We start from the raw sequence: 111219 nt of genomic DNA on the forward strand, positions 1-111219 counted from the left end.
CGCGTCGTGATCGACGCGAGCCACGGCAACAGCAGCAAGAACCACGAGAAGCAGGTCGACGTCGTCACCGACATCGCCGAGCGGCTCGTCGCGGGCGAGAAGGGCATCGTCGGTGTGATGCTGGAGAGCTTCCTCGCGGCGGGCCGTCAGGACCTGACCCTGGGCCGGTCCGACGAGCTCGAGTACGGCAAGTCGATCACCGACGCGTGCCTCGACTGGGCCACCACGGCCGACCAGCTCGACCGGCTGGCCGACGCGGTGCGCCGCCGGCGCGCCTGAGGCCCGCGGCGCCCCTGACGCCGGTGCCGGGAACCGTTTCGGGGGATGTCCCGGAACGGTTCCCGCCCGCGGCGCCCCGCGGCGCGCGGCCGGTCGCGGTAGCGTCGGAGGCATGCATCAGCACACGCTGTCGGTGGTCGTGCCGGCGTACAACGAGGAACGCTACATCGGTCCGTGTCTGGCGGCGCTGTTGGAGCAGGAAGCGGACATCCGCGAAATCGTGGTAGTGGACAACAATTCGACGGACAGGACGGGCGAGATCGTCGACGCGATCGCCGAGCGGTCTCCGATCGTCCGCCGGATCGTCGAGCCCCGCCCCGGCGTCGCATTCGCCCGCAATGCCGGATTCGACTCGGCGACAGGAGATCTCCTCGGCCGGATCGACGCCGACACGCGGGTGCGGCCCGGATGGGCCCGCGCGATCCTCGACTTCTTCGCGCGTGCAGACACCGAGAGCGTCGGTGCCGTCAGCGGACTCAGCAACTCCTACGACTCGCCGTACCGGGAGCTCAAGCGCCGGTATATCGAGCAGCGCGTGCGCAAGGGCTTCTTCGGCGGTGAGCGCCGCATCGACAACCTGCACGGTGCCAACATGGCCGTGCGCCGGTCGGCCTGGCAGCGCGTCCGCGACGCGGTCAGCACGGATGCCGGGATCCACGAAGACCTCGACCTGGCCCTGTGCCTGCGCGAGGCCGACATCGAGATCGCCCAGCTCTCCGAGCTGTTCGTCGACATCTCCCCACGGCGTGCGCTGACGCCGCCGCGGGAGTACACCAAGTACATCCGCTCCGGAACCGCCACGTTCGAACTGCATGGCCGGATGAATCCGGTGCTTCGCCGAATCCTGCGGGCGCACTGGGCGTTCCACGTGCTCGTGTATCTGGCCTACCGGCCCTACGATCCGGAGCTGGGCCGGTTCACGCTCACCCGGCTGCTGCGCACACCGCGTGCCCGCACGCTGCCGATCGACGTGGCGGACACCGCCCGCGTGTGAGCGCCGCGATGCGGGGTGCGCCCGGCCCGCGCCGGTCGCACCCCGCGTCCGTTCGTGTCAGCACGTCCGTTCGGGTCAGTGCAGGGGAGTGAAGTCCCGGCTGCCGAGGTAGTCCGGCCGCCGGCGCGGCGCCGAGAACGGCTCGACGAGCGCGTTCTCGACACTGTTGAACACCACGAACAGATTCGACCGGGGGAACGGGGTGATATTGCCGTTCGAGCCGTGCATGCAGTTCGCGTCGAACACCGTGGCCGAACCGGCCGAGCCGGTGAACGTGGCGATGCCGTGCTCGGCGGCCATCGAGGTCAGCGTGTCCTCGTCGGGCGAACCGGTGGGGGGCACGTGCGTGACGAGGGACTGCCGGTAGTAGTCGTCGGGGGTGGTACCGGCGCACGAGACGAAGGTCCGGTGCGAACCGGGCATGATCATCAAACCGCCGTTGTAACCGTAGTTCTCGGTCAGCGCGACGGAGATGCTCAGCGCCCGCGGACGCGGCATCCCGTCCTCGGCGTGCCAGGTCTCGAAATCGGAGTGCCAGTAGAACGGTCCGCCGCGGAATCCCGGCTTGACGTTCAGCCTCGATTGGTGGATGTAGACCGCCGAGCCGAGGAGTTGGCGGGCGATTCCGGCGATCTCCGGTCGCCGGACGATCTCGGCGACCGTGCCGGAGAGGCGGTGCACGTCGAACACGGAGCGCACGTCCCCGCTTCCCGCCTCCCGCACGACCCGCTCGTCGTCGGCCAGATCCCGGCCCAGACGTGCCGTCTCGTCGAGCAGATTTCCGACGTCGTGCGCCGGCAGGAGCGCGTCGACGGTGTGGAACCCGCGCCGGTCGTACTCGGCGACGGCCGGGGCGTCCAGCGGCCCCGTTGCCGATCCCCACACCACCGGATCCGGCCGGGACACGCTCACGCAGTTCGTGCGGTTCCGGGTCGGGTAGTCGTCGATGACGGCCGTCTGCATTGTTGCGAATCACCCTCTCGAAGTCGATGACGGTTCCTTCCGACGCTCTCACCCACCGTGGGCGGATGCAACCCGTCGCGGAGATCCGCGGCACAAACATGCGCAACGCCGCATGCGCCGGGAGTAGGGTCGCCCCTGGCTGCCGCCGCACAACAGGATGAGGGGATCATGACCGAGACGATGCGCGCCGCGCGTTTTCATGCGGACACCAGAACCAATGTGCTGGAAGATGTTCCGATTCCGTCGCCGGGCCCCGGCGAGGTGCTCGTCAAGGTCGCCTTCTGCGGCATCTGCCACTCGGACCTGAGCCTGCTCGACGGCACCTTCCCGGCCCTGCTGCCGGTGGTCACCCAGGGCCACGAAGCCGCCGGGATCATCGCGGCCGTCGGGGACGGCGTGACCGGGTGGGAGGTCGGGGACCGCGTCGTGCCCTCGGCCGGACGACCGTGCATGCAGTGCCGCAAGTGCCGGCGCGGCGACCTGACCAACTGCCTGAACATCCAGTTGATGGCCTTCGCGTACGACGGCGCCTGGGCCGAGTACACCGTCGCACAGGCGGGCGGTCTCACCCTCGTGCCCGACAACGTCCCGCTCGAGCAGGCGGCGATCCTCGCCGACGCGGTGTCCACGCCGTTCGGCGCCGTCGTGCGCACCGGGCAGGTGCAGGTGGGCGAGGCCGTCGGCGTGTGGGGGGTCGGCGGAGTGGGCACCCACATCGTGCAGCTCGCCCGGCTGATCGGTGCCGTGCCGGTCCTCGCGTTCGACATCAACCCCGCGGTGCGGGAGCGGGCCCTCGAACTCGGCGCCGACTATGCGTTCGACTCCCGCGACCCGGACCTGGTGCAGAGGGTCGCCGAGGCGACCGGCGGGAAGATGCTCGACGTGGCCTTCGACTCGGCGGGCGTGAAGGCCACCTTCGACCAGGCCCTGCAGTGCGTGATGACGGGTGGCCGCGTCGTGGTCGTCGGGCTGAGCGGGCAGGAGGCCTCCCTGGGCCCCACCGCCACGTTCGGACTGTCGCGCAAGCACGTGATGGGCCACCTCGGCTACAAGAATGTCGACATCGAAACGCTCGCCGCGCTCGTCTCCCGCGGCCGCCTGGACATCTCCCGCTCGATCAGCGAGATCGTGCCGCTGGAGAACATCGCCGAGGGCATCGAGAAGCTGCACAACCACATCGGGGATCCGATCCGGATCCTCGTTCAGCCCTGACCTGTCGGAGTCTCGTCGTACCGTCGCCGCATGGGTTACGAATTCCAGGTGACGGTCGATTCCAACAGCCCGCACACGCTGGCGAAATGGTGGGCGGCCGCGCTGGGCTGGCGGGTGGAGCCGAGCAACGAGGACTTCATCCGCGGCCTGGTCGCGGCCGGCCACGCCCGCGAGGACGACACCGAGATCTTCGAGGGCGTCCTGGTCTGGAAGGCGGGCGCCGCGATCTCCGATCCCGAGGTGCCCGCGCGTCCGCGCGTGCTCTTCCAGCGGGTGCCCGAGGGCAAGACGGTGAAGAACCGGCTGCACTTCGACATCCGGGCCGGGGAGGAACGTGAGGCGCTCGCCGGGCGGCTCGTCGAGGCGGGCGCGACCGTCCTGCACCGGGGCCGGCAGGGGCCGAGCGAGTGGATCACCATGACCGACCCGGAGGGCAACGAGTTCTGCGTCGGGTGAACCGGCGGACCTACCGATACGCGCGCGGGGTCTTGCCCGTCCATCGCTTGAAGGCACGCCGGAACGCGCTCGGCTCGGAGAAGCCGAGGCGGGCCGACAGCGCGTCCACCGGTTCGCCGCGGCGCAGACCGGCGATCGCCGTGTCGCGCAGCACCTCCTCGCGCAACTGCCCGAGCGAGGTGCCCTCCTGCCGGAGCAGGCGCCGCAGATGCGGTGCGCTCACCGACAGCATCTCCGCGACTTCCTCGGCGGTCGCCGTGCGTCCCTCGATGCCCGACTCGAAGATCCGCCGCACCTGCGACGCGGCGGTGGAGTCGTAGTCGCGTTCCGACATCATCAGATTCGGCGATTCGCGCAGATAGTCCTCGAGCGTCTCCTCGGTCTGGACGATGGGCGACCGCAGTGCCGCGTTGTCGATTTCGAGCGCTGCCCCGTCGGCGTCGAAGGTGACCGGCACCCCGAAGATCGCGTCGTAGTTCTTCGCGAGCACCGGATCGGGCTCGCCGTAGGGAACCGTGACCGACGCCAGCCGTACTCGTCCGCCGACGAGCCAGGCCGCGAAGCGGTGCAGCAGGATGAGCAGGAAATCGATGATGACGCGGGTCTTGTCGTCGCACGGCTCCGGCAGCACCACCTCGAGCCGGGTCGTCTGCGGGCCCGGCGTCAGCCGCAGTCTCGGCAGCGTCGGCAGCACGCGGTTGACCTCGATCATCCGTTCGAGGGCCTGGGCGAGGTCCCGGCAGTGGATCAGCGTCAGGCACATCACGCGGAAGGTGCCGCGGGGCACCGGCCCCGGCCCGAGGCCGAACAACTCGTCACCGGTGAGCTCCCAGGTCTTCTGCGTGAACCGGGTGACCTGTTCGGGGGTGAGGCGCGCGTGCGGGTGCGCGAGCACCGCGCGACTGATCCGGGCCGCGTCCAGGGCCGGGGCCAGATCCACGCCGTTCGCCGCGGCGAGAACCACCGAGCGGCGCACGAAGTCGGAGGGAATGGTGGCGGGGGCGGTCATGTTCAGCCGTGCTCCCGCAGGCTGCGCAGCCGCCGGACGCCCTCGAGGAGGACGTCGTCGCGCTTGCAGAACGCGAAGCGCACCAGATGGTTCCACTGCTGGGGGTCGTCGACGAAGGCGCTGACCGGGACCGCGGCCACCCCGATGCGTTCGGGCAGGGTCCGGCAGAAGGCGACACCGTCCGTCGCGCCGAACGGGGTGATGTCCGCGCACACGAAATACGTGCCGGCCGAGTCCAACACACCGAATCCGGCGTCGGCGAGGGCGCCGGAGAGCAGGTCGCGCCTGCGCTGCAGATCGTCGCGCTGGGCGGCGATCCACGGCTGCTCGTGGGTCAGCGCGTACGCGACGGCGGGCTGGAACGGCGCCCCGGCGACGAACGACATGAACTGTTTCGCCGCGCGCACCCCGTCGATCAGTTCGCGGGGGCCGAGCGCCCATCCGATCTTCCAGCCGGTGACGTTGAACGTCTTCGCGGCGCTGGACACGGTGACGGTGCGTTCGGCCATGCCGGGCAGCGACGCGAGCGGGCGGTGCCGGCGGCCGTCGAACACCAGGTGCTCGTACACCTCGTCGGACAGCACCAGCAGGTCCCGCTCGCAGGCCAGTGCCGCGACCGCGGCGAGCGCCGCGTCGTCGTAGACCGTGCCCGTCGGGTTGTGCGGGGTGTTGACCACGAGCATGCGGGTGCGCTCGGTGACCGCGGCGCGCAGCGCGTCCACGTCCAGGACGAACCCGGACCCCGCGCGGGCGAGCGGCACCGTGCGGCGGCTCGCCCCCGCCAGCGCCACGGACGCGGCGTAGGAGTCGTAGTAGGGCTCGGTGAGCAGCACCTCGTCGCCGGGTTCGACGAGACCGAGGATGGCGGCGCTGATCGCCTCGGTGGCGCCGACGGTGACGAGGACCTCGGTGTCGGGGTCGTGCTCGAGCCCGTACCGGGCGGCGCGGTCCGCCGCGATCGCCCGGCGCAACTCGGGTGTGCCCGGCCCGGGCGGGTACTGGTTGACGCCGTCGGCGATGGCCTGGCGCGCGACGTCCAGCATCGCGCGGGGGCCGTCCGTGTCGGGAAAACCCTGGCCGAGGTTCACGGCGTCGTGCGTAACGGCCAGGGCGGTCATCTCGGCGAAGATCGTGGACGCGAACGGGCGCAGCCTGCGGACGGTGCGGACCCGATGTGAGGACGCGATTTCTGCCATTTCTGCAGCTTAGCCGCGCCCTTCCCGGCCTCCGGCAGCGGTCGTGTCACATCCGGCGGGGCTGTCTCGTCCAAAGGATGAACGGTCCCGCTCGGGACCCGAGGAACGGAGAAGGTCATGGCGCGCATTCCCGCGGTGACACCGGCCGAGGCCGGCGTCACGACGAAGATCGCCTACCGGGTGGCCCGGCGCCGCTTCGGGGAGGTGCCCGAGCCGTTCGCCGTCTACGCCCACCATCCGGCGTTGATGCGGGCGAGCGCCGTGCACGAGATGCTCGTCGAGCGCGCCTCGACGGTGCTGCCGGCGCACGTCCGCGAGCTCGCGGTGTACCGGGTGGCCTGGAGCGTCGGGTGCTCCTGGTGCGTCGACTTCGGCGCGATGCTGCAGCGGCTCGACGGACTCGACGTGGACCGCCTCGAGCACATCGCCGACTACGCGACCTCCGACGCCTACAGCGACGACGAGCGTGCGGCGATCGCGTACGCCGACGCGATGACGGGAGCCGGCGGTGCGGCCGTCGCGGTGACGGACGAGCAGGTCGCCGACCTCGAGCGTCGCTTCGGGCGGGCCGGGGTGGTGGAACTGACGTACCAGATCGCGCTCGAGAACATGCGGGCCCGGATGAACTCGGCCCTGGGCATCCACGAGCAGGGATTCAGCACCGACGCGTGCCGGGTGCCGTGGCTGCAGGACGACGCGGCTCAGGGCAGCACGAGCTGACCGATGGGACCCGGATTCCAGGCGATCTCCCACCGGAATCCGTCGGGGTCCGCGAAATACCCTGTGTAGCCGCCCCACTCACGTTCGACCGCGTCGGAGACCGGATCGGCTCCGGCGCGGCGGGCGGTGTCCAGCACCCGGTCGACGTCCGCTCGGTCGGCGACGTTGTGGGCGAGCGTCACGGGCGGGACGCCGCCCCGCTGCACGGGGCCGACCTCGGCCGCGAACTGCCGTTCGTCCCACAGGGACAGGACGAGGTGCGGGCCGACCTGGATCATCACCACCTCGCCGGGGACGTCGACGACCGGGGTCCAGCCGAGTCCGTCGACGTAGAAGCGCCGGGTGCGCTCGAGGTCGGCGACGGCGAGAGTGACGAAGCTCAGTCGTTGCTCCATGGCCGAAGCCTAGGCGTGTCCGTCCCGGACACGCGAGTGCGGATGGGCGACACTGTTCGTGGTGTCTCGTTCGCGGACCCGACCGCGGCCGGACCCGGATACTGGGAGGCGCCATGGCCGGTGGTTTCGTGCCTGTTCCGGACTGGTTCAGCTGGGAGAATCACGACTGCGGCGTCGCCGTCGCCGACATCGACGGTGACGGCGCACCGGACGTCGTCGCTCTCATGATCGACAACCCGCGAGAGCAGAACACCGGCTGGTACCGGGTCGGACACGGGCTGGCCGCCGACGGAACGGTGCGCAACTGGGAGTCCTGGATCCCCGTTCCCGATTTGTGGGGCTGGGAGAACCAGGGCGCCGGTATCGCCGTCGCGGACCTCGGCGGTACCGGCACGCTCGACCTCGTCGTCTTCGTCGTCGACAACCCGCCCGGTCAGAACTCCGGATACTTCCGCATCGGCCGCGACCTGGCCGCCGACGGAACGGTCACGGGAGGGTGGACGCCGTGGATCGCGGTCCCGGACTGGTACGGGTGGGAGAACCAGGGCGCCGACATCGCGATCGCCGACCTCGACGGCCTGCCCACCCTCGTGGTCTTCGTCGTCGACAACCCGCCCGGCCAGAACAGCGGACAGTTCCGGCTGGGCCGGGGGTTGACTCCCGAGGGAACGCTGACCGCCGGCTGGACGCCCTGGGTGCCCGTACCGGACTGGTACGGCTGGGAGAACCAGGGTGCGGGCATCGCCGTCACCGACCTCGACGGCGACGGCCGGCCCGAACTGATCGTGCTCGCCGTCGACAATCCGCCGGGGGAGAACGGTGGTCACTACACGATCGGCTGGGGTCTGGACGGATCCGGTCACGCCCTCGACGGCTGGAGCGTGTGGTCCACCATCCCGGCGTGGGGCTTCTGGGAGAACCAGGGTGCGGCAGCCGCAGTGCTGGATCGCGGCGACGGTTCCCGGCCCGAACTGGTCGTGCTCGCGACGGACAACCCACCGCAGCGCAACACCGGATACCTCCGCGTGGTCGAACTCGTCACGGACGTCGACGAGGCGCCCGACATGGGTCTCTGGCGGCTGCTCGACTTCGGCACCGAGATCAATCCCGTGCACGCGGCGCTGCTGCACACCGGGGACGTGCTCTTCTTCGCAGGCTCCGGGAACGATCCCGACCACCATGCAGCCCATCGATTCCGCACCAGAGTCTGGCACTATCCCGCTCCCGAACTCGACGCTCCGGCCACACCGATCGACCTGTTCTGCGTCGGGCAGGCGTTTCTTCCCGACGGGCGCCTTCTCGCGGCCGGGGGCACCGAACGGTACGACCCGTTCTACGGTCTGAAGGACGCGCTCGTCTTCGATCCGGTCACGGGGGAGTGGTCGGCCACCGCCGACATGACGTACGGGCGGTGGTACCCGACGCTGCTCACCCTCGGCGACGGGAACGTGGTCGCGGTGTCCGGACTCGGCGCCGACAACCATCTTTCGGTCGTCCCCGAGCGGTACACCGCGGCGACCGCGACGTGGTCGGAACTGCCGTCGCCGGGCCCGATCCCGATGTATGCGCACCTGTTCCTGCTCGCGGACGGCCGGATCTTCTATTCCGGAGGTCAATACGGCGGGAACAACGGCATGCGGCCGTCCGTGTGGGATCCCGATACGGGTCACGTCACCGCCGTGGCCGGCCTGGCCGTGCCCGGTTCCCGCAATCAGGCGGCGAGCGTGCTGCTGCCGCCGGCCCAGCAGCAGAGGGTCATGATCCTCGGCGGCGGAGGATTCGACCTGCACAGTCCCGCACCTGCACTCGCCGACACGCGGATCGTCGACCTCACCGACCCGGAGCCCGCCTATCGGCCCGGTCCCCCGATGGCCCATGCCCGCATGCATCTGAGCGCGGTGCTGCTCCCGGACCGCACGGTGCTCGCCACGGGCGGTTCGGCGGTGGAGGAGACGGCGCACGGCGCACCGCCCCATGCGGAGATCTACCGGCCCGCCACCGGCGTGTGGACGCACACCGCGCCCTCTCGGGTGCCCCGGCTCTACCACTCGGTCGCCTTGCTGACCCCCGACGGGAAAGTGGTCACCGCCGGCTCGAATCCGGCCCGCAAGACGGAGGACCTGCGCATCGAGATCTACTGGCCCCCGTATCTGTTCCACGGCGACCGGCCGACCCTCGAGCTGGCCGCCGCCGAGGGCGGATACGGGGGAGCCGTTGCCGCGACCGTGCACCCGCGCGGCGCCGTACAGACCGTCGGCCTCGTCCGTCCGGGCGCCTGCACCCACTCGTGCGACAGCGAGCAACGCCTGGTCGACGTCGCGTTCACCGCCGGGGCGGGTGGATCGGTCACGCTGCATCTGCCCACCGACCCCGACCTCGCGCCGCCGGGGTGGTACCTCGTGTTCGCGGTCGACGAGCACGAGGTGCCGTCGATCGGCCGATGGCTGCACCTGGGGTGAAACCGATCGCACCGTATGGTCGGCGGATTCGGCCCGGTTCGCTACGCTCGGTGGTCGTCCCCGCGGGCGAGCAGGACGCCGCGGAGCTTGTCGGGATTGGCCATGTCGTAGGCCGCCCAGACCCGCCCGTTGCGGACCGTGCAGCCGACGACCCGGCCGGCGAAGGCCCGGTGGGTCTCGTCGCCGGGGCCGCCCCCGCTGACGAACCCGAGTTCGCCGTTGACGAGCGCCGGTGTGCCGGCCAGGAACGCCTCGGCGCCGTAGCGCTGCATCAGGCCCAGGAAGAACCGGGCGAACCGCTCCGCGCCGACGACGACGTTGACGGCCGTGCGGGTCACCCCGTTGGCGTCTCCGATCACCCGGGCATCGGGATCGAGCGCCGCGACCACCGCCGCGAGGTCCCCGGAGGCGAGGGCGGTCATCAGCCGCTGCACCGCCTCGACGTGCTCGGCGGCCGGCACGGGGGGCGGCGCGGCCGCGACGGCCCGCCTACCGCGGGAGGCGAGCTGGCGCGCGGACGCCGGCGTGACGTCGAGAATGCCGGCGATCTCGTCGAACGGCACGGCGAACCCGTCGTGCAGGACGAAGGCGACGCGCTGGGCGGGGGTGAGCGTGTCCAGCACGACCATCGCCGCCATCCTGCTGTCCTCCTGCCGCACCACGGCTTCCAGTGGATCCGGGGCCGGCGATCCGCCGAGCGGGGTGACGATCGGCTCGGGCAGCCACTGGCCGACATAGTTCTCCCGGCGCGCCGTCGCCGACCGCAGCCGGTCGAGGCACAGGCGTCCGACGACGGTGGTCAGCCACGCCCGCAGATCGTCGATCCGGTCGGTGTCGGCGCCGTCGAGGCGCAGCCACGCGTCCTGGACCGCGTCCTCGGCGTCGGCGACGCTGCCCGTCAGCCGGTAGGCGACGGAGAGCAGGTGCGGCCGATGCTGCTCGAAGGCGTCGGCGAGCACGGCGGTGCGCATGGGGCGATCGTACCGACCGACGGCGCGATCGCGACCGGTACGGCACCGGACCGAACATGTCAAGGGATCCGCACACGGATGCGCCGAAGCGTTGACCCGTCGCGGCGGCCCGGGACAGACTTCCGGAGTCCGATCGCCGCAGAAGGAGTCCACCGTGTACGAGTGTCCGGACTGTTGTCGCTGACCCTCCCGGTGTAGCCCGGCGTGCCGGCCCGTCCGGCCGGCCGCCGTCGCGCGATCTTCCGTTGCCGCACCGCGAATCCCGGTGTCGCGTACGCCTTCACTGTCGCCGCGCGCCGCATTTCTCCGTGCCCGCCGTGCCGGGCCTCTTCGTCGAACGTAAGGGACAACTCTCGCGATGTCGTATTCCACGCTGCGCAGCCGACTGGTCCGGTCGGCTGCGGTCGCAGCCACCCTCGTCACCCTCGCCGCGGGGGTCGCGGCCTGCTCCTCGGGGTCGGAGACCACCACCACCGAGGACGGTCGCACCGTCCTGCGCTACCAGGGCTCGGCCGGCCAGGTCACCTATCCCGAACTCGCGGAGAACCTCGGTTACTACGAGAACGTCGCGCTGGACTGGGTGGGCGGCACCACCAGCGGTCCGCAGGACATCCAGTCCGCGGCCACCGGCCAGACCGAGTTCGGCGGCGCATTCAACGGCGCCGTCATCAAGCTCGCCGCCGCCAACTCGCCGATCACGTCGGTCATCAGCTACTACGGCTCCGACGAGGAGTCGTTCAACGGCTACTTCGTGCTCGAGGACAGCCCGATCCGCACCGCCCGGGATCTGATCGGCAAGAAGGTGGGGATGAACACGCTCGGTGCCCACCACGAGTTCCTCGTCCGCGAATGGCTCGCCCAGCAGGGACTGACCCCGGACGAGATCAAGCAGGTCGAACTGATCGTGGTGCCCCCGGTGAACACCGAGCAGGCGCTGCGGGAAGGGCAGATCGACGTCGGCACCCTCGGCAGCGTGTTCCGCGAGACCGCGGTCTCGCGCGGCGGGATCCGTCCGCTGTTCACCGACGAGTCCCTGTTCGGGGCGTTCAGCTACGGCACGTACGTCTTCCGAGACGACTTCATCGCCGAGAACCGGGACGCGGTGGCGGATTTCGTGCAGGGCACGGCGCGGGCCATTCGCTGGGCGCAGACCACCCCACGCGACGAGGTCATCGCCGAGTACAAGGAGATCATCAACGGCCGCGGCCGCAACGAGAACACCAACCTCGTCGAGTTCTACAAGAGCCCCGGCGTCGCCGGCCCGGGCGGGACGATCACCGAACAGGAGATCCAGACCTGGCTCGACTGGCTCGCCCGGAACGGCGAACTGCCCGAGGGCACGTTCACCCCGGCCGACATCTACACCAACGAATTCAACCCCTACGCCAACGGCACCTACGAACCGTCGAGCGGTCCGAACGGTGAACCCGTCGAGGAGGCGAAATGACCACCACCCCGAAGCTCCGTCTCGAGCACGTGACCAAGCAGTTCCCGGTCCGCGGTACGGACACCGCGTTCACTGCCCTCGACGATGTCAGCCTCGACCTGGCCGACGGTGAGTTCCTCGTCCTCGTCGGCCCCAGCGGCTGCGGCAAGTCCACGCTGCTCGACCTTCTCGGCGGGCTGAGCAGCCCGACGTCGGGACGGATCCTGCTCGACGGACAGCCGATCTCCGGGCCGGGCCTGGATCGGGGCATCGTCTTTCAGCAGTACGCGCTCCTGCCGTGGCGCACCGCGCGGCACAACATCGAATTCGGCCTCGAGGCGAAGGGCCTGCCCCGGCGTCAGCGCCGCGCGCTGGCCGAGCACTACCTCGAGCTGGTGGGGCTGCGCGGGTTCGGCGATCGCTATCCGCACGAGCTGTCCGGCGGCATGAAACAGCGCGTCGCGATCGCCCGGAGCCTGGCGTTCGACCCCGAGGTGCTCCTCATGGACGAGCCGTTCGCCGCCCTCGACGCGCAGACCCGGGAGTCGTTGCAGGACGAGCTGTTGCGGATCCGACACGAGACCGGCAAGACCATCCTGTTCATCACCCACGGCATCGACGAGGCGATCTACCTCGGACAGCGCGTCGCCGTGCTCACGTCCCGGCCCGGGCGGATCAAGACCGTCGTGGACATCGACATCGATCGCACCGTCGACGACGTCCGGTCCGGCGAGGCGTTCCGACACTATCGACACCGGATCTGGTCATTGCTGCACTCGGAGGTCGAGCGCGCGCAGCACCACGAGTTCGGTGCCGCAACCCAGGAGGTGCAGCATGTCTAGTCCGAGCGCCACGCTGATCGACCCCGTCGAGCTCGACGGGGCCCTCGCGGAGCAGCGACCCGCGCCGGCCGTGCCCGCCCCGGGCGCCGGGACCGGACGCCGGGTCGGTGCCGTCGTATGGCGCGGTGTGAAGCCGGCCCTCGCGATCCTCGCCTTCCTCGCGGTCTGGGAGACCGCGCCCCGGCTCGGGCTCGTCGACGAGGTGTTCCTGCCGCCCTTCACCGTGGTCGCGGAGGCCTTCACCCAGCTGATCGGTAGTGGCCAGCTCGCCGAACACCTCGGCGCCAGCCTGTCCCGGGCCGTCACCGGATTCGTGATCGCAGTGCTCGTCGCGATCCCGCTCGGGGTGGCGATCGGCTGGTACCGGCCGGTGGCCGAGTTCCTCAATCCGATCCTCGAGCTGTTCCGCAACACCGCCGCGCTCGCACTGCTGCCCGTGTTCATCCTGATCCTGGGCATCGGCGAGACCTCGAAGGTGGCGCTGGTGATCTACGCGAGCACCTTCCCGATCCTGCTCAACACCATCTCCGGCGTGCGCACCGTGGATCCGCTGCTGGTCAAATCGGCCCGTTCCCTCGGTCTGCCTTCCTACCGCCTGTTCCAGAAGGTCATCCTGCCGGCTGCCGTGCCGACGATCTTCACCGGCATCCGGATGGCTGCGGCTTCGTCGATCCTCGTGCTCATTGCGGCCGAGATGGTCGGCGCCAAAGCAGGTCTCGGCTATCTCATCACCGCCTCGCAGCTCAACTTCCAGATCCCGAACATGTATGCCGGCATCGTCGCCATCTCCCTCGTCGGTCTGACCTTCAACGGGATCCTCGTCGCAGTCGAGCGCCGACTGTCCCGCTGGCGCGCAGACCAGTAGTCCCTCCGTTCCCACGTACTCGGATAGGTTGTCATGTCCCAGTCTCCGAAGCAGTTCCACCTCAACGCCTTCCTGATGGGGGTCGGCCACCACGAGGCCGCCTGGCGGCACCCGCGCACCGACGAGCGCCGCGTCCTCGACGTCGCACACTTCCAGGAGCTCGCGCAGATCGCCGAACGCGGCAAGCTCGACTCGGTGTTCTTCGCCGACGGCCTCGCGACCGGTCCCCGCGTGGAACACAACATCCAGGCGGTCTTCGAGCCGATCACCCTGCTGTCCGCGATGGCCGTCGTCACCGAGCGGGTGGGCCTGATCGCCACCGCGTCGACCGGCTACAACGAGCCGTTCAACCTCGCCCGCAAGCTCGCCTCGCTCGACCACATCAGCCACGGCCGCGCCGGCTGGAACATCGTGACCTCGGGTGGCGCCGACGAAGCGGCCAACTTCGGCTACGACGAGACACCGGACCACGCCGGCCGTTACGACCGCGCCGCCGAGTTCGTCGACGTCGCCGTCGCCCTGTGGGACAGCTGGGACGACGATGCCGTCGAGCTGGACGTCGACAGCGGCCGCTTCGCCGACCCGGCCAAGGTACACACCATCGACCACGCCGGCGCGCGGTTCACGGTGCGCGGCCCACTGAACTCCCCGCGCTCACCTCAGGGCCGTCCCGTGCTGGTACAGGCCGGATCCTCGGAGAGCGGAAAGGATTTCGCCGCCCTGTACGCCGAGGCGGTCTTCACCGCGCAGCGCACCCTGGCCGAGGGGCAGGCGTTCTACCGCGACCTGAAGGCCCGCGTGGCCGAGGCGGGGCGGGATCCGCACTCCCTGAAGGTGCTCCCCGGGATCGTGCCGTTCATCGGCGACACCGAGGCCGAGGCCAAGGCGCTCGAGCAGGAGTTCACCGACCTGATCTCACCGGCGTACTCGTTGCGCCAGCTCTCCGGGATGGTGGGAGTTGATCTCACCGAGCATGCCCTGGACGCGCCCCTGCCTCCGCTGCCGCCGATCGACCGGATCCAGGGCAACAAGAGCCGCTACGAACTGGTGAAGAACCTCGCCGAGAGCGAGGGCCTGACCGTGCGCCAGCTCATCGGGAAGCTCGGCGGCGGCCGCGGGCACCGCACCTTCGCCGGCACCCCCGAACAGATCGCCGACGAACTGCAGCTGTGGTTCGACAGCGAGGCCGCCGACGGCTTCAACGTCATGCCGCCGTATCTGCCCGGCGGACTCGAGGACTTCACCACCCGCGTGGTGCCGATCCTGCAGGAGCGCGGGCTGTTCCGCACCGAGTACACGGCGACGACGTTGCGCGGCCACTACGGGCTCGACCGCCCGGCCGGTCGCCTCGCGGCCACCGCATACGCGGGTGCCGCGACGGCGTGAGTCCGCCCCTCGAACCGACGTCGCTCGTCCGGTCGGTGTTCGTCCCGTCCGCGATCTTCGGGATCGGGCAGGGTGCCGGGGCCCCGGTGGTTGCGCTTCTCGCGCGCGACCTCGGGGCCCCGGTGTCCGTGGCCGGGTTGATCGTGGCGTCGACCTGCTCTGTTCGTATCCGGTGGGACAGATGATGGACCGCTTCGGCCGCCGCGTCGTGGCGGTGCCGTCGCTGCTCGTGATCGGTGTGGCGTTTCTGGCGCTCCCGATCGCGGACGATCTCGTCTCCCTCGTGGCGGTGGCCGTGCTCCTCGGAATCGGCAACGGCCTGGGCAACGGCGTCAGCATGACGCTCGGGGCCGACACCGCCCCGCCGCGGACGCGTGCGGAGTTTCTCGCGGCCTGGCGACTGATGCACGACAGCGGTATGTTCGCCGGCCCGTTCGCGGTCGGGGCCGTCGCCGCGCTGTCGCTGGCGGCCGGCGCACTGACCGTCGGAGGACTCGCGATGCTCGGTGCCGCCGTCATGTACCGGTACATTCCGCGATACTCGGCTTGGCCGCGTCGCACGCTGCAACCGGCGTCGGCGTCCGAGAAGGCAGCACACACCACGACACCGAGTTAGGACCCACATGCGTTTCGGATTCTTCGTCCCCCAGGGCTGGCGGCTCGACCTCGTCGGCATCGATCCCGCCGAGCAGTGGCGGGTGATGCGCGACCTGGCGCAGCGCGCCGACGCCGGCCCGTGGGAATCGATCTGGGTGTACGACCACTTCCACACCGTGCCTCTGCCCACCGAGGAGGCCACCCACGAGGCCTGGTCGCTGGTGTCGGCATTCGCCGCGGTCACCGAGAACGTGCGCATCGGACAGATGTGCACCGCCATGAGCTACCGCAACCCCGCCTACCTGGCGAAGGTCGCCGCGACCGCGGACATCATCTCCGGCGGCCGCATCGAGATGGGCATCGGCGGCGGATGGTACGAGCACGAGTGGCGCGCGTACGGATACGGCTTCCCGCCCGCCGCCGAGCGGCTGCGCCGGCTCGACGAGGGCGTGCAGATCTTCCGGCAGGCCTGGACCACCGGCACCGCGACCCTGCACGGCAGGCACTACCAGGTGGACGGCGCCGTCGTGCGCCCCCTGCCGCTGCAGGACGGCGGCATCCCGCTGTGGATCGCCGGCGGCGGGGAGAAGGTGACCCTGAAGATCGCGGCCAAGTACGCGCAGTACACCAACTTCGACGGCACCCCGGAGGGCTTCGCCCACAAGTCGGAGATCCTGCGCGGGCACTGCGCCGACGTGGGCACCGACTTCGACGCCATCGTCCGCTCGGCGAACTACAACGTCGCGATCGGCCGGACCGAGGCCGAGGTGCAGGAGCGCCTCGATGCGCTGCGCGCGCGGCTCGAACCGTACGTCGGGCCGGAGAAGGCCGACAGCGCGCTCGACGCGTTCCGGGGGCTGCCCGCCGTCGGCACTCCCGAGCAGATCGTGGAGAACTTCACCGCGCTGAAGAAGCAGGGCATGACCTACGCGATCCTCTATTTCCCCGAGGCCGCGTACGACACCTCGGGCATCGAGTTGTTCGAGAGGGAAGTCCTGCCCGAACTGCGCTGACCGGGGTCGCCGGCGGCCGTGCCGATCACATCGGCCACCCGTCGGCCGGCACGCGTGGGTCGTCGGGCAGCAGGCCCGCGACCCACGCGTCGTGCCGCACCCCGCGCTGCAGCACGCCGCGCCGTTGCACCCCCTCGAAGCGGAAGCCGACGCGCCGCGCCACCGCCGCCGACGCGAGATTGGCGGCCAGCGCCCGCCATTCGATACGGCCCAGTTTCAGACCGTCCGCGCGGAAGGCGAAGTCGCACAACACGTTCACGGCGGCCGTCGCGAGCCCGCGGGTGCGTGCGGCCGGAGCGATCCAGTACCCGATCTCCGCGGCCGACGGGTCGCGCGCGATCAGCCCGATCGTGCCCAGCAGCGGGCCGTCGGCGGTGGTCCGCACCGCCCACACCGGACTGTGTCCCTCCCAGCCGGCGGGCACCACGTCGCCGACGAACCGTTGCGCGTCGGCGCGGGTGTAGGGGTCGGGGACCGTCGTCCACCGGACGATCGACCGGTCCCGGCAGGCGGCCGTGATCGCGTCGACGTCGTCCGGGCCCGGCACCGTGAGAACGACGGTGCTTCCGGCGAGGACGACGGGTCGCATGGTCAGCGGAGGTCGGGGGGCAGGTCCTTCGGGTCCAGCACGAGCCGGCGCTCGTCGCTGGCCGCGACCTCGTCCGAGAGGGACAGCTTGCCTTCGACCACCTTCCACTCGGTCTCGTCGATGGCGGCCGCGGCCTCCCGCAGCACCGAGGCGTCGCGGGTGCCCCACGCGATCGGCATCGGGCTGACCATCTGCCACGCGCCGCTCGTGTTGCGGGTGGTGCGGTCCGACAGCACCGCGACGCACGGCACGCGCTCGCCGACCTGCACCCGGTGCCCCGGTACGGCCGTGACGTCCCGGGCGACCAGCGCATAGCGGTGGACGCCGGTCTCCGGCTTGGCGATGTCGACGAGCGCGAGCAGCGTCATCCCGCGCGGCCGGAGCTCGGAGACCACGGCCGGCACCAGGGGACTGTCCCGGTACAGGTGCTGGATCGTGCCCACCTTGCGCGGCGCCCATACCGCAACCCACGCAGCGGTGAGTGCGGCGACGATCACCACCGCCGCGACGACGAAGGACCACGCCTGGCCGATCAGGAGCAGCCACACCGCGGCCGCCGCGAACAGCACCGCCAGCACGATCCCCGAGACCCGCAGCCGCCGCACCTCGGCGACGGTCTGATTGACGGCCTTGGCGTGGGGCAGGTCCACGGGGAAGTCGAAACGGCGCACGCCGTCAGCTTATGCGACCGGCTGGTCGGCGGTGGAGCCCTGTAGGGGTGGCCGCAGCGGTGGTGAGGGGGGCGTTGCTGTGGAGCCCTCTCGCGCGATGGCGCAGGATCCACCCCTTCGACACGAGGACCCTCGGATCACTGCGTAGCGGCCCGTACCGCCGCGATCACCCCGGCGACGAGCAGGGCCAGCAGGGCGACCACGAGCAGGACCGGAGCCAGCAGCGCCACCAGGACGACGGCGAGAGCAAGGAGGATCTTGGCCTTGATGCTCAGTCCGGACAGCAGGCCCTTGAACGCTGCCCACACGACGTTCTTGCCGGTCACGAAGGCCCGGATCCCCTCCAGGACGGCACTTTTGATCGGGTGGCCCTCGGTGACGGAGTCGGTGAGCTGATCCGTCCACCCGGGGATCTTGCGCATCACCGCGGCTCCTTGCCTCCGCGCCGCGCGCGCAAGTCGGCGAACGCGGATCTTCAGCCACTCGACGAGGGCCGCGAAGGGTCCGGGCTTGCGGCTCGGAAGAGGCTCGCCGCGACCGGTGGGTCCGGGGCGTTGCGAGGTCGAGGCCGGCCGGCGGGGCGTGCGCTCCGGCGACGAGGGCCGGGATGCCGACGAGGGCCGGGATGTCGTGGAGGTGCGGGACTGCTCGCGGGGCCGCTGCCGTGCCTCCCCCGCGGCGGCGGTCCGCGTCCGCGGACGGGCCGGGCGCGTGGCGGCTTCCTGCCCCGGGCGGCGGGGGGTCTCCGACGTCGATCGGCGGGGGGCCGTTGCCCGGTCGGTGCGCGGCTTCGACGCCGTCCGCCGCGGTGCCGCCGTGGTGGTCGATTTCGTGGCGGCCTCCTGCCCCGGGCGGCGCCGGGGGGCATCCGATGTCGATCGGCGGGGTGTCTCCGGCGCCGATCGGCGGGGGGCCGTTGCCCGTTCGGTGCGCGGCTTCGACGCCGTCCGCCGCGGTGCCGCCGTGGTCGATTCCGTGGCGGCCGACTTCGTGGCGGCCGACTTCGCGGCGGTCGGTTTCGTGGCGGACGAGCGTCTGCGGGGCGCTCGTTCCCGGCCGGCGGTGGCCGACGCCGTCGGCCTTTTCGCCGTCTCGGACGACGGGGCCGCACGACGCGGCCGCTCGGTCGTCCTGGTCGAGCTGCCCCGGTCCGCGGCCTTGGTAGCCGTTCGGCCGGGGCTGCCGGATGCGGTCCGGCCACCCTTGTCGCCCCGTGCGCCCATGCAGAAGGCGTACCCCTCATGCGGTCCCGGTAAACCCGCCGACCGGGGCGAATGCGCTCGAGCAGAATGCGCACAACGGCGCTATCGCACGCAACGGTGACCACCCGCAGTGGCCTGCCCCACACTTCCGTGTAGCAGAGATCACACCGGGCGACGACCCGGATTCTCGAACCTCCTCCGCACCGTCCACCGACGAAAGCGAGCAGATCGTGCTTGTCTTCCTCGGCTTCCTCATGGTTGCCGTCTTCATGTATCTGATCCTGTCCAAGAGGGCCACTCCCGTCGTCGGGCTGATCCTCGTTCCGGTCGCCTTCGGCCTGTTCGCCGGTGCGGGCGCCGATCTCGGCGACATGATCGTCGACGGGGTCACCGACCTCGCCCCGACGGCCGCGCTGCTGTTCTTCGCGATCATCTTCTTCGGGATCATGATCGACGTGGGGCTGTTCGACCCCCTGGTGCGGCTCGTCCTGCGGCTCGTCCGGGACGACCCGGCGCGGCTCGTCGTGGGGACGGCAGTGCTGGCGATGGTCGTCTCCCTCGACGGCGACGGCTCGACCACCTTCATCATCACCACGTCCGCGATGCTGCCGCTGTACCTGAAGCTGCGGGTGAGCCCGGTGGTGCTGACGGTTGTCGCGGGCCTGTCGAACGCGACGATGAACATCATCCCGTGGGGCGGCCCGACGGTCCGCGCCGCCAGCGCGCTCGGCCTGTCCCCGTCGGATGTGTTCGTCCCGATGATCCCGTCGCTGCTCGTCGGCCTGGTCGTCGTGCTCGGGTTCGCGCTGCACCTCGGTGTCATGGAGCGCCGGCGCCTCGGCAAGCTGGTGTGGACCGCTGAGCCAGTCCTGGCCGGCGCCGGCCGCGGCGGCTCCACAGGAGCGGGTCGTTCGGGTTCGCGTGGCACCGGCAGCGGATCCGGCCCGGACGCGACCGGCGACGACGAGACCGGCGGTTTCGTCGCAGGTCTCGACCCGACCCGCGCGACCCTGCGACCGAGGCTGCTGCCGTTCAACGCGCTGCTCACCGTCGCCCTGCTCGTCGTCCTCGGGCTCGACATCCTGCCCATCCCCGTCCTGTTCATGATCGCCGCAGGCCTGGCGCTGGCCGTGAACTTCCCGCGCGTGTCGGAGCAGTCCGAGGCGATCGTCCGGCACTCGTCGAGCATCGTGTCGGTCGTGGCCATGGTGTTCGCGGCCGCCGTCCTGACCGGTGTGTTCCAGGGCACCGGCATGGTCGAGGAGATGGCGCAGTGGCTGACCGGCGCGATCCCGGACGCGCTCGGCCCCTACCTGGCCGTGATCACGGGCGTGCTCAGCATCCCGTTCACCTTCTTCATGACCAACGACGCGTTCTACTTCGGCGTGCTGCCGGTCCTGGCCGAGACGGCCGCCCAGTACGGGATCGAACCGGTCGAGATGGCCCGCGCCTCGATCACCGGCCAGCCCGTGCACATGCAGAGCCCGCTGGTGCCCGCGATCCTGCTGCTCGTCACCCTCGCCGGCGTCCAGCTCGCCGACCACCACCGCAAGGTGCTGTGGCGTGCGACGCTCGTGTCGCTCACCATGCTGGCCGTCGGCATCCTCCTGGGCCAGATCCCGCTCGGCTGAGCTCCGCACCGACGTACCGTCGCGAGAAACGGATCAACGTGTCGGACCCCGAACTGCCGGAGGCGTCGTGAGGCTGCGCACCCAGGTGCTGCTGTTGCAGTCCGCCGTGGTGGCGGTGGCGCTCGGCCTCGGGTTCGCGGCGTTCGTCACCACCACCGAGGACCGCGTCACCGACGAATACGGACAACGCGCCCTCGCCGTCGCCCGGACCGTCGCAGCCGATGCCACGGTCCGGGCCGAGGTGGCCCGGCTCGCGGCCGCCGACGACGGAGTCGTCGCACCCGGCAACCCGGAGCTCGCGACCGGCACGGTCCAGCAGGCCGCCGAGGCGGTGCGCGCGGCCACCGGCGCGTTGTTCGTGGTGGTCACCGACGAGCAGGGACTGCGGCTGGCTCACCCCGACGCGCGGCTGCTCGGTCTGCGGGTCAGCACCGACCCGGACGAGGCCCTGGCCGGACGGGAGGTGGTGCGCAGCGAGCGCGGCACCCTCGGCGACTCCGTCCGGGCCAAGGTGCCCGTCGTCGCCCCCGGCTCGGAGCGGGTCGTCGGCGAGGTCAGCGTCGGCATCGCCACCGACCGCGTCCGGTCGGAGCTGCGCGAGGACGTCGCGCAGGCGGCGCTCGTCGCGGCCGGCGCCCTGGCGTGCGGCGCCGCGGGATCGGCGCTGCTGGCCCGCCGGTGGAAGCGGCTGACCCTCGGCCTCGAGCCCGAGCAGCTCGCCGAGCTGGTCCGGGAGCAGGAGGTCGTGCTGCACGGCATCGGGGAAGGGGTGATCGGCGCCGACACCGACGGGGTGGTCACCGTCGTCAACGCCGAGGCCCGGCGGCTGCTCGACCTGCGCGGCGGAGTGGGGGACCGGCTCGAGGACGTCGGGCTCACCCCGCGCCTGCTCGACGTCGCGCGCCGCCCCCGCGACGAGCCGGTGGCCGCCGCCGCGGGCGACCGGATCGTGCTGGCCGTCGCGCGACGGGTCCTGCGCGACGGCCGCGACCTGGGCACCGTGATGTCGGTGCGCGACCGCACCGACGTCGAGAAGCTCACCCGCGAACTCGACGCCGTGCAGTCGCTGACCACCGCCCTGCGGGCCCAGCGGCACGAGACCGCGAACCGCCTGCACCTGCTCTACGGCCTGCTGCAGCAAGGCCGCAGCGCTCAGGCCACCGAGTACCTCGAGCAGCTCCTCGGATCCGGGCCCACCGGCCGGCCCCTCGACGGGCTCGACGCCGTCGCCGACCCGTACCTGCACGCCTTCCTCACCGCCAAGGCCGCCCACGCGCGGGAGAGCGGGGTGACGCTGGTCCTCGGCGAGAACACCTGGGTGCGCGGCACCGTCCGCTGCCCCGTGGACGTCACGACCGTGCTGGGCAACCTGCTCGACAACGCGATCGAGGCGGCCCGCGAGCACGGGCACGACCCCGCCGAGGTGGAGGTCGAACTCGTCGAGGCCGGCCGCGACCTGCACCTGGCCGTCGCGGACACCGGTGCCGGCATCGCCGCCGGCCGCGCCGGGGAGGTCTTCGGGGAGGGTGTCACCACCCACGCCGACGGTGCCGTCCCGGGCGGTCGCGGAATGGGCCTGGCGCTGGCGCGGCAGGTGGCCCGGCAGCACGGCGGCGACGTGATCCTCGCCGATCCCGGCGGGCGGCGCACCCCGGACAATCCCACCGGGGGCGCGGTGTTCGTCGCCACGCTGATCGACGTACTCGACCAAGGAGACACCGCGTGGGCGGATCCGATCTGACGGTGCTCGTCGTCGACGACGACTTCCGCGTCGCGGAACTGCACGCGAGCGTGGTCGCCGCGGTGGCCGGGTTCCGCGTGGCGGCGGTCGCCGGTACCGTCGCGGCCGCGCGCGACGCGGTCCGCGAGGCCCCGGTCGACCTCGCGCTCGTGGACGTGTACCTGCCCGACGGCTCCGGCATCGACCTGATCCGTGAACTCGACTGCGACGCATTCGTACTCGGCGCAGCCGCCGAGGGCACGACGGTGCGGGCCGCGCTGGCCGCCGGCGCCTCGGGGTATCTGGTCAAGCCGTTTCCCAACACCGAACTCGCGCGGCGGTTGTCGGCGTACGCGCAGTACCGGCGTCTCGTCGCCGGCGCCGAACTCACCCAGGCCGAGATCGACTCGGCGCTCGCCGCGCTGCGCCCGGCGCCGTCGGGCGCCGGCGACAGGGCGCCCCGATCGGTGACCAAAGAACTTGTCCTGCAAGCTCTCTCGTCTTCGAACACGCCCATGTCGGCGGGGGAGGTGGCGGCCACGATCGGGGTGTCCCGCGCGACCGCTCAGCGTTATCTCGCCGCGCTCGTCACCAAGGGGCAGCTGCGGATGCAGCTCCGGTACGGCAGCACGGGACGACCGGAACAGGAGTACCGCCTCCCGCCCGGCTGAACCGGCCGGCGGTCAGCCGATGGTGGGGCCGAGCAGATCGTCCGCGTCGGTGATCCGGTACGCGTAACCCTGTTCGGCGAGGAACCGCTGCCGGTGCGCGGCGTACTCGGCGTCGAGGGTGTCGCGCGCGACGACCGAGTAGAAGTGCGCCTGCCCGCCGTCGTGCTTGGGGCGCAGCAACCGGCCGAGGCGTTGCGCCTCCTCCTGGCGCGAGCCGAACGTGCCCGACACCTGCACCGCCACCGACGCCTCGGGCAGGTCGATCGAGAAGTTCGCGACCTTCGACACGACGAGCACCTTCAGCTCACCGGCGCGGAAGCGGTCGAACAGCTCCTCGCGCTCCTTGTTCCGGGTCGAGCCCTTGATCACCGGGGCGTCCAGCGCCTCGCCGAGCTCGTCGAGCTGATCGAGGTACGCCCCGATGATCAGGGTGGGGGAGTCGCGGTGCCGGTCCAGGATCGACTTCACCACCGCGATCTTCGTGTGCGCGGTCGAGCACAGCTTGTACCGCTCCTCGGGCTCGGCCACCGCGTACGTCATCCGTTCCGCGTCGGTCAGGGTCACCCGCACCTCGACGCACTCCGCGGGCGCGATCCAGCCCTGCGCCTCGATGTCCTTCCACGGTGCGTCGTAGCGCTTGGGGCCGATGAGCGAGAATACGTCGCCCTCGCGGCCGTCCTCGCGCACGAGGGTCGCGGTGAGGCCGAGCCGGCGCCGGGACTGCAGGTCGGCTGTCATCCGGAACACCGGGGCGGGCAGCAGATGCACCTCGTCGTAGATCATCAGCCCCCAGTCGCGGGAGTCGAACAGCTCGAGGTTGCGGTACTCGCCCTTCGACTTGCGGGTGATGACCTGGTAGGTGGCGATGGTGACCGGGCGGATCTCCTTCTTCTCCCCGGAGTACTCGCCGATCTCGTCCTCGGTGAGCGACGTGCGGGCGATCAGCTCGCGCTTCCACTGCCGGCCCGCGACAGTGTTGGTCACCAGGATCAGGGTGGTGGCGCCCGCCTTGGCCATCGCGGCCGCACCCACCATCGTCTTCCCCGCCCCGCACGGCAGCACCACCACGCCGGAGCCGCCGGCCCAGAACGAGTCGGCGGCCATCTCCTGGTAGTCCCGCAGGTGCCAGGGGTTGGTCTCGAAGTCCAGGTTGATCGCGTGTGCCTCACCGTCGACGTAGCCGGCGAGGTCCTCGGCCGGCCAGCCGACCTTGAGCAACATCTGCTTGAGCCGGCCGCGCTCGCTCGGATGCACGATCACGGTGTCGTCGTCGAGCCGGGCGCCGAGCATCGGCGCGATCTTCTTGTTGCGCATCACCTCCTCGAGCACCGCCCGGTCGAGGCTGACCAGGGTCAGGCCGTGCGCGGGGTTCTTCACCAGCTGCAGCCGGCCGTAGCGGGCCATGGTGTCGACGATGTCGACGAGCAGCGGCTGCGGGACCGCGAACCGGGAGTGGGTGACCAGGGCGTCGACGACCTGCTCGGCGTCGTGTCCCGCGGCGCGGGCGTTCCACAACGCCAGCGGGGTGACCCGGTAGGTGTGCACGTGCTCGGGGGCGCGTTCGAGCTCGGCGAACGGCGCGATGGCCTGCCGGGCCTCGTTCGCGAGGGCGTGGTCGACCTCGAGGAGCAGGGTCTTGTCGGACTGGACGATCAACGGTCCGTCGGCCACGGACGCCTCCTAGCACGGGAACAGGCAGAACCTCCCCATTCTCCAGGTGCGGCGGCAGGCCCGCCACCGGCCGCCGTCACTCCACGAGCGCGACCGTGGTGATGCGGTGCAGCACGAAGCTGCGGACCGTGCCCGCGGCGGGGTCGAACGCCTCGAGCTGCCCCCCGCCGACGGCGATGGGATCGACGATGCGGTGGGTGGCGACGCCCTGCGCGTCGACGTAGCCGATCCGGACGCTGCGCTTGCCGTGCGCGGCGAGCTGCAGCAGCGCCATCGTCGCGGCACCGCCCGTGCGGGTGCCGTCGCCGCGGACGGTGGTGCCGCGCGGGGCGGCCGCGGCCCGGTCCCCGGCGCGCAGCGTGCGGATCAGGGTGTCGAGTTGCTCCCCGGTGGGCGGCGTCGGTCCGATGTAGCGGGGCCGTGCCCGCGGCACCGACACCCGGGCGCCTCGTGGCCGCAGGTCCAGCACCGCGCCGGTGGCGTCCTCGCCCGCGGGCGCGAAGCCCGCACCGCGCAGCTCGGCGAGCACCTCCGCCAGCGGCGCCTGCGACACCGCGACCGTCGGCGCGACGGCCCGCAGGGCGAGGTGGCCGGCGACGGGGTGACCGAGCACCTCGGCCAGCAGCGCCGGGTCGTCGGAGCGGACGAACGAGGCGGCGAGCCCGGCGCGGAGCCGGCCGTGGCGGCGGGCGACGTCGTCGATCAGGTAGGTCAGCGCCTGGGGAACGGGAGTGCGCGAATGCGTGGCGAACAGGGCGTGCAGCTCGGCGGCGCCGGTGCCCGCGTCCAGAGCGCGGCGCACGCCGGTCTCGCTCACCCGGTACACCGTGGCCGCGCCCGCCGACTCGACGTCGGCGACGAGGGCGATGCGGTCCGCGAGTTCGGGCACCAGGGGGCCGGGCGCCACCACCGTCAGGTCGGCCTGGACCAGCACGTAGTCGACCGGTTCCGGCAGAACCGCGGCCATCTCCGCCTCGGGGTCGCCGCCGTGCAGCAGCGCCTTGCCGGGCGAGGCGAGAGCCCCGTGCGCGACGACGGCCAGCGCCGTCGCCTCCCGCAGCGTCTCGGCCACCGTGTCGCCGCCGAGCCGGGCCGCCCACCGCGGCCGCCGCCAGGCCAGCACGGCTCGCGCCGCATCCGCGCCGGGCGCCGACCCGGGCACCTCGGCGAGCAGCTCGAGCAGCAGGCGCCGCTCGCGCGGTGCGGCGGTGGACTGGCACTCGTCGGACAGTGCGGCGATCGGCTTGTCCGTCGCGTCGCGGCGCCCGACGAGCCACGGACGTCGCGGCGCGTCGAGCCACGCGCCCGCGAGCACGGCCCAGCGCTGCGCGGGCGGCGCGTTCGACCAGCCGTCGGCGGCGGTGGTCGGCGCCCAGTAGTCGTCGATGTCCGTCGGGGGCGGCGGCTGGGGCACACCCCGCGAGATCAGGCCGGCCGCGGCGAGCACCTCGACGAGCAGCGCGGCGAGTTGCTCGTCGACGTCGACGGTCTTGGCGAGGCGGCGCAGTTCGCGCACTCCGAGTCCCCCGGACTTGAGCGCGGGGGCGGGCAGCGCGGCGAGCGCGTCGATCAGGTTCTCGCAGTGCCGCAGCAGTTCGAGGGCGGCGCCCGCAGCGGTGGCGTTGACCTCGGCGACGACGTGCGTCGCGGGCAGCGGCCGGGGCGGGGTGAGGGCGGCGGGGTCGAAGGGGGCCTCGCCGCGCAGCGCCTGACCGACCCGGTGCGGCAGCTCGACGGTCTCGTCGTCGAGCCGGATCAGCAGCCCGGCGGTGAGCAGGCGCTGCACGGGCCGGTCGGCGGGTGTGCCCGCCGCGGCGTCGCGGGTACGCCCGACGGGCGAGGTGCGCGCGAGGGTGTCGAGCAGGCTGCGCTGCGCCGGATCGAGGTCGGCGAGCAGGGCGCCGACCTCGGCCGGGGCCGGCAGCTGCTCGGGGTCGGGACTGCGGCCGATTCGCCACGGCACCGCCTCGGCCGCGGCCTTGACCAGCCGCAGCCCGTCGGCGGGACCCCACACGAGCGACAGGCGGCGCAGGCGGTCGAGGGACCGGTCGACGTTCTTGGCGGTGACGCGGCCGGACACGGAGTCGAGCAGCGCCCGGCGGGTCACCGGCTCCCGGTCGGCGCCCAGCCGGGTCAGCGCGTCGACCACACCGAAGTCGAGGACGGTGAGTTCGTCGGCGGCGCGGAACACCGAGGCACGTTGCTGCGCGCGGCCGGCCAGGACGGCCATCGTCGCGGGTGGCGGGACCACCAGGTCGGGGCGCGCGCGCAGCAGCTCGGCGAGGTCGGCGTCGCGGCGGTCGCTCAGCCAGCGCGCGAGCGACTCCGGCCCGGTCTCCGGCGCGGCGGGGTCGGTGGCGGTCATCGAGACCAGATTAGAGACCTGAAGTAGCTGTCCGTGAACCTGCCTGCCAAAATGAGCGCATGGCTGACAATTCGAAGAAGCAGTATGTCGATCCGGGGTGGCCCAAGGTGGCGGACGGGGACCACGCCGTCACCGAGTTGTCCTCGACTCGTTCCGGCCCGTTGTCCCCGTACGGCGAGGAGATGGAGTTCCCGTTGCCGGTCGACTCCCTGCCGTACACCCACCCCCGCACCGTCATCAACCGCTGATCGAAGCACGAAAGAGCCCCGCACCGGAACGGTGCGGGGCTCTTTCGTGCGTCTGTGCCGGGTGTCAGTTCGGCAGGGCGGCGTTGACCGCGTCGACGAGGTTCTGGTCGACGGCGATGCCGGCCTGGCGCAGGGCGTCGAGGCCCTGTTCGAAGCCGGCCCGCAGGCCCTGGGCCTCCGCGGGCAGAGCGGGAAGCTCGGGCACCTCGGGGGCGGCCTCGACGACCGGGGTGTTCTGCACGGTGCCGGCGCTCGTGGACGGGGCGCTGCGCTGCGTCGGAGCGCTGCTCAGGCCGAGGCTCGAGGAGCAGGACGGCCACGCGCCCCAGCCCTGGCCGGCGAGCACGCGCTCGGCGACGGTGATCTGCTGCTCGCGGGTGGCCTGGTTGGCGGTCGCCGCGTATTCGCCGCCGCCGTAGGCGTTCCACGTGCTGGGGGAGAACTGCAGGCCACCCTGGTAGCCGTTGCCGGTGTTGATGCCCCAGTTGCCGCCGGACTCGCACTGCGCGAGGCGGTCCCAGTCGGAGTCGGGAGCGGCGTTGGCGGTGCCGCTGAAGGCGACGCCCGTGACGCCGAGAACCGCGCTGGTCAGCGCGAACTTGGCGACGGTGCGGCCGGTGTTGGTGGGTTTGCGATGGCGTCCGCTCATGTCGGTTCCGGTTCCTCTCCGTACGCGCCTACGAGGTCAGCTGTCGGGTTCGGGCTGAAGAGGTAGCCCGGCCTCCTCGCCGGTGGGCGATTCGGCTTCACCCCAAGGACCGTCGCCGTGGGCGGCGATCCGGGTGCCTCCTGGGAATCGGTGTTCCCTGGGAGACCGTTGGGTCCCCCGCTTCCTGCTCCCGTGGATCGTTCGTCGGGACACCCGGAATCCGCGGAGCAGGATTTGGCGCGACGGACCCGGGGTGGCCGAACCAACCGGCCGGAGACGACGGTAACGGCTCGAGGCGGGGATTGTCACCAATTGATAACGCCGAGCGCGGCGAGGGCGGCGCGTGAGTGGCGCGTGTGGCGCGATGAAGTCGCAGGTAGGGACCAAAGTCCATCGCCGGTGCCGGTTCGCGACCTCGCCGTTATGCCCGTGTTATGTGAGGAACGTCACATGTAACTCGGGCGGTTGTCCACCGGGACGATGTCCTTCCCGAGCGGCAGCAGCGAGATCGGCACCATCTTCAGGTTCGCGAGCGCCAGGGGGATGCCGATGATCGTGATCGCCATCGCGATCGCCGTCACGACGTGACCGAGGGCCAGCCAGATGCCGGCGACGACGACCCAGATCACGTTGCCGATCAGCGACCCGGCCCCCGCCGTGGGCTTGTCCACCACCGTCTTGCCGAACGGCCACAGCGCGTACATGCCGATGCGGAACGAGGCGATGCCGAACGGGATGGTGATGATCAGCACGAAGCAGATCAGGCCTGCCAGGAAGTATCCCAGCGCCAGCCACAGGCCGCCGAAGACCAGCCAGATGATGTTGAGCAGAATCCTCACGTGCGGTCCCTTCCGCGGGAGCGCCGGCCGGAGCGCAGCGCGAAGGTCAATGCCAGCACGAAGCCGAGCGGCCAGGCGAGAGTCAGCAGATACAGCACCAGGCCCGGCCGACCGTCGGTGACGGCGGGGGTCAGGAAGATCGCCACCACGGCGACGATCCCGACCAGGAAACATGCCAGCGCGGCCTTGAGCAGGCCGTTGCCCGGTGCGGAAGAACTGGAGGTGCCCACGCGTCCACCGTAGTGCTTCCCCACCCGCCCGCGCCGCCGCCGGACTTTCGAAGGTGGACTCCGCCGCGGGTACACTGACGCATGTCTGCGCGTCCCGCACTCGAAGCGGGGCGCGTTGTTTTGCATATCCACTCGTGCCCCACCGGGGCACGGCTGTCGAGGAGCGGGTGAACGCAGTGCCTACCGGCAAGGTGAAGTGGTACGACATGGAGAAGGGCTTCGGCTTCCTGTCCCAGGAGGAGGGCGAGGACGTCTATGTGCGTGCCTCCGCGCTCCCGGCCGGGGTCGAGGGCCTCAAGCCGGGTCAGCGGGTGGAGTTCGGCATGGCCGCGGGCCGTCGCGGACCGCAGGCGCTCAGCCTGAAACTGCTCGATCCGCTGCCGTCGGTGCGCCAGGGCGGGCGGCGTGAGGCGGCCCCCCAGAAGCGGCACACGCCCGACGAGCTGCACGGCATGGTCGAGGACATGATCAAGCTGCTCGAGGCCACCGTGCAGCCGGAGCTGCGCAAGGGCCGCCATCCCGAGCGCAAGACCGCCCAGCGGATCTCCGAGGTGATGCGGGCCGTCGCCCGCGAGCTCGACTCCTGACGCCCGGCGTCGGGCCGACCCGACGCGAGAGGGGCCTTCCGGGACAGCACCCGGAAGGCCCCTCTCGCATGCCGGACGGGGGTCAGAACGTCTGGATCGCCCACACCGGCGCCTGCTCCCCGGTGGCGGGAAGCTGCAGCACCACATTCAGCAACTGCGCGCCGGGGTCGGACGGCACCGTCACGGCCCGGGCCTGACCGGGCGTGTAGTCGCGGAACCCCTCGAAGATCTCGCCGGTGCGGGGATCACCGTAGGTGACGTTCAGCCGCCAGTCCGAGTCGGTGATCTCCGACGGCAACGACAGCTGCAGCGGCCGGCCCGCCGGCACCTCGAGCATCACGGCCTCGAGGCCGGCGCACGTGCCGTCGGCGCTGCACAGGCCGGGCTCGACCGTGACCGTACGGCCCTGCGCGTACGCCGTCACCGTGGGCACGCTCGGCGGTGCGGAACGGACGAGGGAGACCACGACCGCGGTGAGCCCGCCGATCGCGACCAGCGCCACGATCACCAGGATCGCGATCGTCTTCTTCGTCCGGGGCTGCAGTCTCATCACGTTCCGTTTCTCGTCGTACGTCCGCCTGGCCGCGGGATGCGACCGGTGGTCTCCTGGGTGGCGTGTTCCGGGCGTTTGCCACCGAAGCCCGGAACGACGGTGCCTCCACGGTAGGTGAGGATCGTCTGCGTCAGACCGAGGGCCAGCACGACGGTGACCACGGTGAACCCGAGCCAGTACTCGGTCGGCAGCAGGACCCCCAGGGCCCCGCCGAACACCCAGCTCAGCTGCAGCACCGTCTCCGAGCGACCGAACCCGGACGCGATGGACTCCTCCGGCAGGTCCTGCTGCAGTGACGCGTCCAGCGACACCTTCGCCAGCGCGCTCGCGCAGGATCCCACCAGCGCCACGAGGGCCGCCGTGATCAGGTTGCCGGTCGCGGCGGCCAGCGCCGCCATCACCGTCACGGCCGCGGTGCACCGCACCACGATCAGCGCGGGACGGCCCAGCGTGAGCCGCGCGCCGGTCGCGTTGCCGGTGAAGTTGCCGATGGCGGCGGCCGCGCCGACCAGACCCAGCATCCCCGCCTGGACCAGGGGCTCGTGCTCGGTCTTCGACTTGGCGACGAACGCGATGAACAAGGTCAGGAAGCCGGTCAGCACCCGGATCGTGCCGTTGCCCCACAAACCGGTGAGCACGGCCCGCCCCAGCGGCTGCCGGCGGCTCTTCGCGCCGCCGGCGCGCGCGGGCGTCGCGATCACTTCGGTGCGGGTCCCGGTGACCTCGGTGCGGGCCTCGGCGCCGTGATACGACAGCGTGGCCGGCACCTCGCCCTCGGTGACCTCGACCCACGACGGGATCCGCATGCTCAGGTACGCGCCGAACGCCGTGATGACGGCGCACAGCCACAGTGCGCCGGACGATCCGAACAGCCAGGCCGCGGCGGCGGCGACGGCCCCGGCGCCCATCGTGCCGCCCACCAGGCCGAACACCGTGAGCCGGGAGTTCACCCGGACCAGATCGATCTCGGGCGGCAGCACCCGCGGCGTCACCGCCGATTTGAGCACCGCGAACGATTTGGACAGCACCATCATCGCCAGCGCGGCGGGGTACAGCCCCCAGCTGTCGAAGTTGAACACCAGCACCACGGCGAGCACGGTGCGCGCGGCGAACGACGTTGCCAGCGCCAGCCGGCGACCGTGCTGCAACCGGTCGAGCAACGGACCGATCAGCGGGGCGATCACCGCGAACGGGGCGATCGTGATGAGCAGATACAGGGCGACCTTGGTCTTGTCCTCGCCCGTGGCCGCCGAGAAGAACAGGGTGTTGGCCAGGGCCACGGCGACCGCCGCGTCGCTCGCGAAGTTCGCCATCGTCGCGTAGGTCAGGGCCGTCAGGCCCGAGCGGTCCGCACCGTCCGCGGTGGCGGCCCGGCGGAACGTCGCGATGCCCTTGCTCGTGAGCTCACGGCTGCGCAGCGCCGCGACGCGGGTGACCGTCAGTTTCCGCGGCATCCGTGGGGCCCGCGGGGCGCCGGCGCGCTCCTCGCGGGAGAAGTCGTCGCCCCGGTACCTGCGGGCGTCCTCGACCGGGTGCAGCGGCGGCAGGGGGGTACGTCGCGCAGACGCGCGCCGCGGCGGCGGATAGTTGCCGTTGCCGGGGTGCGGGGCCCGGGCCGACCGGCGGGGACGACCGCCGACGTCGGCGCCAGGGCCCGCGTCGTCGTGTGCGCGTTCCTCGTCCGAATCGGTCACGGCACAATTCTGTCGCACCGGGCGGATCGGTGTTCGGTGGCGTGCCCCACCTGCGGCGCGATCACGGCACGAACCGCACCTCGAACACCGACGGCCAGTACTTGCCGGTGACGAGGAAGCGATCGGTACCGGGCAGGTGCGCGATTCCGTTGAGCACGTCGATGCGCTCGCGCTGCCCGTCGGTGAGCCGCTCGCGCAGCGCCCCGGCGTCCACCACGGCGGTCACCCGGCCCTCGTCCGGGTCGATGCGCAGGATCTCGTCGGTCTTCCACACGTTGGCGTACACGGCACCGTCGTCGGTGCATTCGAGTTCGTTGAGGCGGGTGACGGCGCGGCCCTCGCGCAGGACCGTCACCCGGCCCGTCTCCGCGAAGGTCCCGGGGTGCCGGAACGTCAGCTCCGCGGTGCCGTCGCTCATCACCAGCCGGTCGTCCTGGGCGCACAACCCCCAGCCCTCCCCGTCGTAGCCGGCGCGGCCGCGTTCGGCCAGGGTGTCCCGGTCGCGGGCGACCGCGACCCCGTCACGCCACGTCAGCTGCCACACCGTGGTGCCGGCGACGGTGATGCCCTCGCCGAACATGCCGTCCGGCACCGGCACCCGGACCCGTTCGGTGCCGGTGGCCAGCGACCGCGCCGCGATCCACGACCGGCCGGACAGGCCGGTGCCCTCGAGCAACTCGTCGCCGGACACCTCGAGGCCCTGCGTGAACGCGGCGGGATCGTGCGGATGCACGGCCACGACCTCGGCCCGCAGGCGCTCGGGCGGCGGACCCGGATCCGCCGGGGCGGAGTCGCACGCGGCCGCCGCGACGCAGGCGGCGACCGCGGCCGCGACGGAGAGCGGACGGCGGCGCATGCCCACATGATGGCAGCCGAGGGTCGCGGTGGCGGTTCCGTGCGGCAGAATGGGGTCCGTGAGTGGTGTGCCTTCCTCAGTTGCGTCCGGCTCCGCGTCCGCCTCTACCGAACAGCTCGTGCAGCCTCTGCTGGCCGACGCCGTCGACGTCGCGCGGGCCGCGCTGCTGGACGCGGGAGAGACCGGCGTCGGCGCGTACCTCGGCGTCGCGGCCGAGGACGACTGCGCTGCCACCCACCGGTTCGCCGCGGAACTGCCCGGGTACCGGGGCTGGCAGTGGGCCGTCGTCGTCGCCGCCGCACCCGGCTCGGACCGGGTGACGGTGAGCGAGCTGGCGCTGCTGCCCGGACCGGACGCGCTCGTCGCGCCGCGGTGGGTGCCGTGGAACGAGCGGATCCGGCCCGGCGACCTCGGTCCCGGCGACCTGCTCGCGCCCCCGGCGGGGGATCCGCGCCTCGTGCCCGGCTACGTCGCCACCGGCGACCCCGAGATCGACGAGACGGCCCTCGAGATCGGCCTCGGCCGCACGCAGGTCATGAGCCTCGAGGGCCGCCTCGAGGCAGCCCAGCGCTGGTACGACGGCGACTACGGCCCCGACTCGGAGATGGCCAAGGCTGCGCCCTCGACGTGCCGGCTGTGCGGGTTCTACCTTCCCCTCGCGGGTTCCCTGCGGGCAGCGTTCGGGGTGTGCGGCAACGAGTTCGCCGCCGACGGCCACGTGGTGCACTCGGCGTACGGGTGCGGCGCCCACTCGGACACCACCCTGCCGACCGGCGCGGGCTCCCCGGTCCACGAGGCGTACGACGACTCCGCTGTGGAGGTCGTCGCCCTGCCGCCGACCGAGGCGGGTGCGCAGGCGCACGCCCAGGCCGGCGCCGACGCGGACGATCGCGACGCCGCCCCGGCGGACGCGGAAGGCACGGTCCCGGAGGCCTCGGAGGAGACCGGGTCCGGGAGCGCCGGGGACACGGAGAGCGCCGAGAACACGGGGAGCACCGAGAACACCGAGAGCACCGAGAGCACCGAGAACACCGAGGACACGACTGTCGAGCCGGCCGCGGTCGCGCCGCCGGAACAGACCGACTGAGGATGCCGCGCCCCGACCCCGCCGACCCCTTCGGGACCGCGGCGCTGCGCGAGGGCACCCTGCTGGCCTGGGCGTCGTCCCCGACGCGGCTGCGGGAGGATGCCGCCACCGAGGCCGATCTCGTCCGGGCCGGCTACCGGGACCGGGTGCTCACCGAACTCGCGCAGAACGCCGCCGACGCGGCCGCGCGCGCGGGCGTGCCGGGCGCGCTGTGCCTGTGGCGCCACGGCGACGACCTGCACGTCGCGAACACCGGCGCGCCGCTCGACGAAGCCGGCGTGCAGGCGCTGACGGCGCTGCGGGCGTCGAGCAAGACCGGCGGGGTCGGCCGGTTCGGGGTCGGCTTCACCGCCGCGGCCGCGGTGAGCGAGGACATCGAGATCCGTTCGCGGTCCGGCTCGATCCGCTTCTCCGCCGCGCACACCCGGGACGCGCTGGCCGACCGCGGCGTGCCCGCCCCGGAGTCCGGCATCCCGGTGCTGCGTCTCGCGTGGCCCGCGTCCATGCCGCCGGCGCCCGGCTGGGACACCGAGGTGGTGCTGCGGCTGCGTCCCGGGATCGACGCGGAGACGCTGCTCGACGGGTTCGCCGCGGAGGCCGTCGACCTGCTCCTCGAGCTGCCCGCACTGGCCGCCGTCACGGTGGGCGGGCGCGAGCTCACCCGCACCTGCACCGAAGCCGAGTCCGGACTGCGCGTCGTCGCCGTCGGCGAGCAGACCTGGTGGGAGTACGCCGGGCCCCACGCCCGCTGGCTCGTTCCCGTCGTGGACGGGGTGGCGGTGCCGGTGCCGCAGGACGTGCTGCGCGCTCCCACCCGCTCCGACGAGGAACTCTCGTTGCCCGCGCTGGTGATCGCCGACGTGCCGATGCAGCCCGACCGGCGCCGCCTGCTCCCCGGCGCCCCGGTGGCCGGCCTCGCGCACGGCTACGCCGGCTTCGTCGCGGCGCTGCCGCCGCGGCAGCGGCCGTCGATGGTTCCGGTTCCCGGCTTCGCGCGCAGCGAGGTCGACGCGTTGCTGCGTGAGGCCGTGCTGCAGGAGTTGCGCGCGCATCCGTGGCTGCCCCCGGCCGGCGGTGGCGACGATCTGGTCCCGGACCGGGCCACCGCGCTGACCGGTCTCACCGACGAGCTCGCCGCCGTCCTCGCCGACGTCGTGCCCGGCCTGATCCGGCCCGATCTGTGCGGGCCTCGGTACGCTGCGGCGCTCGGCGCCGTCGACGTGCACCGCCTCGGGCCGGCGCGGATCGCCGAGCTGCTCGCCGGGGTCGAGCGCGAGCCCGCGTGGTGGTACCGGCTGTACGAGGCGCTCACCCCGCTGGTCGTCGACTCGGTGGTGGCCGAGGAACTCGCCGCGATCCCGGTGCCGCTTTCGGACGGCCGCACCGTCACCGGGCCGCGGACCGCCGTGCTGGGCACGGACGTCGGGCATCTGCGCATGCCGTGGGTGCGCCTCGTGCACCCCGACGCCGCGCACCCCCTGCTCACCCGGCTCGGCGCCGGCACGGTCACGGCGGTGGATCTGCTCGCGGACCCGGCGCTGCTCGCGGCGGTCGAGGACGTCGACGTCGACGACCACGAGGCGACGGCCGAGCTCGCCGAGGTCGTGCTCCGGCTGGCGGCGCAGGTACCGGCCGAGGCGGTGCCCCGAGAGCTGGGGGCGCTGCTCCTACCCGATGCCGACGGCGAACTCGTGCCCGCCGACGAGCTGTTGCTGCCGGGGGCGCCCCTCGCGGATGTGCTGGTCGAGGACGCGCCCTTCGCCACCCTCGATCCGCAGGTGGCGGAGCAGTACGACGCCGAGGCGCTGCGGGCCGTCGGCGTCGGATGGGGTTTCACGGTGCTGCGTGCCGAGCTGCCCACCGGTCCCGATCACGACCTGCCCGACGAGGAGCAGTGGTGGGGAACCCTCGACGAGGACCCCGAGTCGCTCGTGGCGGTGCGCGACCTCGACCTCGTCGACGACGCCCGCTGGGATCGGGCCCTGTCGCTCCTCGTCGCCGAACCCGGCACGGCTGCGGCCCTCGGCGACCGGCGCGGCTACACCGCCTGGTGGCTGCGCACCTACGCGTCGCTGGGCGGCCGGACCCTCGGGCACCTGCGCGCCCCCGACGACGAGGCATTCGCCGGTCTGCTCGACCCCTGCCCGCACCCGGACGCGGACCGTCTGCGGCCGTGCCTGGCCGCGACGGGCGTCGAGAGCACGGAGACGGCCGCGCTGCTTCTCGACCGCCTCGCCGACCCCGACCGCACCCCCGCCCCGGCCGTCACCGCCCGCGCCCACGCCGCCCTGGCCGCGGCGAGTGCCGCCGGCATGCTCGACCTCGACGCCCTGCACCTGCCCGACGCCGTCCGCAGCCTCGCCGGGTCGATCGTCGACGCGGCGGACGCGCTGGTGCTGGACCGGCCGTGGCTCGCCGCCGTGGTGCCCGCCGACCGGCTCGTGCTCGGCGCCCTGCCGACCGCAGCGGTCCTCGCCGACCTCCTCGACGTCGCCCTCGCCTCGGCCGAGGTGTCCGGACACGTCACCGGCCCGGGCCGCGCGACCGGGTGGCGGAACGAGCCCGCCGCGGTGCTCGCGGCGGCCGTCGCGCAGCGGCCGTTGCCGCGCGGACCCCTCGTCGTGCACGAGCGGCTGACCGTGCGCTGCTCCGGCGCGGTCACCGGCGAGCGCGACGTCTCGTGGTGGGTCGACGAGAGCGGTACGACGCACTGCACCGGCCCGGGACTGGCCGCCGCCGTCGCGGCGCTCTCGCCGCCGGAGCCACGATGAGCATCGACACGACGACCCTCGACGGCGTGGTGGAGCTCCGCGAACCCGCGCTGACCGCCGTCGTCACCGCCGTCACCCACACCGGCGGTACCGTCGCCGTCGCCGTGGTCACGACGGCGCTGACGATGCTCATGCTGCGCGCGGGCCGTCGCGACGATGCGCTGCTCCTGTCCGCGACGATCCTGACGGGCTGGCCGCTGATGAGCCTGCTCAAGCTGCAGTTCGGGCGGGAGCGCCCGCCGCAGCCCGCGCGCCTCGTCGAGCTGACCACCCACTCGTTCCCGTCCGGCCACGCCATGATGACCGCGATGCTGGCGACGGTGCTCGCCGTCGTGATCGCCCGGCAGTCGCCGCCCGGCAGCCGCCGGGCGCTCGTGGCGTACTGCGCCCTGGGCGCCTACACGCTCGCGGTCGGGCTCTCGCGGGTCTATCTCGCGGCCCACTGGCTGACCGACGTCGTCGCCGGGTGGCTGCTGGGGTCGTTGTGGGCGCTGCTGTGGGTGGGGTTGATCACGCGGGTGCGGGCCCGGCTGTGACCGCGGCCGTGGGGCCGGGCGGCGTGGGACCCGCTCGTCAGTCCAGTCCGACCTGCGCGCCGCGCCGACCCAGCCGGGCGGCCCGGCGCTGCACGAGGTAGACGGCGAATCCCAAGAGCCCCACGATGATTCCCGCTACGCATACGGGCAGGGCGGCCGGCCACCGGTCGCCCGTGGCAAGTACGACGATCGTCGCCACCGTCCACAGTGCCGTGCCGATCGCCAGCGCGGGACGGGGATCGGCGAGGCGCCGTGTCCGCTCGGCAACCGTTTGCGCGTCGTTCACGATTTCAGGCTAGTCCAGCCCGATTGCAATAATCTCCCGTTGCGACGCAGCCCCCATCCCAGAGCGGAAGTCGATATGGCCCAATCCTCAGAGCGGAAGTCCGGCACGGCGGTCGGCACCTCGTTCCTCGACACCTACTTCAAGATCACCGAACGGGGATCGACGGTCTCGCGGGAGGTGCGCGGCGGCGTCGTCACGTTCGTCGCGATGGCCTACATCGTGGTGCTCAATCCGCTGATCCTGGGCAGCTTCTCCCCGGACGACGCCTCGGCCAAGGTCGACGTGCTCGGCAACATTCTGCCCATCAACCAGGTCGCCGCCGTCACCGCGCTGGTGGCCGGACTGATGAGCATCGTCTTCGGCGTCGTCGCCAACTATCCGTTCGCCCTCGCGGCCGGCCTGGGTATCAACACCCTGCTGGCGGTCACCATCGCACCCCAGGTCACCTGGCCCGAAGCGATGGGCCTCGTGGTGATCGACGGCATCATCATCGTGGTCCTCGCCCTCACCGGCTTCCGCACCGCCGTGTTCAACGCGATCCCGCCCGAGCTGAAGGCGGCCATCGCGGCCGGCATCGGCGCGTTCATCGCCCTGATCGGCATGGTCGACGCCGGATTCGTGCGCCGCCTGCCGGACGCGGCCGGCACCACCGTTCCCGTCGGGCTGGGCATCGACGGCTCGATCGCGTCGTGGCCGACCGCCGTGTTCGTGTTCGGTGTGCTGCTCATGGGTGTGCTCATCGTGCGCCGGGTGCCCGGCGGGCTGCTGATCGGCATCGTCGTGACCACGGTGGTCGCCGCGATCGTCGAGGCGGTCGCCGGGGTCGGGCCGTCGCAGGGCACCAACCCGAAGGGCTGGAATCTGAGCACGCCGGAGGTGCCGGACACGGTGGCCGACGTGCCGGATCTGAGCCTGGTGGGCAACGTCGACCTCTTCGGCGCGTTCACCCGGATCGGCGTGATCGCCGCGACGCTGCTCGTGTTCACCCTCGTCCTCGCCAACTTCTTCGACGCGATGGGCACGATGACCGGTCTCGGTAAGGAGGCCGGTCTCGCCGACAAGGACGGCAACCTGCCCGGTATCGGCCGTGCCCTCGTCGTCGAGGGCACCGGGGCCATCGCCGGCGGCGTGGGATCCGCGTCGTCGAACACGGTGTTCGTCGAGTCCGCCTCCGGCATCGCCGAGGGTGCGCGCACCGGCCTGGCGAACGTAGTGACCGGCGTGCTGTTCCTCGCCGCGATGTTCCTCACCCCGCTCTACGAGATGGTGCCCGTCGAGGCCGCCGCCCCGGCCCTCGTGGTGGTGGGTGCCCTGATGATCGGGCAGGTCCGCGACATCGACTTCACGCAGTTCGCCGTCGCGTTGCCGGCGTTCCTCACGATCGTCGTCATGCCGTTCACGTACTCGATCGCCAACGGGATCGGCGTCGGCTTCATCACGTGGGTGGTCCTGCACGCGGCGGCCGGGAAGGCGCGGGCGGTGCACCCGCTGCTGTGGGTGGTGGCGGGCTTGTTCGTCGCCTACTTCGCGGTGGACCCGATCACCGAACTGCTCACCTGACACACGGCGCGATGTGTCCGGTCGGTCCCGTATTGTGCACGCCATGACATCGGAACATCGCACGCTCGCCGGCGACCTCTCGTTGGCAGTTGTGCGCCTGACGCGCCATTTGCGGGGGCGGCGCTCCGATTCCCGGGTTTCCCTGACTCAGCTGTCGGCAATGACCACGCTGAGGCAGGAGGGAGCGATGACCCCCGGCGCGCTGGCCGCGCGCGAGAAGGTTCAGCCGCCGTCCATGACGCGGGTGATCGCATCGCTCGACGAGCTCGGGCTCGTCGAGCGGACTCCGCATCCCACGGACGGCCGGCAGGTCATCGTCTCGCTCTCGGATGCGGGCCTGGCACTGCTGGTCGACGAGCAGCAGGCCCGCGAGGCGTGGCTGACCGAACGGCTGGCCACGCTGGACGAGGACCACCTCGCCACCTTGCAGGACGCCGTGGGCATCATCAACAAGCTGGTCAGCGAGGCGGAGTGAGCCGGTCCGGGCCCGTAGGGCCGAGTCTGCGCCCGGACGGCACGGGGTAGCACGGAGCGAGAACCCGCCGACGAGACTCCGGTGCGACCTGGGAGAATCGACGCCGTGGTTCACGTCATCGACATCGAGGATCCCGCCGACCCCCGGCTGGGCGACTTCCGAGACCTCAACTCGTCGGATCGCCGGCCGGACCTGCCCGCGGGCAAGGGCCTGGTGATCGCGGAGGGCGTGCTCGTCGTGCAGCGGATGCTCGATTCGCGGTTCGCGCCGGGCGGCCTGCTCGGGGTGGATCGCCGTCTCGGTGAACTCGCCGATGACCTGCGCGACGTCGACGTGCCGTTCTACCGCACCTCGGCCGAGGTGATGGCCGAGGTCGTCGGCTTCCATCTCAACCGCGGGGTGCTCGCCGCGGCGCACCGGCCGCCGGCGCTCGACCTCGACGACGTCCTCGAGAAGGCCACCACCGTCGCGGTGCTCGAGGGCGTGAACGACCACGAGAACCTCGGCTCGATGTTCCGCAACGCCGCCGGCCTGGGCGTCGATGCCGTCCTGTTCGGCAAGGGCTGCGCCGACCCGCTGTACCGGCGGGCGGTGCGGGTGTCGATGGGGCACGTGCTGCGGGTTCCGTTCGCGCACGTCGAGCGGTGGCCGTACGACCTGGACCGGTTGCGGGCGCGGGACTTCCAGCTCATCTCGCTCACGCCGAATCCCGAGGCCGTGCCGCTGGCCGAGGCCATGACGGGGGAGAAGGTCGCCCTGCTCCTCGGCGCCGAGGGCCCGGGGCTGACCGAGCACGCGATGCGCGCGACGGACGTGCGGGCACGCATTCCGATGGCGCCGGGCACCGACTCGCTCAACGTCGCCACGGCCGCGGCGATGGCGTTCTACGAGCGGGTACGGCTCCCGCGGTGACCGCACCCCTGCGCGCCCCGTCGACGCCGTGGTCGACGGGGCTGACGCTGACGGGCTTCGCCCTCGTCGTCACCGTCGTCACGATCGTCGCGTTCGGGCTCGAGCTCGGGCGTGTGCACCCCCTGCTCGCGGTGATCGTCAACCTCGTCGCCGCGGCCGGGATCGCCCCGACCCTGTGGTGGTGGCGGCGGGTGCCGCTGTGGCGGTGGATCGTCGCAGGTGTCGCGGCCGGAGTTCCGGTCGGCTGGATCGTGCTGCTCGGCGTGACGACGTTCTGAGCGGCTCCGCAGCCGCGCGCGACAGCGGACGGACCCGCCGGCTATTCGGCGTGCGGGTGACCGGACAGCGCGCGACCGCGTGCGGAGGTTCGTCGCGGCCACCACCACCGTCGCGCGGGCGGGCGGGCCGGCTCGTCGCGTGCGGTGGGCGGTCGCTCGCCCTCGCGGTACAACTCGAAGCCCCACACCTCGATCTCGTGGGGGTCGAGCTCGCCGCCGGCGCGGCCCGTGTAGCGGAACCCGAGCCACGCGGCGTTGGCGGCCTCGGCGAACCGGCGGGGGTGGAACGGCAGCGCCTGCGGATCGGGCAGCACGTCCAGCGGCCAGCGGATGGGGAACTCCCCACCCCAGAACGGCCGCTCCCACACGAACGGCAGGCCGTCGTCCTCGGCGATGTCGACGGGCGTGGCGTCGAACGCCCGTCGCAGCATGCCGCGCCGCCAGGCCCCGACGGCGCCGCGGGCCCCGGTGGGGTCCGACACGACGAGGTAGGTGTTCTCGGAAGCGACGGTGCGCCTCCAGCTTTCGGGTAGCTGCGACGGACGCGTGGCCGCGAGGTCCCGGCTGCACACCACCGTCACCCCGGGGAAGCTGCCCACGTAGACCCGGCCGGGGTCACCGGCCGCGGCCTGCGCGAGCGGCACCCGGTCCAGCGGCTCGGACGACATCCCGGGGTGCAGCCGCCCGACGAGTGCGTGGGCCGTCTTCCGGTCGGCCCGCGCGGCGCGCAGCACCGCACCGGGGTCGGGGGCGTCGACGTACCAGATGGTCGACACGGCCGCCGCCACCATCGGTGGGCCCGAACCTCAGACGCGCCCGTTGCTGCGCACGCCGAGCAGCACGTCGTCCCACGAGGGGAGGGCGGGCTTGCCCCGCTTGTCCTTGCCCGGGCTCTGCTGCGGCGCCAGCTTCGGCCGGTCCTCCTCCGCGTCGGGCTCGGGCAGGCTCGACGCCATGGGCCGGACCTCCTCGACCTCCGCGTCGATCACCGCGGGCGGCGGATCGAGGGTGATCGCCTCGGCGACGACGTCCTCCCGGTCGGGTCCGTCGTTGTCTCCGCTGTCGTCGACGTCGCGCGCCGTGTACACCGGCGTGAGGCAGCGCAGCGGCCGCCCGCAGTCCGGGTCGATCAGCTCGGTGGCGGTGTCGTCGAGCGGGAGGATCGTGCCGCCGTGCGCATCGGGCTGGTAGCGCCAGTGCGCGGTGTTGGTGGACCGGCCGGCGGCCCACTGCAGCTGAGCCACCCAGTGGCCCTCGTCGTCGCGCCACGCGTCCCACGTGGCGGCGTCGATGCTGTGCCCTCGCGCCCGGAACGCCTGGGCGACGATCTCGGCGAGGGTGTGCACGGCCGGGCCGTCCGGGCGCACCGGATGTCCCTGCTGGGCCATCTCGGCCGCGCGGGAGCGTTCGAGCAGCACCGGGTAGGCGAACCGCTCCACCTTCGCGAGCGGGATCCCGGCCTCCTCGGCGACCTGCTCGACGGACGCGCCGGAGCGGATGCGGGCCTGGATCTCGCGGGGGCGCAGCTGGCTGGTGGTCTCGATCTGGATCTGCCCGAGGCGGGCGAGGTCACCGCGGGAGGCGGCGCGGAGCGTGTCGTCGATCGGGATGCGGAATCTGTCGCCGTTTTCGGGATCGGCAAGCACGACGTGCGTTCCGTCGGGCTCGAGGCCGACCACTCGAAGCTCTCGCACCATGACCTCCTCGCGGGGAATCGCGATTGACCCGCCCGACTGTAACGGACTCGTGACCCCTGCGGAGCAGGACACGCCGACACGCCGGGGGACCCTGTGGCACGAATCCGTCGACGTGGCGCTATTGTCCAAGGTTTCCCCGAAAGTCTCTACTACTCGTCGAGAGTTTGGGGGGCGCGCGAGACGGCGAGCGGGGCCGGACCCGACCCGGATCCGACCCCGCCCCGAACGGTTGCGCTACCGCCCTACATCTGCGAGACCACCCAGTCGACGCACTTGGTCAGCTGGGTGACGTCCTCGGGGTCGATGGCCGGGAACATGCCGATGCGCAGCTGGTTGCGGCCCAGCTTGCGGTACGGCTCGGTGTCGACGATCCCGTTGGCGCGCAGGATCTTTGCGACCTTCGCGGCATCCACCGAGTCGGCGAAGTCGACGGTGCCGACCACCTGCGAGCGCAGCGCCGGATCGGCGACGAACGGGGTGGCGTACTCGGAGGCCTCGGCCCACTCGTACAGCCGCGACGACGAGTCCTTGGTGCGGGCGGTGGTCCACTCCAGGCCGCCGTTGCCGTTCATCCATTCGATCTGGTCGGCCAGCAGCAGCAGCGTGCCCACCGCCGGGGTGTTGTACGTCTGATCCTTGGTGCTGTTGTCGACGGCGATCGGCAGCGACAGGAACTCGGGGGTGAAGCGGCCCGAGGCCTTGATCTCGTCCACCCGCTCGAGCGCGGCCGGGCTCATCAGTGCGATCCACAGGCCGCCGTCGGCGGCGAAGCACTTCTGCGGCGCGAAGTAGTAGACGTCGAAGTCCTCCGCGGCGACGGGCAGACCACCGGCACCGGACGTCGCATCGATGGCGATGAGGGCGTTCCCGGAGCCGGCCGGGCGGGTGACGGGCACCGCGACACCGGTCGAGGTCTCGTTATGGGCCCAGCCGATGAGGTCGGCCGATCCGTCGGCGACGATCTCCGGTGCGGTGCCCGGCGCGCTGTCCACGACGATCGGGTCACCGATCAACGGGTTCTTCTTGGCGACCGTGGCGAACTTCGACGAGAACTCGCCGTAGGTGAAGTGCTGCGACTTCTCGCGGATCAGGCCGAACGCGGCCGCGTCCCAGAACGCGGTGGTGCCGCCGTTACCCAGCACCACCTCGTAACCGTCGGGCAGGGAGAACAGCTCGCGCAGACCCGAGCGGATGCGGGCGACGACGTCCTTGACGGGCTTCTGCCGGTGGCTGGTACCGAACACCGAGGCACCGACCTCGACCAGGGACTGCAGCTGCTCGGGGCGAACCTTGGAGGGGCCGCAGCCGAAGCGGCCGTCTGCGGGCTTGAGGTCGGCGGGAATGATCGGTGTAGCGTCAGCCATCGGTATGCGTGTCCTAAACGTCGAGGAACGAGTGCACCGGTAGTCTAGACGGCCCCCGTCGGGCGGCCGGACGGACGGGCGCCCGGCGCAGGGGCCGTCCGCCCGGCTCGGCGGGTCAGTTGTGGGTGATGGAGTCCCAGCCCTCGACGCTCTCGGGGCTGCGCGGGTCCGGGCCGGTGTAGATCGCGGCCGGGCGCACCAGCTTGCCCAGGCGCTTCTGCTCGAGGATGTGCGCGCACCAGCCGGCGGTGCGGCCGCAGGTGAACATCGCCGGCATCATCGCGGCCGGGACCTCGGCGAAGTCGAGGATCACCGCGGCCCAGAACTCGACGTTGGTCTCGATGGCGCGATCGGGGCGACGCTCGCGCAGCTCGGCGAGGGCGGCCTGTTCGAGCGCCGCGGCGACCTCGTAGCGCGGGGCGTTCAGCCGCTTGGCGGTGTCGCGCAGCACCCGCGCCCGCGGGTCCTCGGCGCGGTAGACGCGGTGGCCGAAGCCCATCAGCTTGTCCTTGCGGTCGAGGATGCCCTTGACCAGCGCGCGGGCATCGCCGGTGCGCTCGGTCTCCTCGATCATCGGCAGCACGCGGGCGGGGGCGCCGCCGTGCAGCGGGCCGGACATCGCGCCGACCGCACCGGACAGCGCGGCGGCGACGTCGGCGCCGGTTGAGGCGATGACGCGGGCGGTGAAGGTGGAGGCGTTCATGCCGTGCTCGGCCGCCGAGACCCAGTACGCGTCGATCGCGGCGACGTGCGCCGGGTCGGGCTCACCCTTCCACCGCACCATGAACCGCTCGGTGACGGTCGCGGCCTCGTCGATGCGCTTCTGCGGCACGGCGGGCTGGTAGATGCCGCGCGCGGACTGCGCGACGTAGGACAGTGCCATCACGGCGGCGCGGGCGAGATTCTCGCGGGCGGTGGCGTCGTCGATGTCGAGGAGCGGCTCGAAGCCCCAGATCGGGGCGAGCATCGCCAGGCCGGCCTGGACGTCGACGCGGACGTCGCCGGTGTGGATCGGCAGCGGGAACGGCTCGGCCGGGGGCAGGCCCTGGCCGAACTTCCCGTCGACCAGCAGCGCCCACACGTCCCCGAACGTCACCCCGCGCGTGACGAGGTCCTCGATGTCGACGCCGCGGTAGCGCAGCGAACCGCCGTCCTTGTCGGGTTCGGCGATATCACTGGTGAAGGCGACCACGCCTTCGAGGCCGGCGACGAAATCCTCGGGTACAGACGCGCGCGATGCCATGACGGTTGGGCTCTCCTCGTTCGGTGCAACCCGGTCCGGGCAGCACTGCCGGTGAAGCGGGACTCGGCGGATGTGATCGGCGCCCCACTCCGTTCGTCGGTGCGACTGTAGTCCCCCGGACTGGACGCTCAGCGATGGGATACCCAGGAGTAGCGTCGAGCATCGTGTCCACCGATCCACAGCCCGGCGCCGAGAGCGCCGAGGGACTGCCTCCGGGTGCGGCCGAGCACGCCGACCTGGCCTCGATGCGTGTCGACTACACCCCCGCCGGCCCGCAGGGCGCCTCCGCCGCCGACGAGGATCTCGAGCCCGAGTGGCTCGCCGACGGGTGGCTGCCGCTGCTGCGCCGATGGCTCGTCGACGCCGCCGCGGCCGGGCTGCCCGAGCCGAACGCGATGGTGCTCGGCACCGTCGACGAGCACGGGCGGCCCGTCACCCGCACCGTGCTGTGCAAGGGCGTCGACGCGGACGGGGTCACCTTCTTCACCAACTACGACTCCGACAAGGGCCGGCAGCTCGCCGCGACGCCCTACGCGTCGGCCACGTTCACCTGGATCCCGATCTTCCGCCAGGTCACCGTGCGCGGACCCGTCGAGCGGGTCGGCGAGCACGAGACCACCGAGTACTGGCACTCCCGGCCCCGCGGCTCCCGACTCGGCGCGTGGGCGTCGCAGCAGTCCCGGCCGATCGAGTCGCGGGCCGCGCTCGAGCACGCCCTCATCGAGGTCGCGGAGCGCTACGGCATGGACGCCGAGATCCCGGTGCCGCCGCACTGGGGTGGGCTGCGGATCCGTCCCGAGTCGGCCGAGTTCTGGCAGGGCCGCCCCAACCGCCTGCACAACCGGGTCCGGACCCGGCTGGTCGACGGGCGGTGGATCACCGAGCGTCTGCAGCCGTGAGGCGACTGCTCGCCGACACCACACCGCTCGAGAATCGCGACTACCGCCGGTTGTGGACCGCCGGCATCGTCACGGTCATCGGTGCCCAGCTCAGCGTGGTCGCCGTGCCGCAACAGATCTACGAGATCACCCGCAACTCCGCGTACGTGGGCCTGACCGGCGTGTTCGCCCTCGTGCCGCTCGTGGTGTTCGGGCTGTGGGGCGGGGCCCTGGCCGACGTGATGGACCGGCGCCGGTTGCTCACGCTCACCACGGTGGGCATGGGGGTGACGTCGCTGCTGCTGTGGGCGCAGGCCGCCGCGGGCCTCGGGAACGTGTGGCTGGTGCTGGTGCTGCTGTCGCTGCAGCAGGCCTGCTTCGCGGTCAACCAGCCGACGCGCGGCGCCGTAATCCCGCGACTCATCCCGAAGGGCCAACTGGCGGCGGCCAATTCGTTGAACATGACGGTGATGCAGTTCGGCGCCATCGCCGGGCCGCTGCTCGCGGGCGCCCTGATCCCCGTGCTCGGCCTGCCCACCCTGTACCTGATCGACACCGTCGCGCTGCTCGCGACGCTGTGGGCGGTGCTCGCGCTGCCGCCGATCCCGCCGACCGGGCAGGCCCGGCGGGCGGGCCTGCGCGAGGTGCTCGACGGGTTCCGCTACCTGTCCACACAGAAGATCCTGCTCGCCTCGTTCGTCGTCGACATCGTCGCGATGGTGTTCGGCATGCCGCGGGCACTGTTCCCGCAGATCGCCCACGATTCGTTCGGGGATCCCGCGCAGGGCGGGCTCGCGCTCGGCCTGCTGTTCGCGGCGATGTCGGTCGGCGCGGTGCTCGGCGGCGTGTTCTCGGGGTGGTTGCCGCGGGTGCGCCGGCAGGGCCTGGCAGTAATCGTGTGCATCGTCGCCTGGGGCCTGGCGATGATCGGCTTCGGCGTCGCGGTGGGGGCGGCCGAACCGGGCGGCACTGCGGTGTGGCTGTGGATCGCGCTGGCGTTCCTGGCGTTCGGCGGCGCGGTCGACATGGTCTCGGCGGCGTTCCGCTCGACGATGCTGCAGTCCGTCGCCACCGACGAGATGCGCGGCCGGCTGCAGGGCGTGTTCATCGTCGTCGTCGCCGGCGGACCCCGCATCGGCGACGTCCTGCACGGCGGCGCGGCCGCGCTGGTGGGCACCGCGATCGCCGCGGCGGGCGGGGGAGTGCTCGTCGTGGTCGGTGTGCTGGTGTGCGTGCTCGCCTTCCCCGCGTTCGTGCGGTACCGGGTCGACCGCACGATCCGCTGATCGGTTACCTCCAGGGATCCTCGCGCCGCCACACCTGCGGCAGGTGCAGGCGTACGCCGTCGCGCTCGGCGAGCCCGCCGAGGACCCGCATGGTGACGTCGAGATCGTCGCCGGCGTAGGGCAGCGCGCGCAGCGGCCGGTCGAGCGGGCGGAAGAAGTCGTCCCAGTGCACGAGCACCGCCCGCCGCGCGCCGACCGTGCCGACGGTCTCCGCCCAGTAGGTGCGGATGTACTCCTCGCTCTGCACGCCGAGTTGACCGACGCCGAGATAGACGACGTCGGCGCGCCGGCCGGCCAGCGCCCGGGCCCGGAATCCAGCACTGCCCTGGATCAGCAGGGTACGGCCGTCGGCGTGCGCGACGAACGTCGACCACGCCTCGCCGCACCGATACGCCGCAGCCCGTGCGGGCGGGACCACGGGCGCGTCGATCGTGCCCGGGTACCGGTCGGGCGGACAGTGCTCCGACGCGACGAGCGTGACGGTGAACCCGCCGAACCGCAGCGGCTCACCGGGGGTGGCGACGACGATCCGCTCCGGTGGAAGGCCGTGCCCGCGCCCGACGTTCGCGGTGGACTCGCCGCCGACGAGCACCGCACCCGTCCGCTCGGCGACGACCGCGGAATCGAGTACGTGATCGAAGTGGCTGTGGACGGGCAGCACGGCGGCGAGCCGGGTCGCGCCGGCGCGGGCCAGGCACGCGTCGATCCGGGCCGGGTCGGGTGCGAGCCGGCCCAGCGCGACGGCGCCGAGGCCCGGCCGGGTGAAGAAGCCGTCGGTGAGCAGCGCGTCGGTGCCGTCGTCGACGAGCAGGGTGGAAACGCCGAGGAACGTCACGGCCGGGCGGGACGCCGCCGTCGCTGCGGGGACGTCGAACCGGTCGGCGTAGGCGGCGAGGTCCGGGCGGCCGAGGCGCAGTCGCATCCGGTCATCGTAGGCGCGGGAATCACTCGTGCGGCGCCGGACGACGCAGCTCGGTGACCGCGATGCGGGCGGCCTCGGCGATCGCGGCGTCGACGACCGGCAGTACCGGGTCCACGCGCGCGGCCCGGGTGAAGACCGCCACCGCGACGGGCTGTTCGTGCGGGAACTCGACGACGGCGACCTCGTTGCGGATCACGCCGACGGTGCCGGTCTTGCCCGCCACCGACACGCCGCGGTGTGGGAACGCGGACGCGATGCGGTGCGGCCAGATCTGCCGGCGCATGACGGCGCGGACGAACTCGGTCTGCTCCGCGGACAGCACCCGCCCCGCCCACACCTCCCGCAGGAACCGGGTCATCTCCTCGGGCGTGGTCGCGCTCGTGTACGCCGGGTCGTACGCGGACACCGTCCACGCCTCGTCGTTGTCCGCGAGCGCCGCGAACGCCTCGGCGGTGGTGTGGGTGTCGGTGTCGCACACCAGACTCCGGTGCAGGTCGGCGGTGCCGCCGACGATCTTCGTCTGTGTCAGTCCCAGGTGGTCGAGCAGGCCGTCGAGCGGGCCCATACCGATCTCGCCGAGCAGCACGTCGGCGGCGGCGTTGTCGGACACCGTCATCATCGATGTCGCCAGGTCGCGCCGGCTCATGGTCACCGGGTCGTGCAGCACGGCGATGCCCGTCGGGCCGGGGGTGCACTCGGCGGGTGTCACGGTCAGCGGCGCGGTGGGATCGACCAGCCCGGCGTCGACGCATCGGCAGAACGCGACGAACAGCGGCAGCTTGTACACCGACGCGGTGACCACCCGCTCGCGACCGCCCACCGTCACCTCGTCGGCCGAGTCGTCGCACCGGCGGGCGTGCACCCAGCCGGTGCAGCCGGCGTCGGCGAACACGTCGCGGATCCTGTCCTCGGCGCTCCTCATCTCAGCCGCTCCCGGTACAGGACCCGGTCGAGCGCGTCCGCGTGCGCGTCGGCCCCCGGGCGACGGACGACTCGGACCCGTAGCGCGACGGCCTCCGGCGCCATCCGCAGCCACGCCACCCCGGGCGTCGCGGTGGGGGGCGTGGTGGTGAGCCCGAAGCTCGCGCCGGCGGCGACGGCGGCGAGCAGCGCGCGATCGTCGCGGGCGGTCGTGATCGTCGCGTCCAGGCCGCGCTCGCGCAGCAGGTCGCGGACGGCGTCGAACGCGGGCAGGTTGGCGGCACGGGGCGGGGCGGCGAACGTCAGCCCGGCAAGCATCGGGAAGGTGGGGCGCTCGGCGCCGGCGCTGCGATGATCCGACGGCACGACCACCCAGCGCGGCAGCCTGACGACGGGCCCCGGCTCGACACCGTCGAGGAGGGCCGGATGCTCGACCACCGCGACGTCGCACAGGCCCGACCGCACGTCCGCGACGAGGTCGACGGTCGTGCCGACGGTGGTGGATACGGCGCCGTCCGCGCCGACCGCCCCGCGCAGCGCCGTCACACACGCGGTCACCAGCCGGTCCGGGAGGGCCGCGGCCGCGCCCCAGTGCACGGTGCCGCGCGTCTGCGCGATCCGCTCCGACTCGGCGAGGAAGCGCTCGGCGTCGTCGACGAGCAGACGGGCGCGCGGCAGGAGCTGCACGCCGGCGGGGGTGAGCACCGCACCGTGGCGGGCGCGGTGGATCAGCTCGACGCCGAGGTGCTGCTCGAGCCGCCGCAGTCCCTGGGACAGCGGCGGCTGGGTCATGTCGAGTGCGGCCGCCGCCCTGCCGAAATGCCGCTCGTCCGCCACGGAGACGAAGAAGCGGAGATGGCGGATCAGGTCCATGGCGTCATTGAACCAGCGGGATCCGGGCCGGCAGCCGCGACGGCGAACCGGCCCCCGTCTCGCCGTCGAATCCAGCCCGGCCACCTGCGGCGATAGCGCTGCCGACTCGATGGTGGCGGCGTTCGGTATTGGCGTCCGCCGCGGCCGCGATGGTGTTGTGCGGCGGTGACTCGACTTCGACGCGACCATCCCTCTCCGCTGACCCGCCGCCGGTTCCTCGTCTCCGCGCTGGCGGCCTCGGCGCTCTCCGCCGCCGCGGCGTGCGGCGCGCGCACCGAGGCGACGGTGCCGCCGCCGGGGCCGGAGGCCGGCGCGCGGTTCGCCCCGCTCGACGCGGTGCTCGCCGACCTCGAGGAGCGTCGCCGGGTCCGGCTCGGCGTGCTCGCCCACGATCCGGGGCGCGGGCTGACGTACGCCCGCCGGGCCGACGACCGGTTCGCGATGTGCTCGACGTTCAAGGTGTACGCGGCCGCCGCGATCCTGCGGCTCGAATCGCAGGGCAGTCTGCGGCTCGACGACACGGTTCCGGTCGATCCTGCGGACATCGTCGAGAACTCGCCCGTCACCTCCGAGGCGCAGGGCCGGACCCTGACGCTGGCGCAACTGTGCGACGCCGCCCTGACCCGCAGCGACAACACCGCCGGCAACCTCCTGCTGCGGCGGCTGGGCGGGCCCACCGCCGTGACCGCCTTCGCCCGGTCGCTCGGCGACACCGTCACGACCCTCGACCGCTGGGAGCCCGAGCTCAACAGCGCCGAGCCCGGCGACGTGCGCGACACCTCCACCGCGTCCGGTCTCGCGCGCGGCTACCGGGAGCTGCTGCTCGGGTCCGGCCTGCCCGCGGCGGGACAGCAGACCCTGACGGGCTGGATGCGGGCGAGTGTCACCTCCGGGCAGCGCATCCGGGCGGGGCTGCCGGCCGGCTGGACCGCGGCCGACAAATCCGGGGCCGGCCGGTACGGCACCGTGAACGACGCCGGGGTGCTGTGGTCCCCGGACGGTTCGCCGCTCGTGCTCGTGCTCCTCAGCGACTCGGTCACCGGGTTGCCGGACGCCGCGCACGACAACGCCGCGATCGCCGAGGCCACAGCCGTGATCGTCGAATCCCTGACCCGCTGAGTCCGTCCGCGGGACACTGGGCCCATGTCCGATCCGAAGAACTACCGGATCCGAGGGGGCGGGTACCGCGCGGAGGTCTCCAGCTCGGGGGCGGCCCTGCGGGTGCTCGAGCACGAATCGGCGACCGGGCCGTACCGGCTGACGGAGAGCTGGCCGGAGAACGAGCGGCCCCCGCTGCGCTCCGGCACGGTGCTCGCCCCGTGGCCGAACCGCATCCGGGACGGGCACTTCTACTTCGACGGCATCGAGCATCAGCTCGCGCTCACCGAACCCGAACGCGGCAACGCGGTGCACGGGTTCGCCTGGCATCGAGACTGGGTTCTGGTTTCCCACAACGATTCTCGCATCGAGCAGGCGCTGGATGTGGGGCTGCACAAGGGGTGGCCGTACCAGCTGCGGCTCACCGCGACCCACGAGGTGGGCGACGACGGACTCACCGTCACGCACACCGCCACCAACGTGGGCGGCTACCACTCGCCGTTCGGGCTCGGGGTGCATCCGTACGTGCGTGCGGGCGACGCCCCGCTCGACGAGTGCACGCTGCGCCTGGCCGCCGGCACCCGGCTGCCGCTCGACCCCGGGCGCGGACTGCCGAACGCGTACTCCCAGCCGGTCGAGGGCACCGAGTTCGACTTCACCGCGCCGCGGCCGCTGCGCGGGGTCGAGCTCGAGGCCCCCTACAGCGCGCTGGACGTGGACGTGGACGGCCGGGCCCGGCACGACCTGCGGGGCCCGGACGGCAGGGGCGTGCAACTGTGGGCCGGGCGCGAGTTCGCCTGGCTGCAGGTGTTCACCGCCGGTGCCGTCCCCGAGCTCGAATATCCGGGGCGGGGGCGGGCCCTGGCGCTCGAGCCGATGACGTGTCCGCCGGACGCCTTCAATCTCGGCATCGATCTCGTCGTGCTGCAGCCCGGGGAGACGTGGACGGGCCGGTGGGGCCTGACCGCCCTGCCGGCCGCGTGACCGGTTCCCGCACCGCCGGTGCACCGGCGGTGCGGACACGCCGACGGGCGCTCACCGCGACGGCGCAGGGAACGTGATATGCAATATCGACGCAGGTGAGCGCCGTTGCGGGGGGCACGACCGACGGTTTCGGTGCCGTCGTGGCACACCGCCGATCCGGCGCGATCCGGGACCTTCGACGGACCCTCCCTGGGCACATGGCCTGCGCAAGGGCTAGGTTCTACGTGAATGTTCGGAAGAATCGCGTTGATCTGAGCTTGAGAGGGATCCTTCGTGCCCGCTGAGAATGACACCCGACCCACCCTCAGCTACCCCGGTGGCGAGCACACAATGTCTATCGCCAAGGCGACGGAAGGCAACGACGGCATCGAGCTGGGCAAGCTCCTTGCGGAGACCGGGTACACCACCCTTGACCCCGGTTTCGTCAACACCGCCTCCACCACGTCGGCCATCACCTTCATCGACGGGGAGAAGGGCATCCTGCGGTACCGCGGATACCCCATCGAGCAGCTGGCGGAAAAGTCCACGTTCATCGAGGTCAGCTACCTGCTGATCTACGGTGAGCTGCCCACCGCGGAGCAGCTCGAGGTCTTCACCGACAAGATCCGCCGGCACACGCTGCTGCACGAGGATCTCAAGCGCTTCTTCGACGGCTTCCCGCGCAACGCGCACCCGATGCCCGTCGTCTCCAGCGCCGTCAACGCCCTGTCGGCGTACTACCAGGACGCGCTCGATCCCGACGACCCGGAGCAGGTGGAGCTGTCCACCATCCGGCTGATGGCCAAGCTGCCGACCATCGCGGCCTACGCCTACAAGAAGTCCGTCGGTCAGCCGTTCCTGTACCCGGACAACTCGCTGAACCTGGTCGAGAACTTCCTGCGCATGACCTTCGGCTTCCCGGCGGAGCCGTACCAGGTCGATCCCGAGATCGCCCAGGCCCTCGACATGCTGCTGATCCTGCATGCCGACCACGAGCAGAACTGCTCGACCTCCACGGTGCGGCTCGTCGGTTCCTCCGACGCCAACCTGTTCACCTCGATCTCCGGCGGCATCAACGCGCTGTGGGGCCCGCTGCACGGTGGCGCCAACCAGGCCGTGCTCGAGATGCTCAACGAGATCAAGACCAGCGGGGGCGACGTCAAGGAGTTCGTCCGCAAGGTCAAGAACAAGGAAGACGGCGTCAAGCTCATGGGCTTCGGACACCGCGTCTACCGCAACTACGATCCGCGGGCGGCGATCGTGAAGAAGACCGCCGACAGCCTGCTCGCCAAGCTGGGCGGCGACGACGACCTGCTGCAGATCGCGCAGGCCCTCGAGGATGCCGCGCTCACCGACGACTACTTCATCGAGCGCAAGCTGTACCCGAACGTCGACTTCTACACCGGTCTGATCTACCGGGCGATGGGCTTCCCGACCCGCATGTTCACGGTGCTGTTCGCACTCGGCCGCCTGCCGGGCTGGATCGCGCACTGGCGCGAGATGCACTCCGACCCGACGCTGAAGATCGGCCGCCCGCGGCAGATCTACACCGGTTACACCGAGCGCGACTACAACAGCATCGACGCACGCTGACCCGTCCCCTACCGGAAGACCGATACATGAGCAGCAAGCCCGAGATCGAGTTCCAGGAGGGTCCCGCCCCGACCGGCCTGGTGGTCAAGGACCTCACCGTCGGCGAGGGCGCCGAGGCGACGCCCGGAGCCAAGGTCGAGGTCCACTACGTCGGCGTCGAGTTCGACTCCGGCGAGGAGTTCGATTCGTCGTGGAGCCGCGGCGAATCCATCACCTTCCCGCTCAGCGGCCTGATCGCCGGCTGGCAGGAGGGCATCCCCGGCATGCGCGTCGGTGGCCGCCGGCAGCTGACGATCCCGCCGGAGATGGCGTACGGCCCGGCCGGCTCGGGTCACCGTCTCGCCGGCAAGACCCTGGTCTTCGTCATCGACCTGCTCGGGGTGGAGGCCAAGCCCGAGGTGCCGGAGATCGAGCCGGCGACCGGCCCGGCTCCCGCCGAGCTCGTGATCGAGGACATCACCGTCGGGGACGGGACCGAGGCGCAGCCCGGGTCGGTCGTCGACGTGCACTACCACGGCGTCGAGTACGACACGAACGAGGTGTTCGACTCCTCGTTCGCCCGCGGCGAGTCCGTCAAGTTCCCGCTCGGCCGGCTCATCCCCGGCTGGCAGGAGGGCATCCCCGGCATGAAGATCGGCGGTCGCCGCAAGCTGACGGTGCCCCCGCAGCTCGCCTACGGCCCGGCCGGGTCCGGGCACCCGCTCGGCGGCAAGACCCTGGTCTTCGTCATCGACCTCCTCGGCACCGAGTAGGTCCCGCCCACGGCCGGAGCCCCGCATCGCCTGTCGCGATGCGGGGCTCCGTCGCATGCGGGGGATTCCCGCGGGAGTCAGTGCCGGACGAAGGGGGTGGGGGCGATGTCGCCGCTGTCGAGGAAGTGCCACTGGTCGTCGCTGCGGCAGATCCGCCCCTCGAACCGGGAGCCGTGGTTGCGGAACTCGGTGCGCTGGAAGTTGCCGTTCCTGTCGAAATGCGTGATGGCGCAACCGCGGTCGTGACGGTCGCGGCGGTCGTGGTCGTCGCGGTGGTCCGAGGACGCGGCTGCGGTCCCGGCACCGCCGAGGACCGGCAGGACGATCAGCGCGGCGGTGACGATCAGCTTGCGGCTCTTCGACATTCGGATCTCCTGGGATCGGTGGAGGGGCTGCCTACGATCCTGCGCCCGCCCCGTCCCGCGTCGTAGTGACCCGAGGGGTGGAAAACGTTCACCCCGCCGATCCGGCGAGCCGCACCGTCAGCCGGGTCCCGCCGAGCGGGCTCGCCTCCAGCTGCGCCGCGCCGCCGTGCAGCGCCGCCTGCTGCGCCACCAGCGCCAGCCCCAGCCCGGAGCCGCCCCTGGCGGCGCCGCTGCCCCGGCGGAACCGCTCGAACACCACGCCGCGCTCGTCGGCGGGCACCCCGCGGCCGTCGTCGTCGACGGTGAGCACGGTGTCGGTGCCGTCGGCGGTGACCGCCAGCCGGATCCGGCGGGCGTGGCCGTGCCGCACCGAGTTCGCCACGGCGTTGTCGACGACGAGCCGCAGTCCGCTCGGCAGCGCCCGGATCTCGCGTCCCGTCTCGCCGACCACCTCGATCTGCACGCCGGGATGCCGGCTCATCGCATCGGCGGCCGCGGCGTCACAGATCTCCACCGGGTCGGTGGGCACGAAGTCCCGGGAGGTGGACAGGTCGCCGCGGGCGAGCCGCTCGAGGTCGGCGAGAGTGGACTCGACGCGGCTCTGCGTCCGGGTGAGGTCGGCGAGGATCTGGGTGCGCTCCTCGACGCTCAGGACGTCGCCGGTCGCGTCCAGGGTGGAGAGCACCTCGAGGTCGGTGCGCATGGCGGTCAGCGGGGTCCGCAGCTCGTGGGCGGCGGCAGCCGCGAAGTCCCGCGCCGTGGCGAGGGCGGCGTCGGTGGCGGCCTGGGCGCGGGCGACGTCGCTGAGCATGTCGCCGGCCGCGGCGGCGAGCTCGTCGGCCTCGCGGATGCCGGAGCGCCGCGGCGCGAGCGTCGGTTCGCGGGCCACGATCCGGCGCGTGAGGTCCACCAGGGGACGCACGGCCCGCCCGCCGAACACCCAGCCGAGGGCCGTGGCGACCGCGACGGCGATCGCACCGGCGACGGCGAGCTGCCGGTGCTGCTCGGTCGTGATGTCCTGCGCCTCGGCGTAGGGCACGGCGACGGACAGGAGCGAGGGCACCCGGTCGGTCGGCGCGGTGTACGTCCGGTAGGCGGTGCCGCCGAGGTCGACGGTGTGGGCGCCGGGGGAGAGGACCGGCAGTTCGGTCGGGGTGCTGCTGAGCAACCGCCCGGACTCGGTGCGGATGGTGACGGCGAAGGCGCCGGCGTCGCCCAGGGCGGGCAGGAACAGACCGGCGGTGCCGGCGTTGGCGACCAGCACCTGTGTCGCCGTCTCGAGGCGGCGGTCGAGCTGCGCGAGGTTGTTCCGGGTGATTGCCAGCGCGACGAGCACGCCCAGGACCGCGACGACGAGCGTGGTGCCGAGCGCCGTGGCCGCGGCGACCCGTGCACGCAGCGAGAAACGGTGTGTCACGCCTGATCCCGCAACACGAAGCCCACCCCGCGCACGGTGTGCACCAGCCGTGGCCGCCCGCCGGCCTCGAGCTTGCGGCGCAGGTAGCCGACGAACACGTCGACGACGTTGGTGTCTGCGTCGAAGTCGTAGCCCCACACCAGGGTCAGCAGGCGGTCGCGGCTCAGGACGATGCCCGCGTTGCGGGCGAGCACCTCGAGCAGTTCGAACTCGCGCTTGGTCAGCTCCACGTCGCTGCCGTCGATGCGCACCCGGCGGCCCGCGGTGTCGAGTTCGAGCCCGCCGACCCGGACGACGGAGCCGGCGCCGGGAGCGCCCGGCACGCTGCGCCGCAGCATCGCCCGGATCCGCGCGACGAGCTCGGCGAGCACGAACGGCTTCGTCAGGTAGTCGTCGGCGCCGCACTCGAGCCCGGCGATGCGGTCGTCGACGGTGCTGCGCGCGCTGAGCACGCAGATCGGGATGTCGTGACCGCCGGCGCGCAGGGCGGTGACCACGCCGGTGCCGTCGAGGACCGGCATGTTCATGTCGAGCACCATCGCATCGGGGCGGTGCCGGGCGACGACGTCGAGCGCCTGGGTGCCGCTCGCGGCGGTGAGCACGTCGAACCCCGACAGGCGCAGCCCGCGCTGCAGGGAGGCGAGGACGTCCTCGTCGTCGTCGACGACGAGGACGGTGGCTGGCTCGGTCACCCCTGCATTGTGCCCGCGCCGAGCATGCCGAGGACGAGCTCGACGTAGTTGCCCGCGAGCGTGTCGACGTCGATACGGCCCGGCTGGTACCAGCGAGCGACGTCGATGCCGAGGGACAGGATCGCCAGGGCGGTGGTCGGCACGTCGCGGACGGTGAACACCCCGGCCGCGATGCCGTTCTCGATCTCGGCGCGGATCACGGCGTCGGTGTCGCGGCGGATCGCGGCGATCGTCCGGTAATGCTCCGGGGTGAGGGCGTGCAGTTCGTACTGCGCCACCCGGCAGACGGTGTGGTGCACGGCGTGGGTGCGCACGAAGCCGTCCACGATCGCGCGCATCCGGTCGGCCGGCTCGGTGGCGGAGGCGGCCGCGGCGACGACGGCGTCGAGGACGTGCTGGTGCCCGATGCGGCTGGCCTCGAACAGCACCTCTTCCTTGGACTTGAAGTGCACGTACAGTGCGGCCGGGCTCAGGCCTGCGCCGACGGAGATGTCACGGGTGGTGGTGGCGTGGTAGCCGCGACGGGCGAAGGACTCCACGGCCGAGCCGATGAGACGACGCGCGACGTCGGATTCGACCTCGGTGAAGATGCCGGTGAGGTCGTCCCGGTCGGTGATGGGCGTGTCGATCATGCTGGGGTCTCTCCGTCGCCGTGCTGGTCCGTTGACATCATGCACCGTCGTTGCTGTACTAAGTGAGCGCTTAGTGAATCTGTGGCCGCTGAGTGAATCCGTGGCACTGTGAAAGGAACCTCCATGCCCGCTCCCGTCCTGTCCCGGCGTGACCTCGACTTCCTGCTCTACGAGTGGCTGAACGTCGAGTCCCTCACCGCGCGGACGCGGTTCGCCGAGCACTCACGGGAGACGTTCGACGCCGTCCTCGACCTCAGTGCGGACATGGCCACCAAGCACTTCGCGCCGCACAACAAGAAGGCGGATGCCCAGGAGCCGCGGATCGGCGACGACGGCAAGGTCGAGATCATCCCCGAGGTCAAGGCGGCGCTGGAGCTGTTCGCCAAGGCCGGGCTCATCGGGTCCTCGTTCGACGAGGAACTCGGCGGCATGCAGCTGCCGGTCACCGTGCTGCGTGCGGCGATGGCCTGGTTCCAGGCCGCGAACGCCGGCACCTCGTCCTACCCGTTCCTCACCGTCGGCAACGCCAACCTCATCGCCACCCACGGCAGCGAGGAGCAGATCGCCACGTACGTGCCGTCCCTGCTCGAGGGCCGGTTCTTCGGCACCATGTGCCTGTCCGAGCCGCAGGCCGGATCGTCGCTGGCGGACATCACCACCAAGGCCGTGCCGCAGGACGACGGCAGCTACCGGCTCACCGGCACCAAGATGTGGATCTCCGGCGGCGACCACGAGCTGTCCGAGAACATCGTCCATCTCGTGCTGGCGAAGATTCCCGGTGGTCCGGCGGGGGTCAAGGGCATCTCGCTGTTCATCGTCCCGAAGATCCTCGTCGGCGGGGACGGGCAGCTCGGCGAGCGCAACGACGTCGCCCTCGTCGGTCTCAACCACAAGATGGGCAACCGCGGCACCACCAACACGCTGCTGAACTTCGGCGACGGCACCTTCACCCCCGGCGGTCGCGCCGGCGCCGTCGGCTACCTGCTCGGCGAGCCGCACAATGGCCTGGCGTACATGTTCCACATGATGAACGAGGCCCGCATCGGCGTCGGGTTCCTCGCCACGTCGCTCGGCTACGCCGGCTACCTGCAGTCCCTCGAGTACGCCCGCACCCGCACCCAGGGCCGCCCCCTCGGGGACAAGGACCCGTCGTCGCCGCCCGTGCCGCTGATCGAGCATGCCGACGTGCGCCGGATGCTGCTCGCGCAGAAGGCCTACGTCGAGGGCGCGCTGGCGCTGGGGCTGTACTGCTCGACGCTCGTCGACGAGCAGCAGACCGCCGAGGACGAGGAGGCCCGCACCCGCGCCGGGCTGCTGCTCGACATGCTCACCCCCGTCGCGAAGTCCTGGCCGTCGCAGTGGTGCCTCGAGGCGAACAGCCTGGCGATCCAGGTGCACGGGGGCTACGGCTACACCCGCGAATTCGACGTCGAGCAGTTCTACCGGGACAACCGCCTCAACCCCATTCACGAGGGTACGCACGGCATCCAGGGGCTGGACCTGCTCGGGCGCAAGGTGGTCATGCAGGGCGGGGCGGGGCTGGCGCTGCTCGGCGAGACGATCGGGCGGACCGTCGCGCGGGCCGTCGACGCCGGGGGCGACGCGGCCCGCTACGCCGGGCAGCTGCAGGCGGCGGTGACGCGTGTCGCGGCGACCACCGCACGGCTGTGGTCGACCGGCGATCCCGAGGTGGCGCTGGCGAATTCGTCGGTGTATCTCGAGGCCGTCGGGCATGTGATCGTCGCGTGGATGTGGCTCGAACAGCTCCTCGCGGCCGGGACCCGGGAGGGCGGCTTCTACGACGGCAAGCGTGCCGCCGCCCGGTACTTCTTCGCGTTCGAACTGCCGAAGACGGGTCCGCAGTTCGACCTGCTCGACAGCCTGGACCGGACCACGCTCGACACCGATCCCGCCTGGCTCTAGGCGGCTGCGCCGCCGGTGTGTCCTTTGGGCGGTCAGGGCCGCCCAAAGGACACACCGGACGCGAAGCGGCACACCGTGACGCCGCTGTCGAAGGTCTTCGTCTCGAGCCGGGTGAAGCGGTGCGGCTCGAACCCGCGGCGGAACAACGGGATTCCGTCGCCGACGACGATCGGGTTCACCTTCAGCACCAGTTCGTCGATCTCGGGCAACAGCGCCCCGGCGAGCGAGCCCCCGCCGCACAGCCAGATTCCCAGTCCCTCCTGGCGTTTGAGGTCGCGGACGTACTCGAGCGGATCGGTGGCCACGAGCGTGACCGTCTCGTCCGGCGCCTGGGTCATCGTCGTCGTGAACACGTACTGCCGCAGGTGCGGGTACGCGCTCGTCAGCCCGGCGTCGCGGGCGGGCTCCCACGTGCGCCGGCCCATCACGACAGCGTCGAAGTGCTTCGGTGGTCCTTCGATTCCGAGGGGTCCGCGGGCGTGGACCGGAAACGTCTCCGGAAACTCCCGCAGGAGGTATCCCATGTGGTCGCCCTCGACCGGGAAGAAGTCGAACCCGCCGGCCGGGTCGGCGACGAAGCCGTCGAGCGTGGTCGCGACGTAGTAGGTCAGTTTTCGCACGAAGGGCTCCTCGGATCGTCGACTACAACACCTGTGGTGGTCAAACTACAACAGGTGTTGTAGTCGATGCTAGAGTTTTTTCATGGCAGCGAATCCGGAGCGCCGAGCACAGCTCGCGGATGCCGGCCTGCGCGTGCTCGGCGCGGACGGCGCCCGCAAGCTGACCCACCGCGCCGTCGACCGGGAGGCAGGAGTGCCCCTGGGCACCTGCGCGAACTACTTTCCGACGCGGGACGAACTGCTCGGCGCCCTCGGTGCGCGCATCTTCGAGCGGCTCGCCCCCGACCCGGACCGGCTCGAGGCGCTCGCCGGCCGGACCCCGAGCGTCGACCTCTACATCGACTACATGCGATACCTCGTCGAGCGCACCACCGCCCAGCCGGACCTGACCGTCGCCCTGATGGAACTGCGCCTCGAGTCCCGCAGAAGCCCGGGACTCGCCGAGGTGCTCGGCGCGACGCTCTCCCGCAACTACCGGCTCGACGTCGAATTCAACGACGCCGCACAGTTACCCGCCACCGCGCTCGAGGTCGCCCTGCTGCACTACGCGATCGACGGGCTGCTGCTGGACCTGCTCACCACCTCCATCGGTGCCGACGCCACACCCGACGAACTCGTCACCGAACTCGTCACCCGACTGCTCGGCCGGGCGGGCACCGGCCCGCTCAGCTCGCCGCGCGATCCGCGAGCAGAGTGAGCGCGTGAAAGACCGTTTCGGCCAGCACGTCCTCGGGCTCCCCCGGGAAGAACTTCTCCTCGGCGTGCGTCGGCCCGCGCCCGGCCACGGCGAACCACACCGTGCCCGGCTCCTGCCCGTCCTGGCTGTCCGGGCCGCCCGCCCCGGTCACCGCCACCGCGAGGTCGGCGCCGAGCAGTTCGACCGTCGACTCGGCCATGGCGCGCGCCGCCGCCTCGCAGACCACCGGGCCCTCCGGCACCCGCAGCAGCGAGTGCTTCACGGCCCGGGAATAGGCGACGATGCCGCCCCGGAACCACCCTGCGCTGCCCGGCGCGGCGCCCAGCCGGGCGGCCAGGGCGCCGGAGGTGAGCGACTCCGCGCACGCGACGGTCAGGTCGCGGTCGGCGGCGAGCTCGCCGATCCGCTCGGCCGTCGCGCTGGACCGTGCGGATCCTTCGGGAACGTCGTCGGGCATGGGGAACTCCTTCCGCCGGATGCTGTCCGGACTCTACCGGCCGGCGTGTCGCCGCCGGCGGCAACGGGTAGCCCGCAACCATGAACCCCGAAACCTCCGGCGCGGCGCCGGGCGACGGCGTCACCATGGGCGTGGAGGAGGAATTCCTCCTCGTCGACCCGGCGACGGGTCACCCCGCGCCGGGGTTCGACGCGGTGTGCGGCCGGCTTCCGGGGGTGCCCGGGGTGACGTTCGTCGGCGAACTGCACCCGACCCAGATCGAGGCCGTGGGCGGGGTGTGCCGGACCCTCGCGGAGCTGCGGACCCGGCTGACCTCGTCCCGCTCCGCCCTCGACGCCGAAGCCCGCCGATGCGGGCTGCGGGTCGCCGCCGTCGGGGTCCCCGAGTCCGACGCCGGACCCGGCACCCTCGTCGCGGCGGGTCGGCGGGCCGCCATCGCCGAGCGGTACCGCGCGCTGGTCGACGACTACCACGCCTGCGGCTGCCACGTGCACGTCGGCGTCGCCGACCGCGACACCGCGGCCGCCGTGGTGAACCACCTGACCCCGTGGCTGCCCACGCTCGTCGCGCTCGGCGCCAACTCCCCGCGGCACGGCGGCCGCGACACGGGCTACGCGAGCTGGCGCATCGTGCAGCAGAGCCGGTTTCCCGGCTTCGGTCTGCCCCCGTACCTGCGTTCGGCGCAGCACGCCGCCGCTCTCGTCGCCCGCCTGGTCGACGCCGGGGTGCTGCTCGACTCCCGGATGACGTTCTGGCTCGCCCGGCCGTCGGTCCACGTGCCGACGGTGGAGATCCGCGCGGCCGACACCGCCCCAACGGTCGACGGCACGGTCCTGCAGGCGGCCCTGGGCCGGGGCCTGGTCGGCGCCGCTCTCGACGATCTGCGCCGTGGCGTCGAGGTGCGGCCGGTCGAGCCGGACCTCGGTGCGGCGGCGGTGTGGAGCGCCGCCCGGTACGGTCTCGACGGCCCGGCGGTGGACGTGCACACCGGCACCCGGATCCCGGCCCGGGACATGCTCGCCCGCCTGCTGGACCGCGTCGCGCCGACGCTGCGGGCGCACGGCGATCTCGACGTGGTGCAGAAGCTCCTGGCGGGGCCCCGCCCCGTCACCGCTCCCCGCGTATCCACCGGGTGAGGACCGTGCCGTCGTCGTCGGCGAGGACGTGGGCGGGCCGCATCGACGTCACCGCCGTCTGCGGGGCGGTGGCGATGCGTCCCTCCGGACCTGCGGCGAGCAGCGGCGCCAGCGTGAGGCACAGGTCGTCGACCACGCCGTCGGCGATCAGCTGACCGAACAGCCGCGGCCCGCCCTCGCACAGCGCGCGGGTCCAGCCCGCCGCGGCCAGCGCGTCGCGCACCGCGTGCCCGTCGATCGAATGCTCGGCGATCACCCGCACGTCCGCGCCGGCGGCGGCGAGAGAGCGACGACGGGTCCCGGGCGCGGTCTCGCACGTGAGGACGACCGGCGCGACGGTGGTGTCGGTGAACAACCGGCACCCGGGGTCCAGGTGGCATGTGGCGGTGACGACCGCGACGGGCGGCACCTCGCTCAGGCCCGCCTCGAGGCGCCGCTCCCGCAGCGCCGCGCTGGTGCGGGCACCGCCGTAGTTCTCGCCGCGTGCCGTGCCCGCGCCCACGACGATCACGTCGGCCAGGCCCCGCAGCAGCCCGAACACCTTCTTGTCCGACGGCGTGCCGAGCCCACCCGAGCGGCCCTCCACGGCGACGGCCCCGTCGAGGGAGGAGACGAAGTTGACCCGGATCCACGGCGACCGCAGATCGGCCGGATACGCGTAGAGGGCCCGCAGTTCGTCGTCGTCGAGCGGACGGGCCGGGCAGGTCGGATCGTCGAGGCGCCGCATCGCTCGATCACACCACGCGTCGCGGCGCCGTGGGGAATCAGGGCGCGTGCCCGGCGTCGAGGTCACGGACGTCGCCGTGCCGGATCACGTCGTTCAGTTCGCCGTGGCACTCCCCGCCGTCCGGGTCGAGCAGGAATCCGACGTGGTCGCCCAGCGCGGCCCGGCCGACGACGCGTCCGATGAACCACGCCGGGACGCCGTCGAGGACGGGCAGGCCGTGCGGGCCGTCGTGCCACGCGCATCGCGAGAACTTGTCCACCTCGTCGCCCGTCTCGCCGCCGAACAGGCGAGCCAGGGGGAGCTGGTCCCGTCCCAGTACGTGGACGACGAGATGCTCGGCGGCGGTGGCCACCCGGAAGGTGCGGTTCGAGGTGGACAACCCCACAGGAACCGGGGTGGGTCGATGCTGGCCTGGGTGGCGAACCCCACCAGGCACCCGGTGCGCTCCTCGAGGACCCGGGTGGTGACGACGAACACCGGTTGATCCAGGCGGCCGACGATCGAATGGAACACCGTGTGTGCACTCGTCATGCCTTCATTCCTACGCCGCTCGGCCTCCTGTTCCGGCCGGTTGCGGCGTTTGGTCCCCACCGTGTACGGGTAATCGCGGCAACATGACGGCCAAACACGGCGACCCCGACGTGGCGGAGGACTTCCCGCGACCGGACGATTCTCGCAAACCCGACTCGCCGACCGACCTGACGAAACCGTCGTGGAAGTTCGTGCTGCGCAAGACCGCTCGCGAGTTCAGTCATGATCAGTGCACCGACCTCGCCGCCGCGCTGACGTACTACGCCGTGCTGTCCCTGTTTCCGGCGCTGCTCGTCGTCGTGTCCCTGCTCGGCGTGTTCGGCCAGGGACAGAGCACCGTGGACGCGGTGATGCAGATCGTCGAGGATCTCGGCCCGGCCACCGCCGTGGACACGCTCCGCGGCCCGGTCGAACAACTCGTGCAGGCGCCGGCGGCCGGGTTCGCGCTCGTCGTCGGTATCGCCGGTGCGCTGTGGTCGGCGTCGGGTTACGTCGGCGCGTTCGGCCGCGCCATGAACCGCATCTACGAGGTCGACGAGGGACGCCCCATCTGGAAGCTGCGGCCGTGGATGCTGCTCATCACCGCCCTCGCGCTGATCGCGATGGGCGCGACGGCCCTCATGCTCGTCGTGAGCGGTCCCGTGGCCCGGGCGATGGGGGACGTGATCGGGCTCGGCGAGACTGCGGTGACGGTCTGGAACATCGCGAAGTGGCCCGTGATCCTGATCCTGGTGATCATGATCGTCGCCGTGCTGTACTACGCGACGCCGAACGTGACGCAGCCGAAGTTCCGCTGGATCAGTGCGGGTGCCGCCATCGCGATCCTCGCGTGGATCGTGGCGTCGGTCGCGTTCGCGTTCTACGTCTCCAACTTCGGCAGTTACAACGAGACCTACGGCTCCCTCGCCGGCGCGATCGTGTTTCTCCTGTGGTTGTGGATCACCAACCTCGCGCTGCTGTTCGGCGCGGAGTTCGACGCCGAGCTCGAGCGTGGACGTCAGCTGCAGGCCGGCATCGAGGCGGAGGAGACGCTGCAGCTGCCGCCGCGGGACACCCGCAACATCGAGAAGAACGAGGAGAAGCGGCAAGAGGACATCGACCGCGGCCGTGAACTCCGCCTTGCGCACACCGCGTCGGCCCGCGAGGGCGCCGACGACGATGCGGAGGGCGACAGATCGGACCGAGACGTCGCACCACACCGAAAGGACTCGACGATGACCGCGTCCCCCGGCGGCACGCACAGTGCCACGGACCCCAGCGAACTGTCCACCGCGCAACTGATCGAGCGGCTCACCACCCAGGTGCCGACCCTGGTGCGCACCGAGGTCACCCACGCCCTCGACGAGGTGAAGGCCAAGGGCACCCGGATGGGCGTCGGCGTCGGCATCGCCGGTGCCGGGCTGATGCTGATCTACCTCGGCGTCGGCGCCCTCATCGCGACCGCGATCCTGGGGCTCGCCACCGTGCTCTCCCCGTGGCTGGCCGCGCTGATCGTCTCGTTGATCGTCCTGGCTGTCGGCGGCACCCTGGCCGCCGTCGGCAGGTCGCGGGCCAAGAACTCGGCCCCACCGGTACCGAGCGAGACGGCGGAAAGTATCCGCAAGGACGTGAACACCGTGAAGGAGCATGTGCGATGACCGGTCCCGACCCCGCACGCAACACCGAGGCCGCCGACGCGGTGCCCAGCGTCGAGCAGCAACGCGCCGAGCTCGCCGAGACGGTGGAGGCCCTCGCCCACAAGGTCGACGTCCCGGCCCGCGCGAAGTCGGCCGCCCAGGAGAAGGTGCACGAAGTCCAGGTGAAAGCGCAGGAACGTCCCCAGATCGTCGCGGCCGTCGTCGGCGGCATCGTCGCGGCCCTCGTCGTGGGCCGGGTGGCGCGCCGCCGCGGCAAGCGCAACGGCAAGCGCAAGGTGGTGCGCCGCCGCCGCAAGCACTGAGCGGGAGGTCTCCTTGTCGAGAGGGAGGTTGTTGCGGCATCGCCCGAAAGGGCTCCGCAACAACCTCCCTCTCGACGTTGCGAGCGGCGAGCTATCCGCGCAGTTGCTGCTCGAGCGCCTCGAGCACCGACGGGTCCTCGATCGTCGACGGCACGGTGTACTGCTCGTGGTCGGCGATCTGCCGCATCGTCTTGCGGAGGATCTTGCCGGAGCGGGTCTTCGGCAGCGCCTGCACCACGGTCACGTCACGGAATGTGGCGACCGCGCCGATCTGCTCGCGCACCATCGCCACGAGTTCCTGCCGCAGCGTCTCCGGGTCGATCTCGACGCCGGACTTGAGCACCACGTAACCGGACGGCCGCTGGCCCTTGAGCTCGTCGCGGATGCCGACGACCGCGCACTCGGCGACGGCCGGGTGCGACGCCACCACGGCCTCCATGCTTCCGGTCGAAAGCCGATGGCCGGCAACGTTGATGACGTCGTCGGACCGGCCGAGGACGAACACGTAGCCGTCCTCGTCGACGTAACCGGAATCGCCGGTGAGGTAGTAGCCCGGGAAGGTCTCCAGGTACGACCGCCGGTAGCGGTCCTCGTCCTGCCACAGCCCGGTCAGGGTGCCCGGGGGCAGCGGCAGAGCGATCACGATGTTGCCCTCGGTGCCGGCTTCGACGGGCTTGCCCTCGGCATCGACGATGTCGACGCGGTAGCCCGGTACCGGCACGGTGGGCGAGCCCGCCTTGATCGGCATGGGGTCCAGGCCGCGCAGGTTCGCGGCGATCGCCCAGCCGGTCTCGGTCTGCCACCAGTGGTCGACGACGGGCCGGTCGAGTACCTTCGTCGCCCACTCGTAGGTGTCCGGGTCGAGCCGCTCGCCCGCGGCGAAGAGCGTACGGAGGGAGGAGATGTCGTAGTTCTCCAGCTCCTTCGCCTCGGGGTCGGCCTTGCGGACGGCGCGGATCGCGGTGGGCGCGGTGAACAACGCGACGACGCTGTTCTCGTTGATGATCCGCCAGAACGCGCCGGCATCCGGTGTGCCCACCGGCTTGCCCTCGTACATGACGGTGGTCGCGCCGATCAGCAGCGGGCCGTAGACGATGTAGGAGTGGCCGACGACCCAGCCCACGTCGGACGCGGTCCACCACACGTCGCCGGGGGAGATGTCGTAGATGTTGCGCATCGACCAGGTCAGCGCCACCGCGTGCCCGCCGTTGTCGCGCACCACGCCCTTCGGCTTCCCCGTGGTGCCGGAGGTGTAGAGGATGTACAGCGGGTCGGTGGCCGCGACGGTGACCGGCCCGGCCGGGTCCGCGTCGGCGGTGAGCTCGTCCCAGTCGAACCACGTGGCGACGGAGGCCTTGTAGTCGGCGGCCGAGCCCGGGATCATCTCCCGGTTCTTGACGATCACGGTGTGCGGCGGGGTCTGCGACAGCGACAGTGCCTGCTCGACCATGGGCAGGTACTCGACGGTGCGGCCCGGCTCGAGGCCGCCGGAGGCGGTGACGAGCAGCACCGGCCGGGCGTCGTCGATGCGGGTGGCGAGTTCCTTGGCGGCGAAACCGCCGAACACCACCGAGTGCACGGCGCCGATGCGGGCGCACGCGAGCATCGCGATCGCGGCCTCCGGGATCATCGGCATGTAGATCACGACGCGGTCGCCGGCGACGACGCCCTGATCGCGCAGCACCCCGGCGAAGGCCGCGACCTCGTCCAGCAGTTCGGCGTAGGTGTAGGTGCGCTTGGCGGGGACCATCGCCGAATCCCAGATCAGGGCGGGCCGGTCGCCGTGCCCGGCCTGCACGTGCCGGTCGAGGGCGTTGAAGCTGGTGTTGAGCGTGCCGTCGGGGAACCAGCGGAACGACGGGGCCTGCGAGCCGTCGAGGGCGCGCGTCGGCGCGTTCACCCAGTCCACGGCGCGGGCCGCCTCGAGCCAGAACCCCTCGGGGTCCTCCACGCTCTGCCGGAAGGCCTCCGCGTACGAGCTCATCGATTCGCATCCTCTCTGACCACAGCCTGTGACGCTGACCACCCTATTCGAGAGCCCCCGGGGTGAGGCACTGCCCGTTCGGCCGGTGCGCCGGGCGGCGCCTCGGCGTCGGTGAGCGGGCACGCGGCTACCGGGGCAGCCCCAGCTTCCGGTAGCGCTCGAGCCGCCGCCGGTATCGCAGCGTCGGGTCCTGGCCGACGAGCACGCCGAGTTCGCGGGCGACGGCGGCACCGACACGCTTGGCGAACTCGGTGGGCTCCTCCGCGGCATCGGGGAACTCGGGGATCACACCGTCGACGACACCGTCGCGCAGCAGGTCGCGGGAGCGGATGCCCTGAGCCGCCGCCATCTGCGGGGCGTGGGTGGTGTCGCGGTGCACGATCGCGCTGGCGCCCTCGGGCGGCAGCGGGGCGAGCCAGCCGTTCTGCGCGCACAGCACCCGGTCGGCGGGCAGCAGCGCCAGCGCGCCACCGCCGGTGCCCTGCCCGAGGAGCACCGACACCGTGGGCGTCGGCAGGGTCACCAGGTCGGCCAGGCAGCGGGCGATCTCCGGTGCGAGTCCGCGTTCCTCGGCCTCCTTGGACAGCGAGGCGCCGAGCGTGTCGATCACCAGCACGAGGGGAAGGCGGAGTTCGTCGGCCAGCCGCATCGCGCGCCGCGCCTCGCGCAGCGCGCCCGGACCCATCGTCCGCGCTGCGGACTGCCCGCTGCGGTCCTGGCCGAACAGCACGCACGACGCGCCGCGGAACCGGGCGAGCGAGACCAGCACGGTGCGGTCGGACTCGCCCTGCCCGGTGCCGGACAGCGGGACCTGCGCGGCCGCGGCATGCCGCAGCAACTGCCGGATGCCGGGACGCTCCGTCCGGCGGGAGAGCATTACCGACTGCCACGCCGGCACGTCGGGCACGTCGTCGGCGGAGGTGACCGCGGGACCTGCAGACGCATCGATGACCGTCGGCTCGGTGAGCACGCGGAGCATCCGGTGCACGAGCTGGCGGACCCCGGCGAGCGGCACCACCCCGTCGATCACGCCCTTCTGGGACAGGTTCTCGGCGGTCTGCACGCCCTCCGGGAAGGCCTCGTGGTAGAGCGCCTGGTAGACGCGGGGGCCGAGAAAGCCGACGAGCGCGCCGGGTTCGGCGGCGGTGACGTGCCCGAGCGAACCCCACGACGCGAACACCCCGCCGGTGGTGGGGTTGCGCAGGTACACCAGATAGCCGAGGTGCGCGGCCTTGTGAGCGGTGACGGCCGCCGCGATCTTGACCATCTGCACGAACGCGAGGGTGCCCTCCTGCATCCGGGTGCCGCCGGACGTGGGGGAGGCCAGCAGCGGCAGCTTCTCGCGGGTGGCGCGTTCCACGGCGAGGACGATGCGCTCGGCCGCGGCCACCCCGATCGACCCGGCGAGAAAAGCGAACTCGCAGGCGATCACCGCGACGTGCCGGCCGTGCACGGTTCCGACGCCGGTGATCACGGACTCGTCGACGCCGGACTTCGCCGCCGCGGCCTCGAGCTCGGCGCGGTACTGCTCGTCGGGGTGCACGTCGACGGGGGCGGTGTCCCAGGAGTGGAAGCTGCCCGCGTCGAGCACGCTGTCGATGAACTCCTGCGCCGAGATCCTGAGGGCCATGGCACGACCCTAGCCGTGCGTCCTTCGGGCGCCTCCAGGCTCCCGAAGGACGCACCGGCGCCTACCGGCCGATCGCCTCCTTCCAGGTGACCACGCGGCCGATGCGCAGGATGGACCGGCGGTAGATCCGCGCCCCGACCACGCTCAGGGCGCCGGTCACGAGCAGCATCAGCACGATCGTGCCGACGATCTGCAGCGGGGTCGCCACGCCGGAGGCGATGCGCAGCGGCATCAGGATCGCCGAGAACGGCGGGATCCAGCTCAGCACGGTGCTCCACGTCGACTCGGGGTCGTCCACGGACGAGAAGGCCGCGAAGAACATCGCGACGATGAGCACCATCAGCGGGGACGCGGTGGCGTTCACGTCCTCCTGGCGCGACACCATCGAGCCGGCCGCGGCGTAGAGGACCGCGAAGAACGCGAACCCGAGGACGAACCAGCCCAGTGTGCCGGCGAGCGTGCCCAGGGCCGCGCCGGTAACGGTGAGTGTGCCGGTGGCGAGACCGGCCCCCACCCCGGCCACCCCGTACGCGGTGAGCTGCAGCAGACCCACCGCACCGATGCCGAGGATCTTGCCCCACAGCAACTGCAGCGGGCGCAGCGTCGACAGCAGCAGCTCCACCACGCGCGACGACTTCTCCTCGACCACGCCCATCGCCACGTACATCCCGAACATCATGATCTGCATGTAGAGCAACACGACCGCCGCGATCGCCAGGGTGGTGCGCTGCGCCTGCTCCGGGTCCGGCGGGTCGAGGGCCTCGACGGTCACGGTGGCGCGGGCGGTGTCCGCCGCCAGCGCGGACGGGTCGACGCCGCGCGCGGTGAGGGCGTCGACCTGCGCCTGCTGCGCGACGGCCGTGTCGATCGTCGCGCGCAGGGCCGGGTCGATCTCCGATTCGGCGACGGCGGTGACGGAACCCGCCGGGCCCGGGACCAGCGCGACGTCGAGCTCGCCGTCGCGTACCCGGTCGCGGCCGGTGCCGGCGTCCGGGATCTCCGTGACGTCGACCGGGCTGCCCGTGGCTTCTCCGACGGCGGTGACGGCGGCGCCGAGGGCCGGGTCGCCGACGACGCCGACGGTGGCGGGTTCGTCGTCGCCGGAGAACAGCGACACGGCGACGATGCCGCCGACGATCGCGAGCAGGATGATCGCGTTGCTGATCAGGAAGCTCTTCTTGCGGATCTGGGTGAGGAACTCACGGCGGGCCACCAGCGCGACGGCGCGGGCGGGACTCAACGGGGCGCTCACGCTGCGACCACCTCTCGGAACAGGTCGGTCAATGTCGGCCGACGAACGGAGAACTCGTGCACCGGGCCGGTGGCGAGCGCGGCCCGGAGGATCTGCTGGTCGTCGGCGCCGTTGCCGAGGACGAGGACGGTGCGCCCGCCGCCGTGCGCGACGGTGGTGACGCCGGGCAGCCCGGCGGCCCAGCCCTCGGGGGCCTGTGGGGCGTGCACCTCGAGCCGAGCCTCACCGTGGCCGCGCAGTTCGTCGACGGTGCCGACGGCGCGCATCGTTCCCTTGGAAATGATCCCGACACGGTGGCAGAGCCGTTGCACGAGATCGAGCTGGTGGCTCGAGAAGATCACCGGGACACCGGTTTCGGCCTTCTCCATCAGCACGTCGCTCATGACGTCGACGGCGACGGGGTCCAGGCCCGAGAACGGCTCGTCGAGGACCAGCACCCTCGGGTCGTGCACCAGGGCGGCCGCGAGCTGGACCCGCTGCTGGTTACCGAGGGAGAGCGCGTCGACGGCGTCGTCCACCCGCTCGGCGATGCCCAGCCGGCTCGTCCAGCGCGTCACGGCGGCATCGGCCTCGGAACGGGAGAGTCCGTGCAGCCGAGCGAGATACGACAGTTGCGCGCCGACCTGCATCTTGGGGTACAGCCCCCGTTCCTCCGGCATGTACCCGATGGTGCGGCGCACCTGGAGGTCGACGGGCCGGCCGTCGAGCCGGACCTCACCGGAGTCGGCGGCGAGCACCCCGAGGACGATCCGCATGGTGGTGGTCTTCCCGGCGCCGTTGCTGCCGACGAAGCCGAACAGCTCACCGGGCCGCACGTCGAAGGTGACGTCGTCGAGCGCGACGACGTCACCGTATCGTTTCGAGACACCGTTGATCGTGAGCGTCACGTTTCCTCCGTCTTCTCGGGTTGTTCTCTGCGTCAGTCGGTTTCGTCGGGATCGGGGTTGTTCCAGGCGAGGATCATCGCGGGCAGGCAACCGCCGATCAGCGTCGCGGTCAGCGTCATGAGCCCGCCCGCATAGGCCATCCTGGGATGCATGCCGTCGGTCAGCACGCTGCCGACGACGAGGTAGAGCACCGGAATCATCACCAGGGACTGGGTCACGGTCAGGGCGATCGAGCGAGCGCTGTTGCGTTCCTGGATCTCCCGCTCGTCGAGGGCCGCGCGCGGTGCGTCACCCTGCCGGCCCGAGACGATCTGCAGCGAGATCCAGAGGGGGAAGAACGCCAGGCACGCCGGCAGCCACAGCAGTGGTCCCCGTTCGAAGAAGTGGCACAGCACGCCCACGGTGAACATGAGAACGAACGTCGCGGCGAGGGCCACGACCAGGATTCGGCGGCGTCGACGAGTGCGCCAGCGCGGCAACATGTTCCGGAACTTTTCTTCGTTCCTCAGGAAGCGCCGGGTGCGGAAGGCCTCGTACCGTTCGAGGAGGGTGGCGTCGTGCACGGGCATCTCGGTCACTGTGCGTCACGTCCTTCGGTTGCGGTGCGGATCCGGTACACCTCGGTGGACAGCGGCCCGAACTCGGTGCGGGAGAACACGGCCTCGACCGGGAGGCCGAAGACGTCGCAGATGCGGAAGGCGAGGTCGAGACTCGGGTAGTGGTCGCCACGCTCGAGGGCGCCGACGGTCTGGGGATTGACCTCGACGAGCTGCGCGAGCTGCGCGCGGCTCATCCCGCGTTCCGCGCGCAGGACGCGGATGCGGTTGTGGATCGGCAGGGTTTCCCCCCGACGTACCGGACTCATACAACGAAGTATTGTAAAAACCCAACGAACGGTCAAGCGGTGTCGACGCGTCCGCGCGGCAGGCAGCACCCCGGCGCGCCGCCGAAAGACCCGCGGGAGTCCTACTCGAGCAGCCCGCGGAGCCGGTCGAGCTCGCGCCGGTCCCGCTTGGTGGGCCGGCCCGTGCCGCGGTCGCGGCGGGGAATCGAGGCGAGGATCTCCTTGGGTGGGGGAGGGGGACTGTGGTCCTCGTACGCCTGGGCGGCGACCGGCGCCCCCACCCGCTTGGCCAGCAGCTGCGTCACCCGCACGATCCGTTCCGCCCCGGCCACGCGCACCCGCACCTCGTCGCCGACCTTCACGGGCTGCGACGGCTTCGCGGGGGCGTCGTTGACCCGCACGTGCCCGCCGCGGCACGCGGCCGCGGCGGCGGACCGCGTCTTGAACAGGCGCACCGCCCAGGTCCAGCTGTCCACCCGGACGCTGCCCGCCGTCATGCCGGCTCCTCCGTCAGCCGCCCCTCGTCGAGGTGCCACCGGCGGGTCGAACGGGTGTTGGCGAGCATCCGGCGATCGTGGGTGACCAGCAGCAGCGTGCCCTCGAAGCTGTCGACGGCCTGCTCGAGCTGCTCGATCGCGGGCAGGTCCAGGTGGTTCGTCGGTTCGTCGAGCACCAGCAGGTTCACCCCGCGGGCCTGCAGCAGGGCCAGTCCGGCCCGGGTGCGTTCGCCCGGTGACAGCGACGACGCGGACCGCAGCACGTGGTGGCCCCTGAGCCCGAACTTGGCGAGCAGCGTCCGCACCTCCGCGTCCGGCCAATCCGGCACCTGCGCGGCGAAGGCGTCCACGAGCGGCTCGTCGCCCTCGAACAGCGCACGTGCCTGGTCGATCTCGCCGATCTTCACGCCCGACCCGAGGGCCGCGGTGCCGGTGTCGGGCCGGATCCGGCCCAGCAGCAGGCGCAGCAGCGTCGTCTTCCCGGCGCCGTTCGGGCCGGTGACGACGATCCGGTCGCCCCACTGCACCTGCGTCGTGACGGGGCCGAGCACGAAGTCGCCGCGGTCGACGCGTGCGCCGTTCAGGGTGGCCACCACCGCACCGCTGCGCGGCGCCGCCGCGATCGACATGCGCAGCTCCCACTCCTTGCGCGGCTCCTCGACGACGTCGAGCCGCTCGATGCGGCGCTGCGTCTGCCGCGCCTTCGCCGCCTGCTTCTCGGTGGCCTCGGCGCGGAACTTCTTGCCGAGCTTGTCGTTGTCCTTGGACTTGCGGCGGGCGTTGCGGACCCCGTGCTCGAGCCAGTTGCGCTGCATCCGGGCGCGATCCTCGAGCTCCTGCTTCGTGTCCGCGTACTCCTCGTAGGTCTCGCGGGCGTGCCGCCGAGCCACCTCGCGTTCGACGAGGTACGCCTCGTAACCGCCGTCGTACACCGCGATCTGTTGCTGCGTCAGATCCAGTTCGACGATCCCGGTGACCGTGCGGGCCAGGAACTCGCGGTCGTGGCTGATCACCATCAGCGCGGTGCGGGTCTCGGCGACGAATCGCTCGAGCTGATCGAGGCCGGCCAGATCGAGGTCGTTCGTGGGTTCGTCGAGCAGCAGCACGTCGTACCGGGACAGCAGCAGGGCCGCCAGCCCGGCCCGCGCCGCCTGTCCCCCGGAGAGCCCCGTCATGGGCGCGTCCAGCCCGACCTCGAGGCCCAGGTCGGCGACGACCTTCTCGGCGCGTTCGGCGAGATCCGCGCCGCCGAGCGCGAGCCACCGTTCCAGGGCGGGGGTGTAGTCGTCGACGTCGGTGGTCCCCAGCGCCTCGGCCGCGGCGTTCATCGCGTGCTCGGCGTCGGTGACACCGGTCCGTCGGCCGAGGAAGCCGAGGATCGTCTCGCCCGGGACGCGCTCGGGTTCCTGGGCGAGATACCCGACGGTGGCGTCGGGCGGGCTGAGGACGACCGTGCCGGTGACGTCGGCGGTGCCGACCCCGGCGAGCGTCGTGAGCAGGGTGGACTTGCCTGCGCCGTTGGCGCCGACCAGGCCGATCACGTCGCCGGGCGCGACGGTCAGGCTCAGGTCGGTGAACAGGGTGCGTTCGCCCCGGGAGGCGGACAGGCCGCTGATGCGCAGTGTTGCAGTCACCTCTCGATTATCCCCACGCGCGTCGCGGGGTTTCCGGATGGTGGGATGCGGGGAACACCGGGCGGCCGGAACGGGTTGGGCCGATCATGACCGTTCCCACGATCACCCTCAACGACGGCAACACCATTCCGCAGCTCGGCTTCGGCCTGTGGCAGGTCGAGGACGAGCAGAGCTACGACGCGGTGACCGAGGCGCTGCGGGTGGGCTACCGCAGCATCGACACCGCGGCCCTCTACGGCAACGAGGCCGGCACCGGCCGCGCGCTGCGCGACTCGGGCGTCCCCCGCGACGAGCTGTTCGTCACCACCAAGCTGTGGAACAGCGACCAGGGCTACGACTCGGCGCTGCGCGCCTTCGACACGAGCCTGGGCAGGCTCGGCCTCGACTACGTCGACCTGTACCTGATCCACTGGCCGGCGCCGGCCCAGGACCGCTACATCGATACCTTCCGCGCCTTCCAGAAGATCAAGGCGGAGGGCCGCGCCCGCTCGATCGGCGTCTCCAACTTCCGGATCGAGGATCTCGACCGGCTGATCGACGCCGTCGGCGAGGTCCCGGCCGTCAACCAGATCGAGCTGCATCCGCGGTTCAACCAGGCCGAGCTGCGGGCGTATCACACCGGCAAGGGCATCGCCACCGAGGCCTGGAGCCCCCTCGGCCAGGGCACCGTGCTCGAGGACCCGACGCTGACGTCGATCGCGCAGGCGCACGGCCGCACCGTCGCGCAGGTGATCCTGCGCTGGCACATCCAGCTCGGCACCATCGTCATCCCGAAGTCCGTCACGCCCGAGCGCATCGCGAGCAACTTCGACGTCTTCGGTTTCGAGCTGACCGCGGACGACCTCGACCGCATCCGCGGGCTGCACGACGACGGCGGCCGAATCGGCGGCGATCCCGCCACGTTCTCCTGATCCGCGGGGCCGGGGCGGTGGCCGAATGTGACACGCGTTCGATCTGATCGACGCAGTGTGACATTCGGCCCGCGCGGGCGATGAGTTCTCCCGGTCCGACCGGTCCGTATCGATACGGGCTCCGGCCGGAGCCGGGAGAGGAGTCGTCGTGAGCACACCTGTCACCACCACCGTCGATGCCCGCTTCGGGGACGAAGGGGAGCCGCCCCTGCCGTGGACCGACACGGAGGAGCTTCTCGAGTCCGCGCAGCTGTACTGGCTCAGCACGGTCCGGCGCGACGGCGTACCGCATGTGACACCGCTGATCGGACTGTGGCACGCGGGCGGATTCGTCTTCTGCACGGGCCCGGGCGAGCAGAAGACCCACAACCTCCGGCACAACGATGCGGTGGCTGTCACCACGGGCGTCGCGACGTGGGCGGCCGGCACGGACGTCGTGGTCGAGGGGCGCGCCCGGCGCGTCACGGACGGCGACGCGCTGCGCGACGTCGCCGAGGCGTACTACGTCAAGTACGGCCAGCAGTGGCGGTTCGAGGTCCACGGCGACGCCGTCGGGCCGGTGGACGACCCGGGCTGGGTCTTCCGCGTCGAGCCGAGCAAGGTGCTCGTCTTCGCCAAGGGGCCGTTCGGGCAGACCACGCACCGGTTCGCCTGACCGCCCGTGCCGACGGCCCGTTCCCGGCCGGATGTCACATTGCTTCGATCCGATCGAACGCATGTCACATTCGGCCACACAGCCGCGCGAGCATCGCGCCGGTCGCCTGTCAGCGGGGCGGGCCGGCGTCCAGCGTGAGCGTGGCGGTGCGTCGCTGCCCGGCGGCGTCGAGCCAGCCGATCTCCACGCTGTCGCCCGGCCGTCGCGCCATCAGCATTTCCTCGAGGTCCGCCGTGGACGAGACCGGGCGCCGGTCGAACGCGACGATGACGTCGCCGATCTCGAGGTCGGTGCCTGCGGCCGGGGTGCCGTAGCCGACCCACAGCACTTCGGCGCCGGTCTCCTGGCCGCCGGTCCGGCCGGTGGTGACGCTCACGCCGAGCAGCGGGGTCGGGCCGACGTGCACCGTCCCGGCGCTCGTGCCGGTACGGACCTGGTCCACCACGTCGAGGGCGATCCCGATGGGCACCGCGTACGCCTCGGGTGGGTCGGGTACGACGGCCGGATCCGGTTCCAGGGCCCCGGCGGTGTTCACCCCCACGACGGTGCCGAACGCGTCGACGAGCGGACCCCCGGAGTCCCCGGGCCGGATCGCCGCGTCGACCTGCAGCATTCCGCTGAGCCGGCGCAGGGATCCGTCCATCGAATCGCGCACCGACACCGTCTTGTCGACGGCGACGACCGTGCCGGGCGCAGGCACGACGACCCCGCCGCCGTCCGCGTTGCCGAAGGCGGTCACCGGCGCTCCCGGTTGCGGAAGGGGGCTCTCGGTGACGGCCGCGACCGGCAGGCCGGCGGCGGAGCCGAGTTGCAGTACGGCGATGTCGAGGGTGGTGTCGTAGCCGAGCACCGCGACGTCGTAACTCGCACCCGTGTGGGGGCTGACCGCGCTGATGTCGGTGGCGCCGGTGACGACGTGGTGGTTCGTGAGCACCGTGCCGTCGGCGGTGAGGACGATGCCGGTGCCCGAGATGCCGCGCCAGCCGCGGTTGGCGGAGAGGGTGACGACGGCCGGCGTGATCCGTGCCGCCACCTCCTCGGTGGTAGGCACGACGGGCGGGGCGGGTGCCGGGGGTGGCGGCGGCAGCACGACGATCTCGACCGTCGCCGGCGCGGTGAGCACCAGTCCGGCGGACACCATCGCCAGGACGGCGCCGATGCGGCGGATCACGGCCCCGGCGCGGTGGCCGCGAGATGGTCGACGAGTTCGCGGGCGGCGGCGCGACCGGCGCGGTTCGCGCCGATGGTCGACGCCGACGGCCCGTACCCGACGAGGTGGACCCGCGGGTCCGCGGCGACCTGCGTCGCCAGCTTCCCCGTTATGGTGATGCCGCCGCCGGGATTGCGCAGGCCGAGGGGCGCGAGATGGTCGAGGGAACTGCGGAAACCGGTGCACCACAGGATGACATCGACATCGAGCGTGGTGCCGTCGGGCCACCGGACGCCGGTCTCGGTGATCTCGTCGAACATCGGGAGGCGGTCGAGTGCGCCGCGTTCGCGGGCCGCACGGATAGCGGGCGTGACCGGCAGTCCGGTCACCGACACCACCGACCCGGGCGGCAGGCCCCGCCGTACCCGGTCCTCGACCAGCGCGACGGCGGCCCGGCCGAGTTCCGGGGTGAAATCCTCGTCGCGCCAGGCGGGTTCGCGGCGGGTCACCCAGGTGGTTTCGGTGACGCGGGAGATCTCGTCGAGCAGCTGCACCGCCGAGATGCCGCCGCCGACGACGAGGACGTGGCGGCCGGTGAACTCGTCGGCGCTGCGGTAGTCCCGGGTGTGCAGCTGGCGTCCGCGGAAGCGGGTGGCGCCCGGGTACCAGGGCACGAAGGGGTGTTCCCACGTGCCGGTGGCGTTGACCAGTCCGCGGGCGGAATACACGCCGCGGTCGGTCTCCACGCGCAGTCGCTCGCCGCGGGCGCACACCACGCCGACCTGGACGGGGCGGTGCACCGGCAGGTGGAAGCGGGCCTCGTAGGCGCGGTAGTACTCGGGAACCGCGGCGGCCGCCGGCACCTGCCCGGCGGTGGTGTCGACCGCTTCGGAGAACGGCCACCCCGGCAGGTCGTGTACTCCGTTGACGGTGCTCAGCGTCAACGACGGCCACCGCTCCTGCCAGGCGCCGCCGGGGCCGAACGACCGGTCCAGCACGACGAACCCGGACTCCGGTTCGACGCCGAACCGCTGCAGGAAGTAGGCGGTGGACAGCCCGGCCTGGCCCGCGCCGATCACCACGACGTCGACGGGGGTCGCCGGTGCGTCCGTCGTCATCACCGCCCTCCCTTCCGTGGGTCCGCACCCATGATGCACCGGCGTCCCCGTCGCCGCCGTGCCGTCGGCACGATCGGGGCCGTGCCGTCGGCACGATCGGGGCCGGCGCGACCACCGTCGGAGGGACTCACGGGCTTTCCCGCACGGCCAAAAATGTGATATCACTTTAATATCGCATTGCAATGACCGGGAAGGGAGTCACCGCCATGTCCGCCACCCCCTCCGTAACCATCGAGCGGCCCGGACGATCCGCGAGCGGCTGGTCCGTCCTCGCGATCGCGCTCGCCGTGGACGTCGTGGCAGCGGCGCTCGCCGTGTTCGGCGCGGTGAACCACAACGTCGCGCTTGTCGTGGCCGGTGCGGTGCTGTTCGTCCCTGCCACCGTGGCGCTCGCCGGCCTGGTCCTCGTCGAACCCAACGAGGCCCGCGTGCTGCAGTTGCTCGGCAGCTCGTACTCGGGCACCCTCCGGCAGGACGGGCTGCGCTGGATGAACCCGCTCAACACCCGGCGCAAGATCTCCACCCGCATCCGCAACCACGAGACCGGGATCGCCAAGGTCAACGACGCCGACGGCAACCCCATCGAGATCTCCGCCGTCATCGTGTGGCAGGTCGAGGACACCGCCCGGGCCGTGTTCGACGTCGACGACTTCGAGGAGTTCGTCGCCGTGCAGACCGAGGCGGCCGTCCGCCACATCGCCGGCAGCTACCCGTACGACGCGGGCCCGGAGACGTTGTCGCTGCGGCAGAACGCCGACGAGATCACCTCGAGGCTCTCCGTGGAAGTCGACGAGCGGGTCGGATCCGCCGGCGTGCGCGTTGTCGAATCCCGGATCAACCGGCTCGCGTACGCGCCCGAGATCGCGCAGGCCATGCTGCGCCGCCAGCAGGCGGGTGCCGTCATCGCCGCGCGCGAGCAGATCGTCAGGGGTGCGGTCGGCATGGTCGGAACCGCCCTCGAACAGCTCGAGAAGGAGCACACCATCGAGCTCGACGAGGAGCGCAGGGCCGCGATGGTGAGCAATCTGCTGGTGGTCCTGTGTGGTGACCAGAGCGCGCAACCGGTGCTCAACACCGGATCGCTCTACGCCTGAGGGCTCGTCGACGCCATGGCGGAACGCAAGAAGCTCCTGCTTCGGCTCGACCCGGCGGTCCACGACGCGCTCGCGCGGTGGGCCGCCGACGAGTTGCGCAGCACCAACGCGCAGATCGAGTTCCTGCTCCGGCGCGCGCTGAGCGAGGCGGGACGCATGCCGCGCGACGCCGGGCGCATCCGCAAGCCCGGCCGGCCGCGCGCGGACGAGGGCTGACGCGGAGCGACGTCGCGCCCGTGCGCGGCGGGTGCGATGATGCGTGCCGGCGACGAAAGGTGAAGCACACATGATGGGGATCAGCCGCGACGGCGACGTGGTCACGCTCGAACTGCGGCGCGAGGAGCGCCGCAACGCGCTCAACACCGAGCTGTGCGTCCAGGTCCGGGAGGGGCTCGAGGAGGCACTCGACGGGGGTGCGCGTGCGGTCGTGATCACCGGCCGGGGCTCGAGCTTCTGCGCCGGCGCCGACCTGTCGGGGGACGTCTACGCGGAGGGATTCCTCGACAGCCTGGGCGAGATGCTGCGTGCCATCCAGGAGGCGCCCGTGCCGGTGATCGCCGCGATCAACGGCCCCGCCATCGGCGCGGGCACCCAGCTCGCTCTCGCCGCGGACCTGCGGGTCGTCGCGCCGGGTGCTCGCTTTGCGATTCCCGCGGCGCGCCTTGGTATCTCGGTGGACCGGTGGACGGTACGACGGCTGGCCTCCCTGCTCGGCGGCGGCCCGTCGCGGGCCGTGCTGCTCGCCGCCGAGCCGGTCGACGCCCACGAGGCCGTGGACCGCGGCCTGGCCAACCGGATCGGCGACCTCGTCGCCGCGCAGTCCTGGGCACACGAGATCGCCAAGCTCGCACCGCTGTCGCTGCACGCGATGAAGCTGTTCCTCAACGACGACGGCACCCGCGACGAGCCGTCGCCCGAGCAGACGGCCGCGCTGGCCGCGGCGTGGCTCAGCGAGGACGTCCAGGAGGCCCGGCTCGCCCGCGCGGAACGCCGGGAGCCGGTCTTCCGCGGCCGCTGAGCGCGCCCGCGCCCCTCTACAGTGGTGGGGTGAGCGTCAAGCAGACCGCCTCGTCCGCCCTCGCCGGCGCCGGCTTGCTGTGGGTGGCGCGCGCCGCCCGCGGCGTCCCCGGCTCGATCGGCGCGACTCCGGCGGACATCCGCCCGTACGCCGCCGGCTCACCCCGGTATCGGAACGGCCGGTTCCACAACTCGGAGCCGAGCAGCACGGTGCTGCCCGAGGCCGGCGGCAGCCTCGTCAAGGACATGCTCACCCGACGGTCTTCCGGCACGCCGCGCGACGCGGTGCCGCTCGCGCCGCAGCTCGCGCCGGTGCAGGCCGCGGAACTGGCGGTCACCTGGTACGGGCACTCGAGCGTCCTCCTCGAGATCGACGGCCACCGGATCCTCGCCGACCCGGTGTGGAGCGAGCGGGTCTCGCCGTCGCCGGCCGTGGGCCCGGCCCGGTTGCACCCGTCGCCGGTCGAACTGGCGGAACTGCCGCCGATCGACGCCGTCGTGATTTCCCACGACCACTACGACCACCTGGACCGCGAGACCGTGGAGGCGCTCGCGGCCACGCAGCGCGAGGCCCGGTTCCTGGTGCCGCTCGGCGTGGGCGCGCACCTGCGCCGGTGGCGGATCCCGGCCGACCGGATCGTCGAGCTGGACTGGGACCAGCACACCGAGGTGGGCGCGCTCACCGTCACGTGCACCGAGGCGCGGCACTTCTCCGGACGCGGCCTGATCCGCAACATCACGCTGTGGTCGTCGTGGGTGATCGCGGGGCCGACGCGAACCGCGTTCTTCGGCGGCGACAGCGGCTACACGCCCCGCTTCGCCGGCATCGGGGACCGCTACGGCCCGTTCGATCTGACGTTGCTGCCGGTGGGCGCGTACGACCCGCGGTGGCCCGACGTGCACATGAACCCGGAGGAGGCGGTGCGCACCCACCTCGATCTCGGGGGCGGCGACCACCCCGGCCTGCTCGTCCCCGTGCACTGGGGCACCTTCAACCTGGCGTTCCACGCGTGGTCGGAGCCGATCGCGCGGCTCCTGCCCGCCGCTCGGGAGGAGGGGGTGCCCACGGCCGTGCCGATGCCGGGGCAGCGGGTCGACGCACTGCGGCCGGGCTCGCAGGATCCGTGGTGGGTTCCGCTCGGCTGACCCCGGGCCGGTAGGGGTTTCCGGGCCGGTAGGGGGTTTCCGGGCCGCCGCAGCGGGTATCCCGCCGTCCGTCGGGGAGCGTCGGAGGGAGGGCGGGGCCATCGTCGAATCGTTGATCTTCGGGATCATCGCCTCGAGCGCGCTGGTGCTCGGTGCCCTGGTGGGCGGATGGGTGGAGATCCCCAAACGCGTTCTCGCGGCGATGCTGGCGTTCGCCGCCGGCGCGCTCATCACCGCCCTGTCGTTCGAGTTGTTCGAGGATTCGTACGAGAAGGGCGGCATCTGGCGCGCGGCGATCGGACTCGTCGTCGGCGCGCTCGTGTTCACCGTGCTCAGCGCGTGGCTGGACCGGGTGGCCGAGGGCCGGCGGGAGAAGGACCACGGTAGCGAGAAACTCGACGTCGACGCGGCCGCCGAGGAAACCGCGCCGTCGTCGTCCTCGGTGAGCGGGGCGGCCGGGCTGGCGCTGCTGGCGGCGGTCACGCTCGACGGGGTGCCCGAGAACGTGGCGCTCGGTGTGTCCCTGGGGGAGGGCACCGGCGGCCTCGCCCTGCTGGTCGCGATCTTCGTGTCCAACTTCCCGGAGTCGCTCGTCGGCAGCGCCTCCATGCGTGCTCAGGGCCGGTCCCGGGGGTACATCCTCGGGATGTGGGTCGCGTGCGCCACGCTGCTGACCGTCGCCGTCGTCGTCGGGGCCGGGCCGCTCGCGGTGACCCCGCCGGAGACGATCTCCCTGCCGTTGGCGTTCGCGGCGGGCGCGGTGCTGGCGTCGCTGGCCGACACGCTCATGCCGGAGGCCTACGAGAAGGGCGGTCCCACGGTCGCGCTGAGCACCGCCGCGGGATTCGTGCTGTCGTTCGTCCTCGCGACGCTGTGAGCGGTGTCAGCTCGTCGTAGCGGCACGCTTGCGTTCGACGAGCGCCCGCGTGACGAGGAAGGCGATCGCCACACTCGCGACGGTACGCACCAGGCGGTTGACGTCCACCGCCGGCTGCCACGACAGCTTGCCGCCGCTGATGACGTACGCGCCCACCGGGCGAGCCCCGACGCCGAAGCCGCCGCCCTCGCCGTTCTCCCCGTCGGGCGAGTACCCCCCGCCTCCGCCGGCACCGCCGGAGACCACGGCCGCGGTGATGACCGTCAGGCCGTCCTTCTCGACCGGCTCCGAGTACACGCGCTTGACCGTGACCGTGTCGCGTGCCTTGGCCATCAGATCCTCGAGATTCATGTCCGCCCCTGTCGTCGTGGATTCGACTCCGGCCGGTTCGCCGGCCCGTGCCCATTCTCGGCCGCGGGCCGCCGCCGGGGAAGTGTCCTAGGTCCCTGCGACGGCGAAGGCGCGACGGCTGTGCCGGACGAGTTCGCGCAGGGCCGGAGCGTCCGTATCGGACCAGATCAGCGACAGCACCGCGGGCCCGGTAGCGTCGTCCAGGGTGAGCCCGCACAACCGGCCCTCGAAGTGCGCGGTCATCGAGCGGCTGAGGATCGCCACGCCCAGCCCGCGGAGGGCGAGGTCGGCGACGGTGTCCGGGGAACTGGCCTGCAGGGCGATGTCGGGGCGCAGGCCGGCGGCGGCACACGCCCGGTCGAACACGGTCCGGATCCCGGTGCCCTCGGGCATGGACACGACGGGGTGCGCGCACACGTCCGCGAGCGTGAGGCGGGCGCGTCCGGTCAGCGGGTGACCGGGCGGCACGGCCGCGACGATCGGTTCGCTGACGAGGGTGAGCGCCTCGAGGCCCGGGGGCGGGCTGCCGGCGGAGCCGACGAGGGCGAGGTCCACGGTGGCGCAGCGGACCCGCTCGACGAGCCGGTCGGAGGCGTCCTCGACGAGGGTGATCTCGACCCCCGGGTGCGCGCGGTGGAACGCGGCGAGCGCGTCGAACAGCCCGGTGACGGTGCAGGCGGTGACCATGCCGACCACCAGCCGTCCGCGGATCAGTGCCGTCACCTCCTCGACCGCCTGCCGGGCGGCCGCGGCGGACGCCAGCGCGGCCCGGGCGTGCGGCAGGGCCGCCTCCCCGGCCGTGGTCAGGGTGGCGGTGCGGGTGGAGCGGTCGAACAGGGCGGCGCCGAGGTCGTGCTCGAGCCGGCGGACCTGGGCGCTGATCCCGGACTGGCTGATGTGGACGCGGTGGGCGGCCCGGGTGAAGTTCGCCTCCTCGGCCACCGCGACGAAGTACTCGAGCTGCCGCAGTTCCATAACCCCGGATTCTAGTTCCGATCAGAACAATCTGTTGGACTTCTGACTCTGCGGGTCGGAGGCTGGTGGTGTCCCGCTTCCGTTCCTGGAGAGGATGACCGTGTCCGACGCAGAGAAGGCTTGGCAGCCAGAGGATCTCACCCGCCTGTTCGTCGAGCGCTCCAACGCCGGCGACGCGGCGGGTGTCGCCGCACTGTACGAGGAGGACGCCGTGATGGCCTACCCGCCGGGCGGTCGCACGGTGGGCCGCGAGGCCATCCGCCGCTTGTGGGAGCAGGTGCTGGAACACGCGCCCCACTTCGAACCCGAGCCGCCGCTGCCGACACTGATCAGCGGCGACCTCGCGCTGACCGCCACCCCGCCGAAGGACGGCGCCGGCGCCCGGGCCCAGGTGGCCCGCCGCCAGCCCGACGGCAGCTGGCTGCGCGTGCTCGACCAGCCCGAGTTCGTCCGCCCGGACAGCTGAGCCCGGCGCGAGGCGCGTCACGGCACGGCGGCGGAGCGCAGCGGGTGGCTTAGCCTGATTCCCATGGCAGCAGAGGAGCCCACCGCCGTCGCCGACCAGGCGGCCGCGCCCCCGACCGACGCGCGGCACATCGAGCTGGGCCTGACCACCGAGCAGGTCGCCGAACGCGTGGCCCGGGGCGCCACCAACGACGTGCCGGACCGGGCGTCGCGGTCGGTCGGTGAGATCGTCCGCGCCAACGTCTTCACCCGCATCAACGCGATCCTGGCCGTCCTGCTGGCCATCGTCCTGGCCACCGGCTCGATCATCGACGGCATGTTCGGCCTGCTGATCATCCTCAACAGCGCCGTCGGAATCGTGCAGGAGATCCGCGCCAAGTGGACCCTCGACAGGCTCGCGATCGTCAGCCAGGCCAAGCCTCTCGTGCGCCGGGACGGGGCGGTGGCCGAGCTCCCGCCGCGCGAGGTGGTGCTCGACGACATCATCGAACTCGGCCCCGGCGACCAGGCGGTGGTGGACGGGTTCGTCGTCGAGGCCGAGGGGCTCGAACTCGACGAGTCGCTGCTCACCGGTGAGGCCGATCCTGTGCACAAGGAGCTCGGCGCACACGTCCTCTCGGGCAGCTTCGTCGCGGCGGGCAGCGGCGCCTACCGGGCCACGAAGGTCGGCCGTGACGCGTACGCAGCCCGGCTCGCCGAGGAAGCCAGCAAGTTCACGCTCGTGCACTCGGAACTGCGCGCCGGCATCGACAAGATCCTGAAATTCATCACCTACCTGATGATCCCGGCGGGCCTGCTCATCATTTACAACCAGCTGTTCTCGAGCGGCGAGGCGCTCGGCCCGGCACTCAGCGGCATGGTCGCCGCGCTCGTTCCGATGGTCCCCGAGGGCCTGGTGCTGATGACGTCGATCGCGTTCGCGGTGGGCGTGATCCGTCTCGGTCGCCGGCAGTGCCTCGTGCAGGAACTGCCGGCCATCGAGGGCCTCGCACGCGTCGACGTGGTCTGCGCCGACAAGACCGGCACGCTCACCGAGAACGGCATGCGCCTGGCGGACGTCGTGTGCGTCGACGGCAGCGACGAGACGGCCGCCCGTGCCGCGCTCGCGGCGATGGCCGCCGACGACCCGCGTCCCAACGCCAGCGTCCTCGCCGTCCGCGAGGCGATGCCGGACGACCCCGGCTGGGGAGAGGCCACCGCCGTCGCCCCGTTCTCGTCGGCGAAGAAGTGGAGCGGCCAGTCGTACGGCGACCACGGCGACTGGGTGCTCGGCGCACCGGACGTGCTGCTCGATCCCGGCTCGGAGGCGGCCCGGCGCGCCGAGGCGCTCGGGGCGCAGGGGCTGCGGGTGCTGCTGCTCGGCCGGTGCGACCGTCCCGTCGACGACCCGCACGCCCCCGGCACGGTCACCGCGCAGGCCCTCGTCGTGCTCGAGCAGCGGGTCCGGCCCGACGCCAAGCCGACCCTCGAGTACTTCGCGAGCCAGCAGGTCGAGGTCAAGGTCATCTCCGGCGACAACGCCGTGTCGGTCGGCGCGGTCGCGACGTCGCTCGGCCTGCCGCACGCCGATCACCCCGTCGATGCCCGCACCCTGCCGGAGGACCGCGACCGGCTCGCCGACACCCTCGACTCGGCCACCACCTTCGGTCGCGTGCGGCCCGACCAGAAACGGGCGATGGTCGGAGCCCTCCAGTCGCGCGGGCACACCGTCGCCATGACCGGCGACGGGGTCAACGACGTGCTGGCGCTCAAGGACGCCGACATCGGGGTCGCGATGGGCTCCGGCAGCCCGGCTACCCGTGCGGTCGCGCAGATCGTGTTGCTGGACAACAAGTTCGCCACCCTGCCCTACGTCGTCGCCGAGGGCCGGCGGGTGATCGGCAACATCGAGCGGGTCTCGAACCTGTTCCTCACCAAGACCGTGTACTCCGTACTGCTGGCGTTCCTCGTGGGGCTCTCGGGCGCGTTGTCCCAGGTGTTCGGCTACGAGCCGATGCCGTATCCGTTCCTGCCGCGGCACGTGACGATCGCGGCGTGGTTCACCATCGGAGTCCCCGCGTTCATCCTGTCGCTCGCCCCCAACAACGAGCGGGCCCGCTCCGGCTTCGTGTCGCGGGTGATGCGCCTGGCGATCCCGTCGGGTGTGATCATCGGGATCAGCACGTACGTCTGCTACATCCTGGTGTACGCCGGACCCGAGCAGACCGAGGCGCAGAAGATGCAGGCCGGCACCGCGGCGCTGATCACCTTGATCATGATCGCGCTGTGGGTGCTCGCCGTGGTGGCGCGGCCGTACGTGATGTGGAAACTGGTGCTGCTGGCCGGTTCGGTGCTCGGGTACCTGGTCCTGTTCGCCTTCCCCTTCGCCCGCGAGTTCTTCGCCCTCGACATCTCCAACGTCGGCGCAATGGTCACGGCGTTCACGTGCGGGGCGATCGGCGTGGTCCTCGTGGAGGTCTCGTGGTGGGTGACCGGGCGAGTCCACGGTGAGCACCGCCGGCTGTTCGCCGCCAGTGAGGACCTGTTGCCGGGCGTGCACTGACGGGGACGAGGGCACTGCGCCGGCCCGGCCGGGGACGAGGGCACTGCGCCGGCCCGGCCGGGGACGAGGGCACTGCGCCGCCGCGGCAGGTTTGGGAACCGGCCCGCGGTGGCACGCTGAGGCATCGATCCCTCGAACGGAAGGAGCGGCAGATGGGTTTGAAGGATTCGATCAAGGGCCTGGTCGACAAGGGCAGGGCGTACGCGGAGAAGAACCCCGACAAGGCCGGCGGGTTCGTCGACAAGGCAGGCGACGCCGCCGATGCCCGGACGGGCGGCAAGTACGCCCAGCACGTGGACAAGGTGCAGGACGCCGCGAAGAAGCACCTCGGTAGCGCGGACCATCCCGTTCCCGGTGCGACTCCGGGTCCCGCGGGACGGCCCGGCCCGGAGTCCGATCCCGGCCCGCAGGCGCAGCCGGGCCCGCGCAGCCCGTAGCAGTGCAGGTCTTCGGCGGGAGGTCCCGACAGGGATCTCCCGCTCTGCGTCCACCGGTGGCACGCTGGTGACGATCCGACCATTGCACAGAGAAGGGATGGACCCGATGCGATTCATGGATTCGCTCAAGGGCCTGGTCGACAAGGGCAAGGACTATGCCCGGAAGAACCCGGACACGGTGAACAACGCCATCGACAAGGCCGGCGATCTCGCCCGGACGAAGGGGCCCCGACAGTACTCCCGGCACGTCGGCAAGGCGCAGGAAGCGGTGAAGAAGACCCTCGGCACCGAAGGTCGCGGACCGGGTCCGGCTGCCGGACCCGGCCCGGCTCCCGGACCCGACGTCCGATAGCGCGGCGTCGGACCCGGCCCCACGTCCGGTCGCGACCTGCTGTGGCAGGCTTGGCCCGCTCGATCATTCGGACGAAAGGACGCGACGTGGGTTTCATGGATTCGGTCAAGGGGCTGGTCGACAAGGGCAAGGAGTTCGCGGCGCAGAACCCCGACAAGGTCGACGAGGCGATCGAGAAGGCCGGTGATCTCGCGGACCGCAAGACCGGCGGAAAGTACGCCGAGCAGGTCGACAAGGCGCAGGACGCGGCGAAGAAGGCCCTCGGCGCCGGATAGGCCGGGGCCGCCGATCGGCCCGTGCTGCCGAGGGGGAGCGGGGCGGGCACGCCGGTGCCGTCCACCCTTCGTTGAACGGTCGATCGGTCTTGTTAAGGTGGCTGGTGCCTTCCGCCGGGATCGACGCAGATCCCGGCGGGCCGCCCAGGGGGAGTCGGCGGTGTGTCGGTCGGGGGTTGTCGAGGGGATGTACGTCGGATGCCTCGGGCCGAGGTGTCTCGTCGGAATCCGCCTCGCGAGAAAGGTGAGTGAGTGGCCAAGCAAGTCCGCGCCGCAGTGACCCGGCAGCAGATCGTGCACGCCGCCGCCGCGATGTTCGACGAACGAGGGTTCCACGGCGCCAGCTTCGCCGACATTCTCCGCGACACGGGACTGTCCAAGGGGGCGGTGTACTTCCATTTCGCGTCGAAGATCGACCTTGCCGGCGCCATCGTCGCCGAGCAGCACCGCCGCTCGATCGCGCTCGTCGATGCGATCGCCGGCACCGAGGCGTCGACTCTCGAACAGATCGTGATGCTGTGCCATGGCATCGGCCGGCAGATGATCGAGGACCCCGTCGTGCGCGCCGGGATCCGGCTCACCCTCGAACTCGGCAGTCTCGACAAGCCCGCCGGGCCGTACCTGGACTGGATCACGGCCTGCGAGGCGTTCGGCCGTCGTGCCGTCGAGGAAGGCGACCTGGATGCCCACCTCGATCCGTCGATGCTGGCGCACTTCGTGATCTCCGCGTTCACGGGCGTGCAGCTCCTGTCCGACGTCCTCGCCGGGCGCGTCGACCTCGAGGAGCGGATCGACCAGATGTGGACGCTGCTGCTGCCCGGCATCATGCCGACCTCCCGCCACGACGCGATCGAGACGGTGCGCGGGGCGCGCTGGTCGCTACCTCTCGGCGGCGACCTGCTTCCCGTGTCGGCTACGTGAGCAACTGCGCGTAGTCGTCGCGGCGCTCGGCCGGGAGGAGCGTGTTCAGCACGAAGCGGGTCTGGAGCCGGATGTACTCGTCGAGCGTGTAGATGGCCCCGAAGTGCCAGTGCTTGAGCGCCCAGCCGTGCGCCAGCAGCATGATGTCGAAGACCATCAGGTCGACATCGACCGGGTTCATCACGCCCGCATCGATCCCCGCGTCGAGCGCGGCGCGCAGCGGCGCCGAGGACTCCACCTCGAGTTCCTTGATCCGGGCGCGTCCGGCGTCGTCGAGGGTGCGGCTCTCCCGGTAGGTGAGCACCGTGGCGTGGAGGTTCTCGTCCACGATCTCGATGTAGCGGCGCATCCCGGCGGCGAGCCGCTCGACGGGGTCGTCGCCGACGGCGTCCATGGCCGGTTCGAGCTGGTCGCGGAAGGCGTCGAGGATCGCGAGGATGGTCGCGAGGAGGACGTCCTCCTTGCCGCCGAAGTACTTGTAGATCAGGCCCACGCTCACCCCGGCCTCGTCGGCCAGCGCCTGCATGGACATCTGGTGGAACCCGGTCCGCTGCATCACCGTCACCGCGGCGTCGAGCACCTGTTTGCGGCGGGAGCTGGTGCGCACGGCTCGCACGGCCTCGTCCACGGGTAGCGCGTCGTGGTCGGTGGTCATGGTGGTGCTCCTCGTCGCCGCTGGGTCGGATCCACAGTACCGAGTGATCCGGGCGGGTCGTCCGGCGCAGCCCCGGGCGGCGGACATCCCGCGACGGCCCGCACGCCGGGCTACCGGGCGCGCGCGACGAATCCTTCCAGCAAGCGGACGGTGTCCGGCGTCTCGATCAACCGGCTGATCTCGTCGAGCTCTCGGGCGAACCCCTCATCGCCCCGAGCTGCGACGATGCAGCGTTTGGCGGCCGCGTAGGCGGCCGGCGGCAGCTGCGCGAGTCGATCGGCCAAGGCTCGGGCCTCGGTCTCGACGTCGGCGTCGGTGGCCCACTGCACGATTCCGAGCCGTTCGGCCGCACGGCCGGTGACCAGTTCGGCGCCGAGAACGAGCCGGTGCGCCACCGACGGACCGGCCAGCCGGGTGAGCCGTTGCGTGCCCCCCGCGCCGGGGAGGAGCCCGATTCCCACCTCGGGAAGCCCGAGCTTCACCGAGGCGCCCGCGACGCGGAAGTCGCACGCGAGGGCCAGCTCGAGGCCGCCTCCCGTGGCGGCACCGGCGAGGGCGGCCACCGAGGGCTTCGGCAGCGCCTCGATGCGGGCGAACACGTCCTGGAGCCGTGCGGTGAAGCGGCGCAGGCGTGCACCCCGATCGGGCTGCGTGCTCCAGGACTCCATCATCGCGATGTCCGCGCCTCCGCAGAAGATCCGCCGGGCACTGCGGATCAGGACGGCCCGTACGGCGGGGTCCTCGCCCAGCGTCGTGACCGCCTCGGCCAGGGCCTCCGCCTGCGCCTCGTCGAAGGCGTTGGCGGGGGGACGGTCGAGGGTGATGATCCCGACGCGGTCTTCGCGTGTGGTGACGACGCTCACGGTTACTCCAGCAGGTGTCGGTAGCGGGTTCGGTGTTCTTGTGGCAGAACGGTGTTGAGCACGAACCGGGTCTGCAGCCGGATGTAGTCGTCGAGGCTGTAGAGCCGGCCGAAATGCCAGTGCTTGAGCGCCCAGCCGTGGGCGAGCAGCACCAGGTCGAAGACCATCAGGTCGACGTCGACCGGGTTCATGATGCCTGCGTCGATGCCGTCGGTCAGCACCGCACGCAGCGGGGCGGAGGTGGCGATCTCGAGCCGCTTGAGCATCTCCCGCCCGGCCGGGTCGAGCGTGCGGCTCTCGCGGTAGGTCAGGGCCACGGCGTCGAGGTTCTCGTCGACGATCTCGACGAACCGGCCGATCCCCGCGGCCAGGCGCTCCACGGGGTCCGTGCCGGCCGCCGCCATCGCGGGCTCGAGCTGATCCCGGAACGCGTCCAGGATGGCGGTGATGGTGGCGAGGAGGATCTCCTCCTTGTTGCCGAAGTACTTGTAGAGCAGGCCCACGCTGACGTTCGCCTCGTCGGCCAGCGCCTGCATGGACATCTGATGGAACCCTGTGCGCTGCATCACCTTCGCGGCAGCGATCAGGATCTGCCTGCGCCGGGAGTTCGCACGGACCGCGCGCACGGCCTCGTCGATCGGCAGCTCGCTCGGATCGGCCGACATGGGCGTCCTCCTCGTCGCTCGGGACGTCCGCTCAGATCCCGAGATCCTTGGCGACGATCGTCTTCATGATCTCGGTGGTGCCGCCGTAGATGGTCTGGATGCGGGCGTCGACGAACGCGCGTGCCACCGCGTACTCGCGCATGTACCCGTAGCCGCCGTGCAACTGCAGGCACCGGTCCGCGACCCGCACCTGCAGTTCGGTGGCCCACCACTTCAGCCGCGCCGCGCGGGCGGCGGTGAGCTCGCCGGCAACGTGCTCGGCGATGCAGTCGTCGAGGAACGTGCGGGCCAGATCCAGCTCGGTGGCCAGTTCGGCCAGCACGAACTGGGTGTTCTGGAAGCTCGAGACCGGCTTGCCGAAGGCCTTGCGCTCCCTGACGTAGGTGAGGGTCTCGGCGAACACGCCCTCCGCCGCGGCGACCGCGCCGATCGCGAGCGACAACCGTTCCTGCGGCAGGTTGTGCACGAGCTGGTAGAAGCCCTGTCCCTCCTCGCCGAGCCGGTTCGCGACCGGGACCCGCATGTCCGTGAAGGCCAGCTCGCTGGTGTCCTGCGCGTGCAGGCCGATCTTCTCCAGATTGCGCCCGCGGGAGAAGCCGGCGGTGTCGGCCTCGACGACGAGCAGGGTCAGGCCCTTGTGCGGGTCGTCGGAGGTGCGGGTGGCGACGACGAACAGGTCGCCGTTCTGCCCGTTGGAGATGAACGTCTTGGCGCCGTTGACCACGTAGTGGTCGCCGTCGCGCACCGCCGAGGTGCGGATGCCGGTCAGGTCGCTGCCGGTGCCGGGTTCGGTCATCGCGATGCCGAGGACGGTCTCGCCGGTGACGGCGCCGGGCAGCCAGCGCGCCTTCTGCTCGTCGGTGGTCATGTCGGTCAGGTACGGCAGCACGACGTCGTTCTGCAGCGAGAACGCGATCCCGGCGGCCGCGTTGCCCGCCCGGTTGACCTCCTCGATCAGGATGGCGTTGTAGCGGAAGTCGTCGACGCCGGGACCGCCGTACTCCTCCGGGACCGGGAAGCCGAGCAGGCCCAGCTTGCCGGCCTCGGTGAACAGGGACCGGTCGAGGCAGCTCGCCCGTTCCCAGTCCTCGTGCACCGGGGTGATCTTGTCCCGGACGAAGTCACGGACGACCTCGCGGAACTGCAGGTGCTCGGAGTCGTGGATCAATCGTGCGTTCATGGTGGGATTCCTGTCAGCGGAAGGCGTTTTCGCCGGTGAAGGCCTGGCCGAGCACCAGCTGGTGCATCTCGGGGGTGCCCTCGTAGGTGAGCACGGACTCGAGGTTGACCATGTGCCGGATGACGGGGTACTCGAGGGAGATGCCGTTGCCGCCGAGAATGGTTCGCGCGGTGCGGCAGATCTCGATGGCCTCGCGGGTGTTGTTGAGCTTGCCGAAGCTCACCTGCTCGGGCCGCAGCCCGACGCTGTCCTTGAGCCGGCCGAGGTGCAGCGACAGCAACTGGCCCTTGTGCAGTTCGACGGCCATGTCGGCGAGCTTGGCCTGGGTGAGCTGGAATCCGCCGATGGGGCGGCCGAACTGGGTGCGCTGCATCGAGTAGTCGCGGGCGGCCTCCCACGCCGAGCGCGCGGCGCCCATCGCGCCCCAGATGATGCCGTACCGCGCCTCGGACAGGCTCTGCAGCGGCGCCTTGACGCCCTTGGCCTCGGGCAGCAGCGCGTCGGCGGGCAGGCGCACGTTGTCCAGGACGAGTTCGCCGGTGACCGAGGCGCGCAGCGACAGCTTGTGCTTGATGGTGTGAGCGCTGAAACCGGGTGTGTCGGTGGGCACGACGAAGCCACGGACGCCCTCGTCGGTGTTCGCCCAGACCACGGCGACGTCGGCGATGGAGCCGTTGGTGATCCACATCTTGCGACCGTCGAGAACCCAGTCGGACCCGTCCCGGCGGGCGCGGGTCTTCATCGCCCCCGGGTCGGAGCCGACGTCGGGTTCGGTCAGGCCGAAGCAGCCGATGATCTCGCCCGCCGCCATGCCCGGCAGCCAGCGCTGCTTCTGCTCCTCGGAACCGTTGTTCCAGATCGAGAACATCGCGAGCGAGCCCTGCACCGAGACCAGGGAGCGGATGCCGGAGTCGGCGGCTTCCAACTCGAGGCAGGCGAGGCCGTAGTGCACGGCGGACGAGCCACCGCACCCGTAGCCCTCGAGGTGCATACCGAGGAGGCCGAGCTTGCCGAATTCGCGGGCGAGGTCGCGCACGCCGGGCAGGTCGCCGGCCTCGAACCACTCCGCGATGTGCGGAGTGACGTGCTCGGCGCAGAACTTGCGAACGGTGTCGCGGACGGCGAGCTCGTCGTCGGAGTAGAGCGAGTCGATGGCGAGCGGGTCGAGGGCGTCGAACTTGGGGAGGGTGGTGGCGGTGCTCATCGGGTCATCCTCGAGTCGGAGGGAGCGGAGAAGAGGCCGGCGGCGAACTCGGCCGCGGCGGCTTCGGTGGCCTTGTAATGCAGCTTCTTGCCGGTGGGGGAGACGGGCAGGGTCTCGACGAACCGGTAGGCGCGCGGCCGCTTGAACGACGAGAGCATCGGGTGGGAGCGGCAGTGGGCGTCGAGGTGATCGACCGTCAGCGAGGGATCCTCGGCGACGATGTAGGCGACGACGATGCGTCCCCACTTCTCGTCCGGGACGCCGACGACGAGCGAGTCCTGCACCTGCGCATGGGCGTTGAGTGCCTCTTCCACCTGCACCGGGTGGACGTTCTCGCCGCCGGAGATGAGCATGTCGTCCTTGCGTCCGACGATGGTGACGAACTCGTCGGCGTCCCAGGTGGCGAGGTCGCCGATGTGCAGCCAACCCTGGTGGAACTTGGCCCTCTCCTGGTCGGGGGTGTCGAAGTAGGCGTTGGCGCACTTGGGGGAGCGGACGATGACCTCACCGACGTCGTGGCCGTCGTGGGCGACGACGTCGTCGGGGTCGGCGAGCCGGTCGGGGTAGACGTGGACGACGCGGACCTCGTCGTCGGTGCAGGCGCGGCCGGCGCTGCCGGCGCGGTCGGGCAGGTCGGCCGGCCGCAGGAAGGTGTTCCAGAAGGCCTCGGTGGTGCCGTAGCCGTTGAAGATCCGGGGGTTGAGCACCTTCTGGTAGCGCAGCGCCGCCTCCTTCTCGAGCGGCGCGCCCATCGTGACGATGCCGCGCAGGCTGGACAGGTCGCGCGGGCGCGCCTCCTGGGCGGCGGCGAGCATGGCGAGATTGGTCGGTGCGCCGATGAGGAAGGTCAGTCCGTACGCGGCGACGAGGTCGAGGACCCGGTCGGCGTCGAACGACCGCAGCGGCACCACTTCACCGCCGACGTAGAACGTCGGGTTGGGCCCGCCCGCGTGCAGGCCGCCGCGGTGGAACCACGGGGTCATGTTGAGCGTCTTGTCGTCGGGGCCGAGCGGGAAGTGCATGATCACGTCGTGGGCGCTGAAGATCTCGATCATGCTGTTGAGCGGCACGCCCTTCGGCATGCCCGTCGTGCCGGAGGTGTAGAGACGGGTGGTCTCGTCCCACACCGTGCGATGCAGCGGCGGTAGCGCGATGCGGTCGGCGGCCAGGTGCCGGTACCGCATCACCGTGACGCCGGTGACTTCGACGGTGTCGCCGTCGCCGACGGCCACGATCACCCTCGGAGTGTGCGCTGCGAGCCGCAACGCCTCCTGCACCATATCGGTGAGTTCGGTGTCGTAGACGAATACTGCAGGGGTGCACTTGTCGAGGACGAACGCCGTCTCGCCGGCCGCCAGGCGGAAGTTCACCGGCGAGCCGACCGCCCCGACGGCCTGCGTGGCGAGGTAGAGCTCGGCGAATTCGACGCCGTTGAACAGCTGGTAGGCGACGACGTCCCCGGTCTGCACCCCCGCGTCCGCCAGGCCCGTCGCGATCCGGTCGACGCGCTCCCCGAGCTGCGCGTAGGTCCACTGCCGCCCGGTGCCGGGGTCGCTCAGGGCGACCTGGTGTGCGTAACGCTTGGTGTTGCGCCGGAATCCGTTGAGGTACGTGAAGTCGTTCTCGAAGTACTCCCGGTAGGCCCGGGCGTTGTACGACGCGGTCATGGTGTCCGTCCTCCCTCGCGTGTCCGCGGTCAGCCGGCCATCGTGAGGCCGCCGCTGACGCTGATCACCTGACCGGTGACGAACGACGCGGCCTCCGACGCGAAGAACAGCACGGGGGCGGCGACTTCGTCGGGCCGGGCGAGCCGGCGGAACGGGATGGCCTTGATCAGTGCGGCCTTGAGCTTCTCGTCCTGCGCCTGGAACAGCGGGGTGTCGGTGGGGCCGGGGCACACGCAGTTGACGTTGATGCCGTGCCGCGCCATCTCGCGGGCGAGGGACTTGGTCAGCGCGATGACGCCGCCCTTCGCCCCGGCGTAGATCGACTCGCCGGAGCTGCCGACGCGGCCGGCGTCGGAGGCGAGGTTGATCACGCGGCCGCCGTTGCCGGCTTCGATGATGCCGGGCAGGAAGGCGCTGCACACGTGCACCGGGCCGAGGTAGTTGATCGCCACGACCTTCTGCGCGAATTCGGGTGTGGCGTTGAGGAACTGATCGGTGCGGTCCCAGCCGGCGGCGTTGACGAGCACGTTCGGCACGCCGACCTCGGCGTGGGTGCGCTCGCGCAGCTCGTCGACCTGGGCCCGGTCGGCGATGTCCACCGGCAGGGCGGTGATCAGCTCGGGGTACTCCTTGGCGGTGGCCTCGGCGGCGGCGAGGTCGAGGTCGGCGGCGACCACGCGGTCGCCCTGTGCGGCGAAGGCCAGTGCGATGGCCTTGCCGATGCCGGAGCCGGCGCCGGTGACCAGTGCGATGTTGCTCATGAGGGGTCCTTTCGGGGAATCCGAAATGGGGAGGGATCAGGCCTTGACGAACTTGGCGAAGTCGGCGGGCCGCTTCTCGGCGAACGCGTTGGCGCCCTCGAGGCCCTCGTCGGACTTGCCGAACAGGTCGAGCGCCGACATCGCGAGGTTGCTCAGGCCGGCCTGGTGGTCGGTGTCCGCGTTGAACGACTGCTTGAGGAACTTGATGGCGGTGGGGCTCTTCTCGGCGATCTCGGCGGCGATCGCCTTGGCCTCGTCGAGCAGCTTGTCCTGCGGCACGACCCAGTTGACCAGGCCCCAGCGCTCGGCGGTGGCGGCGTCGTACTGGCGGCACAGGTACCAGATCTCGCGGGCGCGCTTCTCGCCGACCACGCGGGCGAGGAAGGCCGAGCCGAAACCGGCGTCGAACGATCCGACCTTCGGGCCGGCCTGGCCGAACTTGGCGTTCTCCGAGGCGATCGTGAGGTCGCACAGCACGTGCAGCACGTGTCCGCCGCCGACGGCGACTCCGTTGACCGCGGCGATGACCGGCTTCGGGATGTCGCGAATCAGCTTGTGCAGGTAGCCGATCTCGAACATGCCGCTCTCGGTGGGGCCGTAGTCGCCGGTCTCGGCGCGCTGCTTGACGTCGCCGCCGGTGCAGAACGCCTTCTCGCCGGCGCCGGTGAGGATGATCGCCGAGACCCGGCTGTCAGCCCACGCGGCGCGGAACGCCTTGATGAGCTCCTCGACGGTCTTGCCGCGGAACGCGTTGTAGCGGTGCGGGCGGTCGATCGTGATGATCGCCGCGGGGCCGTCGATCTCGTAGGTGATGTCCTCGAACACGGTCATGATGACTCCTCGTCAGCGCAGGTCGGGTCAGGAATTGAAGTTCTGTTCATGAGTGATGAATTGTGCTTCACTAACTATGAACGTACATTCACTACCGGAGGGTGTCAAGGGTCACACGGCCCCCGGTTTCGGAAGGGAGATCTACGGATGATCGACGTCTACGTCGTCGACGGAGTCCGCACACCGCAGGGCCGCTACGGCGGCGCGCTCGCCCCGGTGCGGCCCGACGACCTGGCCGCACTCGTCGTCGGCGAGGCCGTCGCGCGCAGCGGCGTCCCGGCCGACGCGATCGACGAGGTGATCCTCGGCGCCACCAACCAGGCCGGCGAGGACAACCGCAACGTCGCCCGCATGGCGGTGCTGCTCGCCGGCCTGCCGCAGACCGTCCCCGGGTACACCGTCAACCGCCTGTGCGCGAGCGGGCTCACCGCTGTCGCCTCCGGGGCCCAGGCCATCCGGTCCGGGGAGGCCGACATCGTCGTCGCCGGCGGGGTCGAGTCGATGACCCGGGCGCCGTGGGTGATGAGCAAGCCCGGCACACCCTGGGCCAAGCCCGGCGCCGTCTTCGACACCGCCATCGGCTGGCGGTTCACCAACCCGCGCTTCGACGACACGACCACCCTGTCGATGGGCGAGACGGCCGAGGAGGTCGCGGCCCTGCACGGCATCACCCGGGAGGCGAGCGACGCGTTCGCGGTCCGCAGCCACCGGCGCGCCCTCGCCGCCATCGACGCCGGCCGGTTCGAGAAGGAGATCGTCCCGGTGCCGGTGCGCGACGGCGTCGTCGACGTGGACGAGGGCCCGCGGCGCGGGACCGACGAGGAGAAACTCGCCCGCCTGAAGCCGGTGTTCCGGGCCGGCGGCATCGTCACCGCCGGCTCGTCGTCGTCGCTGTCCGACGGCGCGTCCGCGCTGGTGCTCGCCGGCGCCGACGCGGTGCGCCGGCACGGGCTGACGCCGCGCGCCCGGATCGTCGGCAGCGCCTCGGCGGCGCTCGCCCCGCACATCATGGGCCTCGGCCCGGTCCCCGCCACCCGCAAGCTGCTCGACCGCACCGGCTGGACCCTCGACGGCATCGGCGCGATCGAGCTCAACGAGGCCTTCGCCGCCCAGTCGCTCGGCGTCATCCGCGAACTCGGCCTGGACGAGGACCTCGTCAACGCGGACGGCGGCGCCATCGCGCTCGGTCACCCGCTCGGCTCGTCCGGGGCGCGCATCCTCGTCACCCTGCTCGGCCGCATGGAACGCGAGGGCGCGGCGCGGGGCCTGGCCACCCTGTGCGTCGGCGTCGGCCAGGGCGTGTCGCTGGCGGTGGAGGCGCCGTGAGCGACCACATCATCTCGACGATCCCGCCCGGGCGGTGCGGTACGGGGCCGTGGACAGGTAGAAACGCATGACCCGATTCCTGGAGAAGAGGACCAGCAGATGACAGGACTTCCCGACCGTGTTGCCGTGATCGGCGGAGGCCGCATGGGCGTCGGCATCGCCCATGCCTTCGCCGCGCTCGGCGCGACCGTGACCGTGTCCGAGACCGGCGACCTGGATGCCGCGCGAAAGCGGCTGACGGACAGCCTCTCCCGCGCGGCCGAGCGCGGCAAGCTCGTCGATCCGCTCGACGTGGTGGCCGGCCGGGTCGCGTTCGTCGCGTCGGTGGCCGAGCTGCCCGGCGACACCCGGCTGCTCGTCGAGGCGGTGCCCGAGGATCCCGGCCTGAAGAGGCGCGTGCTCGCCGACGCCGAGCGCGTCGTGCCCGACGACGCGGTGATCGCCACCAACACCAGCTCGCTGTCGCCGACGGAGCTGGGCGCCGCCCTGAGGAACCCGTCCCGGTTCCTGGGCATGCACTTCTTCAACCCGGTGCCCGCGTCGGAGCTGGTGGAGATCGTGCGCGCCGAGACGACCTCCGACGCGCTGGTGCGCGACGTCGCGGGCTGGGTAGAGCTGCTCGGCAAGACGCCCGTGGTGGTGCGCGATTCGCCGGGCTTCGCCACCAGCCGCCTCGGCGTGCTGCTCGGCCTGGAGGCGATCCGAATGCTCGAGGAGGGCGTGGCCGACGCCGAGTCGATCGACCGGGCAATGGAATTGGGGTACAAGCATCCGATGGGCCCGCTGCGCTCGACGGATCTCGTGGGCCTGGACATCCGGCTGGCCGTCGCGGAGTACCTGCACGGCACCCTGGGGGAGCGGTTCGCGCCGCCGCAGTTGCTGCGCGACAAGGTGGCCCGCGGCGAGCTCGGCCGCAAGTCCGGCCGCGGCTTCTACGACTGGAGCTGAGCGGGCAAGGATCCGACGTCCACGCACGAACGGGGGCGGGTCCGTAACCACGGACCCGCCCCCGTTCCGGGTGCGGTCAGTCGACGGTCACCATGGCGGGCTCGGCCGCCCGGTGCGTCCCGCTCGGGCTTGTCGCGAGGGTCTCGTGACGGGTGGGCACCAGCACGGTGAGGCCCGCGCCGAGCAGCGCAATGCCCGCGAAGATGTAGAAGGCGATGTTGCTGCTCAGTCCGGCGCCGAGGATCAGCCCACCGACGAGCGGCCCGAAGATCCCGCCGAGACGGCCGAATCCGGCGCACCACGCGACGCCGGCGGCGCGTGCCGTGGTCGAGTAGTAGTTGGCGACGAAGCCGTAGATGAGGATCTGGGTGCCGATCCCGCCGATACCGGCCGCCGCGACCGCGCCGAGCAGCACCGCCAGCGGCAGGTCGAGGGTGAGCACGATGAGCGACAGCACCGCGAGCAGGAACGTCCCGACGATGACCCGCTGCGGGCCGGTGCGATCCGCCGTCCGGGAGGCGAGCACAACGCCGGCGATCGCGCCGCCGTTCAGCACCAACAGGAATGCCAGCGAGTTCTTCGCGTCGAATCCGGCGTTCTCCATGATCTTCGGCAACCAGGTGTTGAGCCCGTACGTGAGCATGATGCCGCCGAAGCTCATCAGGCCGAGCAGTGCGGTGCCGAGCGCGTACCGGCGGGTGGCCAGCGCGGCGAATCCGACCTTCTGGGCACCCGCCCGCTCGACGACGAGTTCTTCGGCTGTCGGAGAAGGGATGCCGGTGCGTGCGGTGATCGCGTGGGCCTCGTCGATCCGGCCACGGGCGACGAGCCAGCGGGGCGACTCGGGAAGCCTCAGCAGCACGAGCGGCAGCAGGACCACGAGGGGCAGCGCTCCGATCCAGAACAGGCCGCGCCAGCCGATGGCGTCACGCAGCAGCAGGGCGAGCAGCGACGCCATGACACCGCCGAGGGGGACACCGCAGTAGACGATCGCGTTGTACATGTTCTTCTTGCTGGGCGGCGCGAACTCGGCGACCACCGCGCCGGTGGTGGCGATGAGTCCACCCACGCCGATGCCGGTGAGCAGTCGCATGGCGCCGAACATCGTCACGGAGTGGGTCATCGCCGCGGCAGCCATGCCCACCGAGAACCACGTGATGCTGATCAGTGTCAGCTTTCGGCGGCCGACCCGGTCGCCGAAGGCGCCGGCGAGCAGGGCGCCGATCAGGACCCCGACCAGGGCGTACGAGCCGAGCACCCCGGCCTGTTCGGCAGAGACGGCACCGAGCTGGGTCGGATCCTTCATGAGGATCGGGAGGATGGTTCCGTACACGACCAGGTCGTATCCGTCGAAGACGAGCGCTGCCGTCGCGAGGGCGACGATCCACGTCACCGAGCGTCGATGCTGCGTACTGGTCCAGTCGGCCGAGACAGGGGGCATGAGAACTCCGTGTGTGTCAGGGGGCGAGTTTTCGCCGGGGCGGGTCGGCCCCGTCGGAGCGACAACGATGAGTGAACAAAAATTCGTAGTGGATGAATGCTCATTCATTGTGTTCGACCAGAACGGTAGTGTGGCGCGCGTCACTCTGTCAAGGGTGCGCGTCGAGGCCCTGCCCGGGGTTCCCGGCCGGGGCCTCTACGGCCGATCACGCACAACGCTCGACTGGGAGACCCCAGCCGAGCGTTGTGCGTGATCTACTACCGCCTGACTACCCGCCGGTGTGGCGACGACCCCCCCTCCGCCGTCGGTACCGGGCCCGGCGTCGTGGACGGTCTACAGGAAGGCGCTGATGCCGGTCTCGGCGCGGCCGATGAGCAGCTTCTGGATCTGGCTGGTGCCCTCGTACAGGGTCATCACGCGGGCGTCGCGCATGTACTTGGCGACGGGGTACTCGTCGACGTAGCCGTACCCGCCGAAGAGCTGGATCGCGTTGTCGGCGGCTCGCACCGCAGCCTCGCTGCAGAAGTACTTCGCCTTGGATGCGGCGGTGCCGAACGGTTCTCCGCGCTCGATGAGGTCGGCTGCCCGCCAGGTCAGCAGGCGGCCGGCGTCGGCGTCGACGGACATGTCCGCGATCAGGTCCTGGATCAGCTGGTACGAGGCGATGGGCCGGTCGAACTGCTTGCGGTTCGTCGCGTAGTCGACGGCGGCCTCGAGGCAGCCCTGGATGATGCCGACGCAGCCGGCGCCGACCGAGACCCGGCCCTTGTCCAGCGAGTGCATGGCGATCGAGAAGCCTTGGCCCTCCTCGCCGAGCAGCGCGCTCGCGGGCACCTTCATGTCGGTGAAGTACAGCTCGGCGGTGGCCTGGCCGCGCAGGCCGAGCTTGCCGTGGATCTCCCGGGCTTCGAAGCCCGGGGTGTCGGTGGGAACGAGGAAGGCGGACACGCCCTTCGGGCCGGGACCGCCGGTGCGGGCGAAGACCAGGCACAGGTTCGCCCAGGTTCCGTTGGTGATGAAGATCTTCGACCCGTTGATGATGTAGTGGTCGCCGTCGCGCACCGCGCGGGTCTTCAGGTGTCCGGGGTCGGAGCCGTTGTCGGGTTCGGTGAGACCGAAGCATGCGAGCGCCTCACCCGAAGCGATGCGTGGCAGCCACTCGTGCTTCTGCTCCTCGGTGCCGTGGGACAGAATCACCTTGCCCACCAAGCCCATCGAGACGGACACGATGCCGCGCACAGCGGAGTCGGCGCGGCCGAGTTCCTCCATGCCGAGGCAGTAGGTGATGTAGTCGCCGCCGAGGCCGCCGTACTCCTCGGGGATGGTCAGCCCGAAGAACCCGATCTCGGCGAGCTTGGGCACGATCGAGATGTCCACCGATTCGGCGCGGTCCCATGCGGCCCGGTGCGGGACCACCTCCTTGTCGAGGAACTCGCGTGCGAGTTGCCGGAAACTCTGCTGCTCCTCCGTCAACGCCAGATCCATGTCGACTCCTTGCTGGGGCACCACCGGGGCCTTCGGGGCGGGGTGCGTCGGATTTCGAAAAGCACACGAGCAAAATGAATGCTCATTCACTTGAGGTGAATATACGTTCGTTTCTCGGGGGGTGTCAAGGGTGCGGTGCAGGGCACGCGAGTATCGGTGCCCGGTGGGCTCGGACACCGGGCACTCGGATCGTGCGGCGGCGCCCACCGCCCGTCCGGGTCACAATCGACGGGTGAACGGGACCTGGATCCTCCTCGTCGTCATCGCGGCCGTCGCCGTCACCGGACTCGCGAACCGCGGAAACCTCCAGGCCCCGCTGGTCCTCGTCACCATCGGCTCGATCGCCTCGTTCCTGCCCGGCATGCCGCGGCTCGAGTTGCATCCGGACATCATCCTCGGGGTGGTGCTGCCGCCGCTGCTGTACTCGGCGGCGCTGCGCTTCTCCGTGGCGACCTTCCGCCGGCACCTCGCGCCGATCCTGCGGCTGGGCATCTTCACCGTCCTGGTCACGGCCTTCGCCGTCGCGTTCTCCGCCTCGGCGCTGGTGCCGGATCTGACCCTCGGCGCCGCACTCGTGCTCGGGGCCGTGGTCGCGCCGACCGACGCGGTCAGCGCCGTCGCCGTCGGACAGCGACTCGGACTGCCCAAACGCGTCATCGCGGTCCTCACCGGTGAGGGTCTGGTCAACGACGCGACCGCGCTGACCCTGTTCACCGTCGCGGTCTCCGCCGTCGCCGGCACCCGGGTGCTGGTGGACTCGCCCGTGGTGTTCTTCGGGTACGAGGTGGCCGGCGGCGTGGCGATCGGATTGCTGCTCGCCGTCGTGGTGCACCGGGTGCGCGGCCGCATGTACGACTCGCCGCTGGAAACGGTGCTGGGACTGGTGCTCCCGTTCACCGCCTACCTGGCCGCCGAGGAGATCGAGGCGTCCGGTGTGCTGGCCGTGGTCGCGGCCGGCCTGTACATGGGGCACCGGGCCACCGACGCCTCCGTGGCGACGCGCATCCAGGAACGGGCGGTGTGGGAGAGCCTCGACGTGCTGCTCGAGATGTTCGTCTTCGCCTACATGGGGCTGCAGCTGAAGTTCGTGATCGACGAGGTCCGCGAGAGCGGTCTCGACGTGCACCGCGCGTTCCTCTACGCGTTCGCGGTGCTCGGTGTGGTGATCGCGGTGCGGCCGCTGTGGGTGCTGCTGCACTGGGCGCGTCGCCGCCTCACGCGGGAGGTCGGGCTCGACCGGCTGGGGCGCGACCAGCTCACCGGCCGTGAGTACCTGGTGATCTCGTGGGCCGGGATGCGCGGTGTGGTGACCCTCGCGGCCGCCGGGGGCGTGCCGCTCGTCCTGGCCTCCGGCGAGCCGTTCCCCGGTCGCGAGACCATCCAGGTGATCGCCTTCGTGGTCGCGGTCGGCACCCTGCTGATCCAGGGGGTGACGATGCCGGCCCTCATCCGGGTGCTGAACGTCGCCGATCCCTACGAACAGCTGTATGCCCAGGAGCAGATGGAACGTGCGCGGACCATCTCCGGCACCGCCGCCGAACAGCACCTCGCGCTGCTCGCGAAGAACCCGCCCGGCGGCGTCGACGCCGAGGCGCTGCAGCGCATCCTCGCCCGGGTGAACCGGTCCATGAAGGCCCGCCTCGAAGCGCAGCAGGCCGAGGAGGCCGGTGAGCACGAACCGGCCGTGCCCGACTCGGGCACCCTGTTCGAGAAGCTCCGGCGCTCCGTGCTGCGCGCCCAGCGGCAGGCCCTGATCGCGGCACGCGACAACGGTGACCTCGACGACGAGACGCTCCGTACGGTGCTCGAGGGACTCGACGTCGAGGAGGCGGCCGCGGAGGAACGGCTCAACCGGCGCACCCGGTACTGACCGGGCCCCGGACTGCCGACATCCGCGTTTTCCCGCCGGGGCGGGAGCAGACGATTCTAGGATTCCTTATGGCCGTCGAATCGGTTCCCGAGTCCCCGCCCCGGATCGAATACCTGCGCACGGATCCCGACCTCCCGCCGGTCGGCATCGTCGACCGTTCCCCGATGCCTTCGTCGGCCCGCGTCGTGTTCGTCGTGCTGGCGCTGCTCGGTGGTGTCGCCTGGACGATGATCGCGGTGGTCCGCGGGGAGAACGTCAACGCGGTCTGGTTCGTGATCGCCGCGGTGTGCACGTATCTGATCGCCTACCGCTTCTACGCCAGGCTGGTCGAGAGCAAGATCGTCCAACCGCGCGACGACCGGGCCACCACGGCGGAGATCCTCGAGAACGGAAAGGACTACATCCCGACGGACCGGCGGGTGCTGTTCGGACACCACTTCGCCGCGATCGCCGGCGCCGGTCCTCTCGTCGGTCCGGTGCTGGCCGCGCAGATGGGGTACCTGCCGGGCACCCTGTGGATCATCCTCGGCGTCGTGTTCGCCGGTGCGGTGCAGGATTTCCTGGTGCTGTCGATCTCGTCGCGGCGCCGCGGGCGCAGCCTCGGTCAGATGGCGCGGGAGGAACTGGGCGTCGTCGGCGGAATCGCCGCCATGGTCGCGGTCTTCGTCATCATGATCATCCTCATCGCGGTTCTCGCTCTGGTCGTGGTCAATGCGCTCGCCGAGAGCCCATGGGGTCTGTTCTCCATCGCGATGACCATCCCCATCGCCCTCTTCATGGGGGTGTACCTGCGTTACCTGCGGCCGGGCCGGGTCTCGGAGGTCTCGCTCATCGGCGTCGCACTGCTCCTGTTGGCCATCGTCGCCGGCGGCTGGGTGGCCGAAACGGACTGGGGAGCCGAGTGGTTCACCCTGTCCAAGGTCACCATCACGTGGCTGATGATCGCGTACGGATTCGCCGCCTCGGTGCTACCGGTGTGGCTGCTGCTGGCGCCGCGAGACTACCTGTCCACGTTCATGAAGGTCGGGACGATCGCGCTGCTCGCCGTGGGTATTCTCATCGTCCGCCCGACCCTGCAGATGCCGGACGTCACCTCCTTCGCTCTCGAGGGCAACGGCCCGGCCTTCGCCGGATCGCTGTTCCCGTTCCTGTTCATCACCATCGCCTGCGGCGCACTGTCCGGCTTCCACGCGCTCATCTCCTCCGGCACGACCCCGAAGCTGCTCGAGAAGGAGAAGCAGACCCGGCTGATCGGGTACGGGGGCATGCTCACCGAATCCTTCGTGGCGATCATGGCGCTGATCACCGCCTGTGTGATCGATCAGCATCTGTACTTCGTGCTCAACGCCCCGGCCGGCGTGACCGGAGGCACTCCCGCCACTGCGGCGGACTACGTCAACGGCCTCGGACTGGGTGCTCCGGACATCACCCCGGAGGCCATCTCCCAGGCCGCCGCCGACGTCGGGGAGGACTCGATCATCTCGCGCACCGGCGGCGCCCCGACCCTCGCGTTCGGGATGTCCAGCGTGCTGAGCGACCTGTTCGGTGGCGACGCGCTGAAGTCGTTCTGGTACCACTTCGCGATCATGTTCGAGGCCCTGTTCATCCTCACGACCGTCGACGCCGGCACCCGCGTCGCCCGCTTCATGCTCTCGGATTCGCTCGGCAACTTCGGGGGACCGGCACGCCGGTTCAAGGACCCGTCGTGGCGTCCGGGCGCGTGGCTGTGCTCTCTGCTGGTCGTGGCCGCGTGGGGCGCGATCCTGCTGATGGGCGTCACCGATCCGCTCGGGGGCATCAACACCCTCTTCCCGCTGTTCGGCATCGCCAACCAGCTGCTCGCCGCGATCGCCCTGACGGTCGTGCTCACCGTGGTGATGAAGAAGGGCCTGTTCAAATGGGCATGGATCCCGGGCGTTCCGCTCGTGTGGGACCTGATCGTGACGATGACCGCCTCGTGGCAGAAGATCTTCTCGGGGGATCCCGCGATCGGGTACTGGACCCAGCACTTCGACTTCCAGGCCGCCAAGGACGCAGGGGAGACCAGTTTCCGGTCCGCGACGAGCCCCGCCGCGATCGACGCGGTGATCCGCAACACCTTCATCCAGGGCACACTGTCGATCGTGTTCGCGAGTCTCGTGCTGATCGTCGCCGTCGCGGGAGCCATCGTGTGCGTCAAGGCGTTCCGGGCCGGAGGGCTGCCCACCACCGAGGCTCCCGACGTTCCGTCGAAGATCTTCGCCCCGGCCGGGTTCGTACCCACGGCCGCCGAGAAACGAATACAGCACCAGTGGGACGTGCTCATCGCGTCCGGACGCGTGCGCGCCCCGGGCGCCGCGCACATCCGTCCCGCTCGTGGACCCCGCTCGGAGCCGACCGGAGCGCACCGTGAGTAGGGTGCTCGCCGTGCTCGCCGCGCGGGGACGAACGGTGCGCTGGTGGATCGGAGCGCTGATGGGCGACCACGACTACGCGCGGTACGTCGCCCACCTGGAACGGTTGCATCCCGGAGCCGAGATCCCCACGGAACGCGAGTACTGGCGCACCCGTTACGCCGCCGCGGATGCGAACCCGGGGGCACGTTGCTGCTGAGGCCTGTGCGGGCACCGGCCGGCGCCGCGCCGATCCGCGTGCACCCGGCCACCGTGTACCCCGCAACGGCGTCGCTGCGGTGGCCTAGCGTGAACTCATGATGAGTCCGCTCGACCGCCTGCGTGCCCTGTGCACCGCGCTTCCGGACGTCACCGAGCGCGTCAGCCACGGCGAACCGGCCTGGTTCGTCCGCCGCTCCCCGCAGTTCGCCACCTTCGCCGACCACCACCACGACGACCGTGTCGCGTTCTGGGCGGCCGCACCCGCGGGCGCACAACAGGATTGGATCGAGTGGGACCCGGATCGCTTCTTCCGGCCGCCGTACGTCGGCACCCGTGGCTGGATCGGGGTCCGCCTCGACGGCCCCGGCGCCACCGGCGACGCCTTCTGGGACGACGTCGCGGACATCGTCGAGGACGCGTACCGCACCGTCGCGCCGAAGACCCTCGTGGCGCGGCTCGACGCCGAGCCGGGACCGGACCCGCGGTGAGCGCAACCCTCGCCGCGCTCCTGGCCGTCGCGTTGCTCGTCGTCGCCGGCGTCACCGTGCTGTGGCTGCGCACCCGGCGCGGCCTGACCACACCGGCCGAACGTGCCGTGCACGCCACCCTGCACACCGCGTCGCTGGCCGCGCGGCCGCTGCGTCGGGGCCTCGACGCGACGTCCGCGCAGGAGGCCGCCCCGCACCTGCGCTCGCTCACCGGCACGTCGTCCGTTGCGCTCGTCGACGCGGACGGCACCCGCTTGGCGTGGAGCGGCCCCTTCGAAGGGCTGTCCGCCCAGTTGCTCGCCGCCGCGAAGCGCGCGATCGCCGACGACCGGCGCGTCCTCGTCGGGCACGGTGACCTCCAGCGCGGTCCGGACGAGCAGGCCGCGCGCGCCGTGATCGTGCAGCCGCTCGTCATCGACAACGTCGGGGTCGTCGGTGCGCTCGGCGTCGTGACCACCACCGAACCCGGCCCGGCTCTGCTCGGCGTGCTCACCGAGGTCGCCCGCTACGCCTGCAGCCAGATCGAACTCGCCGAACTCGACGCCTCCCGCGCCCGCCTCGACCGCGCCGAGGTGCTGGCGCTGCGCGCTCAGATCAGCCCGCACTTCATCTACAACGCCCTGGGCACCGTCGCGTCGTTCGTGCGCACCGACCCCGAACGCGCCCGCGAACTGCTCCTCGAATTCGCCGACTTCACCCGGTACTCGTTCCGCGCGGCCGGGGAGTACACGCTGCTCGCCGACGAACTGCGCAACATCGACCGGTATCTCACGCTCGAGCGGGCCCGGTTCGGCAACGCCCTCGAGGTGCGGCTGCAGGTCGCGCCGGAGGTGCTCAACGTGGTGCTGCCGTTCCTCGCCCTGCAGCCCCTCGTCGAGAACGCCGTGCGGCACGGCATCGCGGGCAAGAGCACCCGCACCGGCACCATCAGCATCGTCGCCGCGGACGAGGGCACCGACTGCGTCATCAGCGTCGAGGACGACGGCGTCGGCATGGACCCCGAACTCCTGCGCTCCGGCGATCTCGACGCCGTCGCCGAGGGACAGGGGCGCACCAGCGCCAAGGAGGCGGCGCACGTGGGACTGGCCAACGTCGACGATCGCCTGCGCGCAGCGTTCGGCAACGACTACGGCCTCGTCGTCGAGACGGCGCCGGGGGCCGGAACGAAGGTCAGCATGCGGGTGCCGAAGTTCCGGCCCGGGATACGGGCATGACGCGACCCTTCCGCCACCCGGCCCCGCTCCGCGCGAGTGGACCGGTCCGCTCCGCGCGGACGGTCCGGCATGGCACGATGGACCGGCTGTGAACGACACCACCGACACCCTCACCGTGCTGGCCGTCGACGACGAACCGCCGGCCCTCGACGAGCTCGCGTACCTGCTGCGGCGACGCGAGGAAATCGGCCATGTCCACACCGCGGGCGAGGCGACCACCGCCCTGCGGCTGCTGCGCGACGGCGGGATCGATGCGGTGTTCCTCGACATCAACATGCCCGGCCTCGACGGCCTGGAGCTCGCCGGCATCCTGCGCAACTTCGCGAACCCGCCCGCCGTTGTGTTCGTGACCGCGCACGACGACCGTGCGGTGGCGGCCTTCGACCTCGGCGCGGTCGACTACCTGCTCAAACCCCTGCGCGAGGAACGTCTCGCCGAGGCGGTGCGCCGCATCGCCGAGCGCCGCCGCACCCGCGAAACCGAATCCGCCGCCGCGGGCGCGGCCGCGGCGGACGAGGTGATCCCCGTCGAACTCGGCGGCGTGACCACACTGGTGCCGCGGTCGTCGGTGCAGTGGGTCGAGGCCGACGGCGACTACGCACGCCTGCACACCGGCACCGGCTCCCACCTGGTGCGCATCCCCATCTCCACCCTCGAGAGCCGCTGGGCCGACGCCGGGTTCCTGCGGGTGCACCGCTCCTACCTCGTGTCGCTGCCCCTGGTGACCGGCATTCGCAGCGTCGGCTCCGGCCTCGTCGTGTGCCTGCGGGCCGAGGAGGGCAAGCCGCCCGTCGAACTGCCGGTGAGCCGTCGCCACACCCGCGAGCTCAAGGACCGCCTGATCCGCGGACCGATGCAGACCTGGACGACCAGATGAGTCCGTCCGGCAACCCGCCGCCGCGTGGTTCGGGCGGCCCGCCGCCGCGTGGTTCGGGCGGCTCGCCGCCGCGTGGTTCGGGCGGCCCGCCGCCGCGTGGTTCGGGCGGCTCGCCGCCGCGTGGTTCGGGCGGCCCGCCGCCGCGCAGTTCGGGCGGCCCGCCGCCGCGCGAACGGGTGGTGCTCGCCCAGCGCCGCGGCGCCCGCATGGTGCGCACCCGCGTGGAGGTCCAGGAACAGACCGAGGTCGGGGAGGCCATGGTGCGCGGCCTGGTCCGAGCCCAGCTCGGCCTCGCCGCGCGGCTCTCGCTCGTCGCGGTGTGCCTGCTGTGTGCCCTGCCGCTGCTGTTCCACTTCGTGCCGCGCCTGACGGACCTGACGGTGCTCGGCATCCGGTTGCCGTGGCTGCTGCTCGGATTCGTCGGATACCCGCTGCTGCTCGGCATCGGCGGGCTCTACGTCCGCCTGGCCGAACGCAACGAGCAGGACTTCACCGACCTGGTCGACGACTGAGCGGCTCATGGATACCGGTTCGATCCCCGTCGTCACCGTCATCGGGCTCGTCGCCGCAGCCGCCGCCACCGTCGCGATCGGCATCTACGGAGTCCGGCTGGCCCGCACCACCTCCGACTTCCTCATCGCCTCCCGCAGCGTCGGCCCCCGCTGGAACGCCGCCGCCATATCCGGTGAATACCTCTCCGCCGCCTCGTTTCTCGGAGTGGCCGGGCTGATCGCCAAGTACGGCGCCGACGCCCTGTGGTATCCGGTGGGCTTCACGGCGGGCTACCTGGGCCTGCTGCTGTTCGTCGCCGCGCCGCTGCGCCGGTCCGGCGCCTATACGGTGCCCGACTTCGCGGAGTTCCGGCTCGGCGCGCGATGGCTGCGCACCCTGGCGATGGTGATCGTCGCCGTCGTCTGCGTGCTCTACCTCGTCCCCCAGTTCCAGGGCGCGGGACTGACCCTGAACATCCTGCTCGGCGTCCCCGACTGGGTCGGCGTCGTCGCGGTCGGCTTGATCGTCGTCGGCAACGTCGTCGGTGGCGGCATGCGCTCGATCACCTTCGTCCAGGCGTTCCAGTACTGGCTCAAGCTCACCGCCGTCGCGGTGCCGGCCCTCGTGCTCGCCGTCCACTTCCTCGACGACGACCGCGCCGTCGGGCAGCCGGCGCCGCCGACGGTCACCGAGCGCACCACCGTCGACGTCACCACCGACGTCGTCGTCCAGGTCGGCGAGCCCCTCGAGGTCGCCGCCACCGGACGGGTCGACGGACGGACCGTGGACGGCACCGTGCTGCTCGCGCCCGGCGAGCACGAGGTGGCCGCCGGCACGGCGCTGGTGCTCGAGCCCGGCGCAGCCGTGCCGGTGGTGGCCGGGGCACCCGCCACCAACGACGACTGGGCCGCGCCCGGCGGCGGGATCGGCGGCGCGCACCCGATGTTCCAGGTGTATTCGCTGATCCTCGCCACCTTCCTCGGCACCATGGGGCTGCCGCACGTGCTGGTGCGCTTCTACACCAACCCCGACGGGCGTGCGGCCCGCATGACGTCGCTCGCGGTGATCGCCCTGCTCGGCGTGTTCTATCTGTTCCCGACGCTGCTCGGGGTGTTCGCGCGCCTGTACGTGCCGCAACTGCTCATCACCGGCCGCTCGGACGCGGCCGTGCTGCTGCTGCCGGGGTCGGTCCTGTCCGGCTGGGGCGGCCAGCTGCTCGCCGCGCTCGTCGCCGCCGGCGCGATCGCGGCGTTCCTGTCCACGTCCTCGGGGTTGCTGGTCAGCGTCGCCGGCGTGCTGTCCACCGACGTGCTGCGGGGGCGGGTGCGGGACTTCCGGATCGCGGCCGTCCTCGCCGGCCTGGTGCCGCTCGGCCTGTCGCTGGCGGTGACGTCGCTGGACCTGTCGCGGGCGGTGGGTCTGGTGTTCGCGGTGGCCGCCTCCACGCTGTGTCCGCTGCTGATGCTCGGCATCTGGTGGCGCGGGCTCACCGCGGCCGGGGCGGCCGCGGGCATGGTGGTCGGCGCGGTGGTGGCCGGCGGCGCGGCCCTGGTGGTCGTGCTGGTGCGCATCGACCCCGGGACGGGCGGAGGCTGGCTCGCCGCCGTCATCGGCTACCCGGCCGCCGTGAGCGTGCCACTCGCGTTCGTCACCATGGTCGTCGTCAGCCTCGCCACCCGATCCCGCGTCCCGGCGGACATCGGTCGCGTCTTCTCCCGCATGCACGTGCCCGAGCGGCTGGGGATGGGCCGGGACCGGGAGCTCGGGGCGTTCGAGGACACCGGCGACCCCGCGGACCGGCGCGGACCCGGAAAGTCGCCCCGGCCGCGAGGCCACTGAGCCGCCACTCGTCGCGCCCGGGGGACCGTTCGCCGCACCGGTCGACAGCTCGGCGTGTGACCGGTGCCACCATCTTCTCGTGTGACTCTCGTCTCATTACGGTCTACTGGTAGTACGTCTCACAGGGGCGATCCCTGAAGCCACGACCAAGGAGTCGGCAGTGACCACAGCTCACCTCGGCAAGGGCGGGGCGCTCGAGCGCCGCACGCCCGATG

Annotated in this window: 112 protein-coding genes, 3 pseudogenes and 1 riboswitch (2 of these 116 running past the window's edge); of the genes and pseudogenes, 61 read left to right on the forward strand and 54 right to left on the reverse strand. The window is 71.6% G+C overall.

What is annotated here, in order from left to right; translation table 11 throughout:
* Both HFP48_RS06680 and HFP48_RS06685 read left to right on the forward strand, forming a co-directional pair.
* Positions 1-279, forward strand: partial view of a 3-deoxy-7-phosphoheptulonate synthase gene (locus tag HFP48_RS06680; RefSeq protein ID WP_029541763.1) — the 3' end only. Its footprint begins 804 nt before the window's first position; 279 of the gene's 1083 nt are visible here — the last part of the coding sequence; its start codon lies beyond the left edge, outside the window; the stop codon is at positions 277-279.
* A 112-nt stretch (positions 280-391) separates the two neighbouring features.
* The gene (locus HFP48_RS06685) at positions 392-1273 is read left to right on the forward strand and encodes a glycosyltransferase family 2 protein (protein ID WP_029541766.1); all 882 of its coding nucleotides are present in this window, start codon (positions 392-394) and stop codon (positions 1271-1273) included.
* A gap of 75 nt (positions 1274-1348) precedes the next feature.
* On the opposite strand, the gene thpD is transcribed toward HFP48_RS06685, so the two are convergent.
* On the reverse strand, positions 1349-2236 hold the full coding sequence (thpD, locus tag HFP48_RS06690) for an ectoine hydroxylase (RefSeq protein WP_043799864.1): 888 nt from the start codon (positions 2234-2236) through the stop codon (positions 1349-1351).
* 168 nt (positions 2237-2404) lie between these two features.
* Here thpD and HFP48_RS06695 point away from each other — a divergent pair, with 168 nt between their 5' ends.
* Positions 2405-3448: a zinc-binding dehydrogenase gene (locus HFP48_RS06695; RefSeq protein ID WP_006931096.1), complete on the forward strand. Its 1044-nt coding sequence runs from the start codon at positions 2405-2407 to the stop codon at positions 3446-3448.
* A gap of 30 nt (positions 3449-3478) precedes the next feature.
* The gene (locus tag HFP48_RS06700; RefSeq protein ID WP_006931104.1) at positions 3479-3904 is read left to right on the forward strand and encodes a VOC family protein; all 426 of its coding nucleotides are present in this window, start codon (positions 3479-3481) and stop codon (positions 3902-3904) included.
* A gap of 10 nt (positions 3905-3914) precedes the next feature.
* Here the strand turns inward: HFP48_RS06700 and HFP48_RS06705 are convergent, their stop codons facing one another.
* Together HFP48_RS06705 and HFP48_RS06710 are read right to left on the reverse strand one after the other, a co-directional pair.
* The gene (locus HFP48_RS06705) at positions 3915-4913 is read right to left on the reverse strand and encodes an AraC family transcriptional regulator (RefSeq protein ID WP_006931106.1); all 999 of its coding nucleotides are present in this window, start codon (positions 4911-4913) and stop codon (positions 3915-3917) included.
* A 2-nt stretch (positions 4914-4915) separates the two neighbouring features.
* Positions 4916-6109: a pyridoxal phosphate-dependent aminotransferase gene (locus tag HFP48_RS06710; protein WP_080688542.1), complete on the reverse strand. Its 1194-nt coding sequence runs from the start codon at positions 6107-6109 to the stop codon at positions 4916-4918.
* A gap of 117 nt (positions 6110-6226) precedes the next feature.
* Between HFP48_RS06710 and HFP48_RS06715 the strand changes: the two genes are divergently transcribed.
* Entirely contained in the window at positions 6227-6829 is a 603-nt protein-coding gene (locus HFP48_RS06715) for a carboxymuconolactone decarboxylase family protein (protein WP_006931110.1), read from the forward strand.
* Here the strand turns inward: HFP48_RS06715 and HFP48_RS06720 are convergent.
* Positions 6811-7224: a VOC family protein gene (locus HFP48_RS06720; protein ID WP_006931112.1), complete on the reverse strand. Its 414-nt coding sequence runs from the start codon at positions 7222-7224 to the stop codon at positions 6811-6813. The genes HFP48_RS06715 and HFP48_RS06720 overlap by 19 nt on opposite strands.
* 113 nt (positions 7225-7337) lie before the next feature.
* Between HFP48_RS06720 and HFP48_RS06725 the strand changes: the two genes are divergently transcribed.
* Complete coding sequence (locus HFP48_RS06725) at positions 7338-9683, forward strand: galactose oxidase-like domain-containing protein (RefSeq protein WP_168579258.1); 2346 nt, start codon at positions 7338-7340, stop codon at positions 9681-9683.
* 41 nt (positions 9684-9724) lie between these two features.
* Here HFP48_RS06725 and HFP48_RS06730 read toward each other — a convergent pair whose 3' ends face one another.
* A complete protein-coding gene (locus HFP48_RS06730; RefSeq protein ID WP_065922946.1) occupies positions 9725-10654 on the reverse strand; it encodes a sigma-70 family RNA polymerase sigma factor in 930 nt (309 codons plus the stop codon).
* Between the two features lie 358 nt (positions 10655-11012).
* On the opposite strand from HFP48_RS06730, the gene HFP48_RS06735 reads away from it, so the two are divergent.
* The 6 genes and pseudogenes from HFP48_RS06735 (at position 11013) to HFP48_RS06760 (ending at position 16783) form a co-directional block, all read left to right on the forward strand.
* Positions 11013-12101: an ABC transporter substrate-binding protein gene (locus HFP48_RS06735; protein ID WP_168579259.1), complete on the forward strand. Its 1089-nt coding sequence runs from the start codon at positions 11013-11015 to the stop codon at positions 12099-12101.
* Complete coding sequence (locus tag HFP48_RS06740; RefSeq protein WP_006931125.1) at positions 12098-12922, forward strand: ABC transporter ATP-binding protein; 825 nt, start codon at positions 12098-12100, stop codon at positions 12920-12922. Before HFP48_RS06735 ends, HFP48_RS06740 begins: the two co-directional genes overlap by 4 nt.
* The gene (locus HFP48_RS06745; protein WP_006931126.1) at positions 12915-13787 is read left to right on the forward strand and encodes an ABC transporter permease; all 873 of its coding nucleotides are present in this window, start codon (positions 12915-12917) and stop codon (positions 13785-13787) included. The genes HFP48_RS06740 and HFP48_RS06745 overlap by 8 nt, the downstream gene beginning before the upstream one ends.
* A 33-nt stretch (positions 13788-13820) precedes the next feature.
* The gene (locus HFP48_RS06750) at positions 13821-15173 is read left to right on the forward strand and encodes an LLM class flavin-dependent oxidoreductase (protein ID WP_168579260.1); all 1353 of its coding nucleotides are present in this window, start codon (positions 13821-13823) and stop codon (positions 15171-15173) included.
* Between the two features lie 148 nt (positions 15174-15321).
* Positions 15322-15789 (forward strand): annotated as a pseudogene (locus HFP48_RS06755) (MFS transporter); the annotation flags it as partial.
* Positions 15790-15796: 7 nt separating this feature from the next.
* Positions 15797-16783: an LLM class F420-dependent oxidoreductase gene (locus tag HFP48_RS06760; RefSeq protein ID WP_006931130.1), complete on the forward strand. Its 987-nt coding sequence runs from the start codon at positions 15797-15799 to the stop codon at positions 16781-16783.
* Between the two features lie 25 nt (positions 16784-16808).
* On the opposite strand, the gene HFP48_RS06765 is transcribed toward HFP48_RS06760, so the two are convergent.
* The 3 genes from HFP48_RS06765 to HFP48_RS06775 all read right to left on the reverse strand — a co-directional run bounded on the left by HFP48_RS06765 (position 16809) and on the right by HFP48_RS06775 (position 18465).
* Positions 16809-17372 (reverse strand): GNAT family N-acetyltransferase, encoded by a 564-nt coding sequence (locus HFP48_RS06765; RefSeq protein WP_006931131.1) that lies wholly within the window; start codon positions 17370-17372, stop codon positions 16809-16811.
* A gap of 2 nt (positions 17373-17374) precedes the next feature.
* Positions 17375-18043, reverse strand: a complete 669-nt coding sequence (locus HFP48_RS06770) for a DUF3239 domain-containing protein (protein WP_006931132.1) — start codon at positions 18041-18043, stop codon at positions 17375-17377.
* A gap of 137 nt (positions 18044-18180) precedes the next feature.
* The gene (locus tag HFP48_RS06775) at positions 18181-18465 is read right to left on the reverse strand and encodes a hypothetical protein (protein WP_246872561.1); all 285 of its coding nucleotides are present in this window, start codon (positions 18463-18465) and stop codon (positions 18181-18183) included.
* Positions 18466-18859: 394 nt separating this feature from the next.
* On the opposite strand from HFP48_RS06775, the gene HFP48_RS06780 reads away from it, so the two are divergent.
* From HFP48_RS06780 to HFP48_RS06795, 4 genes are all read left to right on the forward strand, one after another.
* Complete coding sequence (locus HFP48_RS06780; RefSeq protein ID WP_168578822.1) at positions 18860-19366, forward strand: hypothetical protein; 507 nt, start codon at positions 18860-18862, stop codon at positions 19364-19366.
* Positions 19367-19475: 109 nt separating this feature from the next.
* Positions 19476-20876: a citrate:proton symporter gene (locus HFP48_RS06785; RefSeq protein ID WP_006936182.1), complete on the forward strand. Its 1401-nt coding sequence runs from the start codon at positions 19476-19478 to the stop codon at positions 20874-20876.
* A 67-nt stretch (positions 20877-20943) separates the two neighbouring features.
* The gene (locus HFP48_RS06790) at positions 20944-22617 is read left to right on the forward strand and encodes a sensor histidine kinase (RefSeq protein WP_168579262.1); all 1674 of its coding nucleotides are present in this window, start codon (positions 20944-20946) and stop codon (positions 22615-22617) included.
* Positions 22599-23267, forward strand: coding sequence for a response regulator (locus tag HFP48_RS06795; protein WP_006936178.1), 669 nt, complete (start codon positions 22599-22601; stop codon positions 23265-23267). The genes HFP48_RS06790 and HFP48_RS06795 overlap by 19 nt, the downstream gene beginning before the upstream one ends.
* A 12-nt stretch (positions 23268-23279) precedes the next feature.
* Here HFP48_RS06795 and HFP48_RS06800 read toward each other — a convergent pair whose 3' ends face one another.
* Positions 23280-24938 carry a DNA repair helicase XPB gene (locus HFP48_RS06800; RefSeq protein WP_006936177.1) on the reverse strand — a complete coding sequence of 553 codons (1659 nt, stop codon included), beginning with the start codon at positions 24936-24938 and terminating at the stop codon, positions 23280-23282.
* A gap of 76 nt (positions 24939-25014) precedes the next feature.
* Positions 25015-27303: a helicase-associated domain-containing protein gene (locus HFP48_RS06805; protein ID WP_168579263.1), complete on the reverse strand. Its 2289-nt coding sequence runs from the start codon at positions 27301-27303 to the stop codon at positions 25015-25017.
* Positions 27304-27362: 59 nt separating this feature from the next.
* Here HFP48_RS06805 and HFP48_RS06810 point away from each other — a divergent pair, with 59 nt between their 5' ends.
* Entirely contained in the window at positions 27363-27551 is a 189-nt protein-coding gene (locus HFP48_RS06810) for a hypothetical protein (RefSeq protein WP_006936172.1), read from the forward strand.
* 64 nt (positions 27552-27615) lie between these two features.
* On the opposite strand, the gene HFP48_RS06815 is transcribed toward HFP48_RS06810, so the two are convergent.
* The 3 genes from HFP48_RS06815 to HFP48_RS06825 form a co-directional block, all read right to left on the reverse strand.
* The gene (locus tag HFP48_RS06815; RefSeq protein WP_006936171.1) at positions 27616-28200 is read right to left on the reverse strand and encodes a resuscitation-promoting factor Rpf1 domain-containing protein; all 585 of its coding nucleotides are present in this window, start codon (positions 28198-28200) and stop codon (positions 27616-27618) included.
* Between the two features lie 9 nt (positions 28201-28209).
* A riboswitch (cyclic di-AMP (ydaO/yuaA leader) is annotated at positions 28210-28435 on the reverse strand.
* 211 nt (positions 28436-28646) lie between these two features.
* Positions 28647-29039, reverse strand: a complete 393-nt coding sequence (locus HFP48_RS06820; protein ID WP_006936165.1) for a YccF domain-containing protein — start codon at positions 29037-29039, stop codon at positions 28647-28649.
* Positions 29036-29269: a hypothetical protein gene (locus HFP48_RS06825; RefSeq protein ID WP_072634579.1), complete on the reverse strand. Its 234-nt coding sequence runs from the start codon at positions 29267-29269 to the stop codon at positions 29036-29038. The genes HFP48_RS06820 and HFP48_RS06825 overlap by 4 nt, the downstream gene beginning before the upstream one ends.
* 176 nt (positions 29270-29445) lie before the next feature.
* Between HFP48_RS06825 and HFP48_RS06830 the strand changes: the two genes are divergently transcribed.
* Positions 29446-29856 (forward strand): cold-shock protein, encoded by a 411-nt coding sequence (locus HFP48_RS06830; RefSeq protein WP_029541805.1) that lies wholly within the window; start codon positions 29446-29448, stop codon positions 29854-29856.
* Between the two features lie 82 nt (positions 29857-29938).
* On the opposite strand, the gene HFP48_RS06835 is transcribed toward HFP48_RS06830, so the two are convergent.
* From HFP48_RS06835 to HFP48_RS06845, 3 genes are all read right to left on the reverse strand, one after another.
* The gene (locus HFP48_RS06835) at positions 29939-30406 is read right to left on the reverse strand and encodes a DUF2771 family protein (RefSeq protein WP_006936161.1); all 468 of its coding nucleotides are present in this window, start codon (positions 30404-30406) and stop codon (positions 29939-29941) included.
* Positions 30406-32103 (reverse strand): MFS transporter, encoded by a 1698-nt coding sequence (locus HFP48_RS06840; RefSeq protein WP_168579264.1) that lies wholly within the window; start codon positions 32101-32103, stop codon positions 30406-30408. The genes HFP48_RS06835 and HFP48_RS06840 overlap by 1 nt, the downstream gene beginning before the upstream one ends.
* A 61-nt stretch (positions 32104-32164) precedes the next feature.
* Positions 32165-32959, reverse strand: coding sequence for a glutaminyl-peptide cyclotransferase (locus HFP48_RS06845; RefSeq protein ID WP_168579265.1), 795 nt, complete (start codon positions 32957-32959; stop codon positions 32165-32167).
* A 49-nt stretch (positions 32960-33008) separates the two neighbouring features.
* Between HFP48_RS06845 and HFP48_RS06850 the strand changes: the two genes are divergently transcribed.
* The 3 genes from HFP48_RS06850 to HFP48_RS06860 are packed head-to-tail and all read left to right on the forward strand — an operon-like array spanning position 33009 to position 37353.
* Positions 33009-34046 carry a DUF3027 domain-containing protein gene (locus HFP48_RS06850; RefSeq protein ID WP_210432809.1) on the forward strand — a complete coding sequence of 346 codons (1038 nt, stop codon included), beginning with the start codon at positions 33009-33011 and terminating at the stop codon, positions 34044-34046.
* A gap of 2 nt (positions 34047-34048) precedes the next feature.
* A complete protein-coding gene (locus HFP48_RS06855) occupies positions 34049-36817 on the forward strand; it encodes an ATP-binding protein (protein WP_168579267.1) in 2769 nt (922 codons plus the stop codon).
* Positions 36814-37353: a phosphatase PAP2 family protein gene (locus HFP48_RS06860; protein ID WP_006936149.1), complete on the forward strand. Its 540-nt coding sequence runs from the start codon at positions 36814-36816 to the stop codon at positions 37351-37353. The genes HFP48_RS06855 and HFP48_RS06860 overlap by 4 nt, the downstream gene beginning before the upstream one ends.
* A gap of 37 nt (positions 37354-37390) precedes the next feature.
* On the opposite strand, the gene HFP48_RS06865 is transcribed toward HFP48_RS06860, so the two are convergent.
* Positions 37391-37639: a DUF2530 domain-containing protein gene (locus HFP48_RS06865; RefSeq protein WP_006936145.1), complete on the reverse strand. Its 249-nt coding sequence runs from the start codon at positions 37637-37639 to the stop codon at positions 37391-37393.
* Positions 37640-37714: 75 nt separating this feature from the next.
* Here HFP48_RS06865 and HFP48_RS06870 point away from each other — a divergent pair, with 75 nt between their 5' ends.
* The 4 genes from HFP48_RS06870 to HFP48_RS06885 all read left to right on the forward strand — a co-directional run bounded on the left by HFP48_RS06870 (position 37715) and on the right by HFP48_RS06885 (position 40864).
* On the forward strand, positions 37715-39199 hold the full coding sequence (locus HFP48_RS06870; RefSeq protein WP_168579268.1) for an NCS2 family permease: 1485 nt from the start codon (positions 37715-37717) through the stop codon (positions 39197-39199).
* 43 nt (positions 39200-39242) lie between these two features.
* The gene (locus tag HFP48_RS06875) at positions 39243-39674 is read left to right on the forward strand and encodes a MarR family transcriptional regulator (RefSeq protein WP_029541818.1); all 432 of its coding nucleotides are present in this window, start codon (positions 39243-39245) and stop codon (positions 39672-39674) included.
* 105 nt (positions 39675-39779) lie between these two features.
* Positions 39780-40586 carry an RNA methyltransferase gene (locus tag HFP48_RS06880; protein WP_168579269.1) on the forward strand — a complete coding sequence of 269 codons (807 nt, stop codon included), beginning with the start codon at positions 39780-39782 and terminating at the stop codon, positions 40584-40586.
* A complete protein-coding gene (locus HFP48_RS06885) occupies positions 40583-40864 on the forward strand; it encodes a DUF2537 domain-containing protein (RefSeq protein WP_006936132.1) in 282 nt (93 codons plus the stop codon). Before HFP48_RS06880 ends, HFP48_RS06885 begins: the two co-directional genes overlap by 4 nt.
* A gap of 41 nt (positions 40865-40905) precedes the next feature.
* Here the strand turns inward: HFP48_RS06885 and HFP48_RS06890 are convergent, their stop codons facing one another.
* The 4 genes from HFP48_RS06890 to HFP48_RS06905 form a co-directional block, all read right to left on the reverse strand.
* On the reverse strand, positions 40906-41640 hold the full coding sequence (locus HFP48_RS06890; protein ID WP_246872524.1) for a hypothetical protein: 735 nt from the start codon (positions 41638-41640) through the stop codon (positions 40906-40908).
* A 30-nt stretch (positions 41641-41670) separates the two neighbouring features.
* Complete coding sequence (gene sepH, locus HFP48_RS06895) at positions 41671-42558, reverse strand: septation protein SepH (RefSeq protein ID WP_006936128.1); 888 nt, start codon at positions 42556-42558, stop codon at positions 41671-41673.
* 245 nt (positions 42559-42803) lie between these two features.
* A complete protein-coding gene (gene serC / locus HFP48_RS06900) occupies positions 42804-43925 on the reverse strand; it encodes a phosphoserine transaminase (RefSeq protein ID WP_029541824.1) in 1122 nt (373 codons plus the stop codon).
* Positions 43926-44040: 115 nt separating this feature from the next.
* The gene (locus tag HFP48_RS06905; protein WP_006936122.1) at positions 44041-45168 is read right to left on the reverse strand and encodes a citrate synthase 2; all 1128 of its coding nucleotides are present in this window, start codon (positions 45166-45168) and stop codon (positions 44041-44043) included.
* Positions 45169-45413: 245 nt separating this feature from the next.
* Between HFP48_RS06905 and pdxH the strand changes: the two genes are divergently transcribed.
* A complete protein-coding gene (gene pdxH / locus HFP48_RS06910; RefSeq protein ID WP_029541828.1) occupies positions 45414-46067 on the forward strand; it encodes a pyridoxamine 5'-phosphate oxidase in 654 nt (217 codons plus the stop codon).
* Positions 46064-47332, forward strand: coding sequence for an MFS transporter (locus HFP48_RS06915; protein ID WP_006936119.1), 1269 nt, complete (start codon positions 46064-46066; stop codon positions 47330-47332). The genes pdxH and HFP48_RS06915 overlap by 4 nt, the downstream gene beginning before the upstream one ends.
* Positions 47333-47336: 4 nt before the next feature.
* Here the strand turns inward: HFP48_RS06915 and HFP48_RS06920 are convergent, their stop codons facing one another.
* From HFP48_RS06920 to HFP48_RS06930, 3 genes are read right to left on the reverse strand one after another with little or no spacing between them, the layout of a single operon-like run.
* A complete protein-coding gene (locus HFP48_RS06920; protein ID WP_168579271.1) occupies positions 47337-48254 on the reverse strand; it encodes an MBL fold metallo-hydrolase in 918 nt (305 codons plus the stop codon).
* Positions 48255-48276: 22 nt separating this feature from the next.
* A complete protein-coding gene (locus tag HFP48_RS06925) occupies positions 48277-49176 on the reverse strand; it encodes a serine hydrolase (RefSeq protein ID WP_006936115.1) in 900 nt (299 codons plus the stop codon).
* The gene (locus HFP48_RS06930; protein WP_168579272.1) at positions 49173-50048 is read right to left on the reverse strand and encodes a LysR family transcriptional regulator; all 876 of its coding nucleotides are present in this window, start codon (positions 50046-50048) and stop codon (positions 49173-49175) included. Before HFP48_RS06930 ends, HFP48_RS06925 begins: the two co-directional genes overlap by 4 nt.
* Positions 50049-50213: 165 nt before the next feature.
* On the opposite strand from HFP48_RS06930, the gene bla reads away from it, so the two are divergent.
* From bla to HFP48_RS31515, 5 genes and pseudogenes are all read left to right on the forward strand, one after another.
* Entirely contained in the window at positions 50214-51167 is a 954-nt protein-coding gene (gene bla, locus HFP48_RS06935) for a class A beta-lactamase (RefSeq protein ID WP_210432810.1), read from the forward strand.
* A gap of 24 nt (positions 51168-51191) precedes the next feature.
* On the forward strand, positions 51192-52130 hold the full coding sequence (locus tag HFP48_RS06940; protein ID WP_006936095.1) for an aldose 1-epimerase family protein: 939 nt from the start codon (positions 51192-51194) through the stop codon (positions 52128-52130).
* A gap of 273 nt (positions 52131-52403) precedes the next feature.
* On the forward strand, positions 52404-53702 hold the full coding sequence (locus HFP48_RS06945) for a citrate synthase (protein WP_037200579.1): 1299 nt from the start codon (positions 52404-52406) through the stop codon (positions 53700-53702).
* 26 nt (positions 53703-53728) lie between these two features.
* Positions 53729-54079, forward strand: a pseudogene (locus HFP48_RS31510) (FKBP-type peptidyl-prolyl cis-trans isomerase); the annotation flags it as partial.
* A 3-nt stretch (positions 54080-54082) separates the two neighbouring features.
* On the forward strand, positions 54083-54454 hold the full coding sequence (locus HFP48_RS31515; RefSeq protein ID WP_230304611.1) for an FKBP-type peptidyl-prolyl cis-trans isomerase: 372 nt from the start codon (positions 54083-54085) through the stop codon (positions 54452-54454).
* A gap of 77 nt (positions 54455-54531) precedes the next feature.
* Here HFP48_RS31515 and HFP48_RS06955 read toward each other — a convergent pair whose 3' ends face one another.
* From HFP48_RS06955 to HFP48_RS06970, 4 genes are all read right to left on the reverse strand, one after another.
* Positions 54532-54819, reverse strand: a complete 288-nt coding sequence (locus HFP48_RS06955; protein ID WP_029541836.1) for a hypothetical protein — start codon at positions 54817-54819, stop codon at positions 54532-54534.
* A gap of 88 nt (positions 54820-54907) precedes the next feature.
* A complete protein-coding gene (locus tag HFP48_RS06960; RefSeq protein ID WP_168579273.1) occupies positions 54908-56236 on the reverse strand; it encodes a HAMP domain-containing sensor histidine kinase in 1329 nt (442 codons plus the stop codon).
* Complete coding sequence (locus HFP48_RS06965) at positions 56233-56928, reverse strand: response regulator transcription factor (protein WP_006936087.1); 696 nt, start codon at positions 56926-56928, stop codon at positions 56233-56235. The genes HFP48_RS06960 and HFP48_RS06965 overlap by 4 nt, the downstream gene beginning before the upstream one ends.
* Complete coding sequence (locus HFP48_RS06970; RefSeq protein ID WP_006936086.1) at positions 56925-57560, reverse strand: TetR/AcrR family transcriptional regulator; 636 nt, start codon at positions 57558-57560, stop codon at positions 56925-56927. Before HFP48_RS06970 ends, HFP48_RS06965 begins: the two co-directional genes overlap by 4 nt.
* 123 nt (positions 57561-57683) lie before the next feature.
* On the opposite strand from HFP48_RS06970, the gene HFP48_RS06975 reads away from it, so the two are divergent.
* Positions 57684-59483: an acyl-CoA dehydrogenase gene (locus HFP48_RS06975; RefSeq protein ID WP_168579274.1), complete on the forward strand. Its 1800-nt coding sequence runs from the start codon at positions 57684-57686 to the stop codon at positions 59481-59483.
* A 32-nt stretch (positions 59484-59515) separates the two neighbouring features.
* Here HFP48_RS06975 and HFP48_RS06980 read toward each other — a convergent pair whose 3' ends face one another.
* Positions 59516-60103, reverse strand: a complete 588-nt coding sequence (locus tag HFP48_RS06980; protein WP_161996940.1) for a dihydrofolate reductase family protein — start codon at positions 60101-60103, stop codon at positions 59516-59518.
* A gap of 82 nt (positions 60104-60185) precedes the next feature.
* Here HFP48_RS06980 and HFP48_RS06985 point away from each other — a divergent pair, with 82 nt between their 5' ends.
* Positions 60186-60800, forward strand: a complete 615-nt coding sequence (locus HFP48_RS06985) for a TetR/AcrR family transcriptional regulator (protein WP_168579275.1) — start codon at positions 60186-60188, stop codon at positions 60798-60800.
* On the opposite strand, the gene HFP48_RS06990 is transcribed toward HFP48_RS06985, so the two are convergent.
* Positions 60769-61257 (reverse strand): CinA family protein, encoded by a 489-nt coding sequence (locus HFP48_RS06990; protein ID WP_006936080.1) that lies wholly within the window; start codon positions 61255-61257, stop codon positions 60769-60771. The two genes, HFP48_RS06985 and HFP48_RS06990, sit on opposite strands and share 32 nt — an antisense overlap.
* An 80-nt stretch (positions 61258-61337) precedes the next feature.
* On the opposite strand from HFP48_RS06990, the gene HFP48_RS06995 reads away from it, so the two are divergent.
* Positions 61338-62393: a YbdK family carboxylate-amine ligase gene (locus HFP48_RS06995; RefSeq protein WP_168579276.1), complete on the forward strand. Its 1056-nt coding sequence runs from the start codon at positions 61338-61340 to the stop codon at positions 62391-62393.
* On the opposite strand, the gene HFP48_RS07000 is transcribed toward HFP48_RS06995, so the two are convergent.
* Positions 62365-63120 (reverse strand): pyrimidine reductase family protein, encoded by a 756-nt coding sequence (locus tag HFP48_RS07000; protein ID WP_006936076.1) that lies wholly within the window; start codon positions 63118-63120, stop codon positions 62365-62367. The genes HFP48_RS06995 and HFP48_RS07000 overlap by 29 nt on opposite strands.
* Positions 63121-63157: 37 nt before the next feature.
* Positions 63158-63651, reverse strand: a pseudogene (locus HFP48_RS07005) (flavin reductase family protein).
* Between the two features lie 83 nt (positions 63652-63734).
* Here HFP48_RS07005 and HFP48_RS07010 point away from each other — a divergent pair.
* Positions 63735-65288 (forward strand): YhjD/YihY/BrkB family envelope integrity protein, encoded by a 1554-nt coding sequence (locus HFP48_RS07010; RefSeq protein ID WP_006936072.1) that lies wholly within the window; start codon positions 63735-63737, stop codon positions 65286-65288.
* Positions 65285-65590, forward strand: a complete 306-nt coding sequence (locus HFP48_RS07015; protein WP_006936071.1) for a DUF3618 domain-containing protein — start codon at positions 65285-65287, stop codon at positions 65588-65590. The genes HFP48_RS07010 and HFP48_RS07015 overlap by 4 nt, the downstream gene beginning before the upstream one ends.
* Positions 65591-65681: 91 nt before the next feature.
* Here the strand turns inward: HFP48_RS07015 and HFP48_RS07020 are convergent, their stop codons facing one another.
* The 8 genes from HFP48_RS07020 to HFP48_RS07055 form a co-directional block, all read right to left on the reverse strand.
* Positions 65682-67574 carry a propionyl-CoA synthetase gene (locus HFP48_RS07020; RefSeq protein ID WP_168579277.1) on the reverse strand — a complete coding sequence of 631 codons (1893 nt, stop codon included), beginning with the start codon at positions 67572-67574 and terminating at the stop codon, positions 65682-65684.
* Positions 67575-67701: 127 nt separating this feature from the next.
* Positions 67702-69204, reverse strand: a complete 1503-nt coding sequence (locus HFP48_RS07025; RefSeq protein WP_029541857.1) for a carboxyl transferase domain-containing protein — start codon at positions 69202-69204, stop codon at positions 67702-67704.
* 61 nt (positions 69205-69265) lie between these two features.
* On the reverse strand, positions 69266-70456 hold the full coding sequence (locus tag HFP48_RS07030) for an ABC transporter permease (protein WP_168579278.1): 1191 nt from the start codon (positions 70454-70456) through the stop codon (positions 69266-69268).
* Positions 70453-71343, reverse strand: a complete 891-nt coding sequence (locus HFP48_RS07035) for an ATP-binding cassette domain-containing protein (RefSeq protein ID WP_029541864.1) — start codon at positions 71341-71343, stop codon at positions 70453-70455. Before HFP48_RS07035 ends, HFP48_RS07030 begins: the two co-directional genes overlap by 4 nt.
* 32 nt (positions 71344-71375) lie before the next feature.
* Positions 71376-71912, reverse strand: coding sequence for a hypothetical protein (locus HFP48_RS07040; protein ID WP_029541866.1), 537 nt, complete (start codon positions 71910-71912; stop codon positions 71376-71378).
* 5 nt (positions 71913-71917) lie between these two features.
* Positions 71918-72208 (reverse strand): helix-turn-helix transcriptional regulator, encoded by a 291-nt coding sequence (locus HFP48_RS07045; protein ID WP_029541869.1) that lies wholly within the window; start codon positions 72206-72208, stop codon positions 71918-71920.
* A gap of 101 nt (positions 72209-72309) precedes the next feature.
* On the reverse strand, positions 72310-72684 hold the full coding sequence (locus tag HFP48_RS07050) for an RNA-binding S4 domain-containing protein (RefSeq protein ID WP_006936062.1): 375 nt from the start codon (positions 72682-72684) through the stop codon (positions 72310-72312).
* Positions 72681-74318 (reverse strand): ABC-F family ATP-binding cassette domain-containing protein, encoded by a 1638-nt coding sequence (locus HFP48_RS07055; RefSeq protein WP_168579279.1) that lies wholly within the window; start codon positions 74316-74318, stop codon positions 72681-72683. Before HFP48_RS07055 ends, HFP48_RS07050 begins: the two co-directional genes overlap by 4 nt.
* An 86-nt stretch (positions 74319-74404) precedes the next feature.
* Here HFP48_RS07055 and HFP48_RS07060 point away from each other — a divergent pair, with 86 nt between their 5' ends.
* Together HFP48_RS07060 and HFP48_RS07065 are read left to right on the forward strand one after the other, a co-directional pair.
* Positions 74405-75229: an aldo/keto reductase gene (locus HFP48_RS07060; RefSeq protein WP_102799640.1), complete on the forward strand. Its 825-nt coding sequence runs from the start codon at positions 74405-74407 to the stop codon at positions 75227-75229.
* Positions 75230-75377: 148 nt separating this feature from the next.
* Entirely contained in the window at positions 75378-75884 is a 507-nt protein-coding gene (locus HFP48_RS07065) for a pyridoxamine 5'-phosphate oxidase family protein (RefSeq protein ID WP_006936055.1), read from the forward strand.
* Positions 75885-75993: 109 nt separating this feature from the next.
* Here HFP48_RS07065 and HFP48_RS07070 read toward each other — a convergent pair whose 3' ends face one another.
* Together HFP48_RS07070 and HFP48_RS07075 are read right to left on the reverse strand one after the other, a co-directional pair.
* On the reverse strand, positions 75994-77055 hold the full coding sequence (locus HFP48_RS07070; protein WP_029541879.1) for a trypsin-like peptidase domain-containing protein: 1062 nt from the start codon (positions 77053-77055) through the stop codon (positions 75994-75996).
* Positions 77052-78152 (reverse strand): NAD(P)-binding domain-containing protein, encoded by a 1101-nt coding sequence (locus tag HFP48_RS07075; protein WP_168579280.1) that lies wholly within the window; start codon positions 78150-78152, stop codon positions 77052-77054. The genes HFP48_RS07070 and HFP48_RS07075 overlap by 4 nt, the downstream gene beginning before the upstream one ends.
* Positions 78153-78358: 206 nt before the next feature.
* Between HFP48_RS07075 and HFP48_RS07080 the strand changes: the two genes are divergently transcribed.
* From HFP48_RS07080 to HFP48_RS07100, 5 genes are all read left to right on the forward strand, one after another.
* A complete protein-coding gene (locus tag HFP48_RS07080) occupies positions 78359-79246 on the forward strand; it encodes an SPFH domain-containing protein (RefSeq protein ID WP_168580535.1) in 888 nt (295 codons plus the stop codon).
* A 15-nt stretch (positions 79247-79261) separates the two neighbouring features.
* A complete protein-coding gene (locus HFP48_RS07085; protein ID WP_050034723.1) occupies positions 79262-79462 on the forward strand; it encodes a hypothetical protein in 201 nt (66 codons plus the stop codon).
* Positions 79463-79532: 70 nt separating this feature from the next.
* A complete protein-coding gene (locus HFP48_RS07090) occupies positions 79533-80264 on the forward strand; it encodes an enoyl-CoA hydratase (protein WP_029541887.1) in 732 nt (243 codons plus the stop codon).
* Positions 80265-80293: 29 nt separating this feature from the next.
* Positions 80294-81409 (forward strand): MBL fold metallo-hydrolase, encoded by a 1116-nt coding sequence (locus HFP48_RS07095; RefSeq protein ID WP_006941094.1) that lies wholly within the window; start codon positions 80294-80296, stop codon positions 81407-81409.
* 112 nt (positions 81410-81521) lie between these two features.
* Positions 81522-82286, forward strand: a complete 765-nt coding sequence (locus HFP48_RS07100) for a zinc permease (RefSeq protein WP_210432811.1) — start codon at positions 81522-81524, stop codon at positions 82284-82286.
* 6 nt (positions 82287-82292) lie between these two features.
* Here the strand turns inward: HFP48_RS07100 and HFP48_RS07105 are convergent, their stop codons facing one another.
* Both HFP48_RS07105 and HFP48_RS07110 read right to left on the reverse strand, forming a co-directional pair.
* Entirely contained in the window at positions 82293-82637 is a 345-nt protein-coding gene (locus HFP48_RS07105) for a sporulation protein (RefSeq protein ID WP_168579281.1), read from the reverse strand.
* An 87-nt stretch (positions 82638-82724) separates the two neighbouring features.
* Positions 82725-83612 carry a LysR family transcriptional regulator gene (locus HFP48_RS07110; RefSeq protein WP_043797769.1) on the reverse strand — a complete coding sequence of 296 codons (888 nt, stop codon included), beginning with the start codon at positions 83610-83612 and terminating at the stop codon, positions 82725-82727.
* A 100-nt stretch (positions 83613-83712) separates the two neighbouring features.
* Here HFP48_RS07110 and HFP48_RS07115 point away from each other — a divergent pair, with 100 nt between their 5' ends.
* The 6 genes from HFP48_RS07115 (at position 83713) to HFP48_RS07140 (ending at position 88604) form a co-directional block, all read left to right on the forward strand.
* A complete protein-coding gene (locus HFP48_RS07115) occupies positions 83713-84078 on the forward strand; it encodes a nuclear transport factor 2 family protein (RefSeq protein ID WP_006941088.1) in 366 nt (121 codons plus the stop codon).
* Between the two features lie 63 nt (positions 84079-84141).
* Complete coding sequence (locus HFP48_RS07120; protein WP_065922925.1) at positions 84142-86619, forward strand: HAD-IC family P-type ATPase; 2478 nt, start codon at positions 84142-84144, stop codon at positions 86617-86619.
* A gap of 152 nt (positions 86620-86771) precedes the next feature.
* The gene (locus HFP48_RS07125) at positions 86772-87056 is read left to right on the forward strand and encodes an antitoxin (protein ID WP_168579282.1); all 285 of its coding nucleotides are present in this window, start codon (positions 86772-86774) and stop codon (positions 87054-87056) included.
* A 106-nt stretch (positions 87057-87162) separates the two neighbouring features.
* The gene (locus tag HFP48_RS07130) at positions 87163-87408 is read left to right on the forward strand and encodes an antitoxin (RefSeq protein WP_168579283.1); all 246 of its coding nucleotides are present in this window, start codon (positions 87163-87165) and stop codon (positions 87406-87408) included.
* A gap of 86 nt (positions 87409-87494) precedes the next feature.
* Entirely contained in the window at positions 87495-87683 is a 189-nt protein-coding gene (locus HFP48_RS07135; protein WP_006941081.1) for an Rv0909 family putative TA system antitoxin, read from the forward strand.
* Between the two features lie 252 nt (positions 87684-87935).
* Entirely contained in the window at positions 87936-88604 is a 669-nt protein-coding gene (locus tag HFP48_RS07140; protein WP_168579284.1) for a ScbR family autoregulator-binding transcription factor, read from the forward strand.
* Here the strand turns inward: HFP48_RS07140 and HFP48_RS07145 are convergent.
* The 8 genes from HFP48_RS07145 to HFP48_RS07180 all read right to left on the reverse strand — a co-directional run bounded on the left by HFP48_RS07145 (position 88597) and on the right by HFP48_RS07180 (position 96430).
* On the reverse strand, positions 88597-89259 hold the full coding sequence (locus HFP48_RS07145; RefSeq protein ID WP_029541912.1) for a TetR/AcrR family transcriptional regulator: 663 nt from the start codon (positions 89257-89259) through the stop codon (positions 88597-88599). The two genes, HFP48_RS07140 and HFP48_RS07145, sit on opposite strands and share 8 nt — an antisense overlap.
* 110 nt (positions 89260-89369) lie before the next feature.
* On the reverse strand, positions 89370-90122 hold the full coding sequence (locus tag HFP48_RS07150) for an enoyl-CoA hydratase/isomerase family protein (protein ID WP_006941078.1): 753 nt from the start codon (positions 90120-90122) through the stop codon (positions 89370-89372).
* 2 nt (positions 90123-90124) lie between these two features.
* Entirely contained in the window at positions 90125-90787 is a 663-nt protein-coding gene (locus HFP48_RS07155) for a TetR/AcrR family transcriptional regulator (protein ID WP_050034726.1), read from the reverse strand.
* A gap of 31 nt (positions 90788-90818) precedes the next feature.
* Positions 90819-91967 carry an acyl-CoA dehydrogenase family protein gene (locus HFP48_RS07160; RefSeq protein WP_006941064.1) on the reverse strand — a complete coding sequence of 383 codons (1149 nt, stop codon included), beginning with the start codon at positions 91965-91967 and terminating at the stop codon, positions 90819-90821.
* 13 nt (positions 91968-91980) lie between these two features.
* The gene (locus tag HFP48_RS07165; protein WP_043797761.1) at positions 91981-93171 is read right to left on the reverse strand and encodes an acyl-CoA dehydrogenase family protein; all 1191 of its coding nucleotides are present in this window, start codon (positions 93169-93171) and stop codon (positions 91981-91983) included.
* The gene (locus tag HFP48_RS07170) at positions 93168-94838 is read right to left on the reverse strand and encodes an AMP-binding protein (protein WP_006941062.1); all 1671 of its coding nucleotides are present in this window, start codon (positions 94836-94838) and stop codon (positions 93168-93170) included. The genes HFP48_RS07165 and HFP48_RS07170 overlap by 4 nt, the downstream gene beginning before the upstream one ends.
* 29 nt (positions 94839-94867) lie before the next feature.
* On the reverse strand, positions 94868-95599 hold the full coding sequence (locus HFP48_RS07175) for an SDR family oxidoreductase (RefSeq protein WP_006941061.1): 732 nt from the start codon (positions 95597-95599) through the stop codon (positions 94868-94870).
* Positions 95600-95635: 36 nt separating this feature from the next.
* On the reverse strand, positions 95636-96430 hold the full coding sequence (locus HFP48_RS07180; protein WP_006941059.1) for an enoyl-CoA hydratase-related protein: 795 nt from the start codon (positions 96428-96430) through the stop codon (positions 95636-95638).
* 147 nt (positions 96431-96577) lie between these two features.
* Here HFP48_RS07180 and HFP48_RS07185 point away from each other — a divergent pair, with 147 nt between their 5' ends.
* Together HFP48_RS07185 and HFP48_RS07190 are read left to right on the forward strand one after the other, a co-directional pair.
* Positions 96578-97756, forward strand: coding sequence for a thiolase family protein (locus HFP48_RS07185; protein WP_168579285.1), 1179 nt, complete (start codon positions 96578-96580; stop codon positions 97754-97756).
* Between the two features lie 99 nt (positions 97757-97855).
* On the forward strand, positions 97856-98704 hold the full coding sequence (locus HFP48_RS07190; RefSeq protein WP_050034728.1) for a 3-hydroxyacyl-CoA dehydrogenase family protein: 849 nt from the start codon (positions 97856-97858) through the stop codon (positions 98702-98704).
* Positions 98705-98780: 76 nt separating this feature from the next.
* On the opposite strand, the gene HFP48_RS07195 is transcribed toward HFP48_RS07190, so the two are convergent.
* Both HFP48_RS07195 and HFP48_RS07200 read right to left on the reverse strand, forming a co-directional pair.
* Positions 98781-100145 (reverse strand): aromatic acid/H+ symport family MFS transporter, encoded by a 1365-nt coding sequence (locus HFP48_RS07195; protein WP_050034729.1) that lies wholly within the window; start codon positions 100143-100145, stop codon positions 98781-98783.
* A 333-nt stretch (positions 100146-100478) separates the two neighbouring features.
* Complete coding sequence (locus tag HFP48_RS07200) at positions 100479-101630, reverse strand: acyl-CoA dehydrogenase family protein (protein ID WP_168579286.1); 1152 nt, start codon at positions 101628-101630, stop codon at positions 100479-100481.
* 232 nt (positions 101631-101862) lie between these two features.
* Here HFP48_RS07200 and HFP48_RS07205 point away from each other — a divergent pair, with 232 nt between their 5' ends.
* From HFP48_RS07205 to HFP48_RS07245, 9 genes are all read left to right on the forward strand, one after another.
* Positions 101863-103500, forward strand: coding sequence for a Na+/H+ antiporter (locus HFP48_RS07205; RefSeq protein ID WP_168579287.1), 1638 nt, complete (start codon positions 101863-101865; stop codon positions 103498-103500).
* Positions 103501-103568: 68 nt separating this feature from the next.
* The gene (locus HFP48_RS07210; RefSeq protein ID WP_072634539.1) at positions 103569-105896 is read left to right on the forward strand and encodes a carbon starvation CstA family protein; all 2328 of its coding nucleotides are present in this window, start codon (positions 103569-103571) and stop codon (positions 105894-105896) included.
* A 1-nt stretch (position 105897) separates the two neighbouring features.
* Positions 105898-106092 (forward strand): YbdD/YjiX family protein, encoded by a 195-nt coding sequence (locus tag HFP48_RS07215; RefSeq protein WP_072634540.1) that lies wholly within the window; start codon positions 105898-105900, stop codon positions 106090-106092.
* A gap of 97 nt (positions 106093-106189) precedes the next feature.
* Positions 106190-106582, forward strand: coding sequence for an MmcQ/YjbR family DNA-binding protein (locus HFP48_RS07220; protein ID WP_168579288.1), 393 nt, complete (start codon positions 106190-106192; stop codon positions 106580-106582).
* Positions 106579-107796 (forward strand): histidine kinase, encoded by a 1218-nt coding sequence (locus HFP48_RS07225; protein ID WP_065922924.1) that lies wholly within the window; start codon positions 106579-106581, stop codon positions 107794-107796. Before HFP48_RS07220 ends, HFP48_RS07225 begins: the two co-directional genes overlap by 4 nt.
* Positions 107797-107884: 88 nt before the next feature.
* On the forward strand, positions 107885-108673 hold the full coding sequence (locus HFP48_RS07230; RefSeq protein ID WP_006946359.1) for a LytTR family DNA-binding domain-containing protein: 789 nt from the start codon (positions 107885-107887) through the stop codon (positions 108671-108673).
* Positions 108674-108879: 206 nt separating this feature from the next.
* On the forward strand, positions 108880-109185 hold the full coding sequence (locus HFP48_RS07235; protein WP_202917667.1) for a hypothetical protein: 306 nt from the start codon (positions 108880-108882) through the stop codon (positions 109183-109185).
* A 7-nt stretch (positions 109186-109192) separates the two neighbouring features.
* Positions 109193-111004: a cation acetate symporter gene (locus HFP48_RS07240; RefSeq protein WP_006930241.1), complete on the forward strand. Its 1812-nt coding sequence runs from the start codon at positions 109193-109195 to the stop codon at positions 111002-111004.
* A 160-nt stretch (positions 111005-111164) separates the two neighbouring features.
* Positions 111165-111219: the beginning of a DUF485 domain-containing protein gene (locus tag HFP48_RS07245; protein WP_006930250.1), read on the forward strand. Its footprint extends 308 nt past the window's final position; the window shows 55 of its 363 coding nt (coding positions 1-55); its start codon is at positions 111165-111167; its stop codon lies off the right edge, out of view.

The organism is Rhodococcus sp. DMU1 (assembly GCF_012272955.1).
GTDB classification, from domain to species: Bacteria; Actinomycetota; Actinomycetes; order Mycobacteriales; family Mycobacteriaceae; genus Rhodococcus; species Rhodococcus aetherivorans.

Coding starts and splice junctions, on each gene's coding strand:
- HFP48_RS06685 (WP_029541766.1), top strand. CDS start 392: ATGCATCAGCACACGCTGTCGGTGGTCGTGCCGGCGTACAACGAGGAA.
- thpD (WP_043799864.1), bottom strand. CDS start 2,236: ATGCAGACGGCCGTCATCGACGACTACCCGACCCGGAACCGCACGAAC.
- HFP48_RS06695 (WP_006931096.1), top strand. CDS start 2,405: ATGACCGAGACGATGCGCGCCGCGCGTTTTCATGCGGACACCAGAACC.
- HFP48_RS06700 (WP_006931104.1), top strand. CDS start 3,479: ATGGGTTACGAATTCCAGGTGACGGTCGATTCCAACAGCCCGCACACG.
- HFP48_RS06705 (WP_006931106.1), bottom strand. CDS start 4,913: ATGACCGCCCCCGCCACCATTCCCTCCGACTTCGTGCGCCGCTCGGTG.
- HFP48_RS06710 (WP_080688542.1), bottom strand. CDS start 6,109: ATGGCAGAAATCGCGTCCTCACATCGGGTCCGCACCGTCCGCAGGCTG.
- HFP48_RS06715 (WP_006931110.1), top strand. CDS start 6,227: ATGGCGCGCATTCCCGCGGTGACACCGGCCGAGGCCGGCGTCACGACG.
- HFP48_RS06720 (WP_006931112.1), bottom strand. CDS start 7,224: ATGGAGCAACGACTGAGCTTCGTCACTCTCGCCGTCGCCGACCTCGAG.
- HFP48_RS06725 (WP_168579258.1), top strand. CDS start 7,338: ATGGCCGGTGGTTTCGTGCCTGTTCCGGACTGGTTCAGCTGGGAGAAT.
- HFP48_RS06730 (WP_065922946.1), bottom strand. CDS start 10,654: ATGCGCACCGCCGTGCTCGCCGACGCCTTCGAGCAGCATCGGCCGCAC.
- HFP48_RS06735 (WP_168579259.1), top strand. CDS start 11,013: ATGTCGTATTCCACGCTGCGCAGCCGACTGGTCCGGTCGGCTGCGGTC.
- HFP48_RS06740 (WP_006931125.1), top strand. CDS start 12,098: ATGACCACCACCCCGAAGCTCCGTCTCGAGCACGTGACCAAGCAGTTC.
- HFP48_RS06745 (WP_006931126.1), top strand. CDS start 12,915: ATGTCTAGTCCGAGCGCCACGCTGATCGACCCCGTCGAGCTCGACGGG.
- HFP48_RS06750 (WP_168579260.1), top strand. CDS start 13,821: ATGTCCCAGTCTCCGAAGCAGTTCCACCTCAACGCCTTCCTGATGGGG.
- HFP48_RS06760 (WP_006931130.1), top strand. CDS start 15,797: ATGCGTTTCGGATTCTTCGTCCCCCAGGGCTGGCGGCTCGACCTCGTC.
- HFP48_RS06765 (WP_006931131.1), bottom strand. CDS start 17,372: ATGCGACCCGTCGTCCTCGCCGGAAGCACCGTCGTTCTCACGGTGCCG.
- HFP48_RS06775 (WP_246872561.1), bottom strand. CDS start 18,465: ATGCGCAAGATCCCCGGGTGGACGGATCAGCTCACCGACTCCGTCACC.
- HFP48_RS06805 (WP_168579263.1), bottom strand. CDS start 27,303: ATGACCGCCACCGACCCCGCCGCGCCGGAGACCGGGCCGGAGTCGCTC.
- HFP48_RS06810 (WP_006936172.1), top strand. CDS start 27,363: ATGGCTGACAATTCGAAGAAGCAGTATGTCGATCCGGGGTGGCCCAAG.
- HFP48_RS06815 (WP_006936171.1), bottom strand. CDS start 28,200: ATGAGCGGACGCCATCGCAAACCCACCAACACCGGCCGCACCGTCGCC.
- HFP48_RS06835 (WP_006936161.1), bottom strand. CDS start 30,406: ATGAGACTGCAGCCCCGGACGAAGAAGACGATCGCGATCCTGGTGATC.
- HFP48_RS06845 (WP_168579265.1), bottom strand. CDS start 32,959: ATGCGCCGCCGTCCGCTCTCCGTCGCGGCCGCGGTCGCCGCCTGCGTC.
- HFP48_RS06850 (WP_210432809.1), top strand. CDS start 33,009: ATGGGGTCCGTGAGTGGTGTGCCTTCCTCAGTTGCGTCCGGCTCCGCG.
- HFP48_RS06855 (WP_168579267.1), top strand. CDS start 34,049: ATGCCGCGCCCCGACCCCGCCGACCCCTTCGGGACCGCGGCGCTGCGC.
- HFP48_RS06860 (WP_006936149.1), top strand. CDS start 36,814: ATGAGCATCGACACGACGACCCTCGACGGCGTGGTGGAGCTCCGCGAA.
- HFP48_RS06870 (WP_168579268.1), top strand. CDS start 37,715: ATGGCCCAATCCTCAGAGCGGAAGTCCGGCACGGCGGTCGGCACCTCG.
- HFP48_RS06875 (WP_029541818.1), top strand. CDS start 39,243: ATGACATCGGAACATCGCACGCTCGCCGGCGACCTCTCGTTGGCAGTT.
- serC (WP_029541824.1), bottom strand. CDS start 43,925: ATGGCTGACGCTACACCGATCATTCCCGCCGACCTCAAGCCCGCAGAC.
- HFP48_RS06905 (WP_006936122.1), bottom strand. CDS start 45,168: ATGGCATCGCGCGCGTCTGTACCCGAGGATTTCGTCGCCGGCCTCGAA.
- pdxH (WP_029541828.1), top strand. CDS start 45,414: ATGCGTGTCGACTACACCCCCGCCGGCCCGCAGGGCGCCTCCGCCGCC.
- HFP48_RS06920 (WP_168579271.1), bottom strand. CDS start 48,254: ATGCGACTGCGCCTCGGCCGCCCGGACCTCGCCGCCTACGCCGACCGG.
- HFP48_RS06925 (WP_006936115.1), bottom strand. CDS start 49,176: ATGAGGAGCGCCGAGGACAGGATCCGCGACGTGTTCGCCGACGCCGGC.
- HFP48_RS06930 (WP_168579272.1), bottom strand. CDS start 50,048: ATGGACCTGATCCGCCATCTCCGCTTCTTCGTCTCCGTGGCGGACGAG.
- HFP48_RS06940 (WP_006936095.1), top strand. CDS start 51,192: ATGTCCGATCCGAAGAACTACCGGATCCGAGGGGGCGGGTACCGCGCG.
- HFP48_RS06955 (WP_029541836.1), bottom strand. CDS start 54,819: ATGTCGAAGAGCCGCAAGCTGATCGTCACCGCCGCGCTGATCGTCCTG.
- HFP48_RS06970 (WP_006936086.1), bottom strand. CDS start 57,560: ATGATCGACACGCCCATCACCGACCGGGACGACCTCACCGGCATCTTC.
- HFP48_RS06975 (WP_168579274.1), top strand. CDS start 57,684: ATGCCCGCTCCCGTCCTGTCCCGGCGTGACCTCGACTTCCTGCTCTAC.
- HFP48_RS06985 (WP_168579275.1), top strand. CDS start 60,186: ATGGCAGCGAATCCGGAGCGCCGAGCACAGCTCGCGGATGCCGGCCTG.
- HFP48_RS06990 (WP_006936080.1), bottom strand. CDS start 61,257: ATGCCCGACGACGTTCCCGAAGGATCCGCACGGTCCAGCGCGACGGCC.
- HFP48_RS06995 (WP_168579276.1), top strand. CDS start 61,338: ATGAACCCCGAAACCTCCGGCGCGGCGCCGGGCGACGGCGTCACCATG.
- HFP48_RS07000 (WP_006936076.1), bottom strand. CDS start 63,120: ATGCGGCGCCTCGACGATCCGACCTGCCCGGCCCGTCCGCTCGACGAC.
- HFP48_RS07010 (WP_006936072.1), top strand. CDS start 63,735: ATGACGGCCAAACACGGCGACCCCGACGTGGCGGAGGACTTCCCGCGA.
- HFP48_RS07015 (WP_006936071.1), top strand. CDS start 65,285: ATGACCGGTCCCGACCCCGCACGCAACACCGAGGCCGCCGACGCGGTG.
- HFP48_RS07020 (WP_168579277.1), bottom strand. CDS start 67,574: ATGAGCTCGTACGCGGAGGCCTTCCGGCAGAGCGTGGAGGACCCCGAG.
- HFP48_RS07025 (WP_029541857.1), bottom strand. CDS start 69,204: ATGGCCCTCAGGATCTCGGCGCAGGAGTTCATCGACAGCGTGCTCGAC.
- HFP48_RS07040 (WP_029541866.1), bottom strand. CDS start 71,912: ATGCCCGTGCACGACGCCACCCTCCTCGAACGGTACGAGGCCTTCCGC.
- HFP48_RS07045 (WP_029541869.1), bottom strand. CDS start 72,208: ATGAGTCCGGTACGTCGGGGGGAAACCCTGCCGATCCACAACCGCATC.
- HFP48_RS07050 (WP_006936062.1), bottom strand. CDS start 72,684: ATGACGGCGGGCAGCGTCCGGGTGGACAGCTGGACCTGGGCGGTGCGC.
- HFP48_RS07060 (WP_102799640.1), top strand. CDS start 74,405: ATGACCGTTCCCACGATCACCCTCAACGACGGCAACACCATTCCGCAG.
- HFP48_RS07075 (WP_168579280.1), bottom strand. CDS start 78,152: ATGACGACGGACGCACCGGCGACCCCCGTCGACGTCGTGGTGATCGGC.
- HFP48_RS07080 (WP_168580535.1), top strand. CDS start 78,359: ATGTCCGCCACCCCCTCCGTAACCATCGAGCGGCCCGGACGATCCGCG.
- HFP48_RS07085 (WP_050034723.1), top strand. CDS start 79,262: ATGGCGGAACGCAAGAAGCTCCTGCTTCGGCTCGACCCGGCGGTCCAC.
- HFP48_RS07090 (WP_029541887.1), top strand. CDS start 79,533: ATGATGGGGATCAGCCGCGACGGCGACGTGGTCACGCTCGAACTGCGG.
- HFP48_RS07105 (WP_168579281.1), bottom strand. CDS start 82,637: ATGAATCTCGAGGATCTGATGGCCAAGGCACGCGACACGGTCACGGTC.
- HFP48_RS07110 (WP_043797769.1), bottom strand. CDS start 83,612: ATGGAACTGCGGCAGCTCGAGTACTTCGTCGCGGTGGCCGAGGAGGCG.
- HFP48_RS07120 (WP_065922925.1), top strand. CDS start 84,142: ATGGCAGCAGAGGAGCCCACCGCCGTCGCCGACCAGGCGGCCGCGCCC.
- HFP48_RS07125 (WP_168579282.1), top strand. CDS start 86,772: ATGGGTTTGAAGGATTCGATCAAGGGCCTGGTCGACAAGGGCAGGGCG.
- HFP48_RS07130 (WP_168579283.1), top strand. CDS start 87,163: ATGCGATTCATGGATTCGCTCAAGGGCCTGGTCGACAAGGGCAAGGAC.
- HFP48_RS07145 (WP_029541912.1), bottom strand. CDS start 89,259: ATGACCACCGACCACGACGCGCTACCCGTGGACGAGGCCGTGCGAGCC.
- HFP48_RS07155 (WP_050034726.1), bottom strand. CDS start 90,787: ATGTCGGCCGATCCGAGCGAGCTGCCGATCGACGAGGCCGTGCGCGCG.
- HFP48_RS07160 (WP_006941064.1), bottom strand. CDS start 91,967: ATGAACGCACGATTGATCCACGACTCCGAGCACCTGCAGTTCCGCGAG.
- HFP48_RS07165 (WP_043797761.1), bottom strand. CDS start 93,171: ATGAGCACCGCCACCACCCTCCCCAAGTTCGACGCCCTCGACCCGCTC.
- HFP48_RS07170 (WP_006941062.1), bottom strand. CDS start 94,838: ATGACCGCGTCGTACAACGCCCGGGCCTACCGGGAGTACTTCGAGAAC.
- HFP48_RS07175 (WP_006941061.1), bottom strand. CDS start 95,599: ATGAGCAACATCGCACTGGTCACCGGCGCCGGCTCCGGCATCGGCAAG.
- HFP48_RS07180 (WP_006941059.1), bottom strand. CDS start 96,430: ATGACCGTGTTCGAGGACATCACCTACGAGATCGACGGCCCCGCGGCG.
- HFP48_RS07185 (WP_168579285.1), top strand. CDS start 96,578: ATGATCGACGTCTACGTCGTCGACGGAGTCCGCACACCGCAGGGCCGC.
- HFP48_RS07190 (WP_050034728.1), top strand. CDS start 97,856: ATGACAGGACTTCCCGACCGTGTTGCCGTGATCGGCGGAGGCCGCATG.
- HFP48_RS07195 (WP_050034729.1), bottom strand. CDS start 100,145: ATGCCCCCTGTCTCGGCCGACTGGACCAGTACGCAGCATCGACGCTCG.
- HFP48_RS07200 (WP_168579286.1), bottom strand. CDS start 101,630: ATGGATCTGGCGTTGACGGAGGAGCAGCAGAGTTTCCGGCAACTCGCA.
- HFP48_RS07210 (WP_072634539.1), top strand. CDS start 103,569: ATGGCCGTCGAATCGGTTCCCGAGTCCCCGCCCCGGATCGAATACCTG.
- HFP48_RS07220 (WP_168579288.1), top strand. CDS start 106,190: ATGATGAGTCCGCTCGACCGCCTGCGTGCCCTGTGCACCGCGCTTCCG.
- HFP48_RS07235 (WP_202917667.1), top strand. CDS start 108,880: ATGGTGCGCACCCGCGTGGAGGTCCAGGAACAGACCGAGGTCGGGGAG.
- HFP48_RS07240 (WP_006930241.1), top strand. CDS start 109,193: ATGGATACCGGTTCGATCCCCGTCGTCACCGTCATCGGGCTCGTCGCC.